The sequence below is a fragment of the Enterobacter sp. MG-EB028 genome (assembly GCF_056673305.1).
The window spans coordinates 1,142,786-1,255,424 of record NZ_CP195079.1; the positions used below are offsets into that span (position 1 = coordinate 1,142,786).

Annotated in this window: 105 protein-coding genes, 1 tRNA gene, 8 pseudogenes and 1 other annotated feature (2 of these 115 cut by a window edge); of the genes and pseudogenes, 58 read left to right on the top strand and 56 right to left on the bottom strand. The window is 56.3% G+C overall.

Features of this window, described 5'->3' with window-relative positions:
- From maa to acrA, 5 genes are all read right to left on the bottom strand, one after another.
- Positions 1–61: the start of a maltose O-acetyltransferase gene (maa, locus tag ACR42C_RS05305; RefSeq protein WP_163330441.1), read on the bottom strand. Its footprint begins 491 nt before the window's first position; 61 of the gene's 552 nt are visible here — the first part of the coding sequence; it begins with the start codon at positions 59–61; its stop codon lies beyond the left edge, outside the window.
- Positions 62–270: 209 nt separating this feature from the next.
- Positions 271–489, bottom strand: coding sequence for an HHA domain-containing protein (locus tag ACR42C_RS05310; RefSeq protein ID WP_479984853.1), 219 nt, complete (start codon positions 487–489; stop codon positions 271–273).
- Positions 490–516: 27 nt separating this feature from the next.
- Positions 517–891 (bottom strand): Hha toxicity modulator TomB, encoded by a 375-nt coding sequence (gene tomB / locus ACR42C_RS05315; RefSeq protein ID WP_479984854.1) that lies wholly within the window; start codon positions 889–891, stop codon positions 517–519.
- Positions 892–1,401: 510 nt separating this feature from the next.
- Complete coding sequence (gene acrB, locus ACR42C_RS05320; protein WP_061099017.1) at positions 1,402–4,548, bottom strand: multidrug efflux RND transporter permease subunit AcrB; 3,147 nt, start codon at positions 4,546–4,548, stop codon at positions 1,402–1,404.
- 22 nt (positions 4,549–4,570) lie between these two features.
- On the bottom strand, positions 4,571–5,764 hold the full coding sequence (gene acrA / locus ACR42C_RS05325) for a multidrug efflux RND transporter periplasmic adaptor subunit AcrA (RefSeq protein WP_061099016.1): 1,194 nt from the start codon (positions 5,762–5,764) through the stop codon (positions 4,571–4,573).
- Positions 5,765–5,904: 140 nt separating this feature from the next.
- Between acrA and acrR the strand changes: the two genes are divergently transcribed.
- Positions 5,905–6,558, top strand: a complete 654-nt coding sequence (gene acrR / locus ACR42C_RS05330) for a multidrug efflux transporter transcriptional repressor AcrR (RefSeq protein ID WP_116341564.1) — start codon at positions 5,905–5,907, stop codon at positions 6,556–6,558.
- A 112-nt stretch (positions 6,559–6,670) separates the two neighbouring features.
- A complete protein-coding gene (gene mscK / locus ACR42C_RS05335; protein ID WP_166710290.1) occupies positions 6,671–10,039 on the top strand; it encodes a mechanosensitive channel MscK in 3,369 nt (1,122 codons plus the stop codon).
- A 51-nt stretch (positions 10,040–10,090) separates the two neighbouring features.
- On the opposite strand, the gene rsmS is transcribed toward mscK, so the two are convergent.
- Entirely contained in the window at positions 10,091–10,261 is a 171-nt protein-coding gene (rsmS, locus tag ACR42C_RS05340) for a pleiotropic regulatory protein RsmS (RefSeq protein ID WP_479984855.1), read from the bottom strand.
- Positions 10,262–10,275: 14 nt separating this feature from the next.
- Complete coding sequence (priC, locus tag ACR42C_RS05345; protein ID WP_316380351.1) at positions 10,276–10,803, bottom strand: primosomal replication protein N''; 528 nt, start codon at positions 10,801–10,803, stop codon at positions 10,276–10,278.
- A gap of 50 nt (positions 10,804–10,853) precedes the next feature.
- On the opposite strand from priC, the gene ACR42C_RS05350 reads away from it, so the two are divergent.
- The 9 genes from ACR42C_RS05350 (at position 10,854) to ACR42C_RS05390 (ending at position 20,255) form a co-directional block, all read left to right on the top strand.
- The gene (locus ACR42C_RS05350) at positions 10,854–11,231 is read left to right on the top strand and encodes a DUF454 family protein (RefSeq protein WP_116341556.1); all 378 of its coding nucleotides are present in this window, start codon (positions 10,854–10,856) and stop codon (positions 11,229–11,231) included.
- A 151-nt stretch (positions 11,232–11,382) separates the two neighbouring features.
- On the top strand, positions 11,383–11,934 hold the full coding sequence (gene apt, locus ACR42C_RS05355; RefSeq protein WP_012016353.1) for an adenine phosphoribosyltransferase: 552 nt from the start codon (positions 11,383–11,385) through the stop codon (positions 11,932–11,934).
- Positions 11,935–12,022: 88 nt separating this feature from the next.
- On the top strand, positions 12,023–13,951 hold the full coding sequence (gene dnaX / locus ACR42C_RS05360) for a DNA polymerase III subunit gamma/tau (RefSeq protein WP_479984856.1): 1,929 nt from the start codon (positions 12,023–12,025) through the stop codon (positions 13,949–13,951).
- Positions 13,281–13,345 (top strand) — a sequence feature (DnaX frameshifting element). (Overlaps the previous gene by 65 nt.)
- A 54-nt stretch (positions 13,952–14,005) precedes the next feature.
- Positions 14,006–14,338, top strand: coding sequence for a YbaB/EbfC family nucleoid-associated protein (locus ACR42C_RS05365; protein WP_003858972.1), 333 nt, complete (start codon positions 14,006–14,008; stop codon positions 14,336–14,338).
- A complete protein-coding gene (gene recR / locus ACR42C_RS05370) occupies positions 14,338–14,943 on the top strand; it encodes a recombination mediator RecR (RefSeq protein WP_006809843.1) in 606 nt (201 codons plus the stop codon). Before ACR42C_RS05365 ends, recR begins: the two co-directional genes overlap by 1 nt.
- A gap of 110 nt (positions 14,944–15,053) precedes the next feature.
- A complete protein-coding gene (htpG, locus tag ACR42C_RS05375) occupies positions 15,054–16,928 on the top strand; it encodes a molecular chaperone HtpG (RefSeq protein WP_116341552.1) in 1,875 nt (624 codons plus the stop codon).
- Positions 16,929–17,156: 228 nt separating this feature from the next.
- The gene (adk, locus tag ACR42C_RS05380; protein ID WP_057071113.1) at positions 17,157–17,801 is read left to right on the top strand and encodes an adenylate kinase; all 645 of its coding nucleotides are present in this window, start codon (positions 17,157–17,159) and stop codon (positions 17,799–17,801) included.
- Between the two features lie 124 nt (positions 17,802–17,925).
- Complete coding sequence (hemH, locus tag ACR42C_RS05385) at positions 17,926–18,888, top strand: ferrochelatase (protein WP_116341550.1); 963 nt, start codon at positions 17,926–17,928, stop codon at positions 18,886–18,888.
- A 62-nt stretch (positions 18,889–18,950) separates the two neighbouring features.
- Positions 18,951–20,255 carry an inosine/guanosine kinase gene (locus ACR42C_RS05390; RefSeq protein ID WP_116341548.1) on the top strand — a complete coding sequence of 435 codons (1,305 nt, stop codon included), beginning with the start codon at positions 18,951–18,953 and terminating at the stop codon, positions 20,253–20,255.
- Positions 20,256–20,356: 101 nt separating this feature from the next.
- Here the strand turns inward: ACR42C_RS05390 and ybaL are convergent, their stop codons facing one another.
- Together ybaL and ACR42C_RS05400 are read right to left on the bottom strand one after the other, a co-directional pair.
- Entirely contained in the window at positions 20,357–22,033 is a 1,677-nt protein-coding gene (gene ybaL, locus ACR42C_RS05395) for a YbaL family putative K(+) efflux transporter (protein WP_116341546.1), read from the bottom strand.
- Between the two features lie 232 nt (positions 22,034–22,265).
- On the bottom strand, positions 22,266–23,486 hold the full coding sequence (locus ACR42C_RS05400) for an MFS transporter (protein ID WP_320719674.1): 1,221 nt from the start codon (positions 23,484–23,486) through the stop codon (positions 22,266–22,268).
- Between the two features lie 169 nt (positions 23,487–23,655).
- Between ACR42C_RS05400 and ushA the strand changes: the two genes are divergently transcribed.
- Positions 23,656–25,308, top strand: coding sequence for a bifunctional UDP-sugar hydrolase/5'-nucleotidase UshA (ushA, locus tag ACR42C_RS05405; RefSeq protein ID WP_479984857.1), 1,653 nt, complete (start codon positions 23,656–23,658; stop codon positions 25,306–25,308).
- A gap of 95 nt (positions 25,309–25,403) precedes the next feature.
- Here the strand turns inward: ushA and ybaK are convergent, their stop codons facing one another.
- From ybaK to copA, 3 genes are all read right to left on the bottom strand, one after another.
- A complete protein-coding gene (gene ybaK / locus ACR42C_RS05410; protein ID WP_163331038.1) occupies positions 25,404–25,883 on the bottom strand; it encodes a Cys-tRNA(Pro)/Cys-tRNA(Cys) deacylase YbaK in 480 nt (159 codons plus the stop codon).
- A gap of 198 nt (positions 25,884–26,081) precedes the next feature.
- On the bottom strand, positions 26,082–26,876 hold the full coding sequence (locus tag ACR42C_RS05415; protein WP_395313771.1) for a TraB/GumN family protein: 795 nt from the start codon (positions 26,874–26,876) through the stop codon (positions 26,082–26,084).
- 50 nt (positions 26,877–26,926) lie between these two features.
- The gene (gene copA / locus ACR42C_RS05420) at positions 26,927–29,425 is read right to left on the bottom strand and encodes a copper-exporting P-type ATPase CopA (protein WP_320719671.1); all 2,499 of its coding nucleotides are present in this window, start codon (positions 29,423–29,425) and stop codon (positions 26,927–26,929) included.
- A gap of 108 nt (positions 29,426–29,533) precedes the next feature.
- Here copA and cueR point away from each other — a divergent pair, with 108 nt between their 5' ends.
- On the top strand, positions 29,534–29,944 hold the full coding sequence (cueR, locus tag ACR42C_RS05425; RefSeq protein WP_080328025.1) for a Cu(I)-responsive transcriptional regulator: 411 nt from the start codon (positions 29,534–29,536) through the stop codon (positions 29,942–29,944).
- Here the strand turns inward: cueR and ACR42C_RS05430 are convergent.
- The 3 genes from ACR42C_RS05430 to ACR42C_RS05440 all read right to left on the bottom strand — a co-directional run bounded on the left by ACR42C_RS05430 (position 29,941) and on the right by ACR42C_RS05440 (position 32,272).
- A complete protein-coding gene (locus tag ACR42C_RS05430; RefSeq protein WP_479984858.1) occupies positions 29,941–30,393 on the bottom strand; it encodes an NfeD family protein in 453 nt (150 codons plus the stop codon). The genes cueR and ACR42C_RS05430 overlap by 4 nt on opposite strands.
- Positions 30,390–31,304: an SPFH domain-containing protein gene (locus tag ACR42C_RS05435; RefSeq protein WP_061099000.1), complete on the bottom strand. Its 915-nt coding sequence runs from the start codon at positions 31,302–31,304 to the stop codon at positions 30,390–30,392. Before ACR42C_RS05435 ends, ACR42C_RS05430 begins: the two co-directional genes overlap by 4 nt.
- Before the next feature lie 110 nt (positions 31,305–31,414).
- Positions 31,415–32,272, bottom strand: a complete 858-nt coding sequence (locus ACR42C_RS05440) for a hypothetical protein (RefSeq protein ID WP_302218841.1) — start codon at positions 32,270–32,272, stop codon at positions 31,415–31,417.
- A 246-nt stretch (positions 32,273–32,518) separates the two neighbouring features.
- Between ACR42C_RS05440 and fetA the strand changes: the two genes are divergently transcribed.
- Positions 32,519–33,190, top strand: coding sequence for an iron efflux ABC transporter ATP-binding subunit FetA (gene fetA, locus ACR42C_RS05445; RefSeq protein WP_116341530.1), 672 nt, complete (start codon positions 32,519–32,521; stop codon positions 33,188–33,190).
- Positions 33,183–33,965: an iron efflux ABC transporter permease subunit FetB gene (gene fetB, locus ACR42C_RS05450; protein ID WP_116341528.1), complete on the top strand. Its 783-nt coding sequence runs from the start codon at positions 33,183–33,185 to the stop codon at positions 33,963–33,965. The genes fetA and fetB overlap by 8 nt, the downstream gene beginning before the upstream one ends.
- 49 nt (positions 33,966–34,014) lie before the next feature.
- On the opposite strand, the gene ACR42C_RS05455 is transcribed toward fetB, so the two are convergent.
- The 3 genes from ACR42C_RS05455 to tesA are packed head-to-tail and all read right to left on the bottom strand — an operon-like array spanning position 34,015 to position 36,351.
- Entirely contained in the window at positions 34,015–34,869 is an 855-nt protein-coding gene (locus ACR42C_RS05455) for a co-chaperone YbbN (protein ID WP_116341526.1), read from the bottom strand.
- Between the two features lie 59 nt (positions 34,870–34,928).
- Positions 34,929–35,699 carry an SDR family oxidoreductase gene (locus tag ACR42C_RS05460; RefSeq protein ID WP_116341524.1) on the bottom strand — a complete coding sequence of 257 codons (771 nt, stop codon included), beginning with the start codon at positions 35,697–35,699 and terminating at the stop codon, positions 34,929–34,931.
- A gap of 28 nt (positions 35,700–35,727) precedes the next feature.
- Positions 35,728–36,351 carry a multifunctional acyl-CoA thioesterase I/protease I/lysophospholipase L1 gene (gene tesA, locus ACR42C_RS05465; protein WP_479984859.1) on the bottom strand — a complete coding sequence of 208 codons (624 nt, stop codon included), beginning with the start codon at positions 36,349–36,351 and terminating at the stop codon, positions 35,728–35,730.
- On the opposite strand from tesA, the gene ybbA reads away from it, so the two are divergent.
- From ybbA to ACR42C_RS05485, 4 genes are all read left to right on the top strand, one after another.
- Positions 36,322–37,008, top strand: a complete 687-nt coding sequence (gene ybbA, locus ACR42C_RS05470) for a putative ABC transporter ATP-binding protein YbbA (protein ID WP_041912055.1) — start codon at positions 36,322–36,324, stop codon at positions 37,006–37,008. The genes tesA and ybbA overlap by 30 nt on opposite strands.
- A complete protein-coding gene (gene ybbP / locus ACR42C_RS05475) occupies positions 37,005–39,419 on the top strand; it encodes a putative ABC transporter permease subunit YbbP (RefSeq protein WP_479984860.1) in 2,415 nt (804 codons plus the stop codon). Before ybbA ends, ybbP begins: the two co-directional genes overlap by 4 nt.
- 183 nt (positions 39,420–39,602) lie before the next feature.
- Positions 39,603–40,748, top strand: a complete 1,146-nt coding sequence (locus ACR42C_RS05480; protein ID WP_116341520.1) for a porin — start codon at positions 39,603–39,605, stop codon at positions 40,746–40,748.
- 173 nt (positions 40,749–40,921) lie between these two features.
- Positions 40,922–42,250, top strand: a complete 1,329-nt coding sequence (locus ACR42C_RS05485) for an IS4 family transposase (protein WP_479984861.1) — start codon at positions 40,922–40,924, stop codon at positions 42,248–42,250.
- A 61-nt stretch (positions 42,251–42,311) separates the two neighbouring features.
- On the opposite strand, the gene mnmH is transcribed toward ACR42C_RS05485, so the two are convergent.
- From mnmH to ppiB, 6 genes are all read right to left on the bottom strand, one after another.
- Complete coding sequence (mnmH, locus tag ACR42C_RS05490) at positions 42,312–43,382, bottom strand: tRNA 2-selenouridine(34) synthase MnmH (protein WP_116341518.1); 1,071 nt, start codon at positions 43,380–43,382, stop codon at positions 42,312–42,314.
- An 84-nt stretch (positions 43,383–43,466) separates the two neighbouring features.
- Positions 43,467–44,534, bottom strand: a complete 1,068-nt coding sequence (gene purK, locus ACR42C_RS05495; protein ID WP_116341516.1) for a 5-(carboxyamino)imidazole ribonucleotide synthase — start codon at positions 44,532–44,534, stop codon at positions 43,467–43,469.
- Entirely contained in the window at positions 44,531–45,040 is a 510-nt protein-coding gene (gene purE / locus ACR42C_RS05500) for a 5-(carboxyamino)imidazole ribonucleotide mutase (protein ID WP_116341514.1), read from the bottom strand. Before purE ends, purK begins: the two co-directional genes overlap by 4 nt.
- Positions 45,041–45,211: 171 nt before the next feature.
- A complete protein-coding gene (locus ACR42C_RS05505; protein WP_302218844.1) occupies positions 45,212–45,421 on the bottom strand; it encodes a YdgH/BhsA/McbA-like domain containing protein in 210 nt (69 codons plus the stop codon).
- A 136-nt stretch (positions 45,422–45,557) separates the two neighbouring features.
- Positions 45,558–46,280, bottom strand: coding sequence for a UDP-2,3-diacylglucosamine diphosphatase (lpxH, locus tag ACR42C_RS05510; protein ID WP_479984862.1), 723 nt, complete (start codon positions 46,278–46,280; stop codon positions 45,558–45,560).
- A gap of 3 nt (positions 46,281–46,283) precedes the next feature.
- Positions 46,284–46,778 carry a peptidylprolyl isomerase B gene (gene ppiB, locus ACR42C_RS05515; protein WP_000256009.1) on the bottom strand — a complete coding sequence of 165 codons (495 nt, stop codon included), beginning with the start codon at positions 46,776–46,778 and terminating at the stop codon, positions 46,284–46,286.
- Between the two features lie 175 nt (positions 46,779–46,953).
- On the opposite strand from ppiB, the gene cysS reads away from it, so the two are divergent.
- The gene (gene cysS, locus ACR42C_RS05520; protein ID WP_116341508.1) at positions 46,954–48,339 is read left to right on the top strand and encodes a cysteine--tRNA ligase; all 1,386 of its coding nucleotides are present in this window, start codon (positions 46,954–46,956) and stop codon (positions 48,337–48,339) included.
- Positions 48,340–48,418: 79 nt separating this feature from the next.
- Here the strand turns inward: cysS and ACR42C_RS05525 are convergent, their stop codons facing one another.
- The 5 genes from ACR42C_RS05525 to folD all read right to left on the bottom strand — a co-directional run bounded on the left by ACR42C_RS05525 (position 48,419) and on the right by folD (position 52,931).
- A complete protein-coding gene (locus ACR42C_RS05525; protein WP_316380796.1) occupies positions 48,419–48,946 on the bottom strand; it encodes a metal-dependent hydrolase in 528 nt (175 codons plus the stop codon).
- Positions 48,947–49,019: 73 nt separating this feature from the next.
- Positions 49,020–50,036: a Mal regulon transcriptional regulator MalI gene (malI, locus tag ACR42C_RS05530; RefSeq protein ID WP_116341504.1), complete on the bottom strand. Its 1,017-nt coding sequence runs from the start codon at positions 50,034–50,036 to the stop codon at positions 49,020–49,022.
- A gap of 83 nt (positions 50,037–50,119) precedes the next feature.
- Positions 50,120–51,619, bottom strand: a complete 1,500-nt coding sequence (locus ACR42C_RS05535; RefSeq protein WP_028012223.1) for a PTS transporter subunit EIIC — start codon at positions 51,617–51,619, stop codon at positions 50,120–50,122.
- A gap of 231 nt (positions 51,620–51,850) precedes the next feature.
- Positions 51,851–52,063: a ribosome-associated protein YbcJ gene (gene ybcJ / locus ACR42C_RS05540; RefSeq protein ID WP_116341500.1), complete on the bottom strand. Its 213-nt coding sequence runs from the start codon at positions 52,061–52,063 to the stop codon at positions 51,851–51,853.
- 1 nt (position 52,064) lies between these two features.
- Positions 52,065–52,931 (bottom strand): bifunctional methylenetetrahydrofolate dehydrogenase/methenyltetrahydrofolate cyclohydrolase FolD, encoded by an 867-nt coding sequence (folD, locus tag ACR42C_RS05545; RefSeq protein ID WP_116341497.1) that lies wholly within the window; start codon positions 52,929–52,931, stop codon positions 52,065–52,067.
- 309 nt (positions 52,932–53,240) lie between these two features.
- Between folD and fimA the strand changes: the two genes are divergently transcribed.
- The 6 genes from fimA (at position 53,241) to sfmF (ending at position 59,252) form a co-directional block, all read left to right on the top strand.
- Positions 53,241–53,804 carry a type 1 fimbrial major subunit FimA gene (fimA, locus tag ACR42C_RS05550; RefSeq protein WP_028012226.1) on the top strand — a complete coding sequence of 188 codons (564 nt, stop codon included), beginning with the start codon at positions 53,241–53,243 and terminating at the stop codon, positions 53,802–53,804.
- 68 nt (positions 53,805–53,872) lie between these two features.
- Positions 53,873–54,418: a type 1 fimbrial protein subunit FimI gene (fimI, locus tag ACR42C_RS05555; RefSeq protein ID WP_116341495.1), complete on the top strand. Its 546-nt coding sequence runs from the start codon at positions 53,873–53,875 to the stop codon at positions 54,416–54,418.
- A gap of 34 nt (positions 54,419–54,452) precedes the next feature.
- On the top strand, positions 54,453–55,145 hold the full coding sequence (gene fimC / locus ACR42C_RS05560) for a type 1 fimbria chaperone FimC (protein ID WP_116341493.1): 693 nt from the start codon (positions 54,453–54,455) through the stop codon (positions 55,143–55,145).
- A 14-nt stretch (positions 55,146–55,159) separates the two neighbouring features.
- Positions 55,160–57,721: a fimbrial biogenesis usher protein gene (locus tag ACR42C_RS05565; protein ID WP_320721142.1), complete on the top strand. Its 2,562-nt coding sequence runs from the start codon at positions 55,160–55,162 to the stop codon at positions 57,719–57,721.
- Entirely contained in the window at positions 57,714–58,721 is a 1,008-nt protein-coding gene (fimH, locus tag ACR42C_RS05570; protein ID WP_116341489.1) for a type 1 fimbria D-mannose specific adhesin FimH, read from the top strand. Before ACR42C_RS05565 ends, fimH begins: the two co-directional genes overlap by 8 nt.
- 9 nt (positions 58,722–58,730) lie before the next feature.
- Positions 58,731–59,252 carry a fimbria assembly protein gene (sfmF, locus tag ACR42C_RS05575; protein WP_028012231.1) on the top strand — a complete coding sequence of 174 codons (522 nt, stop codon included), beginning with the start codon at positions 58,731–58,733 and terminating at the stop codon, positions 59,250–59,252.
- A 51-nt stretch (positions 59,253–59,303) separates the two neighbouring features.
- On the opposite strand, the gene fimZ is transcribed toward sfmF, so the two are convergent.
- From fimZ to ACR42C_RS05590, 3 genes are all read right to left on the bottom strand, one after another.
- Positions 59,304–59,936, bottom strand: coding sequence for a fimbria biosynthesis transcriptional regulator FimZ (gene fimZ, locus ACR42C_RS05580; protein WP_320721143.1), 633 nt, complete (start codon positions 59,934–59,936; stop codon positions 59,304–59,306).
- 811 nt (positions 59,937–60,747) lie between these two features.
- Positions 60,748–61,464, bottom strand: coding sequence for a helix-turn-helix transcriptional regulator (locus ACR42C_RS05585; protein ID WP_479984863.1), 717 nt, complete (start codon positions 61,462–61,464; stop codon positions 60,748–60,750).
- Positions 61,465–61,488: 24 nt separating this feature from the next.
- A complete protein-coding gene (locus ACR42C_RS05590; RefSeq protein WP_316380789.1) occupies positions 61,489–62,187 on the bottom strand; it encodes an EAL domain-containing protein in 699 nt (232 codons plus the stop codon).
- Positions 62,188–62,465: 278 nt separating this feature from the next.
- Between ACR42C_RS05590 and ACR42C_RS05595 the strand changes: the two genes are divergently transcribed.
- A tRNA-Arg gene (locus tag ACR42C_RS05595) sits at positions 62,466–62,542 on the top strand.
- A 15-nt stretch (positions 62,543–62,557) separates the two neighbouring features.
- On the opposite strand, the pseudogene ACR42C_RS05600 reads toward ACR42C_RS05595, so the two are convergent.
- Positions 62,558–62,913 (bottom strand): annotated as a pseudogene (locus ACR42C_RS05600) (tyrosine-type recombinase/integrase); the annotation flags it as partial.
- Between ACR42C_RS05600 and ACR42C_RS05605 the strand changes: the two are divergent.
- The 3 genes and pseudogenes from ACR42C_RS05605 to ACR42C_RS05615 form a co-directional block, all read left to right on the top strand.
- Positions 62,912–63,004: pseudogene (locus tag ACR42C_RS05605) on the top strand (lysis protein); the annotation flags it as partial. The pseudogenes ACR42C_RS05600 and ACR42C_RS05605 sit on opposite strands and share 2 nt — an antisense overlap.
- Positions 62,982–63,323, top strand: coding sequence for a lysozyme family protein (locus ACR42C_RS05610; RefSeq protein WP_407065516.1), 342 nt, complete (start codon positions 62,982–62,984; stop codon positions 63,321–63,323). The pseudogene ACR42C_RS05605 and the gene ACR42C_RS05610, both read left to right, overlap by 23 nt.
- 25 nt (positions 63,324–63,348) lie before the next feature.
- Complete coding sequence (locus ACR42C_RS05615) at positions 63,349–63,852, top strand: hypothetical protein (RefSeq protein WP_316380787.1); 504 nt, start codon at positions 63,349–63,351, stop codon at positions 63,850–63,852.
- Between the two features lie 74 nt (positions 63,853–63,926).
- On the opposite strand, the gene ACR42C_RS05620 is transcribed toward ACR42C_RS05615, so the two are convergent.
- Complete coding sequence (locus ACR42C_RS05620) at positions 63,927–64,157, bottom strand: hypothetical protein (RefSeq protein ID WP_316380785.1); 231 nt, start codon at positions 64,155–64,157, stop codon at positions 63,927–63,929.
- A 77-nt stretch (positions 64,158–64,234) separates the two neighbouring features.
- Between ACR42C_RS05620 and ACR42C_RS05625 the strand changes: the two genes are divergently transcribed.
- Positions 64,235–64,438, top strand: a complete 204-nt coding sequence (locus ACR42C_RS05625) for a hypothetical protein (protein WP_479984864.1) — start codon at positions 64,235–64,237, stop codon at positions 64,436–64,438.
- 12 nt (positions 64,439–64,450) lie between these two features.
- On the opposite strand, the gene ACR42C_RS05630 is transcribed toward ACR42C_RS05625, so the two are convergent.
- Both ACR42C_RS05630 and ACR42C_RS05635 read right to left on the bottom strand, forming a co-directional pair.
- Complete coding sequence (locus ACR42C_RS05630) at positions 64,451–64,690, bottom strand: DUF6953 family protein (RefSeq protein ID WP_479984865.1); 240 nt, start codon at positions 64,688–64,690, stop codon at positions 64,451–64,453.
- A 44-nt stretch (positions 64,691–64,734) separates the two neighbouring features.
- The gene (locus ACR42C_RS05635) at positions 64,735–64,938 is read right to left on the bottom strand and encodes a YodC family protein (protein WP_103786928.1); all 204 of its coding nucleotides are present in this window, start codon (positions 64,936–64,938) and stop codon (positions 64,735–64,737) included.
- A 98-nt stretch (positions 64,939–65,036) separates the two neighbouring features.
- Between ACR42C_RS05635 and ACR42C_RS05640 the strand changes: the two are divergent.
- The 6 genes and pseudogenes from ACR42C_RS05640 (at position 65,037) to ACR42C_RS05665 (ending at position 69,398) form a co-directional block, all read left to right on the top strand.
- Positions 65,037–65,487: pseudogene (locus ACR42C_RS05640) on the top strand (terminase small subunit).
- Positions 65,488–65,521: 34 nt separating this feature from the next.
- Positions 65,522–66,379: pseudogene (locus ACR42C_RS05645) on the top strand (phage terminase large subunit family protein); the annotation flags it as partial.
- Between the two features lie 18 nt (positions 66,380–66,397).
- Positions 66,398–66,778 (top strand): annotated as a pseudogene (locus ACR42C_RS05650) (phage minor head protein); the annotation flags it as partial.
- A gap of 31 nt (positions 66,779–66,809) precedes the next feature.
- The gene (locus ACR42C_RS05655) at positions 66,810–67,130 is read left to right on the top strand and encodes a hypothetical protein (protein WP_316380782.1); all 321 of its coding nucleotides are present in this window, start codon (positions 66,810–66,812) and stop codon (positions 67,128–67,130) included.
- A gap of 59 nt (positions 67,131–67,189) precedes the next feature.
- Positions 67,190–67,542: pseudogene (locus ACR42C_RS05660) on the top strand (DUF2213 domain-containing protein); the annotation flags it as partial.
- Positions 67,543–68,177: 635 nt separating this feature from the next.
- Positions 68,178–69,398 carry a cytochrome P450 gene (locus ACR42C_RS05665; RefSeq protein ID WP_320720865.1) on the top strand — a complete coding sequence of 407 codons (1,221 nt, stop codon included), beginning with the start codon at positions 68,178–68,180 and terminating at the stop codon, positions 69,396–69,398.
- A 122-nt stretch (positions 69,399–69,520) separates the two neighbouring features.
- Here ACR42C_RS05665 and ACR42C_RS05670 read toward each other — a convergent pair whose 3' ends face one another.
- The 3 genes from ACR42C_RS05670 to ACR42C_RS05680 all read right to left on the bottom strand — a co-directional run bounded on the left by ACR42C_RS05670 (position 69,521) and on the right by ACR42C_RS05680 (position 72,902).
- Positions 69,521–70,351 (bottom strand): EAL domain-containing protein, encoded by an 831-nt coding sequence (locus ACR42C_RS05670; protein ID WP_192983362.1) that lies wholly within the window; start codon positions 70,349–70,351, stop codon positions 69,521–69,523.
- A gap of 50 nt (positions 70,352–70,401) precedes the next feature.
- Positions 70,402–72,327: a methyl-accepting chemotaxis protein gene (locus ACR42C_RS05675; protein WP_479984866.1), complete on the bottom strand. Its 1,926-nt coding sequence runs from the start codon at positions 72,325–72,327 to the stop codon at positions 70,402–70,404.
- Between the two features lie 134 nt (positions 72,328–72,461).
- On the bottom strand, positions 72,462–72,902 hold the full coding sequence (locus ACR42C_RS05680; protein WP_316380776.1) for a winged helix-turn-helix domain-containing protein: 441 nt from the start codon (positions 72,900–72,902) through the stop codon (positions 72,462–72,464).
- Positions 72,903–73,566: 664 nt separating this feature from the next.
- Here ACR42C_RS05680 and ACR42C_RS05685 point away from each other — a divergent pair.
- The 5 genes from ACR42C_RS05685 to pheP all read left to right on the top strand — a co-directional run bounded on the left by ACR42C_RS05685 (position 73,567) and on the right by pheP (position 80,654).
- Positions 73,567–74,268 (top strand): winged helix-turn-helix domain-containing protein, encoded by a 702-nt coding sequence (locus ACR42C_RS05685; RefSeq protein ID WP_316380774.1) that lies wholly within the window; start codon positions 73,567–73,569, stop codon positions 74,266–74,268.
- Entirely contained in the window at positions 74,255–74,719 is a 465-nt protein-coding gene (locus ACR42C_RS05690) for a hypothetical protein (RefSeq protein ID WP_320720861.1), read from the top strand. The genes ACR42C_RS05685 and ACR42C_RS05690 overlap by 14 nt, the downstream gene beginning before the upstream one ends.
- 159 nt (positions 74,720–74,878) lie before the next feature.
- Positions 74,879–77,062, top strand: a complete 2,184-nt coding sequence (locus ACR42C_RS05695) for a TonB-dependent receptor (protein WP_479984867.1) — start codon at positions 74,879–74,881, stop codon at positions 77,060–77,062.
- Positions 77,063–77,189: 127 nt separating this feature from the next.
- Positions 77,190–79,163 (top strand): PhoX family protein, encoded by a 1,974-nt coding sequence (locus ACR42C_RS05700; RefSeq protein WP_479984868.1) that lies wholly within the window; start codon positions 77,190–77,192, stop codon positions 79,161–79,163.
- A 102-nt stretch (positions 79,164–79,265) separates the two neighbouring features.
- A complete protein-coding gene (pheP, locus tag ACR42C_RS05705) occupies positions 79,266–80,654 on the top strand; it encodes a phenylalanine transporter (protein ID WP_116341388.1) in 1,389 nt (462 codons plus the stop codon).
- 98 nt (positions 80,655–80,752) lie between these two features.
- On the opposite strand, the gene ACR42C_RS05710 is transcribed toward pheP, so the two are convergent.
- Positions 80,753–81,052, bottom strand: a complete 300-nt coding sequence (locus ACR42C_RS05710) for a helix-turn-helix domain-containing protein (RefSeq protein WP_116341386.1) — start codon at positions 81,050–81,052, stop codon at positions 80,753–80,755.
- A pseudogene (locus ACR42C_RS05715) lies at positions 81,040–81,401 on the bottom strand (type II toxin-antitoxin system RelE/ParE family toxin). The gene ACR42C_RS05710 and the pseudogene ACR42C_RS05715 overlap by 13 nt, the downstream one beginning before the upstream one ends.
- A 204-nt stretch (positions 81,402–81,605) precedes the next feature.
- On the opposite strand from ACR42C_RS05715, the gene ACR42C_RS05720 reads away from it, so the two are divergent.
- The 4 genes from ACR42C_RS05720 (at position 81,606) to ACR42C_RS05735 (ending at position 86,067) form a co-directional block, all read left to right on the top strand.
- Positions 81,606–82,844: an MFS transporter gene (locus ACR42C_RS05720; RefSeq protein ID WP_116341381.1), complete on the top strand. Its 1,239-nt coding sequence runs from the start codon at positions 81,606–81,608 to the stop codon at positions 82,842–82,844.
- 15 nt (positions 82,845–82,859) lie between these two features.
- A complete protein-coding gene (locus tag ACR42C_RS05725) occupies positions 82,860–83,885 on the top strand; it encodes a sugar phosphate isomerase/epimerase family protein (protein WP_479984869.1) in 1,026 nt (341 codons plus the stop codon).
- Positions 83,878–85,020 (top strand): Gfo/Idh/MocA family protein, encoded by a 1,143-nt coding sequence (locus ACR42C_RS05730; RefSeq protein WP_166710364.1) that lies wholly within the window; start codon positions 83,878–83,880, stop codon positions 85,018–85,020. The genes ACR42C_RS05725 and ACR42C_RS05730 overlap by 8 nt, the downstream gene beginning before the upstream one ends.
- 75 nt (positions 85,021–85,095) lie before the next feature.
- The gene (locus tag ACR42C_RS05735; RefSeq protein WP_479984870.1) at positions 85,096–86,067 is read left to right on the top strand and encodes a LacI family DNA-binding transcriptional regulator; all 972 of its coding nucleotides are present in this window, start codon (positions 85,096–85,098) and stop codon (positions 86,065–86,067) included.
- Here the strand turns inward: ACR42C_RS05735 and ACR42C_RS05740 are convergent, their stop codons facing one another.
- Together ACR42C_RS05740 and ACR42C_RS05745 are read right to left on the bottom strand one after the other, a co-directional pair.
- Positions 86,068–87,312, bottom strand: a complete 1,245-nt coding sequence (locus ACR42C_RS05740) for a mechanosensitive ion channel family protein (protein ID WP_116341373.1) — start codon at positions 87,310–87,312, stop codon at positions 86,068–86,070. It abuts the gene before it with no gap.
- 65 nt (positions 87,313–87,377) lie between these two features.
- The gene (locus ACR42C_RS05745) at positions 87,378–88,814 is read right to left on the bottom strand and encodes an MFS transporter (protein ID WP_479984871.1); all 1,437 of its coding nucleotides are present in this window, start codon (positions 88,812–88,814) and stop codon (positions 87,378–87,380) included.
- Positions 88,815–88,921: 107 nt separating this feature from the next.
- On the opposite strand from ACR42C_RS05745, the gene ACR42C_RS05750 reads away from it, so the two are divergent.
- Positions 88,922–89,791 carry a helix-turn-helix transcriptional regulator gene (locus ACR42C_RS05750; protein ID WP_192983332.1) on the top strand — a complete coding sequence of 290 codons (870 nt, stop codon included), beginning with the start codon at positions 88,922–88,924 and terminating at the stop codon, positions 89,789–89,791.
- 151 nt (positions 89,792–89,942) lie between these two features.
- A complete protein-coding gene (locus tag ACR42C_RS05755) occupies positions 89,943–90,545 on the top strand; it encodes a hypothetical protein (protein WP_219323478.1) in 603 nt (200 codons plus the stop codon).
- A 27-nt stretch (positions 90,546–90,572) separates the two neighbouring features.
- On the opposite strand, the gene nfsB is transcribed toward ACR42C_RS05755, so the two are convergent.
- The 3 genes from nfsB to ACR42C_RS05770 form a co-directional block, all read right to left on the bottom strand.
- Entirely contained in the window at positions 90,573–91,226 is a 654-nt protein-coding gene (gene nfsB, locus ACR42C_RS05760) for an oxygen-insensitive NAD(P)H nitroreductase (protein WP_116341365.1), read from the bottom strand.
- A gap of 120 nt (positions 91,227–91,346) precedes the next feature.
- Complete coding sequence (locus ACR42C_RS05765; RefSeq protein ID WP_151413900.1) at positions 91,347–91,715, bottom strand: MmcQ/YjbR family DNA-binding protein; 369 nt, start codon at positions 91,713–91,715, stop codon at positions 91,347–91,349.
- On the bottom strand, positions 91,705–92,295 hold the full coding sequence (locus ACR42C_RS05770) for a TetR/AcrR family transcriptional regulator (RefSeq protein WP_116341361.1): 591 nt from the start codon (positions 92,293–92,295) through the stop codon (positions 91,705–91,707). Before ACR42C_RS05770 ends, ACR42C_RS05765 begins: the two co-directional genes overlap by 11 nt.
- Positions 92,296–92,484: 189 nt before the next feature.
- On the opposite strand from ACR42C_RS05770, the gene ACR42C_RS05775 reads away from it, so the two are divergent.
- A complete protein-coding gene (locus tag ACR42C_RS05775) occupies positions 92,485–93,588 on the top strand; it encodes a RomA family MBL fold metallo-hydrolase (protein ID WP_479984872.1) in 1,104 nt (367 codons plus the stop codon).
- Between the two features lie 32 nt (positions 93,589–93,620).
- On the top strand, positions 93,621–93,962 hold the full coding sequence (locus tag ACR42C_RS05780; protein ID WP_028012253.1) for a RamA family antibiotic efflux transcriptional regulator: 342 nt from the start codon (positions 93,621–93,623) through the stop codon (positions 93,960–93,962).
- Between the two features lie 56 nt (positions 93,963–94,018).
- Here ACR42C_RS05780 and ACR42C_RS05785 read toward each other — a convergent pair whose 3' ends face one another.
- On the bottom strand, positions 94,019–94,267 hold the full coding sequence (locus tag ACR42C_RS05785; protein ID WP_116341357.1) for a DUF1158 domain-containing protein: 249 nt from the start codon (positions 94,265–94,267) through the stop codon (positions 94,019–94,021).
- A gap of 488 nt (positions 94,268–94,755) precedes the next feature.
- Here ACR42C_RS05785 and ACR42C_RS05790 point away from each other — a divergent pair, with 488 nt between their 5' ends.
- The 3 genes from ACR42C_RS05790 (at position 94,756) to ACR42C_RS05800 (ending at position 101,780) form a co-directional block, all read left to right on the top strand.
- A complete protein-coding gene (locus ACR42C_RS05790; protein WP_479984873.1) occupies positions 94,756–97,464 on the top strand; it encodes a cation-transporting P-type ATPase in 2,709 nt (902 codons plus the stop codon).
- Positions 97,465–97,574: 110 nt separating this feature from the next.
- Complete coding sequence (locus ACR42C_RS05795; protein WP_479984874.1) at positions 97,575–98,636, top strand: efflux RND transporter periplasmic adaptor subunit; 1,062 nt, start codon at positions 97,575–97,577, stop codon at positions 98,634–98,636.
- A gap of 9 nt (positions 98,637–98,645) precedes the next feature.
- The gene (locus ACR42C_RS05800; RefSeq protein ID WP_479984875.1) at positions 98,646–101,780 is read left to right on the top strand and encodes an efflux RND transporter permease subunit; all 3,135 of its coding nucleotides are present in this window, start codon (positions 98,646–98,648) and stop codon (positions 101,778–101,780) included.
- Here the strand turns inward: ACR42C_RS05800 and ACR42C_RS05805 are convergent.
- Complete coding sequence (locus ACR42C_RS05805) at positions 101,731–102,852, bottom strand: YbdK family carboxylate-amine ligase (protein WP_479984876.1); 1,122 nt, start codon at positions 102,850–102,852, stop codon at positions 101,731–101,733. The genes ACR42C_RS05800 and ACR42C_RS05805 overlap by 50 nt on opposite strands.
- Before the next feature lie 105 nt (positions 102,853–102,957).
- Between ACR42C_RS05805 and ACR42C_RS05810 the strand changes: the two genes are divergently transcribed.
- The gene (locus ACR42C_RS05810) at positions 102,958–103,848 is read left to right on the top strand and encodes an oxidoreductase (protein ID WP_479984877.1); all 891 of its coding nucleotides are present in this window, start codon (positions 102,958–102,960) and stop codon (positions 103,846–103,848) included.
- A gap of 53 nt (positions 103,849–103,901) precedes the next feature.
- Here ACR42C_RS05810 and ACR42C_RS05815 read toward each other — a convergent pair whose 3' ends face one another.
- The 4 genes from ACR42C_RS05815 to ACR42C_RS05830 all read right to left on the bottom strand — a co-directional run bounded on the left by ACR42C_RS05815 (position 103,902) and on the right by ACR42C_RS05830 (position 106,441).
- Positions 103,902–104,336 carry a hypothetical protein gene (locus tag ACR42C_RS05815; RefSeq protein ID WP_479984878.1) on the bottom strand — a complete coding sequence of 145 codons (435 nt, stop codon included), beginning with the start codon at positions 104,334–104,336 and terminating at the stop codon, positions 103,902–103,904.
- Complete coding sequence (locus tag ACR42C_RS05820; protein WP_316380755.1) at positions 104,333–104,689, bottom strand: tlde1 domain-containing protein; 357 nt, start codon at positions 104,687–104,689, stop codon at positions 104,333–104,335. Before ACR42C_RS05820 ends, ACR42C_RS05815 begins: the two co-directional genes overlap by 4 nt.
- A 10-nt stretch (positions 104,690–104,699) precedes the next feature.
- A complete protein-coding gene (locus ACR42C_RS05825) occupies positions 104,700–105,191 on the bottom strand; it encodes an Hcp family type VI secretion system effector (protein ID WP_439206862.1) in 492 nt (163 codons plus the stop codon).
- A 455-nt stretch (positions 105,192–105,646) separates the two neighbouring features.
- Positions 105,647–106,441, bottom strand: coding sequence for an AraC family transcriptional regulator (locus ACR42C_RS05830; protein ID WP_479984879.1), 795 nt, complete (start codon positions 106,439–106,441; stop codon positions 105,647–105,649).
- 76 nt (positions 106,442–106,517) lie between these two features.
- Here ACR42C_RS05830 and ACR42C_RS05835 point away from each other — a divergent pair, with 76 nt between their 5' ends.
- From ACR42C_RS05835 to ACR42C_RS05845, 3 genes are read left to right on the top strand one after another with little or no spacing between them, the layout of a single operon-like run.
- Positions 106,518–108,494 carry an FUSC family protein gene (locus ACR42C_RS05835; protein ID WP_479984880.1) on the top strand — a complete coding sequence of 659 codons (1,977 nt, stop codon included), beginning with the start codon at positions 106,518–106,520 and terminating at the stop codon, positions 108,492–108,494.
- Entirely contained in the window at positions 108,487–108,702 is a 216-nt protein-coding gene (locus ACR42C_RS05840) for a DUF1656 domain-containing protein (RefSeq protein ID WP_033144858.1), read from the top strand. Before ACR42C_RS05835 ends, ACR42C_RS05840 begins: the two co-directional genes overlap by 8 nt.
- Entirely contained in the window at positions 108,699–109,565 is an 867-nt protein-coding gene (locus tag ACR42C_RS05845; protein WP_316380751.1) for an efflux RND transporter periplasmic adaptor subunit, read from the top strand. Before ACR42C_RS05840 ends, ACR42C_RS05845 begins: the two co-directional genes overlap by 4 nt.
- 5 nt (positions 109,566–109,570) lie before the next feature.
- On the opposite strand, the gene ACR42C_RS05850 is transcribed toward ACR42C_RS05845, so the two are convergent.
- The 3 genes and pseudogenes from ACR42C_RS05850 to ACR42C_RS05860 form a co-directional block, all read right to left on the bottom strand.
- Positions 109,571–109,996, bottom strand: a complete 426-nt coding sequence (locus ACR42C_RS05850; RefSeq protein WP_316380750.1) for a VOC family protein — start codon at positions 109,994–109,996, stop codon at positions 109,571–109,573.
- Positions 109,997–110,081: 85 nt separating this feature from the next.
- Positions 110,082–110,501 carry a helix-turn-helix domain-containing protein gene (locus tag ACR42C_RS05855; RefSeq protein ID WP_479984881.1) on the bottom strand — a complete coding sequence of 140 codons (420 nt, stop codon included), beginning with the start codon at positions 110,499–110,501 and terminating at the stop codon, positions 110,082–110,084.
- A pseudogene (locus ACR42C_RS05860) lies at positions 110,498–110,809 on the bottom strand (type II toxin-antitoxin system HigB family toxin). The gene ACR42C_RS05855 and the pseudogene ACR42C_RS05860 overlap by 4 nt, the downstream one beginning before the upstream one ends.
- 408 nt (positions 110,810–111,217) lie before the next feature.
- Here ACR42C_RS05860 and asd point away from each other — a divergent pair.
- Positions 111,218–112,336, top strand: a complete 1,119-nt coding sequence (gene asd, locus ACR42C_RS05865) for an aspartate-semialdehyde dehydrogenase (protein ID WP_320721079.1) — start codon at positions 111,218–111,220, stop codon at positions 112,334–112,336.
- Positions 112,337–112,552: 216 nt separating this feature from the next.
- On the opposite strand, the gene ACR42C_RS05870 is transcribed toward asd, so the two are convergent.
- On the bottom strand, positions 112,553–112,639 hold the 3' portion of the coding sequence (locus ACR42C_RS05870) for a hypothetical protein (RefSeq protein WP_320721080.1). 369 nt of this gene lie beyond the right edge of the window; the window shows 87 of its 456 coding nt (coding positions 370–456); its start codon lies beyond the right edge, outside the window; the stop codon is at positions 112,553–112,555.

A 112,639-nucleotide genomic window follows, 5' to 3' on the forward strand; every position in this document is an offset into this window, starting at 1 on the left:
GCGTCTCATCACCGGGGCGGTAATGTTCACCTGAAATCATCTTCTGTTTTTCTATGCTCATCGGAAACCTCTCTGGATGTTATTCCTGAAGGGTAATCGCAACTGGCAATCAGGGGAACGTTCCCGGAAAGCCGATGTGACCAGAGTCACAACATTGTTGCTGATGAGCGCGTTTAACACGGAGACCTGGCTTTCGCGCAGGGAGCATAACGGGACAGGTGAATACAGCTTATAACGTGGCGTAGAACCTCTACAGACACACTTCAAAGATTAACGAACAAATTTCCACACAGAAGTGGGGATTTTGTCATACAGCTTATTCATCGTCAGCTCTGCAAGGTGATGGTCAGCGGCTGAATAAAATACCGCCAGTTCATTATCAGAAAGCTCGTATTTATTCTTTTCAATGACGCGTTCAAGGGTATCAATTGACTGGCAACGTCGTAAGCGCATCAAATAATCGATCTTTGTGAGTGGTTTATCAGACATAAATTCACCTTAGTAATTGTAATAATTTTAACAGGAAAGACTAACCGGGTTAGCTCTGCTCACGTTGACGAAACAGCGGAATAGCCGGTTTCCCGATTTACGCCATTTTTGCAAATCCTGGGCGTTAATGCCGTAACTGCTGAACAACGTAAAGGTGTCGTCCAGGTATTCATCAATTTGCTCAATGAGCTTATTATCTTCATTGTACTTAATTTTATAATTAAGTGCGAAGGTAGCAATATGCTCTATCAGCTCATTCAACTGTAAATTGATGGCAGACGTTGGGTCGTTTACCCAGCCATGGTTGCTTTCATCAAGATTGGCAAGGCAGTCATGGTACAAGGATTCGCAGAGAAATTTCAACTGCGCGATATCATGCCTTTTTGGCGAGTACTCGTCCATAGCGCATCCCCTTCTGAGTGATTTCTTACTCACCGAACATCATTGTCGGGATGGATACAACTGACTTAGCTACATGAGTGCTGTGTTCCTGATAACCTAACTATAAGCCACTCCTTCCTGGATTTCACCGCGCTATTACGAAAAATTACAAATAAAACCGCAGGCTGCGAGCGTCTACGCAAATGTTCATCCGGAACCGGACGTTTTTATCCTGATTAACGATTGTTTTTTTCGCTTCCTTACGTTTCATCGGCTTAGCGTACGGTCAGAAGAAAAGTTCAGAACTGGCGTTTTGTTTGTCTGAACTTTTAATTAGGAATATTCCTAACAACTTAAGCGGGGAAATAGATTTAGAAAAATTCTGAATTCACCGATTAAGTTATCAGTTAATTATGATATGCCTGATTAAGATGGCAGAAAATAAATAGGACCTCAATAAGCTTATTTTATGATTTATTCTGAAAATGAAAAAGGCCGCAAATGCGGCCTTTTTATTATATGAAACCGGTATCAGTGAGGTTCTACCGAATGACTATGCTCAACATCTTCATTCTTACGGCTGAAGCGGCGGCGAACCACCACGAAGAACACCGGGACGAAGAAGATAGCCAGTACGGTCGCGGTGATCATACCGCCCATTACACCTGTACCTACCGCGTTCTGCGCACCGGAGCCCGCACCGGAGCTGATAACCAGCGGCATTACGCCGAGGATGAACGCCAGAGAGGTCATCAGGATTGGACGCAGACGCATACGCACCGCTTCAAGCGTCGCCTCGATAAGCCCTTTGCCTTCTTTCTCCATCAGATCTTTGGCGAATTCAACGATAAGTATCGCATTCTTCGCCGACAAGCCAATGGTTGTCAGCAGGCCTACCTGGAAGTATACGTCGTTGGTCAATCCGCGGAACGTTGCGGCAAGCAGCGCACCGATAACCCCGAGTGGAACCACCAGCATAACGGAGAACGGAATTGACCAGCTCTCGTACAGTGCCGCCAGACACAGGAAGACCACAATCAGTGAAATGGCGTACAGGGCAGGGGCCTGGTTACCGGACAGACGTTCCTGATAGGACATACCGGTCCAGTCATAGCCGATACCCGCAGGCAGTTTGCTTGCCAGCTCTTCCATCAGGTTCATGGCTTCACCGGTGCTTCGGCCCGGCGCGGCCTGACCCAGGATTTCCATCGACGGCAGACCGTTGTAACGTTCCAGACGCGGTGAACCGTATTCCCAGCGCGACGTCGAGAAGGCTGAGAACGGCACCATCTGGCCATTGCTGCCGCGAACGTACCAGTTGTTAATATCGTTCGGCAGCATACGGTACTGCGCTTCTGACATCACGTACACTTTCTTCACGCGACCGCGGTCGATGAAGTCGTTGACGTAGCTACCGCCCCAGGCCGCACCCAGCGTGGTATTGATGTCGCTGATGGACACGCCCAGCGCCTGCGCTTTCTCCTGATCGATATCGATCTTGTACTGCGGCGTATCTTCCAGGCCGTTTGGACGTACGCCAACCAGCAGGTCAGGGTGTTTAGCCACTTCGCCGAACAGCTGGTTACGCGCCTGCGTCAGTTTCTCGTGACCCAGACCGCCCTGGTCGATCAGCTGGAAGTCGAAACCGGTTGCCGTACCCAGTTCAACAATCGCTGGCAGGTTAAAGGCGAAGACCATCGCATCTTTAATCTGCGAGAAGGTGCCCATGGCACGGCCCGTGATCGCTTCAACTTTATTCTCATCGCCCGGACGATCCGCCCAGTCTTTCAGAGAAACGAAGGCGATACCGGTGTTCTGACCACGACCCGCAAAGCCAAAGCCGTTAACCGCAAACACGGATTCAACGTTCGCTTTCTCTTTGGTGAGGTAGTAGTCCGTCACTTCATCCAGCACTTTCTGGGTACGCTCTTGCGACGCCCCTGCCGGAAGCTGCGCCATCGTCAGGAACACGCCCTGGTCTTCATCTGGCAGGAACGAGCTTGGCAGACGAACGAACAGGAAAGCCATCCCCACAACGATGATGATATAGAGCAACAGATAACGACCGGTGCTGCGCAGGATATTGCCCACGCTGTCGGTGTAGTGGTGCGTGCTCTTATCAAACATGCGGTTAAACCAGCCGAAGAACCCTTTATGCTCGCCGTGACCGCCTTTCTGAACTGGCTTCAGCATGGTGGCACACAGCGCTGGCGTCAGGATCAACGCCACCAGTACCGACAGCGCCATCGCGGAAACGATGGTAATGGAGAACTGGCGGTAAATCGCACCCGTAGAGCCCCCGAAGAAGGCCATCGGAATAAATACCGCGGACAGCACCATCGCGATACCCACCAGCGCGCCCTGGATCTGGCCCATAGATTTACGGGTGGCTTCCTTCGGTGGCAAACCTTCTTCCGCCATCACGCGCTCGACGTTCTCTACTACCACGATGGCGTCATCCACCAGCAGGCCGATGGCGAGCACCATCCCGAACATCGTCAGGGTGTTTATCGAGAACCCAAAGGCTGCAAGGATGGCAAAGGTCCCCAGCAGAACGACCGGCACGGCGATGGTTGGGATCAGCGTCGCGCGGAAGTTTTGCAGGAACAGATACATCACCAGGAACACCAGGATGATCGCTTCTACCAGCGTTTTAACCACTTCGTGAATCGAAATTTTAACGAAAGGCGTAGTGTCATACGGATAAACGATTTTCAGACCTGACGGGAAGAACGGTTCCATCTTCTTCAGTTCCGCACGGATCGCCGTCGCGGTGTCCAGGGCGTTCGCGCCCGTCGCCAGTTTGATACCCAGGCCAGAGGCCGGTTTACCGTTAAACTTCGCGATGATGTCGTAGTTCTCACCACCCAGCTCAACCTTGGCCACGTCGCGCAGACGAACCTGCGAACCGTCCTGGTTCACCTTCAGCAGAATTTTGCTGAACTCATCGGCGGAGGTCAGACGGGTTTGCGCGATAATGGACGCGTTAAGCTGCTGACCTTTCACTGGCGGCGTACCGCCTAACTGACCGGCTGCCACCTGGGCGTTCTGCGCTTTAATCGCGTTAATCACGTCAACCGGCGTCAGCTGGAAGTTGTTCAGTTTGTTCGGATCCATCCAGATACGCATCGCGTACTGGGAACCGAACAGCTGAACGTCACCCACACCGGACGTACGGCTGATGGCGTCCTTCATGTTGGCGCCCACGTAGTCGGAAATATCCTCCTGCGTCATAGTGCCGTTGGTGTTGATAACGCCGACAACCATCAGGAAGCTGCTGGACGATTTCTCGACGCTCACACCCTGCTGTTGCACTTCCTGCGGCAGAAGAGGCATCGCCAGCTGCAGTTTGTTCTGCACCTGAACCTGCGCAATGTCCGCATCTGTACCGGATTCAAAGGTCAGGGTAATCTGAACCGTACCGGTGGAGTCACTGTTTGAGGACATGTACATCAGGTTATCGATACCGTTCATGTTCTGTTCGATAACCTGAGTTACGGTATCCTGCACCGTTTTCGCATCAGCCCCCGGGTAGGTTGCGGAGATCGTCACCGCCGGTGGCGCAATCGTTGGATATTGCGCAACAGGCAGCTTCAGGATCGCAAGTCCCCCGGCCAGCATGATGATAATGGCGATCACCCACGCAAATATGGGGCGATCGATAAAGAAATTAGGCATGTCTTAACGGCTCCTGTTTAAGTTAAGACTTGGTTTGTTCTGACTGGCCAGCGGCCGAAGCTTGTTGTTTATCGTCAGATGTCACTTCCTGTGCTTTTACCTGCGCGCCAGGACGTACTTTTTGCAAACCAGTAACAATCACGCGATCGCCATCTTTCAGACCTTCCGTCACCAGCCATTTATCGCCAATCGCCTGAGTGGCGGTGATATTGCGCGTTTCGACTTTGTTATCTGCCCCGACAACCAGTGCGCTTGCATCGCCGCGTGGCGTACGGGTCACACCCTGCTGTGGAACCAGAAGTGCGGTTGGATTCGTTCCTTCTTCCAGACGCGCGCGAACGAACATACCTGGCAGCAGATTTTTGTCAGGGTTCGGGAAAATCGCACGTAAGGTGATGGAACCGGTGGTCTGGTCGACCGTCACGTCGGAGAATTCCAGAGTACCTTCCTGCGGGAACTTGATACCGTCGTTGGTAACCAGCTCCACTTTGGCTTTGCCGTTTTCCTGTTTCAGGGTGCCGTTAGCCAGCTCCTGTTTCAGGCGCAGGAAATCATTGCTGGACTGCGTCACGTCAACATAGATCGGATCGAGCTGCTGCACGGTTGCCAGTGCAGTGGTCTGACCGTTCTGTACCAGTGCCCCTTCCGTCACGGAAGATTTACCAATACGTCCGCTGATAGGGGAGGTCACTTTGGTATAGGCCAGGTTGATGCGGGCGGTTTCGACTGCCGCTTTGGCTGCTACCACGGCTGCGTTAGCCTGCTGGGCATCAGCCAGGGCGGTATCGTAATCCTGTTGGCTGATGTACTTCGTGCCGAGCAGTTTCTGGTAGCGGTTCAGCGTCAGCTGGGCAATTTTTGCCGCGGCTTGTGCTTTAGCCAGGTCACCTTTCGCGCTTTCATAAGAAGCCTGATAGGTCGCGGGATCAATCTGATACAGAGACTCACCGGCCTGCACATCGCCGCCTTCGGTAAAGTTACGCTTCAGGATAATGCCGCTAACCTGAGGACGAACTTCCGCAATGCGGTAAGCGCTAGTACGGCCTGGTAATTCGGTGGTGATCTGCAGAGGTTCAGATTTGAGTGTCACAACGCCGACTTCTGGCGCCTGCTGAGCTCCTTGTTGAGCCGGTTTGTCGTCACATCCTGTAAGCGCTAAGCTGCCTGAGAGCATCAGAACGACCGCCAGAGGCGTTAACCCTCTGTTTTTGTTCATATGTAAACCTCGAGTGTCCGATTTCAAATTGATCAAGGGTCCTGAGTCTAAAACCCATTGCTGCGTTTATATTATCGTCATGCTATGGTACATACATTCACAAATGTATGTAAATCTAACTCCTGTAAATTCACTCACCTATGGCACGAAAAACTAAACAACAAGCGCTGGAAACCCGACAACACATTCTGGATGTGGCGATACGTTTGTTCTCTCAGCAGGGTGTTTCTTCAACCTCGCTGGCGCAAATTGCTCAGGCCGCTGGTGTGACGCGGGGAGCGATTTACTGGCATTTTAAAGACAAGTCAGATCTGTTCAGTGAAATCTGGGAGCTTTCAGAGTCCAGCATTAGCGATCTCGAGAGTGAGTATCGGGCAAAATTCCCTGACGATCCACTCTCAGTATTGAGAGAAATATTAGTATATATCCTTGAAGCAACGGTAGTTGAAGAGCGTCGCAGATTAATGATGGAAATTATTTTTCATAAATGCGAGTTCGTGGGCGAAATGGCGGTGGTGCAACAGGCGCAGCGCAGCCTCAGCCTGGAGAGCTATGACCGGATTGAACAGAACCTGAATCTGTGTATGCAGGCAAAACTGTTACCAGCCAGTCTGCTGACCCGCCGGGCGGCTGTCCTGATGCGCAGCTACATTTCAGGGCTCATGGAAAACTGGCTGTTTGCGCCGCAGTCCTTTGACCTCAAAGAGGAAGCCCGCAGCTACGTGGCGATTTTACTGGAAATGCTACAGCTCTGCCCCACGCTGCGCGGCGACGCGCCTTCGTTATCTGCCTGAGTCATTCCAGGATTTATCTTAGAGGGGAATGTTCGCGCTATTCTGCTTCCGGCGAGCGTGATATTCTTCACGCCGGACTATTTTCGGTCATCTGCTGACATCATTCACAACTATGCTGCCCATCAATCGCTCGCAACATCCTGTATTTGCATTGCTCTTTGCTATGCTGTTTTTCTTCTCCACTGCGCCGCTGACCTGGGCTCGCGCAGATAACAGCACTGATATTCCCTCGCGCAGTGAAATTCAGTCGCAGCTCGACACTCTGAATAAACAAAAAGAGCTCTCTCCTCAGGAGAAACTCACCCAGCAGGATCTAACGGAAACGCTGGAAAATATTGATAAGATTGAGCGCGTTAAAGCAGAAACCACCCAACTTCGTCAGAAGGTGGCGCAGGCGCCGGAGAACATGCGTAAGGCCACGGAAGCGCTGAGCGCGCTGAGTGACGTCGATAACGACGACGAAACGCGCAAGACGCTCTCCACGCTCTCTTTACGTCAGCTGGAATCGCGCGTCGCCCAGCTGCTCGACGACCTGCAAACCGCACAGTCCGACCTCGCGACCTACAACAGCCAGCTTGTCTCCCTGCAAACCCAGCCCGAGCGCGTGCAAAATGCGATGTACACCGCGTCTCAGCAACTGCAGCAGATCCGCAACCGACTGAACGGCACGACGGTGGGCGAAGGCACGCTGCGCCCGACGCAGCAAACCCTGCTGCTGGTTCAGCAGTCGTTGCTCAATGCGCAAATCGAACAGCAGCGTAAAAGCCTGGAAGGGAACACGGTGCTGCAGGACACGCTTCAGAAACAGCGTGATTACGTGACGGCGAATATTAATCGCCTTGAACACCAGCTTCAGCTGTTGCAGGAAGCGGTAAATAGCAAACGCCTGACCCTGACGGAAAAAACCGCCCAGGAGGCCGTATCGCCGGACGAAACTGCCCGCATTCAGGCCAACCCGCTGGTGAAACAGGAGCTTGAGGCTAACCATCAGCTCAGCCAGCGCCTGATACTGGCGACGGAAAACGGCAACTCGCTGGTTCAGCAAAATATCAAGGTGAAAAACTGGCTGGATCGCGCGCTGCAGGCGGAACGCAATATTAAAGAGCAGATTGCGGTCCTGAAGGGCAGTCTCCTGCTGTCGCGTATTCTCTACCAGCAGCAGCAGACGCTGCCGTCCGCCGACGAGCTGGAGGACATGACCAACCGCATTGCGGATTTACGTCTGGAACAGTTTGACGTCAACCAGCAGCGCGATGCCCTTTTCCAGAGCGATACCTTCGTCGCCAAAATTGAAGAGGGCCATTCCAGCGACGTGAACCCTGAGGTGCATGACGCGCTGCTCCAGGTGGTGGATATGCGCCGCGAACTGCTGGACCAGCTCAACAAACAGCTGGGCAACCAGCTGATGATGGCGATTAACCTGCAGATCAACCAGCAGCAGCTGGTCAGCGTGTCAAAAAGCCTGCAGGAGATTTTGACGCAGCAGATTTTCTGGGTGAACAGCAACAAGCCGATGGACTGGGACTGGATTAAGTCCTTCCCGGAAACGCTGAAAACGCAGATTAAGAGCATGAAAATCACCGTGAACTGGGAAAAAGCCTGGCCTGCGGTAATGATTGCTTTCCTGGCCGGTTTACCGCTGCTGCTGATCGCCGGTCTTATTCGCTGGCGTTTGAAATGGCTGAAACAGTACCAGGCGAAGCTGGCGTCGGAAGTGGGGCAACTGCGCAACGACAGCCAGCTCCATACGCCAAAAGCGATTCTGATCGATCTCATTCGCGCGCTGCCGGTGTGCCTGATCATTCTGGCCGTGGGGCTGATTCTGCTCACGATGCAGCTTAACGTCAGCGATCTGCTCTGGGCGTTCAGTAAAAAACTGGCGCTGTTCTGGCTGGTATTTGGCGTGTGCTGGAAGGTGCTGGAAAAAGACGGCGTGGCGGTGCGTCACTTCAACATGCCTGCTCAGCTAACCAGCCACTGGCGCCGTCAAATTGTGCGCGTCAGCCTGGCGCTCCTGCCGCTGCACTTCTGGTCGGTTATTTCTGAGCTTTCCCCGCTGCATCTGATGGATGATGTGCTGGGTCAGCTGGTCATTCTGCTGAACCTGCTGCTGATTGCCATCCTGATGTGGCCGATGTGCCGCGACAGCTGGCGCGATAAAGAGTCCCATAATCTTCGTCTGGCCACCGTGACGGTGCTGGCGATCATTCCGCTGGCGCTGATGGTGCTTACGGCAACGGGCTACTTCTACACCACGCTGCGTCTGTCCGGGCGCTGGATCGAGACGGTCTATCTGGTGATCGTCTGGAACCTGCTCTATCAGACCGTGCTGCGCGGCTTAAGCGTTGCGGCCCGCCGCATTGCTTACCGCCGTGCGATAGCGCGTCGTCAGCATCAGGTGAAAGAGGGGGCCGAAGGCGCGGAGCCGCAGGAAGAGCCGACCATCGCGCTGGAGCAGGTTAACCAGCAGACGCTGCGTATCACCATGCTGGTGATGATCGCCCTGTTTGCCGTGATGTTCTGGGCGATCTGGTCTGATTTAATTACGGTCTTCGCCTATCTCGACAGTATTACCCTCTGGCAATACAACGGTACCGAAGCCGGCGCGGCGGTGATGAAAAGCGTCACCATGGGCAGCCTGCTGTTTGCGCTGGTGTCTTCGGTGGTGGCCTGGGCGCTAATTCGCAACCTGCCGGGTCTGCTGGAAGTGCTGGTTCTGTCACGGCTGAACCTGCGCCAGGGGGCGTCATACGCCATCACCACCATCCTGAATTACGTCATCATTATTGTCGGCGCGATGACGGTATTCGGCTCGCTGGGCGTCTCGTGGGATAAACTGCAGTGGCTGGCGGCCGCTCTCTCGGTCGGTCTTGGTTTCGGCCTGCAGGAGATCTTCGGTAACTTCGTCTCCGGCCTGATCATCCTGTTCGAGCGCCCTGTACGAATTGGCGATACCGTTACCATCGGTACCTTCTCCGGTACGGTCAGCAAGATCCGTATTCGTGCCACCACCATCACCGACTTCGATCGTAAAGAGGTGATTATCCCGAACAAAGCGTTCGTGACCGAGCGTCTGATCAACTGGTCGCTCTCGGATACCACCACGCGCGTGGTGATTCGCCTCGGCGTGGCCTACGGTTCCGATCTGGATAAAGTGAAAGAGGTATTGCTAAAAGCCGCTAAATCGCATCCAAAGGTCATGCACGATCCAGCGCCAGACGTGTTCTTCACCACCTTCGGGCCAAGCACGCTGGATCACGAACTGCGTTTATACGTGCGTGAACTGCGCGATCGCAGCTACACCGTGGACGAATTGAACCGCGCGATCGACCGCCTGTGCCGTGAAAACAACATTAACATCGCCTTCAACCAGCTTGAGGTTCACCTGCATAATGAGAAAGGCGATGAGCACACGGAAGTGAAGCGCGAGATTAAGGGAGATGACCCTCACCCAGCCCTCTCCCCGGAGGGGAGAGGGTAAAAAGCGAATCAATGCAGATCTTTCAAACCGTACCTAACGGTCCCCTCTCCCTCAAGGGAGAGGGTTAGGGTGAGGGCAACCGACCTTCACCTTTCCTTCAAAATCCCGCCGCACAATCTCCAGTGCCTTCAGCACCGTCTCCGCCGGGATCTCATGATTCTCCAGCAGCATAATTAAATCGACGGCCAGCTTGACCTCATCGGGTGCATTTTCCAGTGACATAGATGTGGCTCCTGTTAACGGGTCAGGCGTTCAATCACGCGCTCAATTTCATCCAGCGCCTGACGGCAGCGAACGATGCGTCCTTCCAGCGCGCTAATCTCGCGCATCAATAGCTGCTGCTCTTCCAGCGTTTCGCTGTTGTTCAGGCGCGTTTCGCGCTCGCGCTTCATCTCAAACAGGCGACGCTCAAACTCCTGGTTCTCCAGCCGCTTGCGCTGCCATTTTCCGAGCCCAGGCGAGGCGCTGTCCCAGGCGCGCAGCGGCCAGGCGGCGATTTCACGATGCATGGCAGTGATCTGCTCAGTGAGATGCTCTGCGAGCCACTGAGCCTGCTCCAGTTGTTCACTCTCAACCGCGTGACGAAGCTCGTCAAGGTTGGTCTGCGCCTCCGCAAGATAATCCTGAATTAAAGTACTGCGGGTGCGGAACAGCTGACGGTCAAAGCGCGGCTTCACCGTGGCGTGGCCCATCAGCGGCGTGGCCTGAGTCCGCAGTGTTGTTAGCTGATTTTGCAGCGTCTCAAGAAGCAAGACTGTTTTCAAGGCGCTCTCCAGTGGTAAAGTAGCCGTTCAGTTTGATAACGATTCGCATTATGCAGCGTACTATTTTAATCATCATTGGCTGGCTCGCGGTAGTGCTGGGCACGCTGGGCGTGGTTTTGCCCTTGCTGCCTACCACGCCGTTCATCCTGCTGGCGGCCTGGTGCTTCGCCCGGTCGTCGCCGCGTTTTCACCACTGGCTGCTCTACCGCTCGTGGTTTGGCGGTTACCTGCGGCACTGGCAAAAACACCGGGCCATGCCGCCCGGCGCCAAGCCTCGCGCGATCGCGGTGATCCTCATCACCTTCGCAATCTCACTCTGGCTGGTGAAAATGATGTGGGTGCGGATCCTGCTGCTGTTCATCCTGACCTGCCTGCTGATCTTCATGTGGCGGATCCCCGTGGTTGATGAAAAGCAACAAAAGCACTGAAGCCTCATAATGGCTGTTGCAATTATTGCGTACAGCCAGTAAATTCGACCGTTTTCGAGCACAGGCGCGCCTGGTTAAAGGTTAAACAATTGTTACCTTTGCCGACTCGTTGCGCGCCGTGAGTAACACTGTTTCATTTAGGCACAAACCGATGACCGCAACTGCACAGCAGCTTGAATATCTGAAAAACAGCATCAAAAGCATCCAGGACTATCCAAAGCCTGGCATTCTTTTCCGTGATGTCACCAGCTTGCTGGAAGACCCGAAAGCGTACGCGCTCAGCATTGAACTGCTGGTCGAGCGTTATAAAAACGCCGGGATCACCAAAGTAGTAGGTACCGAAGCCCGTGGCTTCCTGTTTGGCGCACCGGTTGCGCTGGAGATGGGCGTGGGTTTTGTGCCGGTGCGTAAGCCGCGCAAGCTGCCGCGTGAAACCATCGCGGAGAGCTACGAGCTGGAGTACGGCACCGATCAGCTGGAAATCCACGTTGATGCCATCAAGCCAGGCGACAAAGTGCTGGTGGTGGACGATCTGCTGGCAACCGGCGGCACCATTGAAGCCACCGTGAAGTTGATCCGCCGTCTGGGTGGAGAAGTGACCGACGCGGCATTCATCATCAACCTGTTCGATCTCGGCGGTGAACAGCGCCTGGAAAAACAGGGCATTACCAGCTACAGCCTGGTGCCTTTCCCGGGTCACTAATCCCGGTTTTCACAACCTCGCTCAATGGGTGAGGTTGTGGTAGCATTCCCCTCCATAAATTCACCTTCCAGCGTTGCAGAGCCTGCCCATGAGTTATCAGGTGTTAGCCCGTAAATGGCGACCACAAACCTTTGCTGACGTTGTCGGTCAGGAACATGTGCTGACGGCCCTGGCGAACGGCTTGTCGCTAGGTCGCATCCATCACGCCTATCTTTTTTCCGGCACCCGCGGCGTAGGTAAGACCTCTATTGCCCGTTTGCTGGCGAAAGGTCTCAACTGCGAAACCGGGATCACCGCCACCCCTTGCGGCGTGTGCGATAACTGCCGGGAGATCGAGCAGGGGCGTTTTGTCGATCTGATCGAGATTGACGCCGCCTCGCGCACCAAAGTGGAAGATACCCGCGATCTGCTCGACAACGTGCAGTACGCCCCGGCGCGTGGCCGCTTCAAGGTCTACCTGATCGATGAAGTGCACATGCTGTCGCGCCACAGTTTTAACGCCCTGCTGAAAACGCTGGAAGAGCCGCCCGCGCACGTTAAATTCCTGCTGGCGACCACCGATCCGCAAAAGCTGCCGGTCACGATCCTGTCGCGCTGCCTGCAGTTCCATCTGAAGGCGCTGGACGTTGAGCAGATCCGCGCGCAGCTTGAGCACATTCTCGATGAAGAGAATATTGTCCACGAACCGCGCGCCCTGCAGCTGCTGGCCCGCGCGGCGGACGGCAGCCTGCGTGATGCGCTGAGCCTGACCGATCAGGCCATTGCCAGCGGTGACGGTAAGCTCTCCACCGAGGCGGTCAGCACCATGCTCGGCACGCTGGATGACGATCAGGCTCTGTCGCTTATCGAAGCGATGATTGCCGCCAACGGTGAGCGCGTGATGTCGCTGGTCAACGCCGCCGCGGGGCGGGGGATTGAATGGGAAGCGCTGCTGGTCGAGATGCTCAGCCTGCTGCACCGCGTGGCGATGCTGCAGCTTTCACCGTCCGCCATCGGTGCGGACATGGCCGCCATTGAACAGCGGATGCGTGTACTTGCCCGCACCGTGCCGCCTGCCGACGTACAGCTGTATTACCAGACGCTGCTGATTGGCCGCAAAGAGCTGCCGTACGCGCCTGATCCACGTATGGGCGTTGAAATGACGCTGCTGCGCGCGCTGGCGTTCCACCCGCGCATGCCGTTGCCGGAGCCTGAAGTGCCGCGGCAGTCTTTCGCCCCGGTCGCCCCTACGGCGGTGATGTCGCCGCAGCAGGTGCCACCGCAGCCGACACCGCCGCCGCAGCAAAACGTGCCGCTGTCGGATGCCACCAGTTCGGTGCTTGCCGCACGCAGCCAGCTACAGCGTGCGCAGGGAGTAACCAAACCAAAAAAGAGTGAACCGGCAGCGCCAGGAAGAGCGCGGCCGGTGAACAACGCCGCGCTTGAACGACTGGCCTCGGTAACGGAGCGCGTACAGTCGCGTCCGGCACCGTCCGCGCTCGAGCAGAAAGCCCCGGTGAAAGAAGAGGCTTACCGCTGGAAGGCAACCACCATTACTGAAACGGTGAAGGAAGAGGTCGCCACGCCAAAAGCGCTGAAAAAGGCGCTGGAGCATGAGAAAACGCCGGAGCTTTCCGCGAAGCTTGCCGAAGAGTCTATCGCGCGGGACGCCTGGGCCGCCGAGGTCAGCAAACTCCAGTTGCCGAAGTTGGTGGAGCAGGTCGCGCTGAACGCCTGGAAAGAGCAGGACGGCAATCAGGTGTGTCTGCACCTGCGTCCGGGCCAGCGGCACCTCAATTCCCCTGGCGCGCAAAAGGCGCTGGCCGAGGCGCTTGCTGCTTTACAGGGCTCACCGGTTGAATTGACTATCATTGAAGATGATAATCCGGCAGTGAAAACGCCGCTCGAATGGCGCCAGGCCATTTATGAAGAGAAGCTCGCGCAGGCGCGCGAGGCGATAATTGCGGATAACAACATTCAGACCCTGCGCCGGTTCTTCGACGCCGATCTGGATGAAGAGAGTATTCGCCCCATTTGATCGTGAGTCTGACTTACGGTTGTAATCCTTAAACGTGAAAGAAGAGAGAAGCCTATGTTTGGTGGAAAAGGCGGTCTGGGTGGCCTGATGAAGCAGGCTCAGCAGATGCAGGAAAAAATGCAGAAGATGCAGGAAGAGATCGCTCAGCTGGAAGTCACGGGTGAATCCGGTGCCGGTCTGGTCAAGGTGACCATCAACGGTGCGCACAACTGCCGTCGCGTGGAAATCGACCCGAGCCTGCTCGAAGACGACAAAGAGATGCTGGAAGATCTGGTTGCAGCCGCGTTTAACGATGCCGCTCGCCGTATCGACGAAACTCAGAAAGAGAAAATGGCCTCTGTTTCCAGCGGTATGCAGCTGCCGCCTGGCTTCAAGATGCCATTCTGATGCAAACCAGTCCGCTGCTCACGCAGTTAATGGAAGCGCTGCGCTGCCTGCCGGGCGTTGGCCCGAAGTCGGCGCAGCGCATGGCGTTTACGCTATTGCAGCGCGACCGCAGCGGCGGGATGCGCCTGGCGCAGGCTTTGACCCGCGCCATGTCAGAAATTGGTCACTGTGCGGATTGCCGCACCTTTACCGAGCAAGACGTGTGTAACATCTGTACGAACCCGCGTCGTCAGGAAAACGGTCAGATTTGCGTGGTGGAGAGTCCGGCGGACATCTACGCCATCGAACAAACCGGGCAGTTTTCCGGCCGCTACTTCGTGCTGATGGGGCATCTCTCCCCGCTCGACGGCATTGGCCCGGATGATATCGGTCTTGACCGCCTTGAACAGCGTCTTGAGTCCGAAACGATCAAAGAGGTGATCCTCGCCACCAACCCAACGGTGGAAGGGGAGGCAACCGCCAACTACATCGCCGAGCTGTGCGCGCAGTACGGCGTTGATGCCAGCCGCATCGCCCACGGCGTGCCGGTGGGCGGCGAGCTGGAGATGGTCGATGGCACCACGCTGTCGCACTCGCTGGCCGGACGCCACAAGATTATTTTCTGACCAAACGGAGGCTGCGCGCGCGGCCTCCGCTTGAAAATTTCTCCCCTTATCCCCATCTCTCCCTCAACGTTTTAAAACCCCATTAAATGGCATTGTTGAGGTCGACTTAGATGAAAGGACAAGAAACCCGTGGTTTCCAGTCAGAAGTAAAACAGCTTCTGCACCTGATGATCCATTCCCTGTATTCCAACAAAGAAATTTTCCTGCGTGAGCTGATTTCCAACGCCTCTGATGCGGCGGACAAGCTGCGCTTCCGCGCGCTGTCCAACCCGGATCTGTACGAAGGCGACGGCGAGCTGCGCGTGCGCGTCTCTTTCAACAAAGAGAACCGCACCCTGACCATCGCCGATAACGGCATCGGGATGAACCGCGACGAGGTGATCGACCACCTCGGAACCATCGCCAAATCCGGCACCAAAGCGTTCCTCGAGTCCATGGGCTCTGACCAGGCGAAAGACAGCCAGCTGATCGGCCAGTTCGGCGTCGGTTTCTACTCGGCGTTCATTGTGGCCGACAAAGTTACCGTGCGCACCCGTGCGGCGGGCGACAGCGCCGAGAACGGCGTGCTGTGGGAATCCAAAGGGGAAGGCGAGTACACCGTTGATGACATCACCAAAGCGGATCGCGGGACTGAAATCACCCTGCACCTGCGCGAAGGCGAAGACGATTTCCTGAACGACTGGCGCGTGCGCTCCATCATCAGCAAGTATTCCGATCACATCGCCCTGCCGGTAGAGATTGAAAAACAGGAAGAGAAAGACGGTGAAACCGTGGTTTCCTGGGAGAAGATCAACAAGGCTCAGGCGCTGTGGACGCGCAACAAGTCGGAAATTAAAGACGACGAATACAACGAGTTCTACAAGCACATCGCCCACGACTTTACCGACCCGCTGACCTGGAGCCACAACCGTGTGGAAGGTAAGCAGGAGTACACCAGCCTGCTGTACATCCCGGCGCAGGCGCCGTGGGACATGTGGAACCGCGATCACAAGCACGGCCTGAAGCTGTACGTGCAGCGCGTATTCATTATGGACGACGCCGAGCAGTTCATGCCGAACTACCTGCGCTTTGTGCGCGGTCTGATAGATTCCAACGATCTGCCGCTGAACGTTTCGCGTGAAATTCTGCAGGACAGCACCGTCACCCGTAACCTGCGCAACGCCCTGACCAAACGTGCGCTGCAGATGCTGGAAAAACTGGCGAAAGACGATGCCGAAAAATACCAGACCTTCTGGAAACAGTTCGGCCTGGTGCTGAAAGAAGGCCCGGCTGAAGACATGGCGAACGTTGAAACCATCGCCAAACTGCTGCGCTTTGCCTCTACGCACACCGACTCCTCCGCGCAGACCGTGTCGCTGGAAGAGTACATCTCCCGTATGAAAGAAGGGCAGGAGAAGATTTACTACATCACCGCCGACAGCTACGCGGCGGCGAAGAGCAGCCCGCACCTGGAGCTGCTGCGTAAGAAAGGCATCGAAGTGCTGCTGCTTTCTGACCGCATCGACGAGTGGATGATGAACTACCTGACCGAGTTCGACGGGAAGGCGTTCCAGTCTGTCGCTAAAGCGGACGAATCCATCGACAAGCTGGCGGATGAAGTGGACGAAAGCGCGAAAGAAGCCGAGAAGGCGCTGGAGCCGTTCGTTGAACGCGTGAAAACCCTGCTGGGCGACCGCGTGAAAGAGGTGCGCTTCACGCATCGTCTGACCGACACCCCGGCGATTGTCACCACCGATGCCGACGAAATGAGCACCCAGATGGCGAAGCTGTTCGCCGCGGCGGGCCAGGCGGTACCGGAAGTGAAATATATCTTTGAGCTTAATCCGGATCATCCGCTGGTGAAACGCGCCGCGGATACCCAGGACGACGCCCGCTTTGCCGAGTGGGTTGAACTGCTGCTGGATCAGTCCCTGCTGGCCGAGCGCGGCACGCTGGAGGATCCTAACCTGTTCATTAAACGTGTGAATGCGCTGCTGCTGGCGTAATTAAACACCTCCCCCTCACCCTGCCCTCTCCCCATAGGGGAGAGGGTGTTCAAATTCCCTCTCCCCTATGGGGAGAGGGTTAGGGTGAGGGGAATCAACTGCACTAACCCAAATAATCTCCCCCCATTAACCGTTTCAGCCTTCCCGCCTTCCTTGAGCGATGCCCGTTCTGGTGGTATTGTTTAGCGCTTTTGAAAATTTGAAACGACTTTTGAGGGGATTTTCGCAATGCGTATTATTCTGCTTGGCGCTCCGGGCGCGGGTAAAGGAACTCAGGCTCAGTTCATCATGGAGAAATACGGTATTCCGCAAATCTCCACCGGTGACATGCTGCGCGCCGCTGTTAAATCTGGCTCCGAGCTGGGTAAACAAGCGAAAGACATCATGGACGCGGGCAAGCTGGTAACCGACGAGCTGGTTATTGCTCTGGTCAAAGAGCGCATTGCTCAGGAAGACTGCCGTAACGGTTTCCTGCTGGACGGCTTCCCACGCACCATTCCTCAGGCTGACGCCATGAAAGAAGCGGGCATCTACGTGGACTACGTTCTGGAGTTCGACGTACCGGACGAGCTGATCGTTGACCGTATCGTTGGCCGTCGCGTACACGCTGCTTCTGGCCGCGTTTACCACATCAAATTCAACCCGCCTAAGGTTGAAGGCAAAGACGACGTGACCGGCGAAGAGCTGACCACCCGTAAAGACGATCAGGAAGAGACCGTGCGTAAACGCCTGGTGGAATACCATCAGATGACCGCGCCGCTGATCGGCTACTACACCAAAGAAGCGCAGGCGGGTAACACCAAATACGCGAAAGTTGACGGTACCAAAGCCGTGGCTGACGTTCGTGCAGAGCTGGAAAAAATCCTCGGCTAATTGCGCGCCTCTCACCCGGGCTCCCGGGTGAGAAATATTCTCATCTCACCTATTACAGCAATGGGTTTCGTTTAAACGCATTTCCGCTACAATTGACAACCTATCAAATGGTTAAGAGGCGTGAATGAGTCAGGCGAAAACCGGCATCCTGCTTGCCAATCTGGGCACTCCAGAAGCACCCACTCCAGACGCGGTAAAACGCTATCTGCGACAATTTTTAAGCGACACGCGCGTCGTGGATTTTCCGAGACTGCTGTGGTGGCCGCTGCTGCGTGGCGTCATTCTGCCGATTCGCTCTCCGCGTGTTGCCAAACTCTATCAGTCCGTCTGGATGGAAGAGGGCTCGCCGCTGATGGTGTACAGCCGTCGTCAGGAAAAAGCGCTGGCCGCCCGCCTGCCGGAGATGCCCGTCGCGCTCGGCATGAGCTACGGCAAACCGTCCCTGAAAAGCGCGGTGGACTCGCTGCTGGCGCAGGGGGTGGACCATATCGTCGTGCTGGCGCTTTACCCGCAGTACTCCTGCTCGACGGTGGCCGCCGTCTGGGACGAGCTGGCCCGCATTCTGGCAACCCGCCGCCGCATTCCTGGCGTGACCTTTATTCGCGATTACGCTGATAACGAGCTTTATATTAAAGCACTTGCCAACAGCGCCCGTGCGTCGTTTGAAAAACACGGCGAGCCGGATCTGCTGCTGCTTTCCTACCACGGGATCCCGCAGCGTTTCGCTAATGAAGGGGATGATTACCCGCAGCGCTGCCGCGATACCACGCGCGAGCTGGTCTCCGCCCTCGGCCTGCCGCCGGAGAAGGTGATGATGACCTTCCAGTCGCGCTTTGGCCGTGAGCCGTGGCTGACGCCGTACACCGATGAGACCCTTAAAATGCTCGGCGAGAAGGGCGTGAAGCACATCCAGGTGATGTCACCGGGCTTTTCGGCAGACTGTCTGGAAACGCTGGAGGAGATCGCGGTGCAAAACCGTGAGTTTTTCCTTGAGGCCGGCGGCGAAAAGTATGAGTACATTCCGGCGCTTAACGACTCGCCTGAACATATCGACATGATGGTCTCGCTGGTGACGAACAGCCGCTGATCGCACTCCGGGCCGGGTTTGTGCTACCATTCCCGGCCCATATTCTTCGTACAGTTCAGACCATGAAATTTCCCGGTAAACGCAAATCTAAACATTACTTCCCCGTTGATGCCCGCGATCCGCTCCTGCAGCAAATCCAGCCAGAAAATGAAACCAGCGCGGCGTGGGTCGTCGGTATCGATCAGACGCTGGTGGACATTGAAGCGAAAGTCGATGATGCGTTTGTCGCCCGTTACGGTCTGAGCGCCGGTCACTCGCTGGTCATTGAGGACGACGTCGCCGAAGCGCTGTACCAGGAACTGGTGCGCGAAAATCTGATTACCCATCAGTTTGCCGGCGGCACCATCGGCAACACCATGCACAACTACTCTGTGCTGGCAGACGACCGCTCGGTGCTGCTCGGCGTGATGTGCAGCAATATCGAAATCGGAGGCTACGCCTACCGTTACCTGTGCAACACCTCCAGCCGTACCGATCTGAACTATCTCCAGGGCGTTGACGGGCCGATTGGCCGTTGCTTTACGCTGATCGGTGAGTCCGGCGAACGTACCTTTGCCATCAGCCCGGGTCATATGAACAAACTGCGCGCGGAAAGCATTCCCGAAGAGGTGATCGCGGGCGCCTCTGCGCTGGTTCTGACCTCCTACCTGGTGCGCTGTAAGCCGGGCGAGCCGATGCCGGAAGCGACCATGAAGGCGATTGAGTACGCCAAAAAGTACGATGTGCCGGTGGTGTTAACCCTGGGCACGAAATTCGTGATTGCCGATAACCCGGAGTGGTGGCAGGCGTTTCTGAAAGAGCACGTCTCGATTCTGGCGATGAACGAAGAAGAGGCCGAAGCGCTGACCGGTGAAAGCGATCCGCTATTGGCGTCTGATAAAGCGCTGGACTGGGTGGACCTGGTGCTCTGCACCGCCGGCCCTGTCGGGCTGTATATGGCGGGCTTCACTGAGGAAGAGAGCAAACGCAAAACCCAGCACCCGCTGCTGCCGGGCGCGATTGCCGAGTTCAACCAGTACGAGTTCAGCCGCGGCATGCGCCATAAAGATTGCGTGAACCCTCTGCGTATCTACTCCCACATCGCGCCGTACATGGGCGGGCCGGAGAAGATCATGAACACCAACGGCGCGGGTGACGGCGCGCTGGCCGCGCTGCTGCACGACATTACCGCTAACGCCTACCACAAAACCAACGTGCCGAATTCCAGCAAGCACAAGTTCAGCTGGCTGACCTATTCGTCGCTGGCGCAGGTGTGTAAATACGCCAACCGCGTGAGCTATCAGGTGCTGAACCAGCATTCACCGCGCTTAACGCGCGGTCTGCCGGAACGGGAAGACAGCCTCGAAGAGGCGTACTGGGACAGGTAAAAGAAGGCCCCTCACCCTGACCCTCTCCCCAAAGGGGAGAGGGAACTTGAACACCCTCGCCCCTTTGGGGAGAGGGCCGGGGTGAGGGGGGGCCGCACAAATTACCCCGTAACAGCCTCTTCAGCCGGCGGTTTCGCCAGCAGCGTCAGCATCGTATTCGCAATTTCGCGCTCGCCCATCACCACCTGATTTGCACCGCGCTCGGTAATGTATTCTACCTCGTCGTCATAGTGTGCACGGGCGATAATCTCAATTGTTGGGCACTTTTCGCGCGCGGAGGCCACAATCTCGCCCGCTTCATAGCCGTTCGGAATCGTCAGCAATAGCCAGCGGGCACAGTCCAGATGCGCCAGCTCCATGATCTCTTCGTTCGCCGCATTGCCCAGCACCGCGCGAATACCGCGCTCGCGCAGTTCGTCGACGCGGGTGCGCGACGTTTCTATCACCACCAGCGGGATCCCTTGCGCCATCAGCTTCTCACCGAGCAGGCTGCCGACGCGGCCAAAGCCCACCAGCAGGGCATGGTTACAGATATCTACCGGGATCTGCTTCTCTTCCTCGATGGCCTCTTCAAGCGTTTGTTCTTCCAGCGTTTCGGTTTTATCGAGGTATTTTTCCAGCAGGGCAAACAGTACCGGGTTCAGCATAATCGACAGAATCGCTCCCGCCAGCACCAGATTTTGCCCGGCCTGCGGCAGCAGGTTGAGGGCCATACCCAGACCGGCGAGGATAAAGGCGAACTCACCAATCTGCGCCAGGCTGGCGGCAATCGTCAGCGCCGTACGCGGGGAGTGGCCGAACATCCGCACCAGGAAGAAGGCGGCGAGCGACTTACCGAAGATAATAATCGCCAGCGTGCCCAGCACGGCCAGCGGCTGCTGAACCAGAATCATCGGGTCAAACAGCATGCCGACGGAGACAAAGAACAGCACGGCGAAGGCGTCGCGCAGCGGCAGGGTATCGTGCGCCGCGCGGTGGCTCAGCTCGGACTCGTTCAGCACCATCCCGGCGAAGAACGCGCCCAGGGCAAAGGAGACATCAAACAGCTCAACGGCACCAAACGCGATACCCAGCGCCAGCGCCAGCACGGAGAGGGTAAACAGCTCGCGGGAGCCGGTCGCCGCGCTGCGGGACATGATCCACGGCACCAGACGGCGGCCCACCAGCATCATGATGGCGATAAACGCCACCACCTTGCCGATGGTGATGCTCATGTCCAGCGCCAGCGAGGCGAAGCCGATGTTCTCTTTTTCCATCATTCCGGCGACGGCGGGCAGCAGCACCAGCGTCAGCACCATCACCAGATCTTCCACAATCAGCCAGCCGATCGCGATCTGCCCGCGCTGGCTGTCTATCAGTTGCCTCTCTTCAAGCGCGCGCAGCAGCACCACGGTACTGGCGGTTGAGAGGCACAGCCCAAATACGATGCCGGTCATCAGCGACCAGCCAAGCACTGCGGAAAGCGCCATCCCCAGCAGCGTCGCCACCCCTATCTGGGCGATCGCTCCTGGTATGGCAATCGACTTTACCGCCATCAAATCCTTCAGGGAGAAGTGCAGACCGACGCCAAACATCAGCAGGATCACGCCCAGTTCCGCCAGCTCAGGCGCCAGTTTGGTATCCGCCACGAAGCCTGGCGTGAAAGGTCCCGCCAGTACACCCGCTAACAAATAGCCGACAAGAGGAGAAATACGCAGCTTATTGGCAATCATGCCAAGGATAAAAGCGAGTACAAGTCCACCAACAATGGTGGTAATAAGCGGTGTGGCGTGGTGCATTCCGTCTCCTTTCGTGGTGGGTGTTCCATTTTTGGCGTGAATACCAAAAAGCCAGGTAATAGTTTATGACAATTTTTACCCTTATGTTTATGAATAATTGTTGAAGTTTGAATAAAACAGCAATATGCACGTAAAAAAGCGCATTTTGATAAATTCAGCTAGGGGATAATGAAGAAACCCTTATGGCATCAGGGTGTCAGGTAGCCAAAGTAAAACTTTGGCTACCTGTAATTCAGGCTTTATGACGGTTATCAGGCAGGAATATGGTTAACATCCCAAGAAGCGGCAGGAAAGCGCAGATTTTATAAACCAGGAAGATGCTGGTGTGATCCGCAACCATCCCTAACACCGCTGCGCCAAGCCCTCCCATGCCGAAGGCGAAACCGAAAAAGAGTCCGGAAACCATACCGATCCGGCCAGGCAGCAGCTCCTGGGCATAAACCAGAATGGCGGAAAAGGCGGAAGCGAGGATAAAACCAATAATCACGGTTAAAATCCCCGTCCATTCAAGGCTCGCGTACGGCAAAATAAGGGTAAACGGTGCAACGCCGAGGATAGAGCCCCAAATGACATATTTACGGCCAATCTTATCCCCCACCGGCCCGCCAATGACCGTACCTGCCGCAACGGCGAACAGGAAGGCAAACAGGTGGAACTGTGCGTTTTGTACCGATAATCCGAATTTTTGCATCAGATAAAAGGTGTAATAACTGCTGATGCTCGCCATATAGAAGTATTTCGAGAAAATCAGCACCAGCAGCACAGAGACGGCCAGGATAACCTTATTGCGCGGCAGGGGATTGATAACCTTCGCTTTAGGTTTCCCTTTATTTACGCGATGCTGAGCGGCATACCAGCGGCTGATCTGCGCCAGCACGATAATCGCCAGCAGTGCGGCCAGCACAAACCAGGCCACGTTGCCTTTGCCGTACGGGGCGATAATCACCGCCGCCAGCAGCGGGCCGAGGGAGCTACCGAAGTTGCCCCCTACCTGGAAGAGTGACTGCGCCAGCCCGTGACGACCACCGGAAGCCATACGCGCCACGCGGGAGGATTCCGGATGGAAGACGGACGAGCCGGTGCCCACCAGCGCCGCGGCAATCAACACCGTTTCAAAACTCCCCGCCATGGCCAGCAGCACCAGCCCGCTTAAGGTAAAGCACATGCCTATCGGCAGCGACCACGGCATCGGGTATTTATCCGTCCAGTAGCCCACCACCGGCTGTAGCAGCGAAGAGGCGAGCTGGAAGGTCAGGGTGATCATCCCGATCTGTACGAAGGTTAACGAAAACTCGGACTGCAGCAGCGGGTAGATTGCCAGAATCAACGACTGGATCATGTCGTTGAGCAGGTGCGAGAGGCTGATTGCGCCTAAGACTTTAAAAGAGGTGCGCGATGCTGGCGGCGACGCCGGCGCGCCCGGAACGGGCTGGGTTGATTCACTGATTGCCATAGAGAGAAGTACCACGTCTTTAGTTATTAGAGAGGCAGGGTGTAATTATTATCCGACTAACATACCCGCGTGTGACATTTGAAGAAAGTCGCAATTCTGAAAACTTATTTGTCTATTCTTGTTAGTCACTGTAATTTTTGCCTTTGTCTATTGGTCAGGGAGAGAGAAGATGAAGTTAATGAAGCGAGGCGTCGCGCTGGCGCTCATCGCCGCATGGGGGCTGACAAGCCTGCCCGCGCAGGCGTATGAAAAAGATAAAACCTATAAAATCACCATCCTGCATACTAACGATCATCATGGCCATTTCTGGCGCAGCGAATACGGCGAATACGGCCTGTCGGCGCAAAAAACGCTGGTGGACGGCATTCGCAAAGAGGTGGCGGCCCAGGGCGGCAGCGTGCTGCTGCTGTCTGGGGGCGATATCAACACCGGCGTACCGGAATCCGATTTACAGGACGCTGAACCCGATTTCCGCGGCATGAATTTAATCGGTTACGACGCGATGGCCGTGGGTAACCACGAGTTTGATAACCCGCTGAGCGTGCTGCGTCAGCAGGAGAAATGGTCCAAATTCCCGTTCCTCTCCGCCAATATTTATCAGAAAAGCACCGGCGAACGTCTGTTTAAGCCATGGGCGCTGTTTAAGCGTCAGGATCTCAAAATCGCGGTCATTGGCTTAACCACCGACGATACGGCAAAAATCGGCAACCCTGAGTTCTTCACCGATATCGAATTCCGCAAACCGGCAGACGAAGCGAAGCTGGTGATTCAGGAGCTGCAGCAGAACGAAAAGCCGGACGTGATTATCGCCACTACCCACATGGGACACTACGATAACGGCGAGCACGGCTCCAATGCGCCCGGCGACGTGGAGATGGCGCGCAGCCTGCCGGCAGGCTCGCTGGCGATGATTGTGGGTGGTCACTCACAGGATCCGGTGTGTATGGCTTCCGAAAACAAAAAGCAGGTGGACTACGTGCCGGGCACGCCATGCGCGCCAGACCGTCAGAACGGTATCTGGATAGTACAGGCGCACGAGTGGGGTAAATACGTGGGTCGGGCGAATTTTGAGTTCCGTAACGGCGAGATGAAGCTGGTGCGCTATCAGCTCATTCCGGTCAATCTGAAGAAGAAAGTGACCTACCCGGACGGGAAGAGCGAGCGGGTACTTTACACGCCAGAGATTGCTGAAAACCAGCAGATGCTCTCCCTGCTGACGCCGTTCCAGAATAAAGGTAAGGCGCAGCTGGACGTGAAAATCGGCACGCTGAACGGTCGTCTGGAAGGGGACCGCAGCAAAGTCCGCTTCGTGCAGACTAACATGGGCCATCTGGTGCTGGCGGCGCAAATGGCGCGCACGAATGCCGACTTTGGTGTAATGAGCGGCGGCGGCATTCGTGACTCCATCGAAGGTGGAAACATTACTTACAAAGACGTCCTGAAAGTGCAGCCGTTCGGCAACGTGGTGGTGTATGCGGATATGAGCGGGAAAGAGGTCGTTGACTACCTGACCGCCGTGGCGCAGATGAAGCCGGACTCGGGTGCCTATCCGCAGTTTGCCAACGTCAGCTTTGTGGCGAAGGACGGCAAGCTCAGCGATCTGAAAATCAAAGGCGAGCCGGTCGATCCGGCGAAAACCTACCGTCTGGCGACGTTAAGCTTTAACGCCACCGGCGGCGACGGCTATCCGCACATTGATAATAAACCGGGCTACGTAAACACCGGCTTTATCGATGCGGAAGTGCTGAAGCAGTACATCGAGCAGAATTCGCCGATTGACGTGAACGCATATGAGCCGAAGGGCGAGGTGAGCTGGCAGTAGGGCGGGTTGTTTTTTTGCCCGGTGGCGCTGCGCTTACCGGGCCTACGGGTCAAAATGTAGGCCGGGTAAGGCGTAGCCGCCACCCGGCTTTTCTTTTACTCCCGGCGCGCAATATCCGCAAACTTCGCGTCCAGCATTTTCGCCAGATCGCCCGCCGCCAGCTCGATATCCAGCCCGCGTTTGCCGCCGGATATAAAGATGGTTTCAAACTCCTGGGAAGGCGCATCAATCAGCGTCGGCAGGCGTTTTTTCTGTCCGAGCGGGCTGATCCCACCCACCAGATAGCCCGTGGTGCGTTGCGCAACTATCGGGTCGGCCATATCCACCTTCTTCGCCCCCAGCGCTTTGGCGACTTTCTTCAGATCCAGCTGTCCCGCCACCGGGGTAACCGCCACGGCGAGGTGCTTCATATCACCATTCACCGCGACCAGCAGCGTTTTATAGACCTGGTCAGCGTTCAGCCCCAGCTTTCGCACCACTTCATCACCAAAGTTGGTTTCGTTCGGATCGTGATCGTAGGTGTGGATCCGGAAAGAAATGTTGTGTTTTTCGAGTAATTTAACGGCGGGAGTCATAGCTATCCTTCTTACGGCAGACAATTCATGCGGCCAGCATACGCCTGACGTTTGTCTAAAAAATAGCACCATCTTGCGCAATAGTGTTGGCAGTGATGGTCACTTTGAGCGACAATCGGCTCAGCCGAAGGTCACTTCGGTATAATAAAAACGATGAAATTCCTCTTTGACGGGCCAATAGAGATATTGGCCATTTTTTTATTTCAACAGCGACGGCAAATTCCCTTCGCCGTATAAATGCAGCGCCCCGACCGCCACCACGTATTCCCCCGCAGGTAAAGCATGCAGCGTCTCTCGCCAGGCTTTGTTGCGCGCATTCATCAGCACATCATACAGCGATTCGCTGAACGTCGACGGTAACGCCAGCTTACCGTCCGCGGGCGGCGCATCCAGCCACCAGCCAATCATGGTTTGCAGCAGGCGCGCGTTGGTGTGCCAGTGGGTGAGGGTATCATCCAGCAGCATCAGACCGTCATCAGGAAGCTGGCGCAGGAGCGCAATCTGGCTGTCCGTCCCTTCCAGCTCGATGATGGGCATACGGCGCGCCCGCGCCACGTTCAGCAGCTGATAATCAATGCCGTAATCACCGCGCAGGCCCAGACGCTGCGCCTGCGTGGCCTGCAGTACCATGGCAATTTGCCACAGCGGCAGGGTATCAATCATGGAGAGCGACACGCCGGTTTCATCCGCGACGCGTGTCAGTTCCGCAAGCTGGGCCTCATTCAGACGTTCCGCCAGTGGGAGATCGCTTTCAAGCCCGGCAAACGGCGACTCGTGGCCGGAAATGTCCGCCTCGACGACCAGCGCGTCGGCGCGCTTCAGGCGTTTTATCAGACCGGGTGGCAGGGGTGACATCCCCTGCGTGCCCATATGGATGCTGCCGACCAGGTGAAGGTGTTGCCCACCCGGAAGCGTAATATCCATACCGGGCCAGTCATAGCGGCGGGGGAAGAGGGCGCGAAACGATGCTTTTATACGATTAAACAGACTCATACGCGCTCCATGACCGGAAAGGGTCATGCTAGCGCGTACGAGAACAAGGTTCAATCTTTCGGTTTAAACCGCAGCAGACGGTTGGCGTTGCTCACCACGGTGATGGACGAGAGCGCCATCGCCGCACCCGCAACAACCGGGTTCAGCAGGGTGCCGGTCAGCGGCCACAAAATGCCTGCGGCAACCGGGATACCGAGCGAGTTATAGATAAATGCCCCCAGCAGGTTCTGCTTCATGTTGCGCAGCGTAGCTTTTGAAATGGCCAGCGCATCGGCAACGCCCATCAGGCTGTGGCGCATCAGCGTAATGGCAGCGGTTTCAATGGCGACATCGCTCCCGCCGCCCATGGCAATCCCCACGTCCGCCTGGGCCAGCGCCGGGGCATCGTTGATGCCGTCGCCCACCATCGCCACCTGTCGACCCTGACTTTGCAGGTTCTTGATGGCGTCCGCTTTGCCATCCGGCAGCACGCCCGCAATCACCTCATCTATACCGGCTTCTTTCGCGATGGCGTTGGCGGTGGTCGGGTTGTCCCCGGTCAGCATCACCAGACGGTAGCCCGCGCGGTGCAGTCGCTGTAAGGCATCCACGCTGTCCTGGCGAAGCGGATCGCGCACGGCCAGCAGCGCGGCAGCGTTGCCATCCACCGCCAGCAGAACCGGGGTGGCGCCCTGAGAGGCCTGCGCTTTCAGCTCATCTTCCAGCGCGGACGTATCAACACCGTTTTCATTGAGCAGCGCCTGGTTACCCAGCAGCAGCGCGTGGCCGTCGGCTTCACCGCTGACGCCTAGCCCGCGCAGGGTGCGGAAATTGCTGACCTGCGGCAGGGCAGAAGCATTCGCCTTATCGAGAATGGCGCGGGCCAGCGGGTGGCTGGAACCCTGCTCCAGCGCGGCGGCAAGGCGCAGCGCGTCCTCTTCCGCAATGCCAGCGGTGCTCACGGCCACAACCTGCGGTTTGCCCTCGGTTAGCGTGCCGGTTTTATCAAAGACAATGGTATCCAGCGTGCTCGCCCGCTGCAGGGCATCCGCATCACGGACCAGCACGCCAAACTCGGCGGCGCGTCCGACGCCGGAGATAATCGACATCGGTGTCGCCAGGCCAAGGGCGCACGGACAGGCGATGATCAGCACCGTGGTGGCGATCACCAGGGTGTAAACAATCTGCGGTGCCGGGCCGAAGAAATACCAGATAGCCGCGCTCAGCAGGGCAATGCCGACCACCACCGGCACAAAAATGGCCGAGATTCTGTCAGCAAGCTGGCCAATTTCCGGCTTGCTGCTCTGCGCCTGACGCACCATGCGGATAATACGCGACAGCGTCGTGTGGCTGCCGACGGCGCTGGCGGTAAACAGCACGCTGCCGTCCTGCACCACCGTGCCAGCATGAACGGCGTCGCCGTCTGATTTCTGCTGAGGGATAGGCTCGCCGGTCAGCATCGCTTCATCCAGCCAGGCTTCGCCCTGGGTTATCTTACCGTCAACGGGAACGCGATCGCCCGTCGTCAGGCGCAGCGTCATGCCGGGCTGAACCTCGGCCAGCGGGACGCTTTTTTCCCCGTCGTCCGTAACCACGCGGGCCGTCGGCGGGGTTAAATCGAGCAAGCGTTCCAGCGCTTTCGAGGAGCGCTGACGGGCGCGGGCTTCCAGCATATGGCCCAGGTTAATCAGGCCGATAATCATCGCGCTCGCTTCATAATAGAGATGCCGCGCCTCCATCGGGAACCACTGGGGCCAGACGTTCACGCTCATTGAATAGAGCCACGCCGCGCCGGTACCGAGCGCGACCAGCGTATCCATCGTCGCAGTGCGGTTTTTCAGGCTCTTCCAGGCGCTGGTATAGAAATGCCCGCCTGCAAAGACCATGACCGCCAGAGTAATCAGGCCTATCGCCAGCCACAGCGTGCGGTTTTCAGCGGTGACCATCATGTTGTCACCCATCATGCCCCAGACCATCACCGGAATACCGACCAGCAGGGCAACGATCGCCTGCCAGCGGAAGCGCTTCATGGTGGCGATAGCCGTTTCCTGCTGGCGCTCGCGGCGCTCGGCATCGTCTTCGATGGCCTCCGCCCCGTAGCCCGCTTTCTCAACGGCCTGCACTAAATCTGCGGCGGAGGCACTGCCCATCACCAGCGCAGTACGCTCCGCAAGGTTGACCCGTGCCTGCGCGACGCCCGGTACGGCCTGCAAGGCGTTTTGTACCCGAGAGACGCAGCTGGCGCAGCTCATGCCGTTGATCAGCAGCTGTTGGCTGTCATCAATATCATCAGCTGCCGGAAGCTCAGGAGTGGCCGCTGTCAGTGCTTCCGACGGGGATGATGACTCTGCCAGCGGTTTAGCCTTTGGGTGGCTTAACTCCGCCCCGTAACCGGCCTGTTTAATGGTATCAATCAGCGCGTCGGCGCTGGCGCTGCCGGTTACGGCGGCATGATCGATAGTCACTTCAGCGCTTTCCACATCAGGACGCTGTTCCAGGCTTTCTTTCACGCGTTTGACGCAGTGGCCGCAGGAGAGGCCGTCCAGCGTAAGGTCGATAGTGTGAGACATAACAAAACTCCCGTATAATATATTGGTCAGTTGTTGACCGGAGTAACGCTTTTCGCTAACTGTTATGAAGGTTAAACCTTCCATCAAGGGGAAGGTCAAGGGGGAAAAGTGAATATCAGTGACGTGGCAAAAAAAACGGGCTTAACCAGCAAGGCAATCCGCTTTTATGAAGAGAAGGGGCTGGTGACGCCACCGCTGCGCAGTGAAAACGGCTACCGCAGCTATACGCAGCTGCATCTCGATGAACTGACGTTGCTGCGCCAGGCAAGACAGGTGGGGTTTAACCTGGAAGAGTGCGGCGAGCTGGTTAACCTGTTTAACGATCCGAAGCGCCACAGCGCCGACGTAAAAAAACGCACGCTGGAAAAAGTGGCAGAGATTGAACGCCACATCATCGAGCTGCAGGCGATGCGCGAACAGCTGTTGCAGCTGGCGGAATCCTGTCCGGGGGATGACAGCGCCGACTGCCCGATTATCGATAATCTTGCCGGCTGCTGTCACCGCAAAACCCACGCTTAGCAGGCTTTCACCCGCAGCGTAATGCCTTCCACCGCAATGACCTCAACCTGTGTTCCGGCGCTGAGGTCGTCGTCGGCCACCACCGGCCACGAGCTGTCGCCCACGCGCATATGCCCGCGCCCGTTCACCAGCGCGGCGTCGAGCGTAAAGCGCTTGCCGATAATCTGCTGTCCGCGCTGGTTAAGATGCGCGTCCAGCGGTTTCTGCTCTTTTACCTGGCGGTTAAGCCAGCGCCACCACAGCCAGGCGGCGACCAGCGTCAGCACCGCAAACAGCGCGCCCTGCCACGCCCAGTCCAGAGGAAGGATCCAGACCAGCAGGCCAGTAATGACAGCGGCAACACCGCTCCAGAGCAGGTAGCCGTTGCCGCCCAGCATTTCCGCCGCCAGCAATAAGCCACCGAGGCTTAGCCAGAAGGCATAAGGATGTGCAACGATGAGCTCAATCATTTTTTACGCTCGTTTCCGCTGTCTTTGATCAGTTCGGCGATCCCCGCGATAGAGCCCATCAGGCTGCTGGCGTCCAGCGGCATCATCACCACTTTGCTGTTGTTCGCGGAGCCGATCTCTTTCAGGGCATCGGTATATTTTTGCGCCACGAAGTAGTTCACGGCCTGAATGTCCCCGGCGGCAATCGCCTCGGAGACCATCTGCGTCGCACGGGCTTCCGCTTCTGCGGAACGTTCACGCGCTTCTGCCTGCAAGAACGCGGACTGACGGTCGCCTTCGGCTTTCAGGATCTGCGACTGTTTTTCCCCTTCCGCTTTGAGGATCTCCGCCTGACGGACCCCTTCGGCTTCCAGAATATAGGCGCGCTTGGTGCGCTCGGCCTTCATCTGGGCGTTCATGGAGGCGATAAGCTCAGCCGGCGGGCGCACGTCGCGGATCTCAATACGGGTAACTTTGATCCCCCACGGGTTCGTGGCCTCGTCGACAATGTGCAGCAGGCGGGTATTGATGCTGTCGCGCTGGGAGAGCATCTCGTCCAGCTCCATCGAGCCGAGCACGGTACGGATGTTGGTCATGGTCAGGTTGACGATCGCCAGCTCCAGGTTGCTCACCTCATAGGCCGCTTTCGGGGCATCAATCACCTGAATAAAGCAGACGGCATCAATGGTGACGTTGGCGTTATCTTTGGAGATCACTTCCTGAGAGGGGATATCCAGCACCTGTTCCATCATGTTGATCTTGCGACCAATTCTGTCCATGAACGGGATAATCAGGCTTAAGCCGGGCTGCAGCGTGTTGGTATAGCGGCCGAAGCGCTCTACGGTCCACTGATAACCCTGCGGGACAATTTTGACGCCTGCGCCCACAATAACCAGCGCAACGAATATTAGGACGGGAACAACGATGAGCATAAAAACCTCCTGTTTTGCATGCTTTGGTGAGAAAAAGAGCGTGTTTGCTATTCGTAAGTATATCGGCTAATGGGCTAAAATTCGCCCCGTCCGACGGGCGGGGCGGTGTGTCAGTGGTAGCTGTAGGTAAAGTCAGCGATCAGCGCATCGTCACCCGCATCAGCGATGGCTTTCGACAGGCCGTGATAGAAGGTTTCCAGCCCAATCTCTTCTACCTGGTGCAGCTGCTCACGGATCGGTGCGCAGAACAGTTCCGCATTGCCCGCGCCAACGCGCTTGTTGTTCGGCGGAAGTTGACCGGTGATCCCTTTGAACCAGGTGCGTACCGCGCCTTTCAGAGAGCTGGGCGCGTCGTTGACGGCGTCGTGTCCCGTCAGAATTTGCAGCGTCGGGAACTGGTCTGCACACACTGCCGTTTTCATGCGCGCATAAAACTGGCTGAAGAGTTCGAAAGACTGTAGATCGGTGACTTTGGGTTTGGTCGTTTTGCCCTGAACGTTGCCTGTCTTTTTCGCTGCGGGCTGCGCGGGCGCCAGCTTATTAAGCTGCAGATCGAACAGCAGGTTCGCGTGTTCGCGTCGTTTGCTTACGTCCGGGAAGCGTTCGATAAACGCGCGGATAAATTCCGGCGTCATCAGGTCAGCAAAATCATGGTTGACCAGCCACTGGCCGCGGGCAAACTCACCGGGAGACTGGAACCAGGCCGGAACCTTGCCCGGCTCGAACTCTTTGACATTTCCTTTACCGTCGATTTCAACGAAGCGAGTGCCGTTGTCAAACGCAAAGCGGCAATTCTTCAGCTGAATGACCGGCTTCATCTTCAGCAGGCCCTTAACAAACCGGACAAGCTCTCCCCCGAACACATAAGCCGTAACGGATTCTGAAGCAATAGCGGCAAGAAGCTGATCGATGGTTTTCACGCCAGGTTCAAGTTCAGAAAACTCATAAAAAGTGTGAATATTAGACATTCTGGTACTTCCTTATTGTGTTGCGGCCAGAGCTTAACACCACTTTAACGAATGTTCTAAACCAGGGATGCGGAAGTGTCGCTAAGGTCACGGCGTAAACTGTAAAGCGAAAGTGTAAAGCATGTCTAATGAATGCACGTTAAACACAATGGGAAGTCTTGGTGGCGAAAGGGGGCGCTAAAACGCGTTGTGACGAACGTGCGGCACGGATTATGCTAATAACGCTCGGTGGTTACTGGAAAAAATATGAACAACGAAAATGCAGTTTTGCAGATAAAGGACGTCGGCTTTCGTGTCGCGAATAACACGATCCTTCAGCACGTCGGCTTTAACCTTTCTCCCGGTGAGTTCAAGCTAATAACGGGGCCGTCAGGCTGTGGTAAAAGTACCTTACTGAAGATTGTGGCCTCACTTCTGAGCCCAACGGAGGGGACCATTCTGTTTGAAGGGCAAGATATTGCGTCCCTTTCTCCGGAAAGCTATCGCCAGCAGGTCTCTTATTGCGTACAAACGCCAACGCTTTTTGGCGACACGGTTTTTGACAACCTGATTTTTCCGTGGCAAATCCGCAATAAAACGCCGGAGCCGGAAAAATTCATCAACGATCTGGCCCGTTTTGGCCTGGCGAAGGAGACGCTGACCAAATCCGTCAGTGAGCTCTCGGGCGGAGAGAAGCAGCGCGTCTCGCTGATCCGTAATCTGCAGTTCTTACCGAAAGTATTGCTGCTGGATGAAATCACCAGCGCGCTCGATGACGCCAACAAACGCAACGTCAACGAGATTATTCATCGTTACGCCCGCGAGCAGAATATTGCCGTGCTGTGGGTGACGCATGACTCAAACGAAATTACCCATGCGGATGACGTGATTACGCTCCAGCCGCACGGCGGGAAAATGCAGGAGGCCAACCGTGGGTGAGCATAACATTACCAATGAATCTCTGGCGTTTTCGATGGTGCTGGTGCTGATTGCGATTGTGGTCAGCTACCGGGAAAAGCTGGGGCTGGAAAAAGATATTGTCTGGAGCATCTGCCGCGCGGTGATTCAGCTCATCATCGTCGGCTATGTGCTTAAGTATATTTTCAACGTCAACCACGCGGTGCTGACGCTGCTGATGGTGCTCTTTATCTGCTTTAACGCGGCGTGGAACGCGCAGAAACGCAGTAAATATATTGATAAGGCGTTTATCTCGTCGTTTATCGCGATTACCACCGGGACGGCGCTCACCCTGGCGGTGCTGGTGCTCTCCGGCTCGATTGAGTTTACGCCGATGCAGGTTATCCCTATCTCCGGGATGATTGCCGGGAACGCCATGGTGGCCGTTGGGCTGTGCTACAACAACCTCGGCCAGCGTTTCAGCAGCGAACAGCAGCAGCTGCAGGAGAAGTTAAGCCTGGGGGCGACGCCAAAGGTGGCCTCGGCGCGGCTGATCCGTGAGAGCATTCGCTCATCGCTGATCCCTACCGTGGATTCAGCCAAAACGGTGGGGCTGGTGAGCCTGCCGGGCATGATGTCGGGGCTGATCTTTGCCGGTATCGATCCGGTAAAAGCGATTAAGTATCAGATCATGGTGACGTTTATGCTGCTTTCCACGGCGAGCCTGTCAACCATCATTGCCTGCTACCTGACGTATCGGAAGTTCTACAACGCGCGTCACCAACTGGTGGTGACGCAGTTGAAAAAGTCGGCGTAAACCGTCTTTTGTAGGCCCGGTAAGGCGGAGCCGCCACCGGGCTTTTTTATCAGTACAGCAGCGCATACAGCTGACGACGATACTTCGACGCCAGCGCGTCTCCGGTGCCCAGCGCGGCCAGGATCTCCTGGAACATCTTGCGCGCCTGGCCGTCTGCGGCTGCCAGATCTTTCTGCAGGTGGCTGAACAGCAGCTCCAGCGCCTCTTCGTTACGTCCTACCTGATGCAGCTGCAGCGCCAGCTGGCTTGCCAGCGCGGCATCCGCCGGGTTGTCGGCGACCTGCTGCTGCAGCTGCTGAATTTCCGGGGTGTCCGCTGCCTGCTTCAGCAGCTCAATCTGCGCTACCAGTCCCTGATAGCGGGTGTCCTGATCCTGCATTGGAACCGTCTTGAGCACGGCTTCTGCGTCTTCTGAACGGTGCAGGGCAATCTGCGTTTCCGCCAGCAGCAGGCCAATCTGGCTGTTCTGGTTCGACAGCTGCCACGCCTCTTTCAGCAAAGGCAGTGCTTCGTCGTATTTGCCTTCCTGCATCAGCGCCATGCCTTCCTGCGCTTTAAGCTCTTCTTCGCGCGGCAGCACCTTATCCAGCAGGGCGCGGATAGCCTCTTCCGGCTGCGGTCCCTGGAAGCCATCAACAGGCTGACCGTTCTGGAACAGGTAGACGGTTGGAATGGCGCGCAGACCAAACTGCGACGCGACCATCGGCTCGGCGTCACAGTCCAGCTTAGCGAGAATAAACTGCCCGTTGTACTGGGCGGCAAGGCTTTCCAGCACCGGCGTCAGCTGCAGACAGTGCTGGCTGCGCTCAGACCAGAAGTAGAACAGCACCGGTTTGGTCATTGACTGTTCGAGGACCTGTTGCAGGTTTGCTTCAGTAATATTGACGATATTCTGTACGGACATGCGGCTTTCTCTTTTGTCGGTTTGTTCTTTACATGGGGGATAAGCGTCGTCGCTTCAACTCAACCCTGTAAAATTTTGTCCATTATCCTGCCCGGCAGCAGGCGCTTTAACCAGCCTACGGCATGGGTGACCAGCGTCACCGGGTAGCGCATCTTCGGATGTTCACTCTCAAAAGCATGGCGCACTTTGGCAACCACCGCCTCTGGCCCGAGGGTAAAGCGTGCGGCAATGCCGGGGTTTTCGACCGGCTTATCCGCCTGCGTCTGGTTAACGTTCTCGGTAAAGCGGGTGCGGATCGGGCCGGGCTCAATCAGGCTGACCTTGATGCCGCTGTGGCGTAACTCCATGCGCAGGGCATCGGACCAGGCTTCCAGCGCATATTTACTGGCGGCGTAGGCGCCGCGCCCCGGGGTAGAAATCAGCCCCATCACTGACGATGTCATTACGATGCGCCCTTCGCCGTGCGGTAGCATGGCCGGGAGCAGACGCATGGTGAGCTGATGCACGCCAAAGAAATTGGTTGAAAACTGTTTCTCCAGCGTTTCACGCGAGAGCGTATCCAGCGGGCCATATACGCCGTAGCCGGCATTGTTAAAGAGCCCGTACAGACGATTGTTGGTCAGGGCTATCACCTCGTCGGCGGCGCGTTCAACGCTCTCCGGCGAGTCCATATCCAGCTGTACGCCGGTGAAGCCCATTGCGTTCATGCGCTCGACATCGTCAGGCTTGCGGCAGGCTGCCAGCACCCGAAATCCCTGGCGCTTTAATTCGAGCGCGCTTTCAAGACCGATTCCGCTGGAACATCCTGTAATTAAGACCGATTTTTGCATAACTTTACCTGTCAGGATCTCCGCTTAATCAGGAGTCATGTTTAACTAAAGGAGCCAGCCGCGTTGCCATCCAGTCGGCAATAAACGGCTGCGCATCGCGATTGGGGTGGATACCGTCGTCCTGCATCCACTGGGGTTTGAGATAGACCTCTTCCATGAAAAATGGCAGGAGCGGAATATCAAACTCTTTGGCAAGCTTAGGGTAGATCGCGCTAAAGGCCTCATTATACCGACGACCGTAGTTGGCGGGCAGGCGAATTTGCATCAGCAGCGGCTGGGCGTTTGCCGCCTTGATGTCCTGCAAAATGGTGCGCAGCGTTTGCTCGGTTTGCTGAGGCTGGAAGCCGCGCAGGCCGTCATTACCGCCCAGCTCAACCAGCACCCAGCGCGGCTGATGCTGCTTGAGCAGCGCAGGCAGGCGCGACAGCCCTTGCCGAGAGGTATCGCCGCTAATGCTGCCGTTGACAACGGTCGTCTTGCTTTGCCATTTGTCATTGAGCAGAGCTGGCCAGGCCGCGCTGGCCGCCATGCGGTAGCCCGCGCTCAGGCTGTCGCCAAGAATCAGTAACGTGTCCGCTGTCGCCGCGCGGAAGGTCATCAGCATCAAAAACAGGAAGGGCAAATGCCAGCGGAAAACAGTGTTGAAGTTCATCGTCTTAAGAAGTCCGTCGGTCAGGGGGAGCAGGAGCTTTCAATCCTTACCGGAGTTGAACTCGTTGTCAAACGCGCCGAAACCATCGCGCTGATTGGCGAATCCGGTTCCGGCAAATCCACGCTGCTGGCGATTCTGGCCGGTCTGGATGACGGCAGCAGCGGAGAAGTCCACCTTGTCGGGCAGCCGCTGCACCAGCTTGATGAAGAGGCGCGAGCCGCGCTGCGCGCGCGTCATATCGGTTTTGTCTTTCAGTCCTTTATGCTGATCCCGACGCTGAACGCGCTGGAAAACGTCGAGCTCCCGGCGCTGCTGCGCGGCGAAAAGAGTCGCGAAAGCCGCACGCATGCGAAGGCGCTGCTGGAACAGCTCGGTCTGGGCAAGCGCCTCGACCATCTTCCCGCCCAGCTTTCCGGCGGCGAGCAGCAGCGCGTGGCGCTGGCGCGCGCCTTTAACGGACGCCCCGAGGTGCTGTTTGCCGATGAGCCCACCGGCAACCTTGACCGTAAAACCGGCGACAAAATTGCTGACCTGCTGTTTTCGCTGAACCGTGAACATGGCACCACGCTTATTCTGGTGACGCACGATCCGCAGCTGGCCGCCCGCTGCGACCGTCGCCTGCGGCTGGTGAACGGTATCCTTCAGGAGGAAGCATGATTGCCCGCTGGTTCTGGCGCGAGTGGCGCTCGCCCTCGCTGCTGATTGTTTGGCTGGCGTTAAGCCTGGCGGTGGCCTGCGTGCTGGCGCTCGGCAGCGTCAGCGACCGCATGGAAAAAGGGCTTAGCCAGCAGAGCCGCGAATTTATGGCAGGGGACCGGGCGCTGCAAAGCTCGCGTCCCGTTCCGCCTGGCTGGATTGAGGAAGCGCGCAAAGAAGGGCTGAAGGTGGGGGAGCAAATCACCTTCCAGACCATGACCTTCGCGGGAGACACCCCGCAGCTCGCCAGCGTGAAAGCCGTGGACGACGTCTACCCGATGTACGGTGAATTACAAACCAGCCCGCCGGGGTTAAAGCCGATGCCCGGTACGGTGCTGCTGGCATCGCGCTTGATGGCGCTTCTGAACCTGAAACCCGGCGACAGTATCGACGTGGGCGACGCGACGCTGAAAATCGCCGGGGAAGTGGTGCAGGAGCCCGACTCCGGCTTTAACCCGTTCCAGCTTGCGCCGCGCCTGTTGATGAACACCGCGGATGTTCCGGCAACCCATGCCGTCCAGCCGGGAAGCCGCGTGACCTGGCGCTACAAGTTTGGCGGCACGCCTGCCCAACTTGAGGCGTATGAAAAATGGCTTCTGCCGCAGCTCAAGCCGGAGCACCGCTGGTACGGGCTGGAGCAGGACGAGGGGGCGCTCGGTAAATCCCTGGAGCGTTCTCAGCAGTTCCTGCTGCTGTCGGCATTGTTGACCCTGCTGCTGGCGGTGGCGGCGGTTGCCGTGGCGATGGGGCATTACTGCCGCAGCCGCTACGACCTGGTGGCGATCCTTAAAACCCTCGGCGCGGGGCGCAAGCAGCTGCGCAAGCTGATCGTTGGCCAGTGGCTGATGCTGCTGGTGCTGTCGGCATTCAGTGGCGGGATAATGGGGCTGCTGTTTGAAAAGCTGCTGATGGTGATGCTGAAACCGGTACTCCCGACCGCATTGCCCCCAGCCAGCCTCTGGCCGTGGCTGTGGGCGATTGGCGCGATGACGGTGATTTCGGTGCTGGTGGGGCTGCGTCCGTACAGGCTGCTGCTCGCGACGCAGCCTCTGCGCGTGCTGCGCAATGATGTGGTGGCGAACGTCTGGCCGCTGAAGTTCTATCTTCCGGTGATTATTGCCGTCGCTGTCGGGCTGCTGGCCTGGCTGATGGGCGGTAGCACGCTGCTGTGGGCGGTGCTGGCCGGGGCGGTTGTGCTGGCGCTGCTGTGCGGCGTGCTGGGCTGGATACTGCTCAACGTTCTGAAAAGGCTGACGGTAAAATCCCTGCCCGTGCGGCTTGCGGTCAACCGCCTGCTGCATCAGCCCTGGTCAACGCTAAGCCAGCTGTCGGCTTTTTCTCTGTCGTTTATGCTGCTGGCGCTGCTTTTAGTGTTGCGCGGGGATCTGCTGGATCGCTGGCAGCAGCAGCTTCCCCCGGAAAGCCCGAACTATTTCCTGATCAACATCGCGCCGGAACAGGTCGCGCCGCTGAAGGGCTTCCTGTCGGAGCATCACATTATCCCTGAGTCGTTCTATCCTATCGTCCGCGCGCGTCTGACGCAGATCAACGGCCAGTCAACCGAGGGGAACAAGGACGAGTCGCTAAACCGCGAACTGAACCTGACGTGGCAGGAGAAACGTCCAGACCATAACCCGATTACGGCCGGTAGCTGGCCGCCGAAAGCGGGGGAGGTGTCGATGGAAGAGGGGCTGGCGACGCGCCTGAAGGTGAAGCTCGGGGACAGCGTGACCTTCACCGGTGATACCCAGGATTTAACCGCGAAAGTTACCAGCCTGCGTAAAGTGGACTGGGAAAGCCTGCGGCCAAACTTCTTCTTTATCTTCCCGCCGGGCGCGCTGGACGGACAGCCGCAGAGCTGGCTGACCAGCTTCCGCTGGGAAAACGGCAACGGCATGCTGACGCAGCTTAACCGGGAATTCCCGACGGTCAGCCTGCTGGATATTGGCGCGATCCTGAAACAGGTGGGGCAGGTGCTGGAGCAGGTCAGCCGCGCGCTTGAGGTCATGGTCGTGCTGGTGACGATCTGCGGCGTGCTGCTGCTGCTGGCTCAGGTGCAGGTGGGCATGCGCCAGCGTCATCAGGAGCTGATAGTTTACCGCACGCTCGGGGCGGGTAAGCGCCTGCTGCGCATGACGCTCTGGAGCGAGTTTGCGCTGCTGGGGCTGGTGGCGGGTCTGGTCGCGGCGATTGGCGCTGAGACGGCGCTGGCGGTGCTGCAGACAAAGGTCTTCGACTTCCCTTGGGAGCCTGACTGGCGCCTCTGGTTGATCCTGCCTCTATGCGGTGCGGTGCTGCTTTCTCTTTGCGGAGGCTGGCTCGGCACGCGGCTGTTAAAGGGTAAAGCGCTGTTCCGTCAGTTTGTGAGTTGATTTAGCACGGTGATAGTTGCGCGCCGGGTTTTAATGCCGGCGCGTAATGTTTAAATAGCACAAAATGATAATACCCACTCATTTAGTAGCACAAAACATTAAAAACCCGTCCCCACAGCCCGATTATTTCCAGTTAATATTCACCAGCTAAATATTTAGCAGCGTGTCTATTAAGGAAAAATAATGACTATAAAAAAATCAGCGCTGGCGGTAACGATTGGCGCGGCAGTGGCATTAACGACGTTCGCCTCTCAGGCTGAAATCACCGTTCTTAAGCAGGATCCTCAGGCGGGTAACCCGCTGAGCCGTCTGAACTTCACCGTTGGCGGCAGTATCCGTCCTCAGTTCCAGAACATGACCGGCGACGACGGTAAAAACAGTTACAAGCGTAACGGCTTTGACGGCGGCACCCGTTTCCGTTTCGCGGCTGATTACTACCTGTTTGATGACATTAGCTGGATCAGCTACTACGAGCTGGGAGTGAACATTCCTGCCCAGTTTAACTGGGATCATCACTATGCAGACGGCGCCCACGACACCACTCGCCGTATGCTCTACACCGGTCTGAAGAGCGATACCTGGGGTACGCTGACCTTCGGTCAACAGAACAGCGTTTACTATGATGTGGTTGGCGTGAAAACCGATATCTGGGACTACGACATGATCGGTCAGGCACCGGGTAACGGGATCAACGGCGACTACGACGGCTCTTACCGTTCACGCCAGATGCTGAAATATAAGAAAACCGTGGGCGATGCGGACATTTACGCATCCTACCTCTTTGAAGACAGCGAATACCTGCCGGGCAACGGCCTACGCTACAAGCGTAAAGGCGGCGGCTCGCTGGGTATCGATTACCACCTGACCACCGATCTGACCTGGGGCGCAGCGTGGAACTACACCCGCGCCGACATGCGTAACCCGGACAACGGCGACAGCAAAACCTACGATCAGAATATCGTCGGTACCGCACTGAGCTGGACGCCGGACAACTGGACCTTCTCCGCGGGCGGCGGCTGGTACCAGAACTTCCTGACCACCAAAAAAGTGTCTGTTAACGACTACTTTGCGGGCGACGCGTGGGGTATTGAATACTTCGCAGGGTATAAATTCCCAATCGGTCAGTACGCGGTGAAATCCATCCAGCCTTACTTCATGGGTGACCGTATTGAGTACGTGAACGGCCGCAACTACCAGCGTATCGACAACGGCGTGGGTATCAGCTTCCAGCTGGATTACGGTTTCCGCGTGGATTACGAACACGTGTTCACCTCCAGCACCGACAACCTGGGCGACATGAACCTGGTGCGTCTGCGTTACGACTTCTAAGCCGTCTTGTAGGGTGCGGCCTGATGCCCTCACCCTGACCCTCTCCCACGGGGAGAGGGAACAAACATTAAAAACGGCAACCCTGGTTGTAATGCCGATCAGTTAAGGATCGGTTGACCGATCCAGTGGCTGTGTAAGAATCCGGAAATGTTTACCCGTTTCCGGATTTTTTTATGCACATTGGACAGGCTCTTGATCTGGTATCCCGTTACGATTCTTTGCGTAACCCTCTGACTTCTCTGGGCGACTGTCTTGACCCGGAACTGATTTCCCGCTGCCTTGAAGAATCCGGCACCGTCACGTTACGCAAACGGCGCCTTCCTCTGGAAATGATGGTCTGGTGCATTGTCGGTATGGCCCTTGAGCGCAAGGAGCCGCTTCATCAGATAGTTAACCGGCTGGATATCATGTTACCCGGCAATCGTCCGTTCGTTGCCCCCAGCGCCGTGATCCAGGCCCGTCAGCGGCTGGGAAGCGAAGCCGTCCGCCGCGTGTTCACGCAAACAGCGCAGCTCTGGCATAACGCCACGCCGCATCCGCACTGGTGCGGCCTGACCCTGCTGGCCATCGATGGTGTGTTCTGGCGAACACCGGACACGCCGGAAAACGACAGCGCCTTTCCCCGCCAGACGCATGGCGGAAACCCGGCACTCTATCCGCAGGTAAAAATGGTCTGCCAGATGGAGCTGACCAGCCATCTGCTGACGGCAGCGGCCTTCGGCACGATGAAAAACAGTGAAAATGAGCTCGCGGAGCAACTGATAGAGCAGACCGGCGATAACACCCTGACGTTAATGGATAAAGGCTACTACTCGCTGGGGTTGCTGAATGCGTGGAGCCAGGCGGGAGAACACCGTCACTGGATGCTCCCTCTCAGAAAGGGAGCACAGTATGAAGAGGTCAGAAAGCTGGGTAAAGGCGACTATCTGGTGAAGCTGAAAACCAGCCCACAGGCACGAAAAAAATGGCCGGGTCTGGGAGATGAGATGACAGCCCGCCTGCTGACCGTGACGCGCAAAGGGAAAGTCAGCCATCTGCTGACGTCGATGACGGACGCCATGCGCTATCCCGGAGGAGAAATGGCAGACCTGTACAGCCATCGCTGGGAAATAGAGCTGGGGTACAGGGAGATAAAACAAACGATGCAACTGAGCAGGCTGACGCTGAGAAGTAAAAAGCCGGAGCTTGTGGAGCAGGAGTTATGGGGCGTGTTACTGGCGTATAATCTGGTGCGATATCAGATGATTAAAATGGCGGGCCATCTGAAAGGATACTGGCCGAATCAGCTGAGCTTCTCAGAATCATGCGGCATGGTCATGAGAATGCTGATGACGCTGCAGGGCGCTTCACCAGGGCGTATCCCGGAGCTGATGCGTGATCTTGAAAGCATGGCGCAACTGGTAAAGTTGCCGACAAGAAGGGAAAGGGCCTTCCCGAGGGTGGTAAAGGAAAGGCCCTGGAGATACCCCACAGCCCCGAAAAAAAGCCAGTCAGTTGCTTAACTGACTGGCATTACAACCCTGGTTGCCGTTTTGCTTTTACCTCGCCACCCGGCTTTCTTTTTCAGCGATCAAGCCACTCAGCAATGTCTGCGAACGTCCCGCGATACACAATCTTCTCCGCTTTTTTCTCCAGCTGATAGCCGTACATCGGGTCGTAATAGTCCTTCAGCAGCGGTGCAAGCCAGCTGAAGTGCGCCTCGGTGCTGCCGGAGCGTTGCTGTTCCAACAGCGCGGAATCTAACAGCGCGGTGAATTCTGCATACCGCTGCAGCCCCAGGCGGCGGCGGATGGCGAACAGGCCGTGGTGCAGGTACTCGCTGTACTCTTTCCAGCCCGCTTCCTCGCCGTATGCGGCAGAAAAATCCGCCCACATATGGTCGAAATACTCTTCGCGCAGGCGTTCAAGACGAATTTCAAACGGGTCTTCGACGACAACGATAGGGGCTTCAACCATGCGGTCGCGCAGGCACTCCGGCAGGTGGTTGGAGCCAATCATCCGGCCTTCATCTTCCAGCACCCAGCGCGCAGCGTCTTTTTTCAATAGCTCAACCGCAAGGTGGTTTTCAAAGCTGGCCTGGGAAAGCTGCGGCGTGAGCGTGCGGCCAAACGACGAACCGCGATGGTGTGCCAGCCCTTCCAGATCGATGCCCTGCGGGTGCTGCTTCACCAGCAGCGTTTTACCGTTTCCGGTACAGCCGCCGATTAGCACCATCGGCTTTTGCGACTGCTCGATCGTCACCTGAATCGCCGTCTGACGCAGGGCCTTATAGCCGCCGCGGATCAGCGGGTAGTCGACGCCAGCCTCTTTAAGCCAGGCCTGCGAGATATGCGAGCGCTGGCCGCCGCGCGCACAGCAGAGAAAGCCCTCAGGATGGGCAAGACTGGCTTCCCGCCAGGCGCGGATACGCGCGTCGCGCGTTTCACCGTTCACCAGGCGATGGCCGAGCGCGAGCGCGGCTTCGGGGCCCTGGCGTTTGTAGCACGTGCCAACGGCGGCACGCTCGTCGTCGTTCATTAAGGGCAGGTTGACTGCCGCAGGCATCGCGCCCTGGGCAAATTCGATCGGCGCGCGAACGTCGATTAAAGGGGTATCAGACGCGAGGATCGCGCGATAGTCCGTTCCATCGTTCATGGTTATTCCAGAAGAAAACTCAGCAGCAATGGGCGGGGATTGTACGCCGGGGAAGGGGAAGGTCAACTCCCCGGCGTGGATGTCTTACTTAAGCTTTGACTGTGCCCAGACAATGCCGCTTGCATATTCCGGCGGCAGGAGAGGAACGATCGCTTCCAGGGTGGCGCTCAGGCGGTCCGTATCGGTATCGTTCAGGTTCAGGTGACCGACCTTACGACCCTCGCGGACCTCTTTGTCATACCAGTGCAGGTGCACCAGCGGCAGCTTTAGCCAGTCGTAGTTCAGATCGGTCCCGATCAGGTTGATCATCACCGACGGGCTGTTAACGACGGGCTTCGGCAGCGGCAGGTCGGTGATCGCGCGCAGATGCAGTTCGAACTGGCTGATGGAGGCGCCGTTTTGCGTCCAGTGGCCGCTGTTGTGCACGCGCGGAGCCAGCTCGTTGATCAGCAGACCCGATGGTGTGACGAAACACTCCATCGCCATGACGCCCACGTAGCCCAGCTCGTGCATGATGGCGGAAAGCATCTCTTCCGCCTGCGCCTGCTGGTCGGCATTGGCCTGCGGGAAGGCGACGCTGGTGCGCAGAATGCCGTCCTGATGCAAGTTATGCGTCAGCGGGTAAAACACCGTGCGGCCATCGTGCCCGCGCGCGCCAACCAGCGACACTTCGCCGCTAAAGTTGATGCCCTGCTCAACGATGCACTCGCCGTAGCAGTCGTCCGGCAGCTCGGCGGTTTCATGCGCGCGCAGGCGCCACTGGCCGCGGCCGTCGTAGCCGCCCACGCGACGCTTTACAATCGCCAGTTCGCCCAGCATCGCGAACACGTCATTCCACTCGCTTTTGTCGGACAACAGCTGCCACGGTGCGGTCGGCAGACCGAGCTTGTCGAACAGCTGCTTTTGCGTCAGACGGTCGGCAATAATCGGGAACACGTCGCGGTTCACAAAGGCGTTATGGCGCGCCAGCTCGCGGGTCAGCGCGGTTTCCGGCCAGCGTTCGATTTCTGCCGTGATCACGCTCTGGTGGAACGGGACGGCCTCAGGTTCATCGTCCAGCCCGACGGGCCAGACAGCAATACCCAGCGGCTCACCGGCCTGACGCAGCATACGGCCCAGCTGGCCGTTACCGAGGACGCAAACCTGCTTCATGCTGCACCCCGCGGGTCCGGGTTATCCAGCACCTCGTCGGTCTGGGCTTTACGCCACGCCGCCAGACGCTGGCGTAAATCTTTGTCGTGCGTTGCAAGAATTTGCGCGGCCAGCAGAGCGGCATTCGCCGCGCCCGCTTTGCCAATCGCCAGCGTGCCGACAGGAATACCGCGCGGCATCTGGACGATGGAATAAAGGCTATCGACACCGCTTAATGCGGCGCTTTGAACAGGGACGCCCAGAACCGGCACCAGGGTTTTGGCGGCAATCATGCCTGGCAGATGTGCTGCGCCGCCCGCACCGGCAACGATCACCTCATAACCGTTCTCTTCAGCGCTTTCGGCGAAGCTGAACAGTTTGTCCGGCGTACGGTGCGCGGAGACCACTTCAACGTGGTGCGGTACATTCAGGATTTCAAAGATTTCGGCGGCGAACTGCATGGTAGCCCAGTCGCTTTTGGACCCCATCACGATGGCGACACGCGCCGGATTATTGCGGGAAGACATGCGTCTTAAAACTCCTGTGGTGCGAAACACACTGCTTTCGAGGGCACAGAGAATAGCATGTTATACGGGCAAGGAAAACGGTTGCGCGGTTAAATCTTGAGCCGTTGTTGCCATCAATTCATAACAAAACAGACCGCGATCTGGCGGTCTGTTTTCGTCGAGCGACAATCATTATTTCGTCAGTTCTGCGGTCATGTACACGCGGTTGTTGAACTGCGCGCTGGTGATTTTGTATGACGCACCTTGTTCAGCAGCCTGGGCAGCAATTTTCGCTTCTGCGCGGTCAAGGGTTGAGCCGGTTGCACTCACGCTCTGAGCGAAAGAACCGAAAGAAACCAGGGAGAGAGCAGTAACTGCAACGAAAGTTTTGATGGATTTCATGGTCGTATTCCTTAAATATTTTGTCTGGGATAGGGCGTGTTGCCCTGATGTGATAAATAATAGGCCGACCACGGGCTGATTAAAATCGAAACAATTTGCCGATATTGTTCAAAAAAATAGAACGACTTGTGAGGGGTTAAAACGGAAACGCGATAAGCTCCACGCCCTCTGGCGTGACTTTGACCATAGAGCCTTCGCTGTGCCACGCGCCCAGTACCACGCGATGGGCCGGTTCATCGTTGGCGATAAGACAATGCACGTCAGGACGATGGGTATGACCGTGGATCAACCACTGAACGCCATGCTTTTCCATCACGTTCACCACCGCCAGTGGATTAACGTCCATGATGGTCAGGGATTTGCTGCTGTTGGCGGCTTTACTGCCCGCGCGCATTCTGGCGGCGATGCGGTTGCGGATAAACAGCGGCAGGGCAAGGAACAGCTTCTGGATCCACGGGGTGTGGACTTTGGCGCGAAACGCCAGGTAGCCGGTATCGTCGGTGCAGAGCGTATCGCCGTGCATGATCAGCACCCTGCGGCCATAGAGGTCGAGCACCTGCTCTTCCGGCAGCAGCGTCATACCGCTTTCACGGGCGTAGCGCTTGCCGAGCAGGAAATCACGGTTGCCGTGAATGAAGTAGCAGGGGACGCCGGAATCCACCAGCATTTTAATGGCGGCAGCCATTTCACGGTGCAGCGGGTTTGGGTCGTCGTCGCCAATCCAGGCTTCAAACAGGTCGCCCAGGATGTACAGCGCATCGGCGCTTTTCGCTTCCCCGCGTAAAAAACGCAGAAAACCGGCGGTTATCGCCGGTTCTTCTGTTTGCAGATGCAGATCCGCAATAAAGAGTGTCGCCACGAATTACTCGCTGACGGTCACGCTTGTAATCACAACGTCTTCTTTAGGAACGTCCTGGTGCATACCGCTGCGGCCGGTTGAGACGGCTTTGATCTTGTCAACCACGTCCATCCCTTCAACCACTTCTGCGAAGACGCAGTAGCCCCAACCCTGCAGGCTTTCGCCGGAGAAGTTCAGGAAGTCGTTATCCGCCACGTTGATGAAGAACTGCGCGGTGGCAGAGTGTGGTGCCTGAGTACGGGCCATCGCCAGCGTACCACGGGTGTTTTTCAGACCGTTGTTCGCTTCGTTTTTGATCGCTTCTTTGGTCTCTTTCTGGCGCATGCCAGGCTCGAAACCGCCGCCCTGAATCATAAAGCCGTTGATCACGCGGTGGAAAATGGTGTTGTTGTAGAAACCTTCGCGGCAGTAGTCCAGGAAGTTTTTAACTGTTTCAGGCGCTTTGTCATCAAAGGTTTTGATTACGATATCGCCATGATTAGTGTGGAAAGTAACCATTTTTGCATCCTGTTCCGTTATTGTGGTACGTCGACCCGCCTTCGGGTCATATATAGGGGCTTGTTATAGCATAACCACAGGACGCGATCACCTTGCATTGTGTGCTGATCCTATTCCGAATTATGGGTATTATAGGGAACAAACAACCCACACACGTGTTTACATGGAATCTTCGATGTTAAAAATCTTTAATACAATGACGCGCCAGAAAGAGGAATTTAAACCTATCCATGCCGGGGAAGTCGGCATGTACGTGTGTGGTATTACGGTTTACGATCTCTGTCATATCGGCCATGGCCGTACCTTTGTCGCGTTCGACGTCGTCTCTCGCTACCTGCGCTTCCTGGGCTATAACCTGAAGTACGTGCGTAACATTACCGACATCGACGATAAAATCATCAAGCGCGCTAATGAAAACGGCGAAAGCTTTGTTGCGCTGGTGGATCGCATGATCGTTGAGATGCACAAAGACTTCGACGCTTTAAATATTCTGCGTCCGGACAGCGAGCCGCGTGCGACCCACCATATTCACGAAATTATCGATATCACCGAGAAGCTGATTGAGCGCGGTCACGCGTACGTTGCTGACAACGGTGACGTGATGTTCTCGGTGCCGACGGACCCAACCTACGGTTCGCTTTCCCGTCAGGATCTGGATCAGCTCCAGGCCGGCGCGCGCGTGGACGTGGTGGACGTGAAGCGTAATCCGATGGACTTCGTGCTGTGGAAAATGTCCAAAGCGGGCGAACCAAGCTGGCCATCCCCGTGGGGCGAAGGCCGCCCGGGCTGGCACATTGAATGTTCCGCGATGAACTGCAAACAGCTGGGCAAGCACTTCGACATTCACGGCGGCGGTTCGGACCTGATGTTCCCGCACCACGAAAACGAAATCGCGCAGTCCACCTGCGCCCACGGCGGCGAGTACGTGAACTACTGGATGCACTCCGGGATGGTGATGGTTGACCGCGAGAAGATGTCGAAATCGCTGGGCAACTTCTTTACCGTGCGCGACGTGCTGAAGTATTACGACGCGGAAACCGTGCGCTACTTCCTGATGTCCGGCCACTATCGCAGCCAGCTGAACTACAGCGAAGAGAACCTGAAGCAGGCGCGCTCGGCGCTGGAGCGTTTGTACACCGCCCTGCGCGGCACCGACAAATCAGTGCCTGCGGCTGGTGGCGAAGCATTCGAAGCGCGCTTTGTTGAGGTGATGAACGACGACTTCAACACCCCGGAAGCCTACTCCGTGCTGTTCGACATGGCGCGTGAAGTGAACCGCCTGAAGTCAGAGGACATGGCCGCGGCGAATGCGCTGGCGTCCCATCTGCGCAAGCTCTCTTCCGTGCTCGGCCTGCTGGAGCAGGAGCCGGACGTGTTCCTGCAGAGCGGCGCGCAGGCGGACGACGGCGAAGTGGCGGAAATTGAGCGGCTTATCAAAGCGCGTCTGGAAGCGCGTCAGGCGAAAGACTGGGCGGCGGCAGATGCGGCGCGTAACCGTCTGACCGAGATGGGCATCATTCTGGAAGACGGCCCGCAGGGAACGACCTGGCGTCGTAAGTAATTTCCACCCTCACCCTAACCCTCTCCCTAAGGGAGAGGGGATCGTTCGGTTGTCTCCCTCTCACTGTGGGTGGAGGGCATCAGCGCGCACGCTTTCTCCACCACAGCAACCCCATCAGCACTACCCCCGGCAGCCACACCCACAGCAATTCTGAAACGATCACCTGATGCCCGTACGGCGTGGTATAGCGCGACAGCGCAAACGGCGCGACCTTAATCACCTGCCACGGCGCAAAGAAGCGTTCATCCGACCACGGCCATAACCAGCCGACGCCTTTCCCGCCCGTGGTAATCGAATCCAGCAGGCTGTGCGACAGCAATGACACCGTTAAAAATAGCCAGCACCGCGTCAGGCTGGCCCGGAACCATCGTCGGCCAATCAGCACGCAAAGTATCGGCACCGCAAAGGCGAACAACAGGGAGTGGGTAAAGCCGCGATGACCGAAAACATTTCCGTAGGCAACGCCGAATTTAAACGCCAGCACGTCGGCGTCCGGCAGCATGGCGAGAACGATACCGGCAAACAGCAGGCGGGGAGGGATGACTTTGGTTCCCAGACCTAAGCCCAGGCAAAGAGGGACAGCAGCGTGAGTAATAACGGTAGGCATTACATTTATCCATGGCAAATCATGGCAATATAGCAGCGAATTCGCTGCGGCAAACCGGTGCTAAATTCTGATTTTACGCCGACTCGCGTGCGATAAGCTGCCCGGAAAGCGTAATGCGCTGGGTTTGCAGATCCGGCTCCTTAAGCTTGCGGATAATCAGCCCCGCCGCCTGTCGCCCGGTTTCATCGCTGGCCGAGGAGACGTAGGTGAAGGAAGGGGAGGTGAGGTTAACGTGCAGCATATCTTCAAAACCGATCAGCGCGACCTGCTGGGTTAAGAAGACGTCTTTCCCCACGGTGCGGCCCACCTGATGAATGCCGGAAATGGATCCGATCATCGCATCCGGGGAGTGGCAAAGCAGGGCGGTGATGGCGTTGTTTTTTTCCAGCAGCTGACGCGTCGCCATCGCGGCGGCCTGGGTGTCGTCGCTGCAGGCCGGTGAATATTCATCGCGCCAGACCAGCCCGTTTTGCGTCATCGCGCTGCGAAAGCCGAGCAGGCGCTGCTCGCGGATAAGACAACCCTCGCGCCCGCCAATGTAGGCGATCGTGCGGTGTCCGCGCTCGATAAGATAGCGCGCAGCCAGGTTCGCCGCCTGGCGGTTGTCGCGCATTACCAGATTGCATTTTTCATCCAGCAGGGACTGCGAGACCACCACCAGCGGCAGCGGGCACTGGCGGATCTGCTCCGGTAAAGCGGCGTTACAGGTGTCAGACGCCAGATAAATAACGCCCGCGACGCCCTGCTGCTTAAACGACAGCAGGGTGCGTTCGAGATGTTCACGGTCGTTCAGCGGCTGGCCGAGAAAAACCATATAACCCTGCTTCTCCAGCTCCTGAACGATGCTCGCCATCACCTTGATGGAAAAGCTGTCGCTGAAGTCACGCAGGATCAGGCCGATCAGATTGGAGGTGTTGGCGCGAAGGTTGGCAGCGGCAACGTTATGAACATAGCCCAGCGTCGTGATGGCGGCATTGACCTTCTCGATCGTCGCCTCTGAGATTTTCCCTTTCTGGCGTAGCACCAGCGAGACGGTAGAGACCGACACGCCCGCGTGCTTTGCGACATCAATGATGCTGACTTTCTTCAAAACCGCTCCCTGAAATTTACCGATTATCAGCCGGATAAGACACGGCTCCCAGCGTACAGGAGACGTGTCGTTCAGGCATCTTATTATTTGCCGATCATGGTGGACATGGTCTGGGCGATAAACTGTGCTCTGGCACCGAAAATCACCTGAATCCCGTTATCGCCGACGAAGACCACGCCGCGCGCGCCGAGCCCGTTCAGTCCGTCCCTGTCCACCGCATCGCTCTTCGCCACTTCCAGACGCAGGCGGGTGATGCAGGAGCCGACGGAGTCAATGTTCTGCGCGCCGCCCAGCAGGCCGATGATTTCAGTGGCAAGTTCGGAATCGGACTTGTCATTCGCGCTGGCGGTCACTTCCGTACGGCCCGGCGTTTTCACGTCGAAGCGGCGGATCACGAAGCGGAACGTAAAGTAGTAAATCAGCGCCATCGGGATGCCGATGATAATGGCGCTCAGGAAGTTGGTCTGATAGCCGTTAAACGACGGCAGGATCCCGAACGAAAGGTAGTCGATAAAGCCCGCCGAGAACGATTTGGCGATATGCGCGTGCAGCAGGTACATGGTCATGTACGCCAGGCCCGCCATGATGGCGTTAAAGACGTACAGAATTGGCGCCACGAAGATAAAGGTGAACTCTACCGGCTCGGTGATCCCCGTCAGGAAGCAGGTGAGCGCCGCAGAGAACAGAATACCGGCCGCGATTTTCTTATTTTTGGTGTGCGCTTCGTGGTACATCGCCAGGCACGCCGCAGGCAGCGCGAACAGCATCAACGGGAACTCGCCCTGCATGAACTTACCGGCGTTCTGGTAGGTGTCGCTGCTGAAGGATTTCACCCCCTCTTCGAGCATCTTGAACCAGATGGTCTGGTCACCGTGGATCACCTGGCCCGCCTGGGTGGTGTAATCCCCGAACGAATACCAGAAGGACGGGTACCAGATATGGTGCAGGCCGAGCGGGATCAGCGCGCGCTCCACCAGGCCGAAGATAAAGGTCGATGCCGCCTGGTTGTCGCCGTTCACGATCACGGAGAGTGCGTCGATACCGGCCTGAATATGCTGCCAGACGTACGGCAGCAGCAGCCCCATCAGGAAAGAGAGGAACGCCGTGGCGATTGCCACAAAGCGCTTCCCGGAGAAGAAGCCGAGGAACTCCGGCAACTGCATGGTGTGGAAGCGGTTATAGCACCAGGCTGCGAGGATCCCGCAGATAAGACCGCCAAAGACGCCCATCTGCAGCGTCGGGATACCGACCACCATGGCGTATTTCCCGCCCTGTGAGGCCATTTCCGGCGTAATGCTCAGCACGGTGCTGATGGTGATGTTGGTGACAAACACCGAGACTGCCGCGGAGAGCGCCGCGATGCCGGACTCGGACGCCAGACCTACGGCGGAGCCTATGGCAAACAGCATCGGCAGGTTATCAAAGATAACCCCGCCGGCGTTCATCATTAGCGGCAGGTGGAACTTATCGCCGAAGGCCAGCAGCAGGCCCGCAGCGGGAAGCAGTGAAATTGGCAGCATTAAGGCGCGACCAATCATTGATAATTTAGACAGCGATTTAACAAACCCTGATATCAGACTCATGCTGATTTCCCCCGAGTAGCGCTTTTTTTGGCGCTGTTATTGTAAGTAGAACGTTTTAGTAGAACGTTCTACTTATCGTGGGGAAAGAGTGAAAACTGCGCAACTGAATTCTCACCTTTCAACAGATGAAATAGTGATTCTTTGAAGTTGATCGATAATTAACCGTGATAGAGGTAGGGGGTTTTTGATCCCCTCTCCCCTTTGGGGAGAGGGTTAGGGTGAGGGGGGGACTCAAGCCGTCACGGTTACACTTTGACCTTCAAAGCTCACGGTCTGTCCCGCGACAATCTTGCAGCGCTTGCGGGTTTCCACCGCGCCGTCGACTAAAACCCGCCCGTCGGCGATAACGATTTTCGCCTGCGCGCCGCTTTCGCTCCAGCCTTCGAGTTTGAGCAGATCGCACAGCTCAACGTGCGGGTGTTTGCCTAATGAAAATGTGGCCATCTTATGCTTCCTCTACATCGTGGTACTCTTCGCATGCCTGCAAAGTATTCTGAATCAGCGTTGCGACGGTCATCGGGCCAACGCCGCCCGGTACTGGCGTGATGTAAGAGGCGCGAGCCGCCGCATCTTCGTAGACCACGTCGCCGACCACCTTGCCGTTTTCCAGACGGTTAATCCCTACATCCACGACAATCGCGCCCTCTTTAATCCACTCGCCCGGAATAAAGCCCGGCTTGCCCACTGCGACGATCAGCAGGTCGGCATTCTCGACGTGGTGACGCAGGTTTTTGGTAAAGCGGTGGGTCACGGTGGTGGTGCAGCCGGCCAACAGCAGCTCCATGCTCATCGGGCGGCCCACGATGTTGGACGCACCGATGACGACGGCGTTCAGGCCGTAGGTGTCGATGTTATAACGCTCCAGCAGCGTCACGATGCCGCGCGGGGTGCACGGGCGCAGACGCGGCGCGCGCTGGCACAGGCGACCCACGTTATACGGATGGAAACCGTCAACGTCTTTATCCGGCGCGATACGCTCCAGCACCTTCACGTTATCGATACCTGCCGGCAGTGGCAGCTGAACCAGAATGCCGTCGATCTCTTTATCGGCATTCAGAGTGTCAATAAGTTCCAGTAGTTCCGCTTCGCTGGTGGTTTCCGGCAAATCGTAAGAGCGGGAGACGAACCCCACCTCTTCACACGCTTTGCGTTTGCTGCCGACATAAATCTGCGATGCCGGGTTGCTGCCAACCAGCACAACGGCCAGCCCGGGGGCGCGAAATCCTGCCGCTTTACGCGCCTTCACTTTTTCCGCGACCTCAGAGCGCACCTGCTGCGCAATCGTTTTACCGTCAATAATCTTTGCTGCCATCAGAGAGAAGATTCCGTCTGTAACGTTTGAAAGGGGGGATGGCGTGTATTTTGTCAGAAGCGAGCGCCGCTGTCAGTCACCCTTTACGAGTTTTCATCCGCGAGGCGCAAAAACCCTTCTTAAGGGATGGTCAATTTCTTAGGCGGTATTAGGATGTGACCTGGCGAAATGGCAGTGTTTTGACATATTTAAAAATCACGTCCTGAGCTACTTTGTCTTCTCCGAAATAAGCTTTCAATTAATCAATTGAACGTATTTCTTATTCCCGATTTTCGCGGGAAGGGTTATTTACATTTTAAAGGAATAGACATGAAACTCAGCAACATTGCTTCTTCTGTTATTGCAACACTGGCCCTGGTCGCGGGTGCCGCTAATGCAGCCGACCCGGTTACGCCGGTTACCGTAAATGGCGGTACCGTGCATTTTAAAGGTGAACTGGTTAATGCTGCTTGTTCAGTAAATACCGATTCTTCCGAGCAGACGGTTAATCTCGGTCAGTATCGTACCGCGAAATTCACCAAAGTGGGCGACACCACCTCTAATATTCCGTTCAACATCGAACTGAATGACTGCGATCCGCTGGTTGCTAAAACCGCTGCCGTTGCCTTCACCGGCCAGATCGACGCGACTGACAAAACCCTGCTGGCCGTGACGTCCGGTAACAACGACAACACCGCGAAAGGCGTGGGTATTGAAATCCTCGACAGCAAATCCAGCGTGCTGACCCCGGACGGTGCGACCTTCTCTGCCGCGAAAGACCTGATTAAAGGGACTAACACCCTGCAATTCACCGCGCGCTACAAATCAACGGCTGCGACCACCGAGCCAGGCCAAGCGAACGCTGACGCCACCTTCGTAATGAAATACGAATAATACCCTCGCACAGGGATGTTCAGGCCTCAGGGACGAGGCCCGTCATACGCTACTGCCAGGAACGAAGGATGACAAGGACTGGAACACTACTGCTGTTAACCCTCGCGATGGCTTGCCCGGCATCGGCACATACCGTGGTGATCGAAGGGGGCAAGGTGCATCTTCGGGGGGAGCTGGTAAACGGCGGCTGCGCCGTGGCGCCCGACAGCCAGAATATGCGCATCGACATGGGGCAGTACCGAACCAATTCATTTTCCGGTGTGGGCAGCTTTTCAACGGTTAATGTGCCTTTCACCGTGCGGCTGCTGGACTGCAGCGTGGATGTCTCGCGCACCGTGGGGATCCAGTTTCAGGGCGTGACGCCCGCGGAAGATCCGCAGGTTTTTCTGGCGACATCGCGGCCAGGTGAAACGCCTGTAAGCAGCGGCGTGGGGCTGGCGCTTTTTGATGAGCAGCAGCGTCAGATTATCCCGAATGCGACGGCCATTAGCTGGCTGCCGGTCAATACCAGCGAGCTCGCATTTCATTTTAGCGCCCGCTATCGCGCTATTTCCGAACACCTCGTGCCAGGCAATATACAGTCGGATGTCTGGTTTACGTTGATTTATCCATAACACCTGCGAACACATTATTAAAGGTACGGTTTTGATGAATATGCTAATTAAACCAGGACTGCTTTTATCGTTTATTTTAATGATGGTTTCTGCTTGCGCGAATGCTTCCGGCGGTATTGCGCTGGGGGCCACGCGCGTTATTTATCCGGCGGATGCGAAGCAAACGTCGCTGGCGATCACCAACAGCAATAAACAAGAACGCTATTTAATTAACGCGTGGATCGAAAATGCCAGCGGTCAAAAGGAAAAAACCTTTGCCGTCACGCCGCCGCTGTTCGTTAGCGAGCCGGACAGCGAAAACACGCTGCGTATTATTTACGCCGGTCCGGCGCTGCCTGCCGATCGCGAATCGCTCTTTTACATGAACGTGAAGGCGATCCCGTCAGTGAATAAAGCGAAAACAGAAAACAATAACGTGCTGCAGCTGGCGATCCTCTCACGCATCAAGCTGTTTGTGCGCCCGACTAACCTGGCGATGCAGCCGGATGAGGCGCTGTCCCAGCTGCGTTTTGAGCGCGTGGGGAACCATCTTAAAGTCAGCAACGCCTCTCCGTACTACATCACCCTGGTCAACCTGAAGCTGGGCGGCCAGACGCTGGAAAACCTGATGGTGGCGCCGAAAAACTCGGCTCAGCAGGTGCTGCCCGCCGGGGCCGGCGGTACGCTCTCCTGGCAGAGCGTGAATGACTACGGCGCCATTACACCAGCGCGCAGCGTCAACCTGTGAGCAGAGTCAGGGCGATGAAAAATCACCAGGGACGTTACTGCCCGGTTGCACTGGCGCTGATGGCCGCGCTCTGGCCGCAGGCCGGCTGGAGCGAAAGCTACTTCAACCCGGCCTTTTTGTCCGACGACACCGCCAGCGTGGCGGATTTGTCGCGTTTTGAACAGGGGCACCAGCAGGCGCCCGGCATTTATCGCGTGGATATCTGGCGTAACGATGAGTTTATCGGCACCCAGGACGTGCGTTTTGAGCAGGCCGAGAACATGCCGCCGATGGCGGGCGGTTTGTCGCCGTGCATTACGCGCGCGATGCTCGATCGCTTTGGCGTCAACGTTGCCGCATTTCCCGAACTGGCTAACGTGCAGGGTGAAACGTGCGTTCCGTTGACCACGGCCATTCCCGGCAGCGAAACGGTATTTAACTTTGCCTCGCAGCGCCTTAACATCAGCCTCCCGCAGGTGGCGATGCAGAACAGCGCGCGCGGCTATATTCCGCCTGAACAGTGGGATGAAGGCATTCCCGCCGCGCTGGTGAACTACAGCTTCACGGGCAACCGGGGAAGCGAAGACGACAGCTATTACCTGAACCTGCAGAGCGGGCTGAACTATGGTGCCTGGCGTTTACGTAACAACGGCGCATGGCGCTACACGCAAAATAACGGCAAGCGGCGCAGCGAGTGGCAGAATATTGGCACCTGGGCACAGCGCACCGTTATCCCGCTGAAAAGTGAACTGGTGCTGGGTGACAGCAACACCGGGAATGACGTTTTCGACAGCGTCGGTTTTCGCGGCGGGCGGCTTTTCTCGTCCGACAGCATGTATCCCGACAGCCTGCAGGGCTACGCGCCGACCGTGCGCGGTATTGCCCGTACGCCTGCCAAAGTAGTGGTTCGCCAGAACGGCTACGTTATCTATCAGAGCTACGTCCAGCCCGGCGCGTTCGCCATCACCGATCTTAACCCGACCTCCTCCAGCGGTGACCTGGACGTTACGGTGGAAGAGAAAGACGGCAGCCAGCAGCGCTACACCGTGCCGTACTCCACCGTGCCGCTCCTGCAGCGTGAAGGTCGCTGGAAATATGACCTCGTGGCGGGTGATTACCGCAGCGGTAACAGCGACCAGGATACACCATTCTTCGCCCAGGGCACCTTGATTACCGGCCTGGCCAACGGCATTACGCTCTATGGCGGCACCCAGCTGGCGTCACGCTATACCGCATTGGCCGTCGGTGCCGGGAAAAATCTCGGTGACTGGGGGGCCGTCTCCGTCGATATCACCCACGCCCGCAGCCAACTCGCGGACGACAGCAAACATGAAGGGCAGTCCCTGCGTTTTCTTTATGCAAAATCGCTGAACGGATTTGGCACTAACTTCCAGCTGCTGGGTTATCGCTACTCCACGAAAGGGTTTTACACCCTGGACGATGTGGCCTGGCGCTCAATGGAGGGCTACCAGTATGCCGATAGCCAGGACGATAACGATGTGCCGGACGTGCAGAGCTATCACAACCTGACGTGGAATAAAAAAGGCCGCTTCCAGCTCAACATTTCCCAGTCGCTGGGGGACTACGGTTCGGTCTATATCTCCGGGAGCGAGCAAACCTACTGGGGGACGGACGAAACGAACCTCTGGTATCAGCTGGGCTACGCGGGGGGCGTGAAGGGGATCAACTACTCCCTGTCATGGTCGTGGAACAAATCCGTCGGGATCGACGGTACCGACCGGATCGCGTCGTTCAATGTCTCTGTGCCGTTTAGCCTCTTTACCCGTCAGGGCTATCGCCGGGACAGCGCGATCGATCGCGCCTATGCCACCGCATCCGCCAGCCGAAACAGCGATGGCGACACGAGCTGGCAAACCGGCGTCAGCGGCACGCTGCTGGAGGATCGTAACCTGAACTACAGCGTGACCCAGGGACACGCCAGCACCAATGGCTCAAGCGGAAGCGCCAGCGCCAACTGGCAGGCGACCTACGGCACGCTGGGCGTGGGCTACAACTATTCCCGCGATCAGCACGATCTCAACTGGCAGCTCTCCGGCGGGGTGGTTGGCCATGCCGACGGCGTGACCTTCAGCCAGCCGCTGGGCGATACCAACGTGCTGATTAAGGCGCCGGGGGCATCAGGCGTCAGCGTGGAAAACCAGACCGGCGTGAAGACCGACTGGCGAGGCTACGCGGTCATGCCGTATGCCACCGTCTACCGCTACAACCGCGTGGCGCTGGACACCAATACCATGAGCAACAGTACCGATATCGAAAACAACGTGAGCAGCGTGGTGCCAACCAAAGGCGCGCTGGTCCGCGCCAGCTTTGATACCCGCATTGGCGTGCGCGCTTTGCTGACGGTAACGCGTGGCAACCAGCCCGTGCCGTTCGGCGCCGTGGTGCGTGAAGTCCAGAGCGGCATGACCAGCATGGTGGGTGATGACGGGCAAATATACCTGAGTGGGCTGCCGCTGGAAGGCGAACTGCTGATCCAGTGGGGGAACGGGGCGCAATCCCAGTGCCGTGCGCCTTACAGCTTGCCTGAAAAGAGCCTGCAACAGGCGATCACACTTAAGGGGATCCGCTGTGATTAAAATCCATATCTTAGCCTTGTCGCTTCTGGCACTGCTGCCCGCGACAAACGCGTTAGCCACCGTGTGCGTCAATGAAAAGGGCGTGCCGACGGAGGTGCATTACGACCTGACGGATAAATTCAACAGCTCGAATAACCAGGTTGGGCAGGTTGTGACCCTCAGCGAGAAATCGCAGTGGGTGGGGGTCAATGCCGTCTGCCCGAAGGGCACCGTCGGGAATACGACCAAGCGCAGCTACGTCACGGATTATCCGGTCACCGGGACCAGCGATGGCTATCAGTATCTGAAGCTTAACGACTATCTGGACGGGGCGATGAAAATCACGGACAGCTATGCTGGCGCGTTTTATCCACCCAAAAATTATATCCAGATGGGGAGCCATCCGAACGTTTCAAAAAACAAACCGTTTGGCGTGCAGGATTCCAGCCTTATTTTCCGTCTTAAGGTGACCCGTCGCTTTATCAATATGGTGGTGATCCCGCGTGCCACCATGTTCCGGGTTTACGTCACCACCACCTCCTCCGATCCGTTGACCACGCCGGTCTACACCATCAGCTACAGCGGAATCATTCAGGTGCCGCAGAGCTGCGCCATCAACGCCGGCAATGTGGTTGAGTTTGATTTCGGCGACATTGGCGCCTCCCTGTTCAGCAAGGCTGGCGTGGGTAACAAGCCGGAGGGCGTCTCATCGCAAAGCAAAACCATCGCGATTAAATGCACCAACGTGGAGGCAAACGCCATGCTGACGATGCGCGTCGAAGCTGAAAAGGTCTCCGATAATGTGCTGGTGTCGGATAACCCGGATGTGGGGTTCATCATTGCCAACGAGAGCGGTGCGCCGCTCACGCCTAACAACCTGACGAGCAAAATCCCGTTCCGCCTGGACGACAGCGCCCAGGCGCAGGTGGGGATCCGGGTTTGGCCGGTGAGCGTGACGGGCAACAAGCCAGCTGAAGGGCGCTTTACCTCGCGCGGATATTTGCGCGTGGATTACGACTAAGGAGCAGACATGCGAAACGGGATCCGTTTTATCACCGTGGCGCTCTTTGCGCTTTGCACCCAGGCTCAGGCGGAAACCGCATTGGGCGAAATTAATATTCGTCTCTACGGCAATATTGTCGATTTCACCTGCGTGGCAGAGGGTAACGATAGCGACAAAACGGTCACGCTGGGCACCTGGCCCACGAAGCAGCTCAACACCACGGGGAGCCGCACGCAGCCAATGCCCTTCACGCTGAAGCTGACCGGCTGCCCGCCCGGGGCGGCGTCCATTACGTTCTCCGGTAAAGCTGACGGGAGCAACAGCGGATTGCTGGCGCTGAATGATGCCAGTACAGCGAGCCACGTCGCCGTTGAGATCAGGGATGCGGATAAGACGCGCCTGGCGCTTCAGCAGGCCAGCCAGCCGGTCACGGTTGATGCGCAGGGGAATGCGACGCTGTCATTTTATGCCAATTATATTGCCACTGCCGATAACCCTCAGCCCGGACGGGCTGATGCGGATGCCACCTTCATGATTAATTATAATTAGCACTGACCGCACTCCCTGCAGCTCAGATAAACTGCAGGGAGTGAATTCAGGTTATAGTAGCTCGTGCGCTTTGGCGTAATCTATTAATTCCACGATGCTTTGCACGCCAAGCTTGGAATAAATATTGGATTTGTGCGCGCTAATGGTTTTATTGCTTAACAATAGCTGCTCAGCAATCTCCTTATTGGATAATCCATTCGCCAGATAACGCAATACCGTGACCTCACGATTCGATAATGGCATATCCACAGTCACCCCTTTTCCTGAACCCATATGGTTTATAAAATTCAGCGTTTCAGACGGGAAAAAAGAATAGCCCATCAGAATCATCTCTACGGCATTGTAGATCTCACCCAAATCTTTTCGTTTACTGACGAAGCCGTTGGCCCCGGCGCGAATCGCACGACCCGCGTAAAATAACTCTGATTTAGAGGAGAGGAACAGAACCTTGATGTCTTTGTTTAAGTTCCTGATTCTCTTAAGTAAAGCAAATGCGTCTGTGCCCGTGAGTTCGATGTCAAGGATCACCAAATCGATAGGATGATTGCGAATGCAGTCAAGAACTTCATGGCTATCGCCAGACTTAAGCTTGACTATGATATTTTTATTTTTCTGTAGCAGGACCTCTATCGACATTCTGACGATAGGATGTTCGTCCATAATGATAACGGATGCCGGTTTCATTTTTAATGCCTCAGATTGTTAAAAGCGTTATGCAGAGTTTTGTAAAACTCTCGAAATGCCGGAAGGATATAAAGTGCAGATCCCTATACCGTAGTATTTCCCTGGAAAGAGCGAAAGCATCCTTGTTTACGTAATGAAAAGAACGGTGCCTCAGCGCGGTCATCTCATTTGGCTGGTGTTGGCAAAAAGGTTTTTCTTATTCAGATTTGGTACGCTTCTTATTATACAGGGTAAGTTTTTTCCGAAAACCCTGTAAATTAACCTCCGCTTATTGGTTTGTATTATCTTCTGGATCTGAATGGCTATTTTTTTAAATTTAGCGGAAATATCCTGTTATCCTATTTACCACATCTTTTCATCTTTATGTAATAACAAAAAATAACAGATGTCTCTTTATGTTGCGATATTGTTAACAAAAGAGAGCCTCAATTCGGAGGGCGAGCCAGGGAAATTGAGGCGAAAAAGTATCCCGCAGAGTGTCAAACCTTCATCTGAAAGTACTTAAGGCGTATCACCGTCGCGCCATCATCGCACAGGAGAACATGCTATTCACTTTGCTTTCCGCTCCAGGAGAGTGAAGCGAAGCTGCTTGTTTTTACATCATTATCATCTTATTAACGCCTTCTGCATTCACTTAACGGATGGAGGAAAGTGCTGCCGTTGATTCAATCTGTGACATTTCACATGGTTCCGGACCATAAATTAGGAATAGTTATAAAATCGAATATATTGTTAAAATTTAACCATTAATTAACATTGAAGGTAAGTAAATTCCTAAAGCGCTTTAGGAAATAAGAGGTTAGTGCGCAAGTTAAAACGTACAGTCTGAGAGGTTATTAAGAAGGTGTAACAATTCCTGGCGATGGCTCAGCCCCAGCTTCAGCAGGATGCAGCTGAGACGGTAGATAATGCGGCTATAGGGACGATTCTGCAAAAGGGCAATCTGACGTAACGTATTTCCGCGGGCAAGCTCCTGCAGAATGGGCCATTCGTTGCGGGAAAACCAGTCTTTGTCGGAACCCTGCGGGGGGCGAGAATCCATCAGGCTGTGCTGAAGTCCTGCCGCGTTCATCTGACGTTCCAGCACGTGAAAAGGGCCTGCCGCCTTGCAGAACAGGCGGGTATCATAATTATCTGCCCGGACCAGAAGCCACGGCGTCAGGAAGGGGGGATACAGGCTATGCCTTCTTAACCGATCCAGCTGATCGATAAGCCCGGTGGAACGGCTTTCAATATCCACCACCAGACGGGCTGAAGGCCATTGGAACTGGGCGCCTAGCGCATCATCCAGCGAGGTGTAGTCACAACAGCTGCTCAGGGGAAACTGCCCATTGAGAAAACCGGTGCGCAGAAAATGATCTTCCGTAACAAGGATAATAAACGGAGCATCGGTTTTTCGGGGCTGGCTGATGGACTGGCTCAAAAATTCGAGCCGGTCGAAAAAGGGGGGAGCAAAAGGTGAGCGCGTAAATCCCAGTGCATCACTTCCTGTACGCCGCCGCCGGTAACGGCGCACTGTCATTCGCATGGTCTCCCTCCTGGAAATGGCGTTTTAATCCTCCGGCCATGTCCAGGACGGCCAGTAATACCCCTGGCCGAAATCTGCGCCTGCCTGCAGTGCCCAGGTGCGATCGCGTTCAGTCTCAATACCTTCGATAAGCACGCTCCCGGCCAGCTGAAAGCAACGTGAAACCAGTTGCCTCAGCGCAGGCGTGGCGCGTAAACGCCAGAATGCGTCCTTATCAATTTTGATGCCGCTCAACGGTAACCGACAAAATAAAAACGGCTGAATGATAATTTCGTCAATATCATCCAGCCATATACTGTGCCCCTGCTGCCGGAGTGTCCGCATGTTCTGAATGGCGCTCTGCTTCTGTGCGGCAGAGAACGTCAGAAAAACAGGGGAATCAACAATCTCAATATTCAGCGGCGTGTTTTTCAGTTTTATAAGCCGCTGAAAAGACGCTGGCTCTGTCAGAACGGTTATCGGCAAATTAATAAAAAGGTTATGACCGTGCGGCGTATTTTTTAGTGCGGCAAGCTGCGCTTCAAGCAGCGTCATTGACCAGCCTGCTGGCTGATGGCGGAAAAAATCCTCGCTGTAGCATGTGTCTGACAGGACGCTTAGTACCTCCACGCCAACCCGTCGTTGAGAGGTGAGGGCGACGACAGGCTCCAGTTTGATGCCGACGATGTCCTGAGAAATGTCGTGTAACCGGGGGGGCGTATCGAACGGGTTGTGCGCTGTCACTCCATTATCCTGTTGTCTGTCAGCCTCCAGGCGGCCGGGATACCTCGCTCTAGTGTGACGAGCTGACGTTCCGGAAAACAGCAGGCGTTACTTAAATGCAACTAAGCCTTTTCGCAGTGCTGAATTTTACGGTGAAACAGGGAGAAATGTTGAGAAAATAGCCGTATTTACAATCGGCTAGGGGTAATTGCCCCGGAAAACGGAAAAGGCATTGACTCACCTGCCATTGACCGTATAATTCTTCGCGTTTCACCACCGCGAAGTACACTCTTCTCAGTGCGCCCTTAGCTCAGTTGGATAGAGCAACGGCCTTCTAAGCCGTAGGTCGTAGGTTCGAATCCTACAGGGCGTGCCATTTAAAAACAGGCGTTTACGCCACTTTCAAACCAGCCTGATTTTCTCCTTGTGTCGTATTTGTGTTATGGTTTCCAAAAATGGCATCTATCTTTCGTGCATGTTCGTTTAAATGGTTCGGGGCTAGGTGAGCATAACGACGGATCATTTCGAACGACTCCTAGCCGCCATTTCTTGCAGAACGGACAGCGGTATGCCGGACTGAATTTACCAGCTCGCCCTGGTATGGCGGAGGTCATGAAAACGGAAGTTCTCGATACCTGCTTTTTCCAGTCCTGTACGCCAGGCGGCATTGTCATCCACTCGCATTTTACGGACAGCCGGAGTGACGGTTTTGTCGGGGCGCGTTGATGGCTTCGTGTGAACGAATATCATCATTGCCGTACTGACGAATCTCTATTTCAAAATCCGTGAAGACAACCGCCGCAGCAGGAGCCGAGATGAACCCAACGTTGAGGTTTAAGTTGGTGGGTGCCATTGACGGCGGATCTGGAGCAATCACTGTTGCTGAAATAATGCTGGGCAATGCGGATCGGCTGGAAGGTCGGCGTTATTATGCCTATCAGGATGTGGTCGGTGTATGGGCTGTTTGCGATGACCACATCGGCGCTGACATTCGCCGCGGCGAAGCGACCAGTATCGGCGGCCTGACGATGCTACCGGCCCCAGACTTACTGACTCCTCTGCTCGGGATTATTTCATCCTCAGAGAGTGGAATCTTCACAGTGACGAAACAGGTTGTCTATCTGCAGGAGTACATAACTACACAGTGTATGAGGTAAAATGCCATCTTTATTCGGAGGGCATATGTCAGAACACGAGTTAGCAGTTCAGTCTCTCTATGTAGCACAGTATTCTGCAAGATGGGCGCGATATGCTGTATGGATATATGGAGTTTCTGCAGTAATTGGCTTGGTGGCAGCTATGGCAACATTATGGGCAGTATTAGTTGCAAGAAAAGGGTTGAGTTCATGGAAGGATCAACACATAAGTGTTGCGAAGGCTGAGTGGATTGCTTCTCTGGTAAATTACGCTTCCGGCTTGTCTTCTTTGCCAGATTTAATAGATTGGCGTAATCCTGGTGATGCGAAGCACGTAGAGAGAATTGCTTTTCTTCAATATGAATGTATTAAGTGCTGGAAAGTTCTTCAGGTTCATTTGTCACAAAACCCAGTGTTGGAAAAAGAGTTTCATGAAAGATATAACCTTAAATGGGCAACATTTGGAGTTAACTCCCATAATGCATATATGAGCAGGCAGATGACTAAGGAAGCGTTAAAAAAAATATGCATTGATTTGTATAACACTTGAGATTGTTCATGCCGCCTACGGGCGGTTTTTTATTGCCATCACCATGAACAGACCCATCATAATGGCAATTCTGCTCACTTCTTGCAGAGGATGCGCAAATCCTTGCGATTAAACCCGCCATCTTTTGACAGATCTTGATATCCGTTAGGGCAAACTTCATTTGCTTTTGCATAGCAAACATCCCAACCGGTCGAGGCGCCACATTGGATGTCGTACTCGCTTGAGCCATCAGAGCGTTTGATTTCTTGGGAAGTAGAGCAGCCAACAAGCATGACCGCAAAAGTTAAGGGGAAAAGTGTTTTCATGTTCATCTCCAGGGGAAAGCATGAATATAAACCGCCTGCTCATGATTCGCGAGCCATCGTTATGCCTGGAAGAATAAATGCTGGACATTTACCAAATCACGCTAACCTCCCGGACAGGCGAAACCTTCACGGGCAAGATGTCGCGACGTCAGCCTGAGCTGGTTAACTGCTTTGTGCCGCTGGCGACCGAGACAGGGGAGTGGATATATTTCGCTCCGGCCGATGTGAAGCGCGTGCAATTCACGCCGCTGGTAGGGAGCGTTGAAGAAAAGGGCGAATGAACGCCCTGTGTATTAACCGCGGGCCTCTCGGCCTTCTTCATCCTCAGGGACGCGGTAACGCCAGTATTTTTCAGGTTTAACCCAAACGACATTTTCCCCGCTATCAACTCGAAACTTATTAATCACTTTGGTTGATAGCGCTTGGTTACCGTCAGCATTTTCCTTGATATGCTGCTCGTTGTTATGTTTAACGAGATAGTCGACAACATCTTGTTGGTAAAGACACTTGGATGACTGAAGGTTAAACATCATCCAAGATGACACGTCCGAGACAGATAGCCTTGGTGTGTTTGGGTTTACGGCTTTGGGGATGGGACCATTAACGAAACTTCAGGAAAAACGCCGCTATCAAGTTTCTTCCCTGCGAACCATTGGCATCTGTAAGAAAGTAATTTCTCTCCATATTGAGATGGCAAAATAACATCTTTGATAGTCATATCAGGACCACCGGATTTAAGAGTAACTATATCTCCAGCGGCATATTTAGCTTTGCTGCTCATAAAAACTCCATGAAATGAGATTTCCCATAGCACTCAACGACAAACAAGAAATGTTCTGTCGCGAGTACCTCATCGATTTAAACGCCACTTAAACGGCTATTCGGGCGGGATACAGCGCAAAGACAGCTAACTGCACAGCCTCCGAAAAACTGTCAAAATCTGACGTTGCCCAGAATTGCCGAACTCAAAGCGCAGCGCAATGATCTGGTTGGCATAAATGCGACATACGTCCTGAATCGTCTCGTTGAGATAGAGCATATGGATGTGCTCGACATCCTCAAAGACGATATGAGTCTGAAGCCAGTAAGCGATTGGCCTTCATTCTGGCGGAGATATCTTAGCGGCTGCGATGTGGCTGAGATGTTTGAAAGCCGTGGGGAGGAGCGTGAGATGGTTGGGCTGCTTAAGAAAATTAAGTGGCCGGATAAAGTCGAAAATCTCGAGCTGCTCGGGAAGCGCATAGATGTGATGGCTTTCAAAGAGCAGGCCACTCATGAACATACAGGCAAGAACGGCTAACCTATCGAAATGGCGATGCTGACCAGATAAGAATACAAGACTTCCCGGCGGGAGATGTTGGAGGATGACGACTGCTGAGCAAAAGGGTTACGCCCGAATGATTGAATGTGAAGAGGACGGGCTTTACTACGCTCGTTACTTCTTCAAGCAGCGCACCGGCGGCATGATGATTGTCGCGCCGCACCACAAGGTTATTCAGTAAACACTGGTTCGCGTCATTGATGGTGAGATTTAGCGCCAGATTATCAACGTTCCGCCTGGCTACACGAAAACGGAACTGGCAACCATCGACAAGATGGGGCTTGCGCTTAACTGCCGAGCCCGCTTAATGCACCTGTGGTACTCGCATAACCTTGCGCTGCTGAACTTCTCCACCGCACTCGGAATGATTAAGTCGCAGGCTTATCAGTCAATGTGGCCGATGGCGCTGCGTGATGATGGAGACAGCAAGGCTATGTGGTGGACTGAGCACGGTGGCGGCGTTTATGCGTCGTCAGCTGCCGGACAGGTTACCGGGTCCCGCGCGGGTCACATGGAACCGGGCTGGAAGGGTATGCTGATTATCGATGACCCGGTTAAGCCGGATGACGCTTACTCTGAGAACGTCCGAGACCGCGTCAACAACCGTTTCAACGAGACAATCAAATCACGACTGGCGATCGAGACGACGCCGATGATTGTCATTATGCAGCGGATCCATTACCACGACCTGAGCGGCTATCTTCTGCGGGGCGGGAGTGGTGAGAAATGGCATCACCTGAATCTGCCGGTGATTATCGACAATAGCCAGCCATACGCTGCACATTATCCTGAAAACACCCACGCTATACCGATTGACCATGGTCTTCCTGATGGATGGCTGTGGCCGTTTAAGCATAACGAATCGCATCGCGTATCCCTGTTTTCTCACCGGCGCACCGCCTAAGCTCAGTACATGTAGAACGCGAGGGAAACGGCCAGTGTCATCAGCAAGCGCCTCGATGTGTCGATGTCGAAGACCATCGCTCAGACTGAGCGGGTTGGAGCGCTGCGGCAGGCGCAATGGAACGAAACGGACTGGGCTGCCGACAGGCTGGGGCTGAATACCGGCCTGCTGTGGCTGTCAGCGCTCAAGCCAACAACGCGCAGTTGGCACGCCAGCCGTCAAGGCAAGATCTATACCACCGAAGAGGTGCGTGACTTCTACGCTGAGAAAGGTAACTGGTACAACTGTTACTAAAGTTAGATTCCGGTGCTGCTCAACGACGACGGCAGCATCTTCAATGAAGGAGTGGCAGAAAAGCTGGCAAAGGAAAGAATAGCTTGGAAAACATCAGATTAATAGTATTTTAATATTTTCGAGGAGAGATACTATGAGTCTAAACTTTTTACATTACCCCGTAGGTATTGGATATACCATTTTTCAAAGACCAAGCGGCACGCCAGTGCACATCGAGCAGGCGTATTTGGTGGAAGGTGAAGATAAAGAAATTCAAGATTATCTTAGCTTCCTTAATCAGGTGCTTGGTGAAACTACCCCTGTGACATATGAAGTGATAATGTCTGGCACCTACAAAGTTCCATCACGTGTGAAATTGGTATGGGATATCGATGAATTCATCAAGATGCCGAAAGATGAATTCATTGCTCGCTTCATTAAGCCATACACGAATAATACATGGATCTACAGTTAACGACCTGACCCGCTCCGGCGGGTTTTTTATTTCCTGAAATCCACCAATGAGGACCCAGCATGAAACGCAACCGCGTTAACGTGCTGACCGTCGTCAACTCCGCTTCAAACATCACCACCGAAAGCGTCAACGGCAAGCCACATATCGTGGTTCGCGGAATCACGCCTGTCGTAGATGATATCTTGATGAACCGGAAATTATACCCGGCAGCTGAAATCGAAAAAGCCTACAACACGCTCGAGCGTAACCCGATGCCCCTAGGCCACCCAAAGGTGGATGGCAAGCATGTTTCGGCGCGTGATGTCCAGGCGGTAAACGAGTACCACGTCGGGGCGTGACTGCAGACGTCAGCCACAAAGACGGGAGGGTGACGGGCGACATGTACGATACTCATTGCTACACCGAGTCCACCCAATAGCCGATTCTGCACCGTCTCTGCTTCAGTTACTGTTTTATCAGACAACACGGCAGCCATTTACTCCGGCGACATAACTACATGTAATCCGTTACTTATACCAATACTCCATTTACTTGATTTGTAGATAATAAAAAATATCAGCGCGTTGCGCAAAAGGTGTTGTAGTCTGCTAAAAGTGGCCACTTAGACCTACTGCTTAATAATCGAAACCCTGCTAGTAATAGCAGGGTTTTGTTATAGTTGGAGATCTGCAATGCACAATAGTAAACAGCTGCCGTATTTATTTAACCCTGACATGACCGCTGAGCAACATGAAGACTGGCTTGTACAGCAGAAAAATTGCTTACAAAGCGCTGGCGCTACAGAAAGCAATACATCAGTTCTGGCCAGAAGCATCAGAACTTGAATCTGACCCCCTCCTCTAAAGACCATCCAGCCTACATGAAATGACAAACAATAAATCAAAACATATATCTTTTATGAATGCATCGACGGTTCAGGCCGATTTTATGAGCCACGTAACCCCGAACATGATTCGTTCAGTATAGTCATCCGTCATTGCACTATTTGAACTGAAACATATCCCTGCTTTACTAAAAGGTGATTAATCCTGTGATGAGGGTCCACCTGTGGCATATGTCGACAAAGCACTTCGGTTTAATCCCGCCTCACCTGTCTTTCAGGAAAATCTTCATAACGTCTATCAGCATATGCGACACCACCAGCCGGTGGCGCGAATCGGTAAAACGTGGGTGCTTACCCGCTATCAGGATGTTTATCAGGCGCTGAAAGAGCGAGCGTTCGTCTCTTCGGGCATACCTGAAGATGTTCATACCGAAATGGAAAAACAGTGCTTCAATCTCTCGCCCCCTTTACGGGATCTTCTCTACGGCATTGTGCTGTTTGAAGATGGAAATGTGCATCGCGCGCACCGTCAGGCGCTGCAGGCTCTGTTTACCGGCGAATCCTGGGCGGCGCTAACCCGGCTTGTTTCTGAGGAGTCGCATTCAGTGGTGGCAGATTTAACAACCACCGGCACATTTGACGGCATACGCCAGCTTGCTGCGCCGCTCTGGGGAAAACTGTTTACCGCCTGGCTCAACCTGCCGAAAGCGCAGCAGGAGGTGGTAGAACAAGAGAAAAATGCCATTCGGCTCTTATTAGATCCCAGCGCCATCGATCGAGAGGGGCTTGAGCGGCTGGTCGTGGCGCTTTCCCGTCTGGATGACAGTTTTCGACAACTTGCGCAGGCGCACGGACAGGGTTACGACTCGCTTTTTTATCGCAGCCTTCTGAAAGGTTATGGCGGCGATCGGGATGCGCTTGCCGCACGGTTTAGCACCGATTGCGTCACGATGCTTATCGGCGGCAGTGAAACCAGCGAAGCGTTAACCGGAAACCTGGTGTATATGCTGGCACAGCAGCCTGAACTACAGGAACGCGTCAGAAATAACACTCTCCGGATGAAAGAGATCGTCAGTGAAACCATGCGCTTTGAGTCTCCGCTGCAGATGGGCAGACGAAGGGTTGCGGCTCCCGTGCAGTTTCTGGGGCGCGAACTTAAAGCCGGGGATAACATCTTATTATGCCTCGGCTCTGCGAATCGGGATGAAAGCGTCTTTGAAGAGGCGTGGCGCTTTATTCCCGGCCGCAAGAACGCGCAGCGACAGCTGGGATTTGGCGCCGGTGTACACCAGTGTATTGGGCAACTGCTGGCGCAGTGTCAGGCTGAAACGCTGGCGATGGCCTTAAGCGAACGCGGGACGATCTCTCTTGTGGGAGACGCGAAATGGTCGAATCGAAGCCTGATTCTCCGTACGCTGGAGACGCTGCCTGTTAAAATTATCTAAGCGATAATGAGGGTAATGACAGGATGAGGATCCTATTCCCTCGTGATTCACAATAATATTCACGACACCGAGAACTAGAAATAATGTCATTGCAGCCGCTCCCAACGCAGAGTGGCTGTCCTTCAGCAAGCATTAACTTTCCCGACGAGTTCATCGATCTTCATAGGCTTACCGAAATAGTAACCCTGCAAAAAATCGCTGTCCTTTAAGCGCAGATAGTCAGCCTGAGCCTTTGTTTCTACGCCCTCGGCAATAATCCTCAGGTGCATTTTTTTCGCCAATTCGATAAGACTGTCCACCAGTCTGGTATCGCCATTTTCACTAATCTGGCTGACAAACAGTTTGTCTATCTTGATGAATTCGGGGTCTAGCGCGTGAATGTAAGAGATGTTGGAACAGCCGGTCCCAAAGTCATCCAGAGCCAGGGAGATATTGGCTTGTCGGAGCGTTGCAAACCATTCGCTTAACTGAGGAGTGAAATGCAGCGGATCGCGTTCCGTAATTTCGATAACCAGCTGGACCTGGCTCGACGCGAGTTTTTGCAAAAGCTCAAGCGTATCCGTCTCGAAGCGCGGATCGAGGCAGTTACGGGCGCTCAGATTAAGGTTGATATAAAGCCGGTCAGGGAAAAGGTGAATTCGATGCTGAAGATCGGCAATGACCTGCTGAATCAGATGATGCGTTAGCGGGGCGATAAGCCGGTGTTTCTCTGCCAGCGGGATAAATGTATCTGGAGACACGGGACCGTACAGAGGATGATTCCAGCGAGCGAGTACCTCGATACCCGCGATAGTGCCCGTCTGGCTGTTAAAGAAGGGCTGATAAACCGGCACAATCTCACGCTTCTCGATGGCCGCGCTCAGGGTGCTTTCCGGGGAGAGGGTAAGCAGGCGGGCCAACAGTGCATTGAAGCGGGTGAACCATCCTGAGGTTAATTTTGTCGTGGTTATCATCGTGAGCCTTAAGCGCGCGGCGCCCTCTCCGGACAGCCGCGCGGTGGTTATCAGAATTTGACCCAGTCATCCTGGTCATGGGAAGAAGATCGTTTAATAGGGGTCACGCTGGCGGTTAGCTGGCTTTCTCGTTGGCGGGGGTTGTGCCCGTTTGACACACGGAAAATCGACACCACTTTTTCAAGCTGCACGGCCTGATCCTCCAGCGAACTTGCCGCAGCGGAAGACTCCTCCACCAGGGCGGCATTTTGCTGAGTGGTGGTGTCCATTTCTGCCATCGCCTGGGCAATCTGCGAAATTCCGCGGCTTTGCTCATCAGTGGCGGCGGCAATTTCGTTCATAATGTCACGCACCTGCGCCACGGATGTCTCTATTTTCGTCATCGCATCCCCTGCGCTTTCAACCAGACTAAAGCCGGTATCCACCTGCACGACCGATTCGTTAATCAGGTTTTCAATCTCTTTTGCTGACTGCGCGCTGCGCTGAGCAAGGGTTCTCACTTCTGCGGCAACCACGGCAAAGCCTTTACCCTGGTCGCCCGCTCTGGCGGCCTCAACGGCGGCATTTAGCGCCAGAATATTGGTCTGGAAGGCGATACTGTTAATCACGGTGGTGATCTCTGAAATGCGGTGCGAACTGCTGCGCACGTTTTTCATCGTATCGATCACCTTCAGTGAGATCTGACTCCCTTCCGTCGCATTTTGCGCGGCTTCATCAGCCAGCTGGCGCGCATGATTAGCATTCTCGGCGTTGAGCGCGACGGTAGAAGTCAACTCTTCCATGCTGGCGGCGGTTTCGACGACGGCGGCTGACTGCTGTTCGGTGCGCGACGACAGATCCATATTGCCTGCGGCAATTTCTGAAGACGAACGGGCGACGCTATCCACCCCATTGCGTACGTCATTAATGATGTTTTTCAGGTTTGCATTCATGGTCGCAACGGCCTGCATCAGCAGACCCGGCTCATCACGACGTGTGCTGGTCAGTGTGCTGGTGAGGTCGCCCTGGGCGATTTGCTCTGCAACACGCAGGGTCTCATTAAGCGGACGGGTGATGGACAGGGTGATGCCCATCGCTAAGAGGACGCCAAGCGCAAGACCGATGGCAGCAACGATGCCCATCTGTATCTGAACGCTATCAACCGTATCAGACACTTTTTTCTGCTGCAGGCTAAATAATGTCTGGATGGCCTGCGTCAGCGTTATCGCTTTACCGGTTAAGGTATCGGAGAGCGTCGACTGTTGATTCCAGACGTTTTGGTAATTTATTAACTCTGCCGCGACGTTTTGCATGTCTTCCAGGCCTGACTGCAGCCAGACCTTTTGTTCCTCGGTAGCAACCGAAAGCAGTTGTTCGGTGTCCGATTTTGCGATGTCCAGACGCGCGCGGATCCCTTTCATTAACGCATCCGTAGGATGCTGTTTATAGAGGGTAACCTGAGAATCAATGTCGCTCATGACAAACGCAATCTGAGCGGCTACAAGGGCGTGCGAAGCGTCCAGCGAGCCATTTCGGCTGAGCGTGGAAGCCAGGCCGGAGTTATCGCACAGTCCCTGAGTGCTCAGTTTCTGTTCGCTGATTTTCTTCTCAGAAAGGGATTTTGTGAAAGGCAGCAGGGTGGCGACGTAGCTGTTCACCGCATTTGCCGTATCGTCCAGCGTTTTTTTTCCTTCCGGGGACCAGGACAGTTTTTCCATACTGGCGACAATGCTCTGCATGCGCTGGGTGGCGGCGTTGGTCTGATCAAGGTACTTCTGGTCGAGCGTGTACTGAAAATTCGTCCGCCCTAAGCGAACCTGCGTCAGGGCGTTAAACAGGTCGGTGGTATGGCCGTTCTTTTCGACTTTATCCTGAATGTTGCTGAGACCCAGCAAACCTGAAATCAGAATAACAATCGTCACGAGCAGCACGAGAGAAAAACCAAAGAATAACTTCTTACGAACTTTCAAGTTGGCAAAATGGTTGATTATGCTCATATATAAAATTCCAGTGTTGGTATAAACCAAACAACAGTGCTAATAAATCATTAACGAAAAAAATGCTGAGGCAGAGAGATGATAAAAAAAAGCCCCTCACACGTGAGTGCTCAGGGCAAGAACCTGAGTTGACATCACTCACTCAGGCTATCTGTCTTCTCCTCTTTTTTAACAGAATGAGCCGGGAGTTCGCTCATTCTGTAATAAACGGGGATTACATCCGAATAATTAATGATGTAACCACACCCTTTAATATTGCGAATAAAATTTTCTGGTAACCCTAGCATACTCAGTTTGTTGTTGAGATTGCGCAGAACCTGCCACAGTCGTTGTGTGGAGGGGCTCAGATTATGCGCTTCCCAAATTTCTTCAAAGAGCTCTTCTTTAGGGATGGGCTGGGTTCTGCCATTCATCAACAAATAAAGGAAAAGCCTGAGCATCGTTTCATTAAAATAAATGGAGGCAAATGCGATGCTTTTATCACTCTGGATGCCAGTAAGGCGGTAGAGTCTGCGGTTAGAAATATCAAAATGAATGTCATCACCGATCATAAACCCATATAGACGATAACCCATATCTAATACCCATATTAAATGAAGACGAACTTGCATCACTACATATAAGCGCTGAGATAATCCATACCGTTTATAGGGTGGATTATATGGCTGCAATAAATGCTTTCCAATACACATCCCTGTGCGCTATGAGAAACCGGTTGTACCTCACCCTGGTATGGAGTTTTTGTCGATATAAGTTGTATTTTTGGAATAAAACGCCAGATGCTTTTCATTTTTCTTTTGTTTGTTCTGAGAATCGATGTGCAATCGACCGCTCAACATAAAAATGCAAATTTTGAAAAAGATTCAGCATTTCTTTCTGTGGACACTACCAGGTAATGAGAAGCCTGATAGTGCCCTTTCGATACCGCATAGGTTACGATTCCTCTGCAGCAAAGAGGAGTGAAGATAAATGATTTATACTGATTAAGTTGATCCTTAAGCTGGGCGGAAGGTGAGAGGGAATGGGGAGTGAAAACCAATAATTCGTTGATAATAAATAACTAAATCCTGAATCAGAAAACGGATACGGATGTGAAAGTATAATAATGATGAATGTACAAAATCCCTGCGCGTTAACGGCCGGTGCGTCATGAAGCCCGTCTTTCTGATAAACGGCACCGTGCTTTTTGAGCCTGAGCTGCGTCGACTGTGCTCACTTTCGGGCTACCCTGAGCGCGCTGTGCTCCTGCATGCTCCGGTTAGCGAGTGCCTGCTACAGCTGCTTGAACACAACGGTGAGGTGCTTACGCAACGTTATCTTTTCTCAGCGGTATGGGAAAAACAGGGGGCAGTTGTCTCGACCAACGCCCTCTACCAGACTATCGCCTCTATCCGTAAGGCCCTTAAGATGGCGGGTCTGGCAGATAATGTTGTGCAAACCGTACCCAAAGCGGGGTTTAAGTCGGTTGCTCAAATTCAGACGGGTACACTCGACACCTTTATCGCGACGGACGCGGCTTCGCCAGCCGACCTGCAAACTGAAGCTTCCGTGCCGACACCGCGCGTAGCAGATAACCGTTTCCGCTTTCTCTCAGGGAAAATAGCGTATGGCGTCGCTACGGTGTTATTTATCCTTTCGTGTATGGTTCTCTATCAACAGTTGCATGAAAAACGCGCCGGATTTGAAACCTATCAACCGATAGGCAATATTGCAGGGTGCGACGTTTATTCCTCCTGGTATGACAAAATAAAAAGTCAGCGGATATATATTGGCCTGACCAAACGTTATCCCATTCAGTGCAACGCCGGTGGGGTGGCCTATATCACGCTCAACCGTTATCAAAATGGAACGTCGGTGATTGTGTGCGATAAATTGCCTGAGGTTGCTGGTGCACAATGTGATTCCATTTTGTACAGGGAGCAATATCATGAAAATGACTAGCCGGAGTGTGCGCTGGTTGTTCATCCTGTTGATGATTATCGCGCCACTTTTTTATGCCTGGTATACGCATTATCAGCGGAATCATTTTACCTGTGAGAGTCATCTCATTATTGTTGATGAAAATTCGCGGGTAGATGCCCTCATGACGTTTACATTTAATAATGGTGTTGGCAGTTACGATTCCACCGGAGAATACAGTCAGGCGGGTCAGGAAACGGTTGCCATCAGCAATAAAATTGCCTTCCGTTACTGGCGCGAAGAAGGGCGAATTATTATGATTTCCAGTGATACAAACGAGCGCCCGAAAAAAGACGAACCTTTTCGTCACTCTATTCCCGATTTTTTCCGCCAACGCGACCATGGCATTAGTATACAGCTCGTTCCGGTGAACGCTGCTTCCTACCTCTTCATCTTCGGAAATACTCCCGCGTTTTACTGTGCTAAAGGATGAGGGTTCCCCTTTATCACGCACTTTTTTGAGCTGGATCTTGCGCATATTTGCGCTTGCCAAAGTATAGATAATGAGTATAGTTCTCATTTGCATTGCAACTAATACATTCTAAGGCCCGCCAACGGGTCATTTTTGCGCGCACTTTCAAACGAGTTAACGATGAACAACACCAAAATGCACAAAACGCTGCTGGCGCTCGCCATTGGCGCGGTTACACATTCCGCCTGGGCGGCGGAGGATAAAAAAGAAGACACCATAGTTGTGCAGTCTGCACCTGCCGGCGACTTCAAACCCGGTGGCGACCAGCTGGTGCCAGCCTTCCTTGACGGGCAGGTGGCGAACGGCGGACGCATGGGGATGCTCGGACAGCAGAACGCCATGGACGTGCCGTTCAACATCATCAGCTACACCTCGAAGCTGGTGGAAGATCAGCAGGCGAAAACCATTGCTGACGTGGTCGCCAACGACGCGGGCGTGCAGTTCGTTCAGGGGTACGGCAACAGCGCTGAAACCTTCCGCATTCGCGGCCTGAAGTTTGACGGCGACGACATGACCTTTGGCGGCCTGTCCGGCGTGCTGCCGCGTCAGGTGGTGGATGCCCAGATGGTCGACCGCATCGAGATCTTCAAAGGGGCAAACTCCCTGATGAACGGCGCGGCAAGCTCCGGCGTGGGCGGGATGATCAACCTTGAGCCAAAACACGCGGGCGACACCCCGCAGGCGAAAGTGGGCGTGGACTACACCTCGGACTCCCAGATTGGCACCACGCTGGATGCGGGCCGTCGCTTTGGCGATAACGACCAGTTCGGCGCACGTGTCAACCTCGTCCATCGTGAAGGGGAAACCGGCGTACCGAACGATCGCCGCCGCACCACGCTGCTCTCCACCGGCCTGGACTACAAAGGCGACCGCTTCCGCTCCTCGCTGGACCTGGGCTATCAGAAAAAAACCTTCCACGGCAGCCCGACCAGCGTCAACATCTCGGCGGTGGATTTCGTGCCTGAACCGCCGAAAAACGATCGGAACTTCTCGCAGAAGTGGGCCTACAGCGATATCGAAAACGAGTTCGGGATGTGGCGCAGCGAGTACGACATTACCGATAACTGGACGGCCTATACCGGCCTGGGCGCGCAGCACGCGCATGAAGAAGGGATCTACAGCGCGCCGAAGCTGGTGGACAAGAGCGGCAAGGCGACGGTCAGCCGTCTGGATACCAACCGCATCAGCGATTCCGTCAGCGGCATGGCGGGCATTCGCGGTAACTTCACTACCGGTTTCGTCTCGCACAAGGTGAACGTCGGGTATTCCGCGATGACTAAAAACGAAAAAATCGCGTGGAAAATGTCGGCGGCGAAGGATAACCCGACCACCAACATCTATCACAACACCGGCGTCGATATGCCGGACAGCACTAACTTCAACGGCTCCGGCGGCAAATACAGCGATCCGCTGACCAGCGGGCGCACCCGCACCCAGGGCTGGCTGCTGAGCGATACCCTGGGCGTGCTTGACGACAAGCTGCTGTTCACCGCAGGCGCGCGCCATCAGAAAGTGGTCGTTCGCGGGTATAACAAAATCACCGGCGCAGAGAACGACGCGGACGGTTTCGACGGCAGTCGCTGGATGCCAACCTACGGCGTGGTCTACAAACCGTGGGAGGAAATTTCCCTCTACGCCAACCACACCGAAGCGCTGCAGCCGGGCAAAACCGCACCTAACACCGCCACCAACTACGGCCAGAGCACCGGCATCGTTCACTCTAAGCAGAACGAAGTGGGGGTGAAGGCGGACTTCGGGCGCGTGGGCGGCTCGCTGGCGCTGTTTGAGATCAAAATGCCGTCGGCGATCCTCGATGCTAACAATCACTACGGCCTGGACGCGGAGCAGTGTAACCGTGGCGTGGAGCTGAACGTCTTCGGCGAGCCGATGCTCGGGATGCGCCTGAACGCCAGCGCCACCTGGCTGCAGGCGGAGCTGACCAAAACCAAAAATGGCGTAAATCAGGGCAACGATGCGATCGGTATTCCGAACTTCTACGCCGTGCTGGGCGCGGAGTACGACATCAAGCCGGTTGACGGCCTGACGGCGACCGCGCGGGTGAACCACTCCGGCACGCAGTATGCCGACCTCGCGAACACCAAAAAGCTCGACAGTTACACCACGCTGGATCTGGGCATGCGCTATCGCTTCGCGGTGAACCACAACGCAAACCAGATGACCGTGCGCGCGGGTATCGACAACGTGACCAACGAAAACTACTGGGCCAGCGTGGACGACTCCGGTACCTACATCACTCAGGGCGAACCGCGGACCTTTAAGGTCTCGGTTGGCTACGAATTCTAAGCGTTCCACCTCGTTATCCGGGGCACGGATGCCCCCATCCTTCCGTCACAGTGTTATAAAATTGTAATAAAAGCTTCTTACACTGGTCGCCACATCCTTACCTCTTGGCCAATGACAGGAAGCCGCTATGGGCAGACCCCTCAAATCCGTTTTTAAAAAAGAACATCGCGACGATATCGCTAATCGCAGCGCTAACCCGGTATTCTCCGAGGTGGCAGAGGTGTTCCTCTCCCGCCGCCGTTTCCTCCAGATGGGTGCCGTCGCGGGCGCTGCCGTTTCATTCCCCTTTTTGATCAAACCCGAAAATGCCGTTGCCGCGGTATCGAAGCCTTCCGCGCTGGCAAAAGCGGTTTCCCTGGGCTTTACCAGTATCGACGTCTCCACGGAAGATACGGTCAGGGTGCCGGAAGGCTATATTGCCCGCCCGTTCTATCGCTGGGGTGACCCGACGGGGATCAAGAACAACATGCCGGCCTTTAAACCGGACGCCAGCAACACCACGGACGAACAGGCCGTACAGGCGGGCATGCACCACGACGGCATGGCGTGGTTTAGTTTGCCGCAGGGGGAGCAAAACCCGGATCATGGCCTGCTGGCAATGAACCATGAATACATCGACAACGGGATGCTGTTTACCGATGGTACGGCGAACTGGAGCCTCGACAAAGCCCGCAAGGGGCAGAACGCGATGGGCGTCTCGGTAGTGGAAGTGAAAAAAACGGGCAGCGACTGGCAGGTGGTACGCCCCTCTTCATATGCCCGCCGCATCACCGTCAATACGCCGATGCAGCTTACCGGCCCGGCCCGGCATCAGGACTTAATGAAAACCGCCGCCGACCCGCAGGGGGAACGCGTGCTGGGCACCATGCAAAACTGCGCCAACGGCCATACGCCGTGGGGCACCTATCTCACCTGCGAGGAGAACTGGTCGGATATTTTTGTTAAAAAAGCCGATCGTAACCCGCTGGAAAAACGCTACGGCATCAGCGACAGCGATGAATCCTACCGCTGGAACGAGGTGGATGAGCGATTCAGCGTCGATAAAACCCCTAACGAACCGAACCGTTTCGGCTGGGTCGTGGAGATCGATCCCTACAACCCAACCTCCACCCCGCGCAAGCACACCGCGCTGGGCCGCTTCAAGCATGAAGGGGCGGCCGTCACGCTCGCCGCCGACAGCCGCGTGGTGGTCTATATGGGTGACGATCAGAAGTTCGAGTACATCTATAAGTTTGTCTCGGATAAAAAATACGATCCCGCGAACCGTGAAGCCAATATGCAGCTGCTGACGTCCGGCACGCTGTACGTCGCCAGGTTCAACGAGGACGGGAGCGGCGACTGGCTGCCGCTGATCTTCGGGCAAAACGGTCTGGATAAAAGCAAAGGGTTTGAAAGCCAGGGCGATCTGCTGATTAAAACCCGCCTGGCGGCCGACGCGGTGGGGGCAACCAAAATGGATCGTCCCGAGTGGATAGCCGTCGATCCGCACGCCAGCGGCAGCGTCTACTGTACGCTCACCAACAACAGCGATCGCGGGAAAGAGGGCAAGGCGCCGGTGGATGCCGCCAACCCGCGCGCCAACAACGTGTTTGGTCATATTATGCACTGGCACGAAGAGGGAACCGATCCTGCCGCCACGCGCTTTAAGTGGGATATTCTGGTGATGGGTGGGCGGACCGACAGCGACGATCCGAAGGCCAAAGGCTCCATGCAGGGCGCGGCATTCGGCAGCCCTGATGGACTCTCTTTCGATCATCAGGGCGTCCTGTGGATCCAGACCGACGTCTCCTCCAGCACCATTAATAAGAAAGCCTACGAGGGGATGGGCAATAACCAGATGGTGGCCACCATTCCGGGCACCAACGAGTATCGCCGTTTCCTGACCGGGCCGCGCGGGTGTGAAATTACCGGCATTGCGTTTACGCCGGACAACCGGACGCTGTTTATCAACATTCAGCATCCGGGGGAGGGCGGGGATGATATTACCGACCCGGCTAATCCGCGCGCCGTCTCTAACTGGCCGGACGCCAGCCCGAACGGACGCCCGCGTTCGTCAACGGTGGTGATTACCAAAGCGGACGGCGGGATCATCGGGTCGTGACGTTTATCCGCCGGGCGCACGCGCTGGCCCGGCGTTAAACTTGCTACCACCAGCATGAAGTGTTAAAACGTGCCCCTTCTAAAAAAGAGACAGGGGTAGGGCGTGAAAGACGCGTCATCCGCTTCAGGCCATGGTAGCGCTGAAGCTTCGTCGGATCAGAATCCGACGCTGCAACGTGGTTTGCAAAATCGACATATTCAGTTAATTGCCCTTGGCGGCGCGATCGGTACCGGGCTGTTTCTCGGCATCGGCCCCGCCATTCAGATGGCCGGCCCGGCGGTTCTGCTGGGTTACGCTATCGCGGGGATTATCGCCTTCCTGATCATGCGCCAGCTCGGCGAGATGGTCGTTGAAGAGCCGGTGTCAGGCTCCTTCGCACACTTTGCCTATAAATACTGGGGCCCGTTCGCAGGCTTCCTCTCCGGCTGGAACTACTGGGTGATGTTCGTGCTGGTGGGGATGGCGGAGTTGACCGCCGCAGGCATCTACATGCAGTACTGGCTCCCGGACGTGCCAACGTGGATCTGGGCGGCGGCCTTCTTCATCATCATTAACGCCGTTAACCTCGTGAACGTGCGCCTGTATGGCGAAACCGAGTTCTGGTTTGCGCTGATCAAGGTGCTGGCGATTATCGGCATGATCGGTTTCGGCCTGTGGCTGCTGTTCTCCGGCCACGGCGGCGAGCGGGCCACTATCGACAACCTGTGGCAGCACGGGGGCTTCCTCGCGACCGGCTGGAAAGGGCTCATCCTCTCCCTGGCGGTGATTATGTTCTCCTTCGGCGGGCTGGAGCTGATTGGCATCACCGCTGCCGAAGCGCGCGACCCGCACAAAAGTATTCCGAAAGCGGTCAACCAGGTGGTGTACCGTATTCTGCTGTTCTACATCGGCTCGCTGGTGGTGCTGCTGGCGCTCTACCCGTGGGTGGAAGTGAAGTCCGACAGCAGCCCGTTCGTGATGATTTTCCACGATCTCAACAGCAATATGGTGGCTTCAGCGCTGAACTTCGTCATTCTGGTGGCGTCGCTGTCGGTCTATAACAGCGGGGTTTACTCCAACAGTCGCATGCTGTTTGGCCTCTCCGTGCAGGGCAACGCGCCGAAGTTTCTCACCCGCGTTAGCCGTCGCGGCGTGCCGGTGAATTCGCTGTTCCTTTCCGGCGCGATTACCTCTCTGGTGGTGCTGATCAACTATCTGCTGCCGAAACAGGCCTTTGGCCTGCTGATGGCGCTGGTGGTCGCGACGCTGCTGCTGAACTGGATCATGATCTGCCTGGCGCACCTGCGCTTTCGCGCCGCGATGCGCCGCAAGGGACGCGAGACGCAGTTTAAGGCGTTGCTCTACCCGGCAGGGAACTACATCTGTATCGCCTTCCTGGGGCTGATCCTGGCGCTGATGTGCACCATGGATGAGATGCGTCTTTCGGCAATGCTGCTGCCGGTGTGGGTGGTGTTCCTGTTTATCGCATTTAAGCTCTCGCGCAAAAAGTAGCGCGGTTTTCTCCCTCTCCCTGTGGGAGAGGGCCGGGATGAGGGCACCAGACCGCACCTGCCTTCACGCCCGGTCAGGCGAAGCAGCCACCTGCAGTATCAAATCTGAAACGCGATCCGTTTCCCATTCGGTAACGTCACATCGATGCTCATTTCACCGCCTAGCGCGCTGACATAACGTTTGAGCGTTGAAAGCCGGGGATCGTTTCCCGGCTGTTCGATTTTTGCCACAGTGGGTTGTTTTACCCCCATTGCCTCGGCCAGCTCTGTCTGCGAAACATTGAGCTCTTCCCGCAGTTGGTTCAGGGCAACAATTCTGCGCATCACTTCAACTTTAGCCGCAATACGCTCCTGACTTTCCGCGCTCTGTTGTGCCATGAGTTCTTTTAGCGTTGCCATATGGCCTCCTTATCCGCCAGATGTCTGCTGTACTCAACGTCAGCCAGCGTAATCATTTCGTCATAAAACCGTTTTTGATTGCAACCGGTTTTGTCTCCAGCACAGAGCACAATTGCCTTACGGTCGGGATCAAAAGCAAAAAAGCTCTGATGGGATTTCTCGCATGTTGAATCCGTAACTCTTTCATGTTCGCATAGGCTGAAGCCTTCACGGTGTCTACGTATGGCCGCCCAAGCGTCGGGCCAAATTCAGCAAGAATATGCATTGTTGCCAGCACATCTTCTTTTAATGCTGTTGTTTGTTCAAAGAACCATTCATCAAATCTTTCCGTTGTCTCGACATTCCACATCGTTTCTCCTGTAGCTTCCTCGCTGTATTATTTTATAGCCTATTGGCTATAGCTACAATCAGAACGTCTCGTTTTGTCATACAACGAGCTTTATCGTGACCCCCCTCCCAAATCTGTTTCGATCCACAGGATCTTTAAATTGTAATCGATTACTTTTTACTTGAACTGTTTTGTAATCGATTACTTTTGAGGGTGGGGCTCATCATGGTGTCAACAACTGAAAGTAGTGGGAAGGCGATAGCACAGCACCGGCTGCTGGTTCCGCGGCTGTCGCTGATGATGTTTTTGCAGTTTTTTATCTGGGGTAGCTGGTCGGTCACGCTCGGCCTGGTGATGACTCAGCACAACATGTCTTTGCTGATTGGCGATGCGTTCTCCGCCGGGCCAATCGCCTCTATTCTCTCGCCGTTCGTGCTTGGCATGCTGGTGGATCGCTTCTTTGCCTCGCAAAAGGTAATGGCGGTGATGCATCTCGCCGGGGCGGCGATCCTGTGGTTTGTTCCGGGCGCGCTGATTGCCGAAAACGGCGCGCTGCTGATTGGCCTGCTGTTTGGCTACACGCTCTGCTACATGCCGACGCTGGCGCTGACCAACAACATCGCGTTTCACAGCCTGGCGAACGTGGATAAAACCTTCCCGGTGGTGCGCGTGTTCGGCACCATCGGCTGGATCGTGGCGGGTATTTTCATCGGCGTTACCGGCGTGGCGGCAAGCGTCACCATCTTCCAGGTGGCGGCGGCCAGCTCCGTGCTGCTGGCGCTTTACAGCCTGACGCTGCCGCACACGCCAGCCCCGGCGAAAGGCCTGCCGGTCAAGGTGCGCGATCTCTTCTGCGCGGATGCCTTTGCGCTGCTCAAAACCCGCCACTTCTTCGTCTTCTCCGTCTGCGCGATGCTGATCTCCGTTCCGCTGGGCACCTACTACGCCTACACCGCCTCGTATCTGGCGGATGCCGGAATTGCCGACGTCAGCACCGCCATGTCGTTCGGGCAGATGTCCGAGATCGTCTTCATGCTGGTCATTCCGCTGTTGTTCCGCCGCCTGGGCGTGAAGGTGATGCTGCTGATCGGCATGCTGGCGTGGTTCGTGCGTTACGCCATGTTCGCGCTGGGCGTCAGCGAAGAAGGACGCATCCTGCTGTACCTCGGCATTCTGCTTCACGGCGTCTGCTACGATTTCTTCTTTGTCGTCGGCTTTATCTACACCGACCGCGTGGCGGGCGAGAAGGTGAAAGGCCAGGCCCAGAGCATGATCGTCATGTTCACCTACGGCATCGGCATGCTGCTCGGCTCGCAGATTTCCGGCGCGCTCTATAACCGCCTGGTGGCCGGGCAGACCGTGCCGCAGGCGTGGGTGACATTCTGGTGGATCCCGGCGGTGGCTGCCGCGGCGATCGCGCTGATTTTCCTTCTCACGTTTAAGTATGACGATGACAAGGCGTAATGTTCAGGAGGTGGTATGAGGACGATAAAAGGACCCGGCATTTTTCTGTCTCAGTTTATTGGCGCAGAAGCGCCGTTTAATTCGCTCGACGGGCTGGCTGAATGGGCGGCAGGTAAAGGTTATAAAGCGGTGCAGATCCCCTGCAACCATCCGCATATTTTTGACGTCGAGAAAGCGGCTGAGAGCCAGGCCTACTGCGATGACGTCACCGCTAAGCTGGCCGCGCACGGGCTGGTTATCAGCGAACTGTCGACCCATCTGGAAGGGCAGCTTGTTGCGGTAAACCCGATTTACAGCGACGCGTTTGATCACTTCGCGCCCACGTCCGTGCGCGGTAACGATGCGGCGCGCCGGGCGTGGGCCACGGAGAAGCTGAAACAGGCGGCGGTCGCCTCGGCCAGATTAGGCCTGAAAGCGCACGCCACCTTCTCCGGCTCACTGGCCTGGCCGTTTTTCTACCCGTGGCCGCCGCATAACGAACAGCGTTTTCAGGAAGCGTTCGGGGAGCTGGCAAACCGCTGGCGGCCGATTCTGGATACCTTCGACGAGCAGGGGGTGGACGTCTGCTTTGAGTTGCATCCGGGGGAAGATCTACACGACGGCGTGACCTTCGAGCGTTTTCTGGCGCTGGTGGATAACCACCCGCGCTGCAACATTCTCTTTGATCCGAGCCACATGCTGTTGCAGCAGATGGACTACCTGACCTTCATCGACATCTACCACGCGCGCATCAGGGCGTTCCATGTGAAGGATGCGGAGTTCCGCCCGAACGGGCGCAGCGGCGCGTACGGCGGCTACCAGCCGTGGATCAACCGCGCCGGACGCTTCCGGTCGCTCGGCGACGGGCAGATCGACTTTAAGGGCATTTTCAGCAAGCTGACCCAGTACGACTATGACGGCTGGGCGGTGCTGGAGTGGGAGTGCTGTCTGAAGGACGGGGATACCGGCGCGCGCGAAGGCAGCGAGTTTATCCGCCGCCACATCATTCCGGTCTCCGGGCGCGCGTTTGATGATTTCGCCGCTGGAGGCAAGCATGATTAACGTCGGAATTATCGGCAGCGGGTTTATCGGCCCGGCGCATATCGAGGCGCTGCGGCGTCTCGGATACGTGCAGGTTGTGGCCCTCTGCGACGGCACGCTTGCCAAAGCGCAGGAAAAAGCGCGTCAGCTTAACGTGCCGCACGCGTACGGCAGCGTTGAGGAACTGCTCGCACACCCCGATCTGCACGTGGTGCACAACTGCACGCCTAACCACCTGCACGCGGAGATTAACCGCCAGATCCTGCGCGCGGGCAAGCACGTGTTTTCCGAAAAGCCGCTGTGCATGACCCCGGACGAGGCGCGCGAGCTGGTGGCGCTGGCGGATCAGACGGGCGCGGTGCACGGCGTGAGCTTTGTCTATCGCCAGTTTGCGATGGTGCGCCAGGCGGAGAGCATGATGCGTGCGGGCAGCGTCGGGCGGCTGTTTGCCTCGCACGGCAGCTATCTGCAGGACTGGATGCTGCTGGAAACCGACTATAACTGGCGGGTAGATGCCGCGCTGGGCGGCGCATCACGCGCGGTGGCGGACATCGGCTCCCACTGGTGCGACACGGTGCAGTTCGTCACCGGGCGGCGCATTACCGAGGTGATGGCGGATCTCTCCATCGTCTGGCCGACGCGCAGGGCCAGCAAAGGCGGGAATCAAACTTTCTCCCACGACGAGCGGGCGGAGTATGAAGACAAACCGGTCACCACCGAAGACTTCGGCTCGGTGCTGTTCCGCTTCGACGACGGCAGCAAGGGCAGCTTTAGCGTCTCCCAGGTGAGCGCCGGGCGTAAAAACCGCCTGACGTTTGAGGTCAACGGCAGCGAGCGGTCGCTGGCGTGGGATCAGGAGGTGCCGCAGCAGCTGTGGATCGGCCATCGCGCGCAGGCCAACCAGACGCTCACCGACGATCCGGGGCTGATGAACCCTGACGTGGCCGACAGCGCCCACTTCCCCGGCGGGCATATCGAAGGCTGGCCGGACGCCTTCAAAAATATGATGGCGCAGTTCTACCGCGCCGTGCAGGCGGGCGCGATGCCGGATACGCCGCAGTTTGCGACGTTTCACGATGGTGCAAACGTGATGTATATCATTGATGCTATTGTGAAAAGCCATCAGCAGCAGCGCTGGGTGCGCGTGGAACAATAACGCGTTGCCCGGTTCGCCGGGCAATAAATTTATGGTAGCCTGCACAAAACGCTAACCGCAGGATGTGTCGTCGCTATGTCAATTCAGAAAATCGCTCAGCTGGCCGGGGTCTCCGTGGCGACGGTCTCCCGCGTGCTGAATAACAGCGACACCGTGAAGGCGAAAAACCGCGAGCGCGTTCTGCGGGCGATTCAGGAGAGCAACTACCAGCCAAACCTGCTCGCCCGTCAGCTGCGCACCGCCCGCAGCTATATGATCCTGGTGATGGTGTCCAACATTGCCAACCCGTTCTGCGCCGAAGTGGTGAAGGGCATCGAGGCCGAGGCGGAGAAAAACGGCTACCGCATTCTGCTGTGCAACTCCGGCTCGGACATCGAGCGCTCCCGTTCGGGCTTAAGCCTGCTCTCCGGCAAAATCGTCGACGGCATTATCACCATGGACGCCTTCTCGAAGCTGCCGGAACTGGCCGCGCTGATTGGTTCTGCACCGTGGGTGCAGTGCGCCGAATACGCCGATGCGGGCGCGGTCTCCTGCGTCGGCATCAATGATGTGGACGCTTCACAGCATGCCGTCAGCCGGCTGGCCGACGGCGGCCGCAAGCGTATCGCGATGATCAACCACGATCTCAGCTACAAATATGCCCGCCTGCGCGAGCGGGGCTACAAAAGCGTGATCCACCTGCGGGATCTGGACTATCAGGCGGTGGAGTATGCCAGCGATCTCAGCTCCGGCGCGGGCATGGCCGCGATGCAAAATCTGCTAAAAGAAAACCCGCCGGATGCGGTATTTGCCGTTTCCGACACGCTGGCGGCGGGCGCGCTGCGTGCTATTCAGCAGGCCGGGCTGAGGGTGCCGGAGGATATCGCGGTCGTGGGCTTTGACGGCACCGAGCTCGCGGAGATGGTTTCGCTCACCACCATCGAACAGCCGTCGCGGGATATCGGGCGCAAGGCGGTCGATCTGCTCTTAAATAAGATCGACAACCCGGATGCGCCCACGGAGAGGGTGATGATGGACTGGCGCTTTATTTCCCGCGCCAGTGCCTGATTATTGCGCGATGACGCCCGCCAGGGAGCGAATATCATTCCCGGTTGGCGACTGGTGAATGCGCAGACCAAATTCATCCACCACTGCAAAAATATGATCGAAGATGTCGGCCTGAATTTCCTCATATTCCGCCCAGACCACTGTGTTGGTGAAGGCATATATTTCAATCGGCAGGCCGTTGGCGTCCGGCGCGAGCTGGCGCACCATCAGCGTCATATCTTTGCGGATGCGCGGGTGGTTGCGCAGATATTCATTCAGGTAGGCGCGGAAGGTGCCGATATTGGTCATCTTGCGCAGATTTAATACTGATTCCCCTTCACCGTTCTTCTGATTCCACAGGCTAATTTCCTCATGACGCGCGGCCAGATAGGGCTTCAGCAGCTTCGCCTGAATCAGCTTCTGCTGCTCCTGCTCGTCGAGGAAATGAATGCTGGTGGTATCAATATTCAGGCTGCGCTTAATGCGTCGCCCGCCGGAGGCAGACATGCCGCTCCAGTTAATAAAGGCGTCAGAGACCAGCGCCCACGTCGGGATGGTGGTGATGGTGTTATCAAAGTTGCGCACCTTAACGGTGGTCAGGCCGATATCCGTCACCGTGCCGTTGGCGCCGTACTTCGGCATCTCCAGCCAGTCGCCGAGCTTGAGCATGTCGTTGGCGGAGAGCTGAATACCCGCCACCAGTCCGAGTATCGGGTCTTTAAACACCAGCATCAGAACGGCGGCCATGGCGCCCAGACCGCTGATAAGAATCGCCGGGGACTGGCCGATCAGCAGGGAGATAATCAATATCCCCACCAGAATGGCACTCACCAGCTTGATGCCCTGGAAAATCCCTTTTAGCGGCAGCTGCGACGCGGTGGCCATTTTCTGCGACAGGTTAAAAATGACGTCCAGCAGCGAGAAGAAGGAGAGCAGGGCATACACCATCACCCACAGCTTCGCGCAGGTGGTGAGCATTTCCGCCGCTTCGCTGCCTTTTTGCAGCCACAGCACCGCCTGAACGTTGACGATTATCCCCTGAAGGGTAAAGGCCAGACGGTGAAATAATTTATTCTGGGTAATGATCTGCAACCATAAATGGCTGCTGGCCTGCGCGCGTTTCTCAAATGCGCGCAGCACCACTTTGTGAAGAATAAAATGAACGATGATGGCGGTAAGAAAAATAATACCAAAGATAATCACTAAAGAGGTGGTGTGATTAATTTCAATGCCTAACTCTTCAACCTGAGCAATTAATTCCTGCATAACATCTCCTGTATTGTTGCAGCCCCATAATGGCGGCTGCGGATCTATTATGCAAATTCGCGGGCTTATTTGGCGGCCTGGCAGACCTTCGCCACCGGCAGGCACAGCCTGCGACGCATACGAATTGTCGCCAGCGCCAGGATAACCATCAGGCCGGTTTCTACTGCCAGGAAAAGGTTAATCGCCTGCGCGTAATTTCCGTGATAATTCTGCAGCCCGTGTAGCAAAATCGCGCCGAAAATGGCCGGGCCCAGCCCCAGCGCGGCCTGCTGCAGCGTGCTGAGAATGGCGCTCGCGGCCCCCGCGTCATCGGGCTGAATATCGCGCATCCCGATGCGGTAAAAGCTGTTTACAATCAGCGCCTGGCCGTAGCCTACCAGCCCGGTGGCAGGCGCCAGCGTCAGCGCAGTATTTTGCAATCCCCAGTAGCGGAACGTGACGATCAGCGCCAGCAGGCCGATTATCTGTATTGCCAGACCCGTCAGCAGAATCGTGCTGGTGCTGTAGCGGGCAATCAGCCTCGGCGCGAACCATGCGGAGATAAAATAGGTCACGCCAAGGGCGATAAAACTGTTCCCGGACTGCCACGGCGCCATCCCCAGCCCGGTCTGCATGGTCAGCGCCATGCAGAACATAAACCCGGACCAGACGCTGAAAAAGAGCAGCGCAATCACGATGCCAAAGCGAACGCTGCGAAGCTGAAGCAGACGCGGCGGGATCAGTGGATGGGCATTCTCACGCTCCTTTTTGCGCGCATTCTGCGCCATCAGCCAGGCCAGCGGAATAATGACAAGAAGCATAACCTTAAGCGACCACGGCCAGTGCTGCTGTGGGCCGAGCGCCATCGGGAACAGCAGACAGCAAAGAATGATCGCCAGCAGCACGGTGCCCGGCCAGTCGATGCGTGACGGCGTCTCACGGCGGGTTTCCGGCACGTAGCGGCGGCTTAACGCCAGCACCAGCAGACAAATCGGCACGTTGATAAAGAAGGCGTTACGCCAGCCCAGCCCGGCGATATCCGCCGACACCAGCCAGCCGCCGCCCATCTGGCCCACGATAAACGCAATCCCGCCGATGCCGCCAAACAGGCTTATGGCTTTCGCGTGGGCGCTGCCTTTTAGCGTGACGTGCAGCGTCGCGAGGATCTGCGGCATAATCAGCGCTGCCCCCGCGCCCTGAACGATGCGCGCGGCCAGCAGCTGTTCAATGTTTCCCGCCATCCCGCACAGCAGTGAGGCCAGGCCAAAAACTGCCACGCCCCACATAAACAGGCGACGGCGGCCAAGGTTATCCCCCAGCTTGCTGCCGAGCGCGAGGCAGACGGCAAAGGCCACGCCGTAGAGGGCGACAATCAGCCCCAGCTCGGTGGCGGTAGCCTGCAGTGAATGGGTGATAGCGTCCAGCGCCACATTGGTGATTGAGGTATCAATCATGGGCAGCATCTGGCCGGTCAACAGCAGTATCAGGCCTGCGCGGCCCGGTGAAACAACTGACGTATTCATGGTAACTCCATTGCGTCATTCATCAGATGGTCGTAGCATCAACCATCTGATAAACGGGTACCAGTTCTTGCTTATACTGGTACTGGCACTACCATGCAGGGGGATTTATGGCCTTGATGTCTGAACCCGTCGCCTCACATCAGGATGACACCCGAAAACAGCTGGGGGCATTTTTACGCGCCCGGCGGGAAAGCCTCGATCCGCAGCGTCTCGGCCTGCCGCGCAGCGGTCGGCGCCGCACGCCGGGCCTGCGCCGGGAAGAGGTGGCGATGCTCGCGGATGTGGGCGTGACCTGGTACACCTGGCTTGAGCAGGGCAGGGACGTCAAACCGTCCAGCACGGTGATGGCCGCCGTGGCGAAAGCCCTGCAGTGCACCCCAACCGAAACCCGACATCTGTTTGTGTTAGCGGGGTTACCGCCGGGTGAAGCGCCGCAGGCGGTCTGCTGCGAGGGCATCAGCGAAGGCACCCGCCGCCTGCTCGATACCCTGATGCCAAAACCCGCCAGCATCCAGAAGCCCAACTTCGACATCGTGGCGTGGAACGACAGCTTCGGGCACCTGATGGGCGTTGATTTCAATGACATCCCGCCGGAAGACCGCAACTGTATTTACCTGTTCCTCACCCATCCGGCGTGGCGCGCGCGTCTCGGCAGACGCGACGACGTGCTGCCGATTTTCGTTTCCTATTTCCGCGCGGCGATGGCCGAGCACCGGGGCGACCCGCTGTGGGAAGCCAAGCTGGCGCGCTTCTTCGCGGTGTCTGAAGAGTTTAAAACCCTGTGGCACCAGCGCAACGACGTGCGCGGCGTGGAGAACCAGCTCAAGCTGTTTACCCATCCAGAACTGGGTGATTTTACGCTGCAGCAGATGTACTGGTACTCCGCACCGCGAAACGGCTCGCGGCTGCTGGTCTATTTACCGGTGGATGAGGCGGGGGAGCGGGCGATGGAATGGCTGGCGGAGCAGGGGAAATAAGTTTTTTGCGAGGCGCTTTCAGGGAATAATGGCTGGTTCTGCTAAGTGGATGAGACAGGTGTAAGGTGGGGTTATCTTAAACCAATCGACTGAATCGACATCATTTCGATGAGGTGTTAAGTCGTCTATACTCACGCCATGAGAAACCACCATGTCGCCACTGATGATTGATTCCGCAGACTTCAGCCAAAAATTAGGCCTTATCTCCCGAAACGTTGAACATACTGAAGCGTTTCTTGCACGAGGCACGGTGGATTTTCATCTGCCTGGATTTATGCTGCCAGCGGGATATCGCCTGTTAAAATCGCGCTACGGCGATGAATACCGTCTCGTGACCACTGACGATGGTAAACCCTATACGGCGTATGCCGTGAAGTTGACGTTTCATAAAGAAATTACATTTCCTCACGGGGCTGCGACACAGGTTATGGTCTGGCGTACGCCACGCGCCGTGCATCAGCGAGTAATAAGTGGGTTACCACAATCCTTCTTTCAATGGGTGCTTAGCGAATACGACATTGTGGTTTCTGACAGCGAACAAACCGGAGACGGACAGCGGTTTTGGTTACGCATGATTGACTGGGCGTTCAGCATGAATTATCAGATAAGCGTGGCGGACGGTACGGTAGGTGAGGAGTGGCACTTAACACCGGTGAGTTCTTACGCCGAGCTGGAAGAGCGCTGGATTGCGTTTGCCTGGGGATACGATCGTGATGTTCATCCACATCGCAGGTTAGTCATCAGTAAAGCGTAACGGGCCGCACAGAGCGGCCCGTTTTGATCAGCACTCGGTCACAATCGTGCTCAGCGGCAGGCGAGACTTCGGCAGCGTGGCGTTGAAATCTTCCACGCTGTGGTGCCCAACCGGCACCACCACCAGGCTGGTGAAGCCTTTCTCTTTCAGGCCAAACTCTTCGTCGAGAATAGCGGCGTCGAAGCCTTCGATTGGCACGGCGTCCAGACCCAGCGCACCCACGCCCAGCAGGAAGTTACCGACGTTCAGGTAAACCTGTTTCGCCATCCACTGGTCGTCATCTTTCAGATCCACGCGGTGCATATCGGCAAAATAGTGGCGTCCTTTGTTATTGGCCGCTTTCGCTTCCGGCGTGTTGAAACGACCATCCGCCTCTTCCTGATCGACAACGCGCTCCAGCCAGGCGTCGTCCATCGCGGTTTTCGCGCAAAATACCACCACGTGAGAAGCATCCAGCATTTTGCGTTCGTTGAACACATAGGTGCCCGCGGCGGATTTCGCCACGCGCGCTTTACCTTCCTCGGTGCTGGCCACAATGAAGTGCCACGGCTGGGAGTTGGTGCTGGATGGGCTGTACTGCAGCAGGGTTTTGATTTTTTCCGCTTCTTCAGCGGTCAGTTTTTTGGTTGGGTCGAACGCCTTGGTAGAGTGGCGTTTCAGGGCGACAGAAATGATATCCATAACTACTCCTGGTAATGAAATTCGCCCGTGCGCGGGCGCGAAAGGAGAGCAGATTACCGCGCGAGGCCGCAAAAGATAAGTGCGATTCGAGCGGTTATACTGTTCGGCACAGACGAACAGTCAGGCTGGCCGTATCCACTTCTGGTCTTTTTTCGGCAGCTTATCGACAACCAGATTCCACGAGTCCGCGATCAGGTCGGCGACCAGTTCTGGCGTGATGTCCTCGGTGCCGTAGAGCGAAATCCAGTGTTTTTTATTGAGGTGGTAGCCCGGCTCAACGCCGCGATAAATCTGCTGGTTTAACAGGGATTTTTCCGGGTCGGATTTCAGGCTAACGTGGGGCCTGCCGTGCGCGGTGGCCATCAGCATAAAAATTTTCCCGCCAACCTTAAACACGTCGTACTCGGGGCCAAACGGCCAGCAGTGTTCGGTGAAAGGCATCTCCAGCGCGACGCGTTTCGCGTGCGCCTGCAGAGAGTTACTGTCCATCGCTATCCTCCTGAGCCAGCCCGCGCCACATGGCTTCAAAACCCAGCGCTTTAAAATCGACGGCACGGGACGGATCGCGGGTGGCAAACTCCATGGTGGTTTCCGCCAGCGATAAGAAAAGCGCATCGCCAAACGTTTTAAATTCATCGGACATAAACACCGGGCGCACCGAGCGGCGGCACAGCTCGTGAAGTTCCGGGAACATCTCCTTCACCGCCTGTTCCGTTTCGGCGCTCAGCTTTTCACTGACGCCAATCTGGCGGATTGCCGCATGAGAAACGGGGTTACGAATACCCCAGTCCACGTAGCTGTTCCAGATATTGCGGGTATGCTCTTTAGGAAGGGTGAGGGTGCGATCGAGGTTCGCCAGCATGGTCTGGCAGAGATCCTGCTTGAGGTGCAGGTAAAGGGCATTCAGCAGGTCGTCTTTAGTAGCAAAGTAGCGAAACAGCGTGCCTTCAGCGACGCCCGCGTTACGGGCAATTAACGCCGTTGAGGCGGCAATACCTGACTGTGCAAATGCCACCGTTGCGGCTTCCAGTAAGGCCTGTTTTTTATCTTCACTCTTCGGACGTGCCACTAAATTTTCCCCCTCTCAATGCTAAAAACCCTGATTGAAACACGTGCTTTGACACGCTGCAACGCGGAATGTCAAAGATCGAAAACGTCTTGACGACTTTATCATCATATCTATAATGAGTGCTTACTCACTCATAATCAAGTTTCCCCCGCGTAAACCATCGGATGGCGCGCGTTTTCGGGTCAGGATATGAAAAAGCCTCTCTTCATCTGCGTGGTGTTCGTCATGATTATTGCTTCAGCTGCGAGTTTACCGTTTGTTCTGAATGCCGGATTTGGCCAGCCGCCGCAGGGTGCGCAGCTTACGGAAGTGGAGGCTTCTCCGCACTATCGCGACGGGAAGTTCCACAACGCGCTTCCGACGCCTGGCTTTACCGGGCAGCAAAACATGCTGGTGGCGTGGTGGCAGTTCCTGACCCGTAAAACCGAAAACGCCCGTCCGGCGCAGCCGTTGCCACTGGTGAAAACCGATCTGGCGAGCTTGCCTCTGGAGCAGGATACGCTGGTGTGGCTCGGCCACTCCTCGTGGTATATGCAGCTGGCGGGAAAACGCATCCTGATCGACCCGGTCCTCGGCAACTATGCCGCGCCGTTCTCGTTCCTTAATAAGGCGTTTGCGGGAGAGTACCCGTGGCGTGCGGAGAGCATGCCGGAAATCGACCTGCTGATTATCTCGCACGATCACTACGACCATCTGGACTACGCCACCATCCGGTCGCTATTGCCGAAGGTGAAGCGCGTCGTGACGCCGCTCGGCGTGGGATCCCACCTGCGCTACTGGGGAATGAAGCCTGAGATTATCGACGAGCGCGACTGGAACCAGTCGGTGCACATCAGCGATGCGCTGACGGTTCACGTGCTGCCCGCGCGCCACTTCTCCGGGCGCGGCATCAAGCGTGACCAGACCCTGTGGGGCAGTTTTATGTTCGTCACGCCAGAGCAGAAGGTCTACTACAGCGGCGACTCCGGTTACGGCCCGCACTTTAAGGCCATTGGCGAGCAGTTTGGCGAGGTGAATTTAGCCATCATGGAAAACGGCCAGTACGACCAGGATTGGAAGTACATCCACATGCTGCCGGATGAAACGGCGCAGGCTTCGGCGGACCTCAACGCGAAAGCGGTGGTGCCGGGGCATAACGGGCGCTTCGTGCTGGCGAAACACACCTGGAACGATCCGCTGATCCAGCTGGCGCGGGCCAGTAAGGATAAAAATTATCGGCTGCTGACGCCGGAACTGGGTGAGCCGGTTCGGGTGAGCGATAGCACGCAACAGTTTCGTGAGTGGTGGGAATAATGTTGAACCAAGAAACAGAGGGGGAGAGCAGCATGACGATTTCCGCTCAGGTCATTGATACCATTGTCGAATGGATCGATGACAACCTACACCAGCCGCTACGCATCGAAGAGATCGCCCGCCACGCGGGTTACTCCAAGTGGCATTTACAGCGGCTGTTTATGCAGTACAAAGGCGAAAGCCTGGGGCGCTACATCCGCGAACGCAAGCTGCTGCTGGCGGCGCGGGATCTGCGTGAATCTGACGAGCGCGTGTACGAAATCTGCCTGCGCTACGGTTTTGAATCGCAGCAGACGTTTACGCGCATCTTTACCCGCACCTTCCATCAACCGCCTGGGGCATATCGCAAAGAGAACCATAGTCGGGCGCATTGAAATTGACGAAACGTAGGCCGGGAAAGGCATTGCTGCCACCCGGCTTTTTTATTGGCCTACGACGCCAGTGAAAACCAGCGGCGCCAGACGAAACGCAGGATGAAGAATTCAATGGCCCCGAGCAGTAAAAACCACACGCAGAACAAAATGGTGTAGAGCTGGTTCAGATCGACCATATGAAAGGTCTGAACCAGCTTCTGCGCCAGCACCAGACCCAGCGACGGTGCGGGCAGCAGTAAGCAAGAGAGCAGGGCCAGCAATAAAATGCCCCCTGCAGTCAGCAGCGATTCCAACGGGTGTTTCATCGTAATGTTAATCGTCAGTTAAAAATGTCATTGTCCGGCATCCTTTAACGTAAAGCAATATCAACCCGCCAGGCCTTTTTTAATTAAATAATTCTCTACACCAACAAATAATGTGCGAAAGGAAATTAATTTAACCATGATGATTAAATTAATTTCGCTCTATGTAAATAAATGTCTGCATCACGAAAATAATTTTACAAACGTATAGGTGCTGTATCCAATTAACGTCGCAATAACAATGGCTGCGACAATGTATAACGCCAGGCGCCGTCCGCGATAAATACCAAACATGGTACCCCCTCGTTTAGGAATGGTTTAGAAATATTTTGTAAAAATCAGCTCGTCGAAATAATTTTAATCAATTCTGAATAACCCAGTGGTAAATATATTGCGGTAGATCAATTTTACCCGCAAGACTTTAAAATCAATTTATTTAAGCCAGAAAGGAATTCAGGCTTCTGTTCACCGGATATTGAAGGAAAAATACGATGACTGAAAAAAAATTCTCCCCAAACATGCCGCCTTCCGGCGGGCTGGCATACCAGCAGACCACTGAGCAGGTGCTTGCCTACGCGCAAAGCCAGGCGAGCGGTCTGGACCGGGCAGAGGCGCAGGCGCGTCTGCAAAAACAGGGACCGAACGCGCTTCCGGAGAAAAAGGGCAAGCCGGGCTGGCTGCGTTTTCTCGCGCACTTTAACGATGTGCTGATTTACGTTCTGCTGGCCGCTGCGGTATTAACGGCGGTAATGGGCCACTGGGTCGATACGCTGGTTATTTTGGGCGTGGCGGTTATCAACGCCTTGATTGGCCATATTCAGGAAAGCAATGCGGAAAAATCCCTGAAGAGCATTCGTAATATGCTCTCCAGCGAGGCGCGCGTTATTCGCAACGGCAACCATGAAACCATCCCAACGACTGAAATAGTCCCGGGCGATATTATTGTATTACGCGCGGGGGATCGTATTCCGGCAGATATGCGTTTAATCGAAGCGCATAATTTACGCGTGGAAGAGGCGATTCTGACCGGCGAATCCACCGTGGTGGATAAACATATTAATCCGCTGAGCGGTGAACTGCCGCTGGGCGACCGCACCAATATGGTCTTCTCCGGGACGACCGTCAGCGCGGGCGGCGGCATCGGCGTGGTCACCGCGACCGGTAAGGAGACGGAGCTCGGCCACATCAACCAGATGATGGCGGGTATCGAAAAGCACCGCACGCCGCTGCTGGTGCAGATTGACAAGCTGGGTAAAGCGATCTTCGCTATTATCCTCGCAATGATGGCCGCGCTGTTTGTCTTCAGCCTGGTGTTCCGCGAGATCCCGATGGGCGAGCTGCTGCTCTCCCTGATCAGCCTGGCGGTGGCCTCCGTGCCGGAAGGTCTGCCGGCGATAATCTCCATCATCCTCTCGCTGGGCGTGCAGGCGATGGCCCGCAAGCGGGCGATTATCCGCAAGCTGCCGACGGTTGAAACGCTCGGCGCAATGACCGTGGTCTGCTCGGATAAAACCGGCACCCTGACCATGAACGAGATGACGGTCAAAGCCATTATCACCGCCGACGCCTGCTACCGCGTGGACGGCAACAGCTACGAGCCGGTGGGCAACATCTACCTGGAAGGCAGCGACGAGCCGGTGCAGATCCAGCCGGGCACCGTGCTGGAGCAGTACCTGCGCACCATCGACCTGTGCAACGACAGCCAGCTGATTCAGGACGAGCGTGGCCTGTGGGGCATCACCGGTGGGCCGACCGAGGGTGCTCTGAAGGTGCTGGCGGCGAAGGCCAGCCTTGAGCCGGTCGTGACCACGCTGGTTAACAAGATCCCGTTCGACTCGCAGTACAAGTACATGAGCACCCACTACCAGATTGGCGGCAAAGAGCAGATTTTGATCACCGGCGCGCCGGACGTCATTTTCGCCCTGTGCGCCGAGCAGCAGACCCGCAACGGTGCGGAAGCCTTCAACCGCGCGTACTGGGAAAGCGAGATGGAGCGCTATGCCCGTCAGGGGCTGCGCATGGTCGCCGCGGCGTTCAAGCCGGCGAACGGCGAGCAGGAACTGACGCACGACGATCTGAGCCACGGTCTGATCTTCCTCGGCATCGCCGGGATGATGGATCCGCCGCGTCCGGAAGCCATTGATGCGATTAACGCCTGCCAGCAGGCGGGGATCCGCGTGAAGATGATCACCGGGGATCACCCACAGACGGCGATGAGCATTGGCCAGATGCTGGGGATCGCCAACAGCGTGCAGGCGGTCACTGGCTACGAGCTGGAGAAAATGGGCGATGCCGCGCTGGCGGAAGCGGCGGTGAAGTATGACATCTTCGCCCGCACCAGCCCGGAGCATAAGCTGCGTCTGGTGAAAGCGCTGCAGGATAAAGGCGAAATCGTCGGTATGACCGGTGACGGCGTGAACGATGCTCCGGCGCTGCGTCAGGCTGACGTGGGCATCGCGATGGGCATCAAGGGCACGGAAGTGACCAAAGAGGCGGCGGACATGGTCCTGACGGACGATAACTTCGCCACCATCGCCAGCGCGGTAAAAGAGGGGCGTCGCGTTTACGACAACCTGAAGAAGACGATTCTGTTCATCATGCCGACCAACCTCGCGCAGGGGCTGCTGATTGTGATTGCGCTGCTGGCGGGGAACATCATTCCGCTGACGCCGGTTCTGATTTTGTGGATGAACATGGCTACCTCCGCCACGCTCTCCTTCGGCCTGGCCTTTGAGGCCGCCGAGCGCAACATCATGCGTCGTCCGCCGCGTCAGACCGGGCAGCACGTGATGGACGCCTACGCCGTGTGGCGCGTGGCCTTCGTCGGCACCATGATTGCCATCGCCGCCTTTGCGCTGGAAGCCTGGCTGGCTCCGCGCGGCCACAGCGCGGAGTTCATCCGCACCGTGCTGCTGCAGATGCTGGTCTGCGCCCAGTGGGTGTACATGATTAACTGCCGCAACACCGAAGGGTTCTCCCTGAACCGCGGCCTGCTGGCTAACAAAGGGATCTGGCTGGTGACGGGCGTACTGTTCCTGCTCCAGGCGGCGATTATCTACCTGCCGTTTATGCAGATGCTGTTCGGCACCGAAGCGCTGCCGCTGCGCTACTGGTTCGTGACCCTGGCGGTGGCGGGCGTGATGTTCTTCGTCGTCGAAATCGAGAAGCGACTGACCCGCAGGTTCCGTAAGGCTGCATAACAAAGAACCCCCTCACCCTGCCCTCTCCCCAAAGGGGAGAGGGTGTTCAAGTTCCCTCTCCCCTTTGGGGAGAGGGTTAGGGTGTGGGGAAAACACTGAGGTACTTCTTAATGAAACTCCCGCTCCTGTTCGCCTTTCTCGCCTGCACCCTGCAAACCGCATTCGCCGCCATCCCCGTGCGCGTCGCCGTCGTGGAAAAGACCGCCCACACCGCCGAGCGCCAGATCCCGGGCCGCATCGAAGCTATCCACACCGTTGAGCTGCGCGCCCGCACGGAAGGCGTGATTACCAAAATCCACTTCCGCGACGGGCAGTACGTGAAAAAAGGCGACGTGCTGTTCGAGCTGGACGACGCCGAGCCGCGCGCCGCCCTGCGCCTGGCGCAGGCCGAGGTGAGAAGCGCCGAAGCCACGCTGCGTCAGGCGCAGCAGCAGCTTTCCCGATTTGAAAGCCTGGGCAGCAGCAACGCCATCAGCCGTCACGACGTGGATAACGCCCGCATGCAGCGGGACGTCGCCAGCGCCGCGCTGGAGCAGGCCAAAGCCCGGCTCGACACCCGCAGCGTCACCCTGAACTACACCCGCATCGCCTCGCCGATTGACGGCCGCGTGGGGCACAGCCAGTTCCACGTCGGCAGCCTGGTCAACCCTGCCAGCGGCGTGCTGGTGGAGGTGGTGCAGCTTGACCCGATCCGCATCGCCTTTGCGCTGGAGGAGGGGGCATTTGCTACCAAAGCCGGACAGCATGCCGACATCAGCGCCATGAAGCAGGCCTGGCAGGCGTTAATTGACAGCAACGGCCAGCGCGTCAGCGGCGAGCTCACCTCCGTGGACAATCGCATCGACCCGCGCACTGCCAGCGTGATGCTGCGCGCCGAGTTCGCCAACCCGCGCCATCAGCTCCTGCCCGGTGGCAATGTAAACGTGTATTTGCGCCCGGCAAGCGAACAGCCGGTACTGACCCTGCCCGCTGCCGCGGTGCAGCAGAACGGCGACGGGTTCTTCGCCTGGGTGGTTAACGCCGACGGCAAAGCCGAAATGCGTCCGCTGATGGTCGCCGGACAGATTGGCCAGCAGTTCCAGATTACCTCCGGCGTGAAGTCCGGTGAGCGAGCGATTACTGACGGCGCGCAGCGCGTGCAGCCCGGCGCTACCGTCCAGATACTCAACTAAGGAGCCATCATGCTGACGTTTTTCATCAAACGCCCGCGCTTCGCGATGGTGATTGCGCTGGTCATCACCCTGCTGGGGGCCATCGCGCTGAGGATTATTCCGGTGGAGCAGTACCCGCAGATCGCGCCGCCGGTCGTGAACGTTTCTGCCAGCTGGCCGGGCGCCAGCTCGGCCGACGTGGCGGAGGCCATTGCCACGCCGCTGGAGACCCAGCTGAACGGCGTCGACCACATGCTCTACATGGAGTCCACCAGTTCGGACGAAGGCACCTACAGTCTGAACATTACCTTTGCGGCGGGCACCGACCCGGACCTCGCCGCCATCGACGTGCAAAACCGTGTGGCGCAGGCCGTGGCGCAGCTGCCGACCGAGGCGCAGCAAAACGGCGTGCAGGTGCGCAAGCGCGCCACCAACCTGATGATGGGGGTAAGCCTTTACTCACCGAATAACACCCACACGCCGCTGTTCGTCAGCAACTACGCCAGCACCCAGGTGCGCGAGGCGCTGGCTCGCCTGCCGGGCGTCGGGCAGGTGCAGATGTTTGGCGCGCGCGACTACAGCATGCGCATCTGGCTGCGTCCGGACCGCATGAACGCCCTGAACGTCACCACCGACGACGTGGCGCAGGCGCTGCGCGAGCAGAACGTGCAGGGGGCGGCAGGCCAGGTTGGCACGCCGCCGGTATTTAACGGCCAGCAGCAGACCCTGACCATCAACGGGCTGGGGCGCTTAAATCAGGCCGAAGACTTTGCCGACATCATCATCCGCGCGGGCGAGATGGGCCAACTGGTGCGCCTGAAGGACGTCGCCACCATTGAGCTTGGCTCGCGCAGCTACAGCTCGGGCGCGCAGCTGAACGGGCACGACTCCGCCTACCTCGGCATCTACCCGACGCCGTCCGCCAACGCCCTGCGCGTGGCCGACGCGGTGCGCGCGGAGCTTGAGCACCTCTCGACGCGCTTCCCGGACGACCTGGTCTACGAGGTGAAGTTCGACACCACTTCCTTTGTGGCCGCCACCATTAAAGAGATCGGCGTCTCGCTGGCGCTCACCATGCTGGCGGTGGTTATCGTCGTTTCCCTGTTCCTGCAAAGCTGGCGCGCGACGCTGATTGTCGCGCTCGCCATTCCGGTGTCGCTGGTGGGCACCTTCGCGCTGCTCTACGCGCTCGGCTACTCCGCCAACACCCTCAGCCTGTTCGCCATCATTCTGGCGCTGACCATGGTGGTGGATGACGCCATCGTGGTGGTGGAGAGCGTCGAAACGCTGATGGCGGAAGGGCAGAGCCGCACGGCGGCGACCGCGCTGGCCCTGCGCCAGATTGCCGGGCCGGTCATCGCGACGACGCTGGTGCTGCTGGCGGTGTTCGTGCCGGTGGCGCTCCTGCCGGGGATTGTCGGCGAGCTGTACCGCCAGTTCGCGGTGACACTCTCCACCGCCGTCACGCTCTCAAGCCTGGTGGCGCTGACCCTGACGCCCGCCCTCTGTGCGCTGCTGCTGCGCCCGCGCCCGGAGAAGCCTGCTGCGGTTTATCGCGCCTTTAATCGCGGGCTGGACGCCACGCGCGGTTTCTATACCCGCATCGTGCACGTCTTAAACCTGCGCCCGTGGCTGGCGCTGCTGGCCACCGCGGGCGCGGCGGTGGTAGTGGTGTTCAGCTTTACGTCGATGCCTAAAGGCTTCCTGCCGCAGGAGGATCAGGGCTACTTCTTCGCCAGCGTTCAGCTGCCGGAAGCGGCCTCGCTGGAGCGCACCGAGGCGGTGATGGCTACGGCGCGCGAACTCATCGCCAAAAACCCGGCGGTGGAGGACGTGATTCAGGTGTCCGGGTTTAACATCCTCAACGGCACCAGCGCCTCCAACGGCGGATTTATCTCCATCATGCTCAAAGACTGGAGCGAGCGCCCGCCGCTGGACGAGGTGATGGGAAGCCTGCAGCGCCAGTTGCTGGCCCTGCCGGAAGCGACCATTATGACCTTCGCGCCGCCGACGCTGCCGGGGCTGGGCAACGCCTCCGGCTTCGACCTGCGCATTCAGGCGCAGGCGGGGCAGAGCCCGGCGGAGCTGGAGCGCGTGACGCGTGATGTGCTGGCGAAAGCTAACCAGCATCCGCAGCTGAGCCGCGTGTTCACCACCTGGAGCAGCAACGTGCCGCAGTTGACGCTGACCGTTGACCGCGAGCGCGCCGCGCGCCTCGACGTGCCGGTGTCGCGCATCTTCAGCAGCCTGCAGACCGCCTTTGGCGGCACCCGCGCCGGGGATTTCAGCGTGAATAACCGCGTTTACCACGTCGTCATGCAGAACGAGATGCAGTGGCGCGAGCGCGTAGAGCAAATCAGCGAGCTGTTCGTGCGCAGCAACAGTGGCGAGCGGGTGCGCCTGAGCAACCTGGTCACCGTTACGCCGAGCGTTGGCGCGCCGTTCCTGCAGCAGTACAACCAGTTCCCGTCGGTGTCGGTGAGCGGCTCGGCGGCTGAAGGGGTAAGCAGCAGCACCGCGATGGCGGTGATGGGCGAGCTTCTGGCGGAGAATTTGCCAGCGGGATACGACTACGCCTGGAGCGGCATGTCTTATCAGGAGCAGCAGACCGGCAACCAGGCGGTGTGGATCGTGCTGGCGGCGGTGGTGATGGCGTGGCTGTTCCTCGTCGCCCAGTACGAGAGCTGGACGCTCCCGGCGAGCGTGATGCTCTCGGTGCTGTTCGCCATCGGCGGGGCGCTGGTCTGGCTGTGGTTGGCGGGCTACGCCAATGACGTGTACGTGCAGATTGGCCTGGTCTTGCTGATCGCGCTAGCGGCTAAAAACGCCATTCTTATCGTGGAGTTTGCCCGCGCGCGGCGCATGGACGGCATGGCGATTGTCGATGCCGCAAGAGAAGGGGCCTCGCGCCGCTTCCGCGCGGTGATGATGACCGCCGTGTCGTTCATTATCGGCGTCCTGCCCATGATGCTGGCGACCGGAGCGGGTGCCCAGAGCCGCCGCATTATCGGCACCACGGTGTTCAGCGGCATGCTGGTGGCGACCGTGGTGGGGATTGTGTTCATCCCCGCGCTGTTCGTGCTGTTCCAGCGCCTGCGCGAGTGGGGCCACGGCCTTACGGACTCGTCGCCCACAGCTCGCAGTGTTTCTGCACCAGAGAAATAAGCGAGCCACCGTCGGCGATAAAGTCCCGCATGCGCTGCGCCTCACTCTTGCCCTGCTTTAACAGCAGGGCAATTTCATTGATTGCGCTGGTCGCGCCGAGCTTTTCGGCCGACGGCGCAACCTGCTCCAGCAGCCACGCAATGTCTTCCGCTACGGTTTTGTGCTCACCGGTGTGCACGTCCGTCAGGATCCCCTCCAGCCCGTAGCGACAGGCCTGAAAACGGTTAAAGCGGTAGAGCAGAAAATCCTTCTCCTGATGCTTATAGGGTCGCGCGGTTAACAGCCAGTGCGACGTCGCCTGAATAAGCCCGGCGATGTTAATGGCGTGGCCGAGCGTCAGCGGCGTATCCATCACCCGCACCTCCACGGTGCCAAAATGCGGGCTGGGGCGGATGTCCCAGTGCAGATCCTTAATGCTGTCGATCATGCTGGTCGAACTCAGGCGGCGGAACAGCCCCTCGAACTCCTGCCAGCTGTTGACCCACGGCATCTGGCCGTTATCCGGGAAGCCGGAGAAGATGTTGAGCCGCGACGAGGAGAACTTCGTGTCCGTGCCCTGCATATACGGCGAGGCGGCCGCCAGGGCGATAAAGTGCGGCACGAAGCGCGACAGGCCGTGCAGCAGGTAAATCGCGTCGTCCCCGGTCCGGCAGCCGACGTGCACGTGCTGGCCGAACACCGTTGCCTGCAAAATCAGATAGCCAAAGCGCTCCAGCGTGACGTTATAGCGCTCGTCGTCGCACACCTCCTGACGCTGCCACTTCTGGAACGGGTGCGTCCCGCCGCCGCAAATCTGAATATGCTGCTCCGCCGCGGCGCGCAGAATGCTCTGCTGCATCACCGAGAACTGCGCCGCCGCCTGGTCGATGTTCTGGCACACGCCGGTGGCGATTTCGAGCATGCTTTCGGTAATGTCGTGTTTGACCTCTCCGCCTTTGATGTCGTCTTTGACGGCGGCGATAAGCGCGGAGGAGTCCTGGCTCAGATCGTAGCCCGGCGGGTTAACCACCTGCAGTTCGAGTTCGATGCCGAGGGTGAAAGTTTCAGAGGACTTGAAATCGGGTAAAGGCATGGCGCACTCCGTTGTCTGTTGTGTGTTGAGTATAGACAACGACGTGGCGCTCACTTCGCAGGGTGGTATAACTGTTAGCAGGCTTAGCGAAAAGGGGAGTTAACCATGTCTGACAATCCAGTGATTGCGCTGATTGGGCCTGGCGCAATTGGGACCACCATTGCCGCGGTGCTGCACGACGCGGGCCGTACGCCGATGCTGTGCGGACGCACCGCACATCCGGAATTACGTCTGCGTTACGACGAGGGGGAAACGGTTGTGCCCGGTCCGGTATTAACCGATCCGACCGTCATTACTCGCCCCGCAGATCTTGTTTTTGTGGCGGTAAAAACGACGCAAAACGCCGACAGCGCCGGGTGGCTGCGCGCGCTGTGCGATGAAAATACCGTGGTCTGCGCCCTGCAAAACGGCGTAGAGCAGAAGGCGCAGCTTGAGCCTTTGGTCAGTGGCGCAACGGTGCTGCCGTCGGTGGTCTGGTTCCCGGCGCAGCGCGAGCCGGATGCCTCCGTCTGGCTCCGGGCGAAGCCGCGCCTGACGCTGCCGGACGCCCCCCAGGCGCAGCGGGTGATCGAAGCGCTTCGTGATACGCGCTGCGCGGTTGAGCTCTCGGAAGATTTCCCCACCGTCGCCTGGCGCAAGCTGCTGCAAAACGCAGTCGCCGGGCTGATGGTGCTGGCCAACCGCCGCGCCGGGATGTTCAGGCGCGAGGATATCAGCGAGCTTGCGCTGGCCTATCTGCGCGAGGGGCTTGCCGTCGCCCGCGTCGAGGGGGCGAAGCTGGATGATGCGGTGGCGCAGGAGATTTTGGCGAACTTCCAGCGTGCGCCAGTGGATTTGGGCACGTCGATCCTTGCGGACCGTCAGGCGGATCGCCCGATGGAGTGGGATATCCGCAACGGCGTGATCCAGCGCTACGGCCGTAAGCACGGGATTGCGGTGCCCATCAGTGACGTGGTGGTGCCGCTGCTGGCGGCGGGGAGCGAGGGGCCGGGGTGAGCCAGGGTCTGGAGTGAAGGAAAGACCCGGCCGTTGTGCGCCGGGTAGCGTCTCTACTTAGCCTGACGGGCTTTCTCTGCTTTCAACTCTTCCATGGTTGCCTCCAGGATCCAGAGGCACTGAGCACCTTCAAACGTTTCCAGCAGCGCCTGGCGGGTACGCTGATAAAACGCGTCGATTTCGGCGGGTGATTTCTCTAAAGGCGGCGTGCAGACGATATCGCTGCCTACCATGTGCGGCCACTTTCCGGCATCAAGGATGCGGAGCGCTTTCAGCGTGGCGTTGGTGTTTGTGGTGAGCGCTGCGGCTAAGGCATCTTCTAACTGCTTTGCCTGGTTCTCGTCAGCAACGGCAGCAAGCTTTGGGGCTTGCTCAATCCGGTGTACATAACCTGAGGCAATTCCCTTCACTGCTGAAGACCAGTCACTAACGTCAGCTATTGCCGGGGCTGTAAGAGCACATATCAGCAGTACGATCGGGTATTTCATCGCACTACCTCAAGCATGCCGCCGTCGCGAAGAATCTTACGTCTCGTTGACGGTGAGAGAATGATGCACCCCTCGGATGCAAACCCCGCGGGGCCATACTTGTGGTCACCATGAATGCGGAATTCTGAGCGACCAAAACTTTCGCCTGAGGTTTGCTCAAGAATGATGGTTATCGGTCCTTTAGAATTCGAATGACCCGCGATTTTATACGTCCCGCGAGGCAGTGGCCCCAGTCCTTTCACATGCTGACGGTCCGGGTTGTTTTTATTCGTAAGAGCACCGGAATATCCGATCTCAATTAATTTACCGTCTTTATACATCTTGCCGGTCGACTGCTCATACTTCCATCCCATAACGTTCTCCTTATGCCGTCTTGCGGCCGTTCCAGCTATCTGAATGTATGATGTTACCGTCGACATAGCGCCAGGTAATTTTTTCATACAACAGTTCTACCAGCTCAAGATGGTTATGCTTCTCGTAGTCAGGATCTTTGATATCTAGCATCATTGGACAGACGCTGACAATCGTCACTCCCTCCATAAGAGTGGAGAAATATTCCACTTCCTGACCGGCATCGTTGATATGGTAAAACTTCACCTCTGCAGATTTTAGCTTCTGACCTGTGCTGACAGCCTTGTACAAATAGGGGCTGGAGGCGTCGATCTCTTTATCAAAAGAGTAGGGGGAATGGACGCGAAGACTTGTCGCCTTACCGGTATGTTTGTCCGTGGGCTGCATTATGCCGTGGTTCAGCGCGATTATCTCGATACTTCCATCACGACCATGTATATCGACAGAGCCTTTGATGTCGGCACCGCCGTCATCTTTGAGCCATAAATAAGCGGGAATAGCCATTTGTTTAAAACTCCATTTAAGGAAAACCTGAAAAAACCTTTTAGTTTAATTGGTTATGTAACCAGGGTAACGCTAGTGCTTACAAAATGGTCCGTCAATTTTTATATGGTATGGATATAAAACGATCTTCGTTTTCGTTGATGAAAATTAAGAAATAATGGGATCTTACTGTTTGGATCTGGATAAAGTGTTAATGATTAATATCGTGGTTTAACTTAAAATTTGATTAAGTGAATAATGATTGCAAATTTAATAAATAGTTGATCTGTTCTCAGGGGTACATTAATTTGACGATTTATGAGGTGATGAATAGCTCTTGTTAGCTCGTCAGAATACCCGCCAGCCCGTAGCAACAGGCCTGGAAACGATTAAAACAGCAAAGCAGAAAATATTTTCCTGGTGTTTAAATGGCCGCAATAAGCGCGGAGGAATCCTGTCTCAGATCGTACCCCGCCCTAACGGCCGCTGTTTTTCCGTTCGGCAAAGTAATGGGCGGGCGTGCTGCCCATCGCTTTACGGAACATGGTGATAAACGCATTCACGGATTCGTACCCGAGCGTTGCCGCCACGTTCTGGACGGGCACGCCGCTGGCCAGCTCCCGCAGGGCAATAATCAAATGCAGCTGCTGGCGCCATCGCCCGAAGCTCAGCCCGGTCTCGCGCTGAATCAGGCGGGCAAACGAGCGCTCGCTGAGGGCAAGCCGTTTTGCCCACTCCTTCAGAGTGCTTCTGTCCTCCGGGCGGCTGACCAGCGCGTCGGCCATGGCACGAATTTTCGGGTCGGTTGAGACCGGCAGGCTCAGCTTCTGCTGTGGCATGCTGGCGAGCTCGTCAAGCGTGACTCTGGTCAGCCTGGCGACGTGGCTGTCGGGAGGATAATCCACGCCTTCGCGCGTCAGACGATCGACCAGCTCCTTAATCAACGGCGAGATCGCCAGGGTGCAGCATCTCTCCGGCAGTACCGCCGCGCCGGGCTCAATAAACAAATAGTTGAGATGCGCGTTCCAGGTCGCCCTGGCACTGTGCGGGATCCCGCCGGGGATCCAGACGGCGCAGTCCGGCGGCACGATCCAGATGTCATTCTCCGCGTAACAGCTGACCGCACCGTATCGGGCAATAATCAGCTGGCCCTTGCGGTGGGTATGTACCGGCACTTCCGCGGCGTAATCCACGAAGTCCAGATGACGCGCCACGGCAGGGGAGGCGGTGGCGTCAGGGTCATACAGCGTATGAGCGAGTTGAGGTTTCACGATTCTGGCAACATTTAGGTATTTTTTGACAGAATAGAGTATTTAAGGGCGTCTGTAAGCCGGTAATAATCCCGGCATGAAAAACATCTTCTCTCATCCCGTGCGCCTGCCCGACGCGTTGCGAAACGACGCGGGCGCGCTGATCTACGCCGCGAAGAGCTTTGCCGCGGCGATGCTGGCTTATTATATTGCGCTCTCGATAGGCCTCGAACGTCCCTCGTGGGCCATTATTACGGTTTACATCGTGTCACAGACGTCAGTTGGGGCATCGCTGAGCCGAAGCCTCTACCGGCTGGCCGGTACCGTGGCGGGGGCCAGCGCGACCGTGCTGATTGTGCCCACCTTCGCGAATACGCCAGTCCTGTGTAGCGTGGTGCTGACGGGCTGGATCGTATTCTGCCTGTGGCTCTCCCTGCTGGAGCGCACGCCCCGGGCGTACGCCTTTGTGCTGGCCGGCTATACCGCGAGCCTGATTGGTTTTCCCGCGGTGTCCGATCCCGGCGGCATTTTTAACGTCGCCATTGTCCGCGTGCAGGAGATCGCTATCGGGATTTTCTGCGCGGCGCTGATTCACCGCTACGTGCTGCCCGCGCGCGTCTCGGGGCTGTTCAACGCGAAATTATCCCAGACGCTACAGGCCGCGCGCGGGCGGGTGGCTGATACCTTATCAGGTAAACCCGATGCGGCTTCCGCCCCTCTGCATCTGGCCCTGGCGCTGCAGTTCCTGCAGGGCATAAGCCACCATATTCCGTATGATTTTGCCCTTTCAGCTCCGGTGCGGCAGGCCAGAAAGGCGATCCACGATCGGCTGGCTCGGCTGGTTATCGTCAACTGTGAACTACACGATCGCCTGCCAGCGATCGGAACCCTACCCGCCGACGTGCAGGCGTTGCTGGAGGACGTTCAGGCCTGGCTTGCCGTTGAAGGCGCCAGCAGCACGGCAGAGGCGCTGCGGCTCCGCTGTGCGCTTCTCGTCGAACGGTATGCCGCGCAGGCGCAGACCTTTGACGACGCGTTGCAGGTCAGTTTTATTCGCTACCTCTCGGAGGCCATCGCTCTTCTGCAGCAGTGCGAATGTCTTTCCGGGGCCATCCACCACGCCAAACCCGTCGTTGGGGAGAGGCAAACCCGCGCGGCGAAAGGCTACGTTTTTCACCGGGATCCTCTGACCGCAGCCCGCACGGCGCTGGGGGCTTTCGCCATCATCCTGAGCGGCTGCCTGGTCTGGATCTTCTCAGCCTGGCCGGATGGCGGCACGGCGGTGTCTATCCTGGGGGTCTGCTGCACGCTGTTTGGCAGCTTCGACACTCCGGCGCCCCACATCGTGAAATACATCGTTGGCTCGTTCTGGGGCGTGGTCATTAGCCTGTTCTACAGCTTTGCGCTGCTGCCGCTGGTGAGCGATTTCCCGGTGCTGGTGGCGGTGCTTGCCCCGGCATATCTGCTGGCCGGGTCGCTTCAGGCGCGTCCGCCCACCACGTTTATGGCGATGGGTATTACCCTGACGCTGCCCATTCTGTGCGAGCTGGGGGCGCACTACAGCGGAGATTTCGCCGTTGCGGCTAACACCGCCATCGCGCTCTTTGCCGCCACCGGTTATGCCGTCGTCAGCATGAGCCTGCTGCAAACCGTGCAGGCGGATGGCGCCATCACGCGTCTGCTGAACCTGTGCCAGCGCGACATTTGCCGCAGCCTGAAGGGCACGCTGCGGGTTGATGAAACGCACTGGATCAACCTGATGATGGACCGAACCGCCCTGTTGCTGCCGCGCCTGCAGCGCAGCGAGCGTGCGCCAGAGCAGGCGCTCGGTCGACTGCTGCACGCGCTGCGCCTGGGGCTTTCAGTCATGCATTTACGCCGCAGTGACGCACCGCCCGGCAGGGAGGTTGACGCGCTTTTTCATCGGATAAACGCCGCAGACCGCCACGCCTTACGCGAACGCATCGTTACCCTTATCGAGCGCCATCTGCCTGCGGCAGATGAACATACGCGCCAGTTGGTCTTCAGGCTGGTGGATCTGCACTGTGCATTACGGGAGCCGGACCATGGTTAACGATCTCAATATCGGCGGGGTTTTTATTCCGGGGCTGCTGATGGTCGCCCTCGCGGCGCTGGTCTGCACGCTGGGCCTCGTCGCGCTTTTCTCTCTCAGCAGGCTCTACCGGCGCTTGCCGTTTCGCCCGCTGATGGATGTTTCCACCTGGATTGTCACCTTTTTCCTGCTGATGCAGGGCCTGACTGCTTTGGGGTTATTGTCATGAAATCACTGCTTTCTTTACTGGCTCGCTATGCGCTGACGTTAAGCGTCGTCGCGGCGGCCACGCTTCTGGCGTTTCAGATGTGGAAACACTATGCACAAACGCCGTGGACCCGCGACGGCCGCGTGCGGGCGGATGTGGTGCAGATTGCGCCGGACGTCTCCGGGCCGGTCATCAGCGTGGCCGTGCGGGACAATCAGTGGGTGAACCGGGGCGATGTGCTCTACACCATCGATCCGCGCTGGCTTAAGCTGGCGGTGGTCAGCGCGCAGGCTGACGTCGAGTCGAAACGCCATGAAATGCTGATGCGCCAGGACGCGGCCCATCGCCGCACGCTGATTAAAAACGCTATTTCGAGCGAGGATTTACAGCAAACCGGCAGCGCGGCGAACGTCGCGGCGGCCAATTATCACGGCGCGCTGGCCGCGCTGGATCTGGCAGAGCTTAATCTGGCGCACGCCACCGTCCGTGCGCCAGTTTCGGGGTACGTCACGCACCTGCGGCTTCGCCCTGGCGATTATGCGACAGCGGGGGAGACGAAGGTCGCCATCGTCGATGCCCACAGCTTCTGGGTGGTGGGGTACTTTGAAGAGACCAAGCTGCGCCATATCCGCGTCGGGGATGCCGCGCAGGTGGTGCTGATGGGGTACGAGCCGGTCATCACGGGTCACGTGGAGAGCATCGGACATGGGATCGGGGACAGCAACGATGAGACGGGCGGGCTGGGGCTGCCCGACGTCGAGCCCACCTTTAGCTGGGTCCGGCTGGCGCAGCGCGTGCCGGTGCGTATTCATATCGACAGGTTGCCGGAGGGGGTTGAGTTGGTGGCGGGGCTGTCGGCGAGCGTGGCGATAGATAAGGAGTGAAGCGACTATGCTTTGTCTACGAACTTATCAGCTTCAGGAGAATAATGCTGACAAACGCATGCCAGCTTATGTCCGTCAGGATCGCGCAGATAGGCAACATAAAAGTCGGGGCCGTACGCGCTTCGTGTGCCTGGCTCGCCTTCATTCGTCCCTCCTGCAAGAAGGCCCGCAGCATGGAACCGTCTGACAAGGTCCGCGTTATCTGCACTGAATGCGAACATAGTCCCGTTTCCCGCCGTTGCGCGATGCCCGTTAAAAGGAGGACAAATACAGAAGCTGAACCCCTCACCTGGATTATTTTCATCCCCCCACATTGCCCAGCTTTCAGTCCAGGCAGGCAGACGCGAGAAGCCCAGAACGTTAAAAACAGCGTCATAAAAGTTCACGGAGCGCTGAAAGTCGTTTGTACCTATAGTGATATAAGCCAGCATTTTAAGATCCCCGGTCTTCAATAGTCGATTTAACAGCCTTCTGCGTCCTTTTACGGATCCAGCCGTGTACAAAACCTTCTTTTGATCATTTCCCCACAAATGCACTCACTGGTAAATCAAAACGCTTCGCCAGTCTACGCATATGATCCAGCGTTAACGTACGCTGTCCGTTGAGGATCCGACTCACCAGAGACTTCTTACCAATTTCGTTCTCGAAGTCGCTCTGAGTGAGTTGGTACTGATCCATCAGCGTTCGCAATAACGCAACGCCTGACGGAATGCTGGCAACACGCGCGTTAAATTCTGCAAACTCCGGAGACTCGTTTTCGTATTTATCGATCCTGGCGGTGAGCATCTCTACCAGCGGGTTATCGGGTTCGTGTTCTATCAGATACTCCACCAGCGCTAGCGCATCCTCGTAATCCTGGCGCGACGGGCTTGAGCCCATGAAAGGGAGCGCGTTTGTCAGATCCTTTGCCGCTTTGATGGCTGCTGCATAATTCATTCTTTCGTTCTCCGGTAGAGGTCCGTGAGCTTGTCATACTCTGCGTGAGTGCTGATGTGTTTGATGAAAATTTTTCCTCGCTCAAAATCAGCAAAAAACATCACTCTTAAATGTCCACCCCCCACATCAATGACTCACCATTTTTCCCAGTATTTCATCCGATCCAGGCTGGGAAAGCGCTTTCGCATGTCGTCTGGTGAAGGGTAGTGTTCCTTCTTTAGTACCCGGTAAAGATCGTCCAGGGTGAGTGATTGGTTGGGAAATTTTCTGGCCGCTGTGTCGAAAGGCGCTCTTGAGACTACGTGCATCCTTGCCCCTTGTTTTCAGGATGGAAACATTTATGGAGTGTAGTTTTCATATGCTCGTGTGACGGCGCTCATTTAATGAGTGCGAATACTGTATCAGGTGAATGTGAAAGATATGTCCGCTTTGTGCCAGGAGCGGACATATGGGAGGCTCTTATTCGACTTTAGCCAGGCGTATTCTCTCCTTTAATTGCTTATGCTTTTAACATCAGACCTAACATAACTCCTCATCAATATCAGTTAGTTAATATGGTTTTTTATCTGGGGGAGGGATAAAAAATGCTGATGCCATATGAAACATTTTAATAATGACAGAATCTCATGCACTTCGTAATGACCTTTATTTGGGGATGAGATATAACGAGCTTCGAAAATAATTAACATTCTCATAACGTTGTTGAGGTTAAGCATATGAAGCAAGTTGGCATTGTTGGTTGGCGAGGAATGGTAGGTTCTGTTTTGCTGCAGCGGATGTTGGAAGAAAATGATTTTAAGGACATTTCTGTGCATTTTTACAGTACCTCCAGCGTGGGGGCTGCGGGACCTGTCATCGATGGCATAAGCTATACGCTCAAAGATGCGTATTCCATTGATGCGCTTGCGGAAATGGACATCATCATAACGTGTCAGGGCGGCGATTATACTAAAGCGGTTTATCATGTATTAATTGCTCATGGTTGGGAGGGCTACTGGATTGATGCGGCCTCAGCGCTGCGGATGAATGAAAGAGCCTGCATTATTCTCGATCCCGTGAATCGCACCCATATCGATCGTGCCGTCAAAGAAGGTCTTAAGCTCTTTGTCGGTGGCAACTGTTCGATCACGCTCAGTCTGATGGGGCTCGCCGGGCTGATAAAGGCAGATCTCATTGAATGGATGAGCGTGATGACCTATCAGTCCGCATCGGGTGCCGGTGCTCAGTATGTACGGGAATTAATCACGCAAAGCGCGTATATAAGCAGCCATTTGTCAGCCGATGAACTGGCATCGTCAGGTTCAGTACTTCCGTTAGTCAATAAGGTCAGTGAACTGATTAATAGCGCTGAAATGCCGACCCAGAACTTCGGCGCGCCTTTAATGGGTAGCATCATTCCATGGATTGATAGTGATTTAGGCGATGGAAACAGCCGTGAAGAGTGGAAGGGTGAAGCAGAAACGAACAAAATCCTCGGCCTTTCTCCCGGAACGATCCCGGTAAACGGTTTGTGCATACGGGTCGGCGTGATCCGCTGCCACAGTGCTGCAATAACCCTGAAGCTCAAGCGTGACGTCAGCGAAGCGGAGTTTTCGGATTTAGTGACGCATTCTCATCCCTGGGTTAACTATGTGCCTAATAACAAGGAGGAGAGTGTCAGTAAATTGACACCAGCTTTTATCAGCGGTTCGCTCCAGGTGGGAATTGGTCGTTATAAGAAAATGTCGCTAAACAATGACCCGATTTATTCGGTTCTGACGGTAGGTGATCAGCTCTTGTGGGGCGCGGCAGAACCTTTGCGCCGCATGTTAAATATTCTGCTCGGCAGAGTTTGATTCATTTTATTCAGACCAAAGCACCTGCTCGGTAGGTGCTATTGTTATGTGGCGTCGCGTCATATTCTACGCCGCCGCAAATTCAATAGGCATAAATGGCTCACTTCATCGTCCGCTCTTCGCTCTTAACGGACATTCAACAAACAACTCTGTACTTTGAGTAAGGCCGAAATCATGCTTATTACCTCGCAGAATTCCGGCCTTCAGTCACCCGCCTCAGTGCGCCGTTATATAAGGCTCCTTCACAAATTCAGCCAGCAGCCAGACCATATCATGCAGCAGCCCGGTGAGTTCTTTCGCCAC

What these genes read in the sequence shown, in the direction of transcription:
- ACR42C_RS05310 (WP_479984853.1), bottom strand. Translation starts at nt 489, where the DNA reads ATGTCTGATAAACCACTCACAAAGATCGATTATTTGATGCGCTTACGA.
- tomB (WP_479984854.1), bottom strand. Translation starts at nt 891, where the DNA reads ATGGACGAGTACTCGCCAAAAAGGCATGATATCGCGCAGTTGAAATTT.
- acrB (WP_061099017.1), bottom strand. Translation starts at nt 4,548, where the DNA reads ATGCCTAATTTCTTTATCGATCGCCCCATATTTGCGTGGGTGATCGCC.
- acrA (WP_061099016.1), bottom strand. Translation starts at nt 5,764, where the DNA reads ATGAACAAAAACAGAGGGTTAACGCCTCTGGCGGTCGTTCTGATGCTC.
- acrR (WP_116341564.1), top strand. Translation starts at nt 5,905, where the DNA reads ATGGCACGAAAAACTAAACAACAAGCGCTGGAAACCCGACAACACATT.
- mscK (WP_166710290.1), top strand. Translation starts at nt 6,671, where the DNA reads ATGCTGCCCATCAATCGCTCGCAACATCCTGTATTTGCATTGCTCTTT.
- rsmS (WP_479984855.1), bottom strand. Translation starts at nt 10,261, where the DNA reads ATGTCACTGGAAAATGCACCCGATGAGGTCAAGCTGGCCGTCGATTTA.
- ACR42C_RS05350 (WP_116341556.1), top strand. Translation starts at nt 10,854, where the DNA reads ATGCAGCGTACTATTTTAATCATCATTGGCTGGCTCGCGGTAGTGCTG.
- apt (WP_012016353.1), top strand. Translation starts at nt 11,383, where the DNA reads ATGACCGCAACTGCACAGCAGCTTGAATATCTGAAAAACAGCATCAAA.
- dnaX (WP_479984856.1), top strand. Translation starts at nt 12,023, where the DNA reads ATGAGTTATCAGGTGTTAGCCCGTAAATGGCGACCACAAACCTTTGCT.
- ACR42C_RS05365 (WP_003858972.1), top strand. Translation starts at nt 14,006, where the DNA reads ATGTTTGGTGGAAAAGGCGGTCTGGGTGGCCTGATGAAGCAGGCTCAG.
- recR (WP_006809843.1), top strand. Translation starts at nt 14,338, where the DNA reads ATGCAAACCAGTCCGCTGCTCACGCAGTTAATGGAAGCGCTGCGCTGC.
- htpG (WP_116341552.1), top strand. Translation starts at nt 15,054, where the DNA reads ATGAAAGGACAAGAAACCCGTGGTTTCCAGTCAGAAGTAAAACAGCTT.
- adk (WP_057071113.1), top strand. Translation starts at nt 17,157, where the DNA reads ATGCGTATTATTCTGCTTGGCGCTCCGGGCGCGGGTAAAGGAACTCAG.
- hemH (WP_116341550.1), top strand. Translation starts at nt 17,926, where the DNA reads ATGAGTCAGGCGAAAACCGGCATCCTGCTTGCCAATCTGGGCACTCCA.
- ACR42C_RS05390 (WP_116341548.1), top strand. Translation starts at nt 18,951, where the DNA reads ATGAAATTTCCCGGTAAACGCAAATCTAAACATTACTTCCCCGTTGAT.
- ybaL (WP_116341546.1), bottom strand. Translation starts at nt 22,033, where the DNA reads ATGCACCACGCCACACCGCTTATTACCACCATTGTTGGTGGACTTGTA.
- ACR42C_RS05400 (WP_320719674.1), bottom strand. Translation starts at nt 23,486, where the DNA reads ATGGCAATCAGTGAATCAACCCAGCCCGTTCCGGGCGCGCCGGCGTCG.
- ushA (WP_479984857.1), top strand. Translation starts at nt 23,656, where the DNA reads ATGAAGTTAATGAAGCGAGGCGTCGCGCTGGCGCTCATCGCCGCATGG.
- ybaK (WP_163331038.1), bottom strand. Translation starts at nt 25,883, where the DNA reads ATGACTCCCGCCGTTAAATTACTCGAAAAACACAACATTTCTTTCCGG.
- ACR42C_RS05415 (WP_395313771.1), bottom strand. Translation starts at nt 26,876, where the DNA reads ATGAGTCTGTTTAATCGTATAAAAGCATCGTTTCGCGCCCTCTTCCCC.
- copA (WP_320719671.1), bottom strand. Translation starts at nt 29,425, where the DNA reads ATGTCTCACACTATCGACCTTACGCTGGACGGCCTCTCCTGCGGCCAC.
- ACR42C_RS05430 (WP_479984858.1), bottom strand. Translation starts at nt 30,393, where the DNA reads ATGATTGAGCTCATCGTTGCACATCCTTATGCCTTCTGGCTAAGCCTC.
- ACR42C_RS05435 (WP_061099000.1), bottom strand. Translation starts at nt 31,304, where the DNA reads ATGCTCATCGTTGTTCCCGTCCTAATATTCGTTGCGCTGGTTATTGTG.
- ACR42C_RS05440 (WP_302218841.1), bottom strand. Translation starts at nt 32,272, where the DNA reads ATGTCTAATATTCACACTTTTTATGAGTTTTCTGAACTTGAACCTGGC.
- fetA (WP_116341530.1), top strand. Translation starts at nt 32,519, where the DNA reads ATGAACAACGAAAATGCAGTTTTGCAGATAAAGGACGTCGGCTTTCGT.
- ACR42C_RS05455 (WP_116341526.1), bottom strand. Translation starts at nt 34,869, where the DNA reads ATGTCCGTACAGAATATCGTCAATATTACTGAAGCAAACCTGCAACAG.
- ACR42C_RS05460 (WP_116341524.1), bottom strand. Translation starts at nt 35,699, where the DNA reads ATGCAAAAATCGGTCTTAATTACAGGATGTTCCAGCGGAATCGGTCTT.
- ybbA (WP_041912055.1), top strand. Translation starts at nt 36,322, where the DNA reads ATGCCAGCGGAAAACAGTGTTGAAGTTCATCGTCTTAAGAAGTCCGTC.
- tesA (WP_479984859.1), bottom strand. Translation starts at nt 36,351, where the DNA reads ATGAACTTCAACACTGTTTTCCGCTGGCATTTGCCCTTCCTGTTTTTG.
- ybbP (WP_479984860.1), top strand. Translation starts at nt 37,005, where the DNA reads ATGATTGCCCGCTGGTTCTGGCGCGAGTGGCGCTCGCCCTCGCTGCTG.
- ACR42C_RS05480 (WP_116341520.1), top strand. Translation starts at nt 39,603, where the DNA reads ATGACTATAAAAAAATCAGCGCTGGCGGTAACGATTGGCGCGGCAGTG.
- ACR42C_RS05485 (WP_479984861.1), top strand. Translation starts at nt 40,922, where the DNA reads ATGCACATTGGACAGGCTCTTGATCTGGTATCCCGTTACGATTCTTTG.
- mnmH (WP_116341518.1), bottom strand. Translation starts at nt 43,382, where the DNA reads ATGAACGATGGAACGGACTATCGCGCGATCCTCGCGTCTGATACCCCT.
- purK (WP_116341516.1), bottom strand. Translation starts at nt 44,534, where the DNA reads ATGAAGCAGGTTTGCGTCCTCGGTAACGGCCAGCTGGGCCGTATGCTG.
- purE (WP_116341514.1), bottom strand. Translation starts at nt 45,040, where the DNA reads ATGTCTTCCCGCAATAATCCGGCGCGTGTCGCCATCGTGATGGGGTCC.
- ACR42C_RS05505 (WP_302218844.1), bottom strand. Translation starts at nt 45,421, where the DNA reads ATGAAATCCATCAAAACTTTCGTTGCAGTTACTGCTCTCTCCCTGGTT.
- ppiB (WP_000256009.1), bottom strand. Translation starts at nt 46,778, where the DNA reads ATGGTTACTTTCCACACTAATCATGGCGATATCGTAATCAAAACCTTT.
- cysS (WP_116341508.1), top strand. Translation starts at nt 46,954, where the DNA reads ATGTTAAAAATCTTTAATACAATGACGCGCCAGAAAGAGGAATTTAAA.
- ACR42C_RS05525 (WP_316380796.1), bottom strand. Translation starts at nt 48,946, where the DNA reads ATGCCTACCGTTATTACTCACGCTGCTGTCCCTCTTTGCCTGGGCTTA.
- ACR42C_RS05535 (WP_028012223.1), bottom strand. Translation starts at nt 51,619, where the DNA reads ATGAGTCTGATATCAGGGTTTGTTAAATCGCTGTCTAAATTATCAATG.
- ybcJ (WP_116341500.1), bottom strand. Translation starts at nt 52,063, where the DNA reads ATGGCCACATTTTCATTAGGCAAACACCCGCACGTTGAGCTGTGCGAT.
- folD (WP_116341497.1), bottom strand. Translation starts at nt 52,931, where the DNA reads ATGGCAGCAAAGATTATTGACGGTAAAACGATTGCGCAGCAGGTGCGC.
- fimA (WP_028012226.1), top strand. Translation starts at nt 53,241, where the DNA reads ATGAAACTCAGCAACATTGCTTCTTCTGTTATTGCAACACTGGCCCTG.
- fimI (WP_116341495.1), top strand. Translation starts at nt 53,873, where the DNA reads ATGACAAGGACTGGAACACTACTGCTGTTAACCCTCGCGATGGCTTGC.
- fimC (WP_116341493.1), top strand. Translation starts at nt 54,453, where the DNA reads ATGAATATGCTAATTAAACCAGGACTGCTTTTATCGTTTATTTTAATG.
- ACR42C_RS05565 (WP_320721142.1), top strand. Translation starts at nt 55,160, where the DNA reads ATGAAAAATCACCAGGGACGTTACTGCCCGGTTGCACTGGCGCTGATG.
- sfmF (WP_028012231.1), top strand. Translation starts at nt 58,731, where the DNA reads ATGCGAAACGGGATCCGTTTTATCACCGTGGCGCTCTTTGCGCTTTGC.
- fimZ (WP_320721143.1), bottom strand. Translation starts at nt 59,936, where the DNA reads ATGAAACCGGCATCCGTTATCATTATGGACGAACATCCTATCGTCAGA.
- ACR42C_RS05585 (WP_479984863.1), bottom strand. Translation starts at nt 61,464, where the DNA reads ATGCGAATGACAGTGCGCCGTTACCGGCGGCGGCGTACAGGAAGTGAT.
- ACR42C_RS05610 (WP_407065516.1), top strand. Translation starts at nt 62,982, where the DNA reads ATGAACCCAACGTTGAGGTTTAAGTTGGTGGGTGCCATTGACGGCGGA.
- ACR42C_RS05615 (WP_316380787.1), top strand. Translation starts at nt 63,349, where the DNA reads ATGTCAGAACACGAGTTAGCAGTTCAGTCTCTCTATGTAGCACAGTAT.
- ACR42C_RS05620 (WP_316380785.1), bottom strand. Translation starts at nt 64,157, where the DNA reads ATGAAAACACTTTTCCCCTTAACTTTTGCGGTCATGCTTGTTGGCTGC.
- ACR42C_RS05625 (WP_479984864.1), top strand. Translation starts at nt 64,235, where the DNA reads ATGCTGGACATTTACCAAATCACGCTAACCTCCCGGACAGGCGAAACC.
- ACR42C_RS05630 (WP_479984865.1), bottom strand. Translation starts at nt 64,690, where the DNA reads ATGATGTTTAACCTTCAGTCATCCAAGTGTCTTTACCAACAAGATGTT.
- ACR42C_RS05635 (WP_103786928.1), bottom strand. Translation starts at nt 64,938, where the DNA reads ATGAGCAGCAAAGCTAAATATGCCGCTGGAGATATAGTTACTCTTAAA.
- ACR42C_RS05655 (WP_316380782.1), top strand. Translation starts at nt 66,810, where the DNA reads ATGAGTCTAAACTTTTTACATTACCCCGTAGGTATTGGATATACCATT.
- ACR42C_RS05670 (WP_192983362.1), bottom strand. Translation starts at nt 70,351, where the DNA reads ATGATAACCACGACAAAATTAACCTCAGGATGGTTCACCCGCTTCAAT.
- ACR42C_RS05675 (WP_479984866.1), bottom strand. Translation starts at nt 72,327, where the DNA reads ATGAGCATAATCAACCATTTTGCCAACTTGAAAGTTCGTAAGAAGTTA.
- ACR42C_RS05680 (WP_316380776.1), bottom strand. Translation starts at nt 72,902, where the DNA reads ATGGGTTATCGTCTATATGGGTTTATGATCGGTGATGACATTCATTTT.
- ACR42C_RS05690 (WP_320720861.1), top strand. Translation starts at nt 74,255, where the DNA reads ATGAAAATGACTAGCCGGAGTGTGCGCTGGTTGTTCATCCTGTTGATG.
- ACR42C_RS05695 (WP_479984867.1), top strand. Translation starts at nt 74,879, where the DNA reads ATGAACAACACCAAAATGCACAAAACGCTGCTGGCGCTCGCCATTGGC.
- ACR42C_RS05700 (WP_479984868.1), top strand. Translation starts at nt 77,190, where the DNA reads ATGGGCAGACCCCTCAAATCCGTTTTTAAAAAAGAACATCGCGACGAT.
- ACR42C_RS05710 (WP_116341386.1), bottom strand. Translation starts at nt 81,052, where the DNA reads ATGGCAACGCTAAAAGAACTCATGGCACAACAGAGCGCGGAAAGTCAG.
- ACR42C_RS05720 (WP_116341381.1), top strand. Translation starts at nt 81,606, where the DNA reads ATGGTGTCAACAACTGAAAGTAGTGGGAAGGCGATAGCACAGCACCGG.
- ACR42C_RS05725 (WP_479984869.1), top strand. Translation starts at nt 82,860, where the DNA reads ATGAGGACGATAAAAGGACCCGGCATTTTTCTGTCTCAGTTTATTGGC.
- ACR42C_RS05730 (WP_166710364.1), top strand. Translation starts at nt 83,878, where the DNA reads ATGATTAACGTCGGAATTATCGGCAGCGGGTTTATCGGCCCGGCGCAT.
- ACR42C_RS05735 (WP_479984870.1), top strand. Translation starts at nt 85,096, where the DNA reads ATGTCAATTCAGAAAATCGCTCAGCTGGCCGGGGTCTCCGTGGCGACG.
- ACR42C_RS05740 (WP_116341373.1), bottom strand. Translation starts at nt 87,312, where the DNA reads ATGCAGGAATTAATTGCTCAGGTTGAAGAGTTAGGCATTGAAATTAAT.
- ACR42C_RS05745 (WP_479984871.1), bottom strand. Translation starts at nt 88,814, where the DNA reads ATGAATACGTCAGTTGTTTCACCGGGCCGCGCAGGCCTGATACTGCTG.
- ACR42C_RS05750 (WP_192983332.1), top strand. Translation starts at nt 88,922, where the DNA reads ATGGCCTTGATGTCTGAACCCGTCGCCTCACATCAGGATGACACCCGA.
- ACR42C_RS05755 (WP_219323478.1), top strand. Translation starts at nt 89,943, where the DNA reads ATGTCGCCACTGATGATTGATTCCGCAGACTTCAGCCAAAAATTAGGC.
- nfsB (WP_116341365.1), bottom strand. Translation starts at nt 91,226, where the DNA reads ATGGATATCATTTCTGTCGCCCTGAAACGCCACTCTACCAAGGCGTTC.
- ACR42C_RS05765 (WP_151413900.1), bottom strand. Translation starts at nt 91,715, where the DNA reads ATGGACAGTAACTCTCTGCAGGCGCACGCGAAACGCGTCGCGCTGGAG.
- ACR42C_RS05775 (WP_479984872.1), top strand. Translation starts at nt 92,485, where the DNA reads ATGAAAAAGCCTCTCTTCATCTGCGTGGTGTTCGTCATGATTATTGCT.
- ACR42C_RS05780 (WP_028012253.1), top strand. Translation starts at nt 93,621, where the DNA reads ATGACGATTTCCGCTCAGGTCATTGATACCATTGTCGAATGGATCGAT.
- ACR42C_RS05785 (WP_116341357.1), bottom strand. Translation starts at nt 94,267, where the DNA reads ATGAAACACCCGTTGGAATCGCTGCTGACTGCAGGGGGCATTTTATTG.
- ACR42C_RS05790 (WP_479984873.1), top strand. Translation starts at nt 94,756, where the DNA reads ATGACTGAAAAAAAATTCTCCCCAAACATGCCGCCTTCCGGCGGGCTG.
- ACR42C_RS05795 (WP_479984874.1), top strand. Translation starts at nt 97,575, where the DNA reads ATGAAACTCCCGCTCCTGTTCGCCTTTCTCGCCTGCACCCTGCAAACC.
- ACR42C_RS05800 (WP_479984875.1), top strand. Translation starts at nt 98,646, where the DNA reads ATGCTGACGTTTTTCATCAAACGCCCGCGCTTCGCGATGGTGATTGCG.
- ACR42C_RS05805 (WP_479984876.1), bottom strand. Translation starts at nt 102,852, where the DNA reads ATGCCTTTACCCGATTTCAAGTCCTCTGAAACTTTCACCCTCGGCATC.
- ACR42C_RS05810 (WP_479984877.1), top strand. Translation starts at nt 102,958, where the DNA reads ATGTCTGACAATCCAGTGATTGCGCTGATTGGGCCTGGCGCAATTGGG.
- ACR42C_RS05815 (WP_479984878.1), bottom strand. Translation starts at nt 104,336, where the DNA reads ATGAAATACCCGATCGTACTGCTGATATGTGCTCTTACAGCCCCGGCA.
- ACR42C_RS05820 (WP_316380755.1), bottom strand. Translation starts at nt 104,689, where the DNA reads ATGGGATGGAAGTATGAGCAGTCGACCGGCAAGATGTATAAAGACGGT.
- ACR42C_RS05825 (WP_439206862.1), bottom strand. Translation starts at nt 105,191, where the DNA reads ATGGCTATTCCCGCTTATTTATGGCTCAAAGATGACGGCGGTGCCGAC.
- ACR42C_RS05835 (WP_479984880.1), top strand. Translation starts at nt 106,518, where the DNA reads ATGAAAAACATCTTCTCTCATCCCGTGCGCCTGCCCGACGCGTTGCGA.
- ACR42C_RS05840 (WP_033144858.1), top strand. Translation starts at nt 108,487, where the DNA reads ATGGTTAACGATCTCAATATCGGCGGGGTTTTTATTCCGGGGCTGCTG.
- ACR42C_RS05845 (WP_316380751.1), top strand. Translation starts at nt 108,699, where the DNA reads ATGAAATCACTGCTTTCTTTACTGGCTCGCTATGCGCTGACGTTAAGC.
- ACR42C_RS05850 (WP_316380750.1), bottom strand. Translation starts at nt 109,996, where the DNA reads ATGCTGGCTTATATCACTATAGGTACAAACGACTTTCAGCGCTCCGTG.
- ACR42C_RS05855 (WP_479984881.1), bottom strand. Translation starts at nt 110,501, where the DNA reads ATGAATTATGCAGCAGCCATCAAAGCGGCAAAGGATCTGACAAACGCG.
- asd (WP_320721079.1), top strand. Translation starts at nt 111,218, where the DNA reads ATGAAGCAAGTTGGCATTGTTGGTTGGCGAGGAATGGTAGGTTCTGTT.